This window comes from Bacillus sp. JNUCC-21 (assembly GCF_041222765.1).
Taxonomy (GTDB): Bacteria; Bacillota; Bacilli; order Bacillales; family Bacillaceae; genus Bacillus; species Bacillus velezensis.
On record NZ_CP166019.1, the window covers coordinates 172,501 to 287,843 of the forward strand.

The 115,343-nt window shown below is 46.5% G+C and carries 108 protein-coding genes, 5 tRNA genes, 3 pseudogenes and 1 other annotated feature (2 of these 117 only partly in view); of the genes and pseudogenes, 79 read left to right on the forward strand and 37 right to left on the reverse strand.

Annotated elements, in window-relative coordinates; genetic code table 11:
• Window positions 1-1,103: the 5' portion of an MFS transporter gene (locus JNUCC21_RS01005; RefSeq protein ID WP_181005566.1), read on the reverse strand. The gene continues 109 nt to the left of window position 1, outside the view; 1,103 of the gene's 1,212 nt are visible here — the first part of the coding sequence; the start codon lies at window positions 1,101-1,103; its stop codon lies off the left edge, out of view.
• A 228-nt stretch (window positions 1,104-1,331) separates the two neighbouring features.
• Here JNUCC21_RS01005 and JNUCC21_RS01010 point away from each other — a divergent pair, with 228 nt between their 5' ends.
• From JNUCC21_RS01010 to JNUCC21_RS01030, 5 genes are all read left to right on the forward strand, one after another.
• Window positions 1,332-2,600 (forward strand): aspartate aminotransferase family protein, encoded by a 1,269-nt coding sequence (locus tag JNUCC21_RS01010; protein ID WP_369878492.1) that lies wholly within the window; start codon window positions 1,332-1,334, stop codon window positions 2,598-2,600.
• Entirely contained in the window at window positions 2,597-3,547 is a 951-nt protein-coding gene (locus tag JNUCC21_RS01015) for an inositol monophosphatase family protein (RefSeq protein WP_160222803.1), read from the forward strand. The genes JNUCC21_RS01010 and JNUCC21_RS01015 overlap by 4 nt, the downstream gene beginning before the upstream one ends.
• Entirely contained in the window at window positions 3,522-4,568 is a 1,047-nt protein-coding gene (locus tag JNUCC21_RS01020) for a zinc-binding dehydrogenase (protein WP_032870171.1), read from the forward strand. Before JNUCC21_RS01015 ends, JNUCC21_RS01020 begins: the two co-directional genes overlap by 26 nt.
• Window positions 4,569-4,799: 231 nt before the next feature.
• A complete protein-coding gene (locus JNUCC21_RS01025) occupies window positions 4,800-6,233 on the forward strand; it encodes a SulP family inorganic anion transporter (protein ID WP_043021532.1) in 1,434 nt (477 codons plus the stop codon).
• 150 nt (window positions 6,234-6,383) lie between these two features.
• Window positions 6,384-7,325, forward strand: coding sequence for a bile acid:sodium symporter family protein (locus tag JNUCC21_RS01030; RefSeq protein ID WP_369878804.1), 942 nt, complete (start codon window positions 6,384-6,386; stop codon window positions 7,323-7,325).
• On the opposite strand, the pseudogene JNUCC21_RS01035 reads toward JNUCC21_RS01030, so the two are convergent.
• The 13 genes and pseudogenes from JNUCC21_RS01035 to JNUCC21_RS01095 form a co-directional block, all read right to left on the reverse strand.
• Window positions 7,314-7,772 (reverse strand): annotated as a pseudogene (locus JNUCC21_RS01035) (alpha/beta hydrolase); the annotation flags it as partial. The gene JNUCC21_RS01030 and the pseudogene JNUCC21_RS01035 sit on opposite strands and share 12 nt — an antisense overlap.
• Window positions 7,771-8,499 (reverse strand): alpha/beta hydrolase, encoded by a 729-nt coding sequence (locus tag JNUCC21_RS01040; protein ID WP_369878493.1) that lies wholly within the window; start codon window positions 8,497-8,499, stop codon window positions 7,771-7,773. The pseudogene JNUCC21_RS01035 and the gene JNUCC21_RS01040, both read right to left, overlap by 2 nt.
• Window positions 8,496-9,506 (reverse strand): iron ABC transporter permease FeuC, encoded by a 1,011-nt coding sequence (gene feuC, locus JNUCC21_RS01045; protein ID WP_032872817.1) that lies wholly within the window; start codon window positions 9,504-9,506, stop codon window positions 8,496-8,498. The genes JNUCC21_RS01040 and feuC overlap by 4 nt, the downstream gene beginning before the upstream one ends.
• A gap of 1 nt (window position 9,507) precedes the next feature.
• Window positions 9,508-10,515: an iron ABC transporter permease gene (locus JNUCC21_RS01050; RefSeq protein ID WP_007408022.1), complete on the reverse strand. Its 1,008-nt coding sequence runs from the start codon at window positions 10,513-10,515 to the stop codon at window positions 9,508-9,510.
• 19 nt (window positions 10,516-10,534) lie between these two features.
• Window positions 10,535-11,491 (reverse strand): ABC transporter substrate-binding protein, encoded by a 957-nt coding sequence (locus tag JNUCC21_RS01055; RefSeq protein ID WP_003156778.1) that lies wholly within the window; start codon window positions 11,489-11,491, stop codon window positions 10,535-10,537.
• A gap of 87 nt (window positions 11,492-11,578) precedes the next feature.
• The gene (locus tag JNUCC21_RS01060) at window positions 11,579-13,174 is read right to left on the reverse strand and encodes a helix-turn-helix domain-containing protein (protein ID WP_060562972.1); all 1,596 of its coding nucleotides are present in this window, start codon (window positions 13,172-13,174) and stop codon (window positions 11,579-11,581) included.
• 137 nt (window positions 13,175-13,311) lie between these two features.
• Entirely contained in the window at window positions 13,312-14,556 is a 1,245-nt protein-coding gene (locus tag JNUCC21_RS01065; protein ID WP_369878494.1) for an exo-beta-N-acetylmuramidase NamZ domain-containing protein, read from the reverse strand.
• A 15-nt stretch (window positions 14,557-14,571) separates the two neighbouring features.
• A complete protein-coding gene (locus JNUCC21_RS01070; RefSeq protein WP_369878495.1) occupies window positions 14,572-16,485 on the reverse strand; it encodes a glycoside hydrolase family 3 N-terminal domain-containing protein in 1,914 nt (637 codons plus the stop codon).
• Between the two features lie 46 nt (window positions 16,486-16,531).
• Entirely contained in the window at window positions 16,532-17,815 is a 1,284-nt protein-coding gene (gene pbp4b / locus JNUCC21_RS01075; protein WP_025284143.1) for a penicillin binding protein PBP4B, read from the reverse strand.
• Between the two features lie 18 nt (window positions 17,816-17,833).
• Window positions 17,834-19,201 carry a PTS transporter subunit EIIC gene (locus JNUCC21_RS01080; RefSeq protein WP_369878496.1) on the reverse strand — a complete coding sequence of 456 codons (1,368 nt, stop codon included), beginning with the start codon at window positions 19,199-19,201 and terminating at the stop codon, window positions 17,834-17,836.
• A gap of 128 nt (window positions 19,202-19,329) precedes the next feature.
• Window positions 19,330-20,259, reverse strand: a complete 930-nt coding sequence (gene murQ, locus JNUCC21_RS01085; protein ID WP_369878497.1) for an N-acetylmuramic acid 6-phosphate etherase — start codon at window positions 20,257-20,259, stop codon at window positions 19,330-19,332.
• Between the two features lie 99 nt (window positions 20,260-20,358).
• Window positions 20,359-20,835: a GNAT family N-acetyltransferase gene (locus JNUCC21_RS01090; protein WP_015239057.1), complete on the reverse strand. Its 477-nt coding sequence runs from the start codon at window positions 20,833-20,835 to the stop codon at window positions 20,359-20,361.
• Between the two features lie 18 nt (window positions 20,836-20,853).
• Entirely contained in the window at window positions 20,854-21,306 is a 453-nt protein-coding gene (locus JNUCC21_RS01095; protein WP_072588738.1) for a DUF523 domain-containing protein, read from the reverse strand.
• 180 nt (window positions 21,307-21,486) lie between these two features.
• On the opposite strand from JNUCC21_RS01095, the gene JNUCC21_RS01100 reads away from it, so the two are divergent.
• The 13 genes from JNUCC21_RS01100 (at window position 21,487) to JNUCC21_RS01160 (ending at window position 32,469) form a co-directional block, all read left to right on the forward strand.
• Window positions 21,487-21,558 (forward strand) — tRNA-Glu (locus JNUCC21_RS01100).
• A gap of 3 nt (window positions 21,559-21,561) precedes the next feature.
• Window positions 21,562-21,637: transfer RNA gene (locus JNUCC21_RS01105), tRNA-Val, on the forward strand.
• A gap of 5 nt (window positions 21,638-21,642) precedes the next feature.
• Window positions 21,643-21,715, forward strand: a tRNA-Thr gene (locus JNUCC21_RS01110).
• Between the two features lie 19 nt (window positions 21,716-21,734).
• A tRNA-Tyr gene (locus tag JNUCC21_RS01115) sits at window positions 21,735-21,819 on the forward strand.
• A 4-nt stretch (window positions 21,820-21,823) separates the two neighbouring features.
• Window positions 21,824-21,895: transfer RNA gene (locus JNUCC21_RS01120), tRNA-Gln, on the forward strand.
• 231 nt (window positions 21,896-22,126) lie between these two features.
• Window positions 22,127-22,690 carry an RNA polymerase sigma factor SigW gene (gene sigW / locus JNUCC21_RS01125; RefSeq protein WP_003156766.1) on the forward strand — a complete coding sequence of 188 codons (564 nt, stop codon included), beginning with the start codon at window positions 22,127-22,129 and terminating at the stop codon, window positions 22,688-22,690.
• Between the two features lie 13 nt (window positions 22,691-22,703).
• Entirely contained in the window at window positions 22,704-23,330 is a 627-nt protein-coding gene (rsiW, locus tag JNUCC21_RS01130) for an anti-sigma-W factor RsiW (RefSeq protein ID WP_011996220.1), read from the forward strand.
• A gap of 165 nt (window positions 23,331-23,495) precedes the next feature.
• Complete coding sequence (gene cdaA / locus JNUCC21_RS01135; RefSeq protein ID WP_003156763.1) at window positions 23,496-24,317, forward strand: diadenylate cyclase CdaA; 822 nt, start codon at window positions 23,496-23,498, stop codon at window positions 24,315-24,317.
• A complete protein-coding gene (locus tag JNUCC21_RS01140) occupies window positions 24,310-25,749 on the forward strand; it encodes a YbbR-like domain-containing protein (RefSeq protein ID WP_072588739.1) in 1,440 nt (479 codons plus the stop codon). Before cdaA ends, JNUCC21_RS01140 begins: the two co-directional genes overlap by 8 nt.
• Before the next feature lie 17 nt (window positions 25,750-25,766).
• Window positions 25,767-27,113 (forward strand): phosphoglucosamine mutase, encoded by a 1,347-nt coding sequence (gene glmM, locus JNUCC21_RS01145; protein WP_007408011.1) that lies wholly within the window; start codon window positions 25,767-25,769, stop codon window positions 27,111-27,113.
• 431 nt (window positions 27,114-27,544) lie between these two features.
• Complete coding sequence (glmS, locus tag JNUCC21_RS01150) at window positions 27,545-29,347, forward strand: glutamine--fructose-6-phosphate transaminase (isomerizing) (protein WP_003156758.1); 1,803 nt, start codon at window positions 27,545-27,547, stop codon at window positions 29,345-29,347.
• A gap of 857 nt (window positions 29,348-30,204) precedes the next feature.
• Entirely contained in the window at window positions 30,205-31,542 is a 1,338-nt protein-coding gene (locus JNUCC21_RS01155; RefSeq protein WP_025284148.1) for an AAA family ATPase, read from the forward strand.
• A complete protein-coding gene (locus JNUCC21_RS01160; protein WP_025284149.1) occupies window positions 31,543-32,469 on the forward strand; it encodes a DUF4435 domain-containing protein in 927 nt (308 codons plus the stop codon).
• 406 nt (window positions 32,470-32,875) lie between these two features.
• Here JNUCC21_RS01160 and JNUCC21_RS01165 read toward each other — a convergent pair whose 3' ends face one another.
• Entirely contained in the window at window positions 32,876-33,757 is an 882-nt protein-coding gene (locus JNUCC21_RS01165) for a hypothetical protein (protein WP_072588740.1), read from the reverse strand.
• Between the two features lie 134 nt (window positions 33,758-33,891).
• Between JNUCC21_RS01165 and JNUCC21_RS01170 the strand changes: the two genes are divergently transcribed.
• Window positions 33,892-35,058, forward strand: coding sequence for a DUF4885 family protein (locus tag JNUCC21_RS01170; RefSeq protein WP_072588741.1), 1,167 nt, complete (start codon window positions 33,892-33,894; stop codon window positions 35,056-35,058).
• A gap of 52 nt (window positions 35,059-35,110) precedes the next feature.
• Here JNUCC21_RS01170 and JNUCC21_RS01175 read toward each other — a convergent pair whose 3' ends face one another.
• The 3 genes from JNUCC21_RS01175 to JNUCC21_RS01185 form a co-directional block, all read right to left on the reverse strand.
• The gene (locus JNUCC21_RS01175) at window positions 35,111-35,956 is read right to left on the reverse strand and encodes an aldo/keto reductase (protein ID WP_011996234.1); all 846 of its coding nucleotides are present in this window, start codon (window positions 35,954-35,956) and stop codon (window positions 35,111-35,113) included.
• A 110-nt stretch (window positions 35,957-36,066) separates the two neighbouring features.
• Window positions 36,067-36,759 carry an LrgB family protein gene (locus tag JNUCC21_RS01180; RefSeq protein WP_007408978.1) on the reverse strand — a complete coding sequence of 231 codons (693 nt, stop codon included), beginning with the start codon at window positions 36,757-36,759 and terminating at the stop codon, window positions 36,067-36,069.
• A complete protein-coding gene (locus tag JNUCC21_RS01185; protein WP_003156751.1) occupies window positions 36,729-37,133 on the reverse strand; it encodes a CidA/LrgA family holin-like protein in 405 nt (134 codons plus the stop codon). The genes JNUCC21_RS01180 and JNUCC21_RS01185 overlap by 31 nt, the downstream gene beginning before the upstream one ends.
• A gap of 196 nt (window positions 37,134-37,329) precedes the next feature.
• On the opposite strand from JNUCC21_RS01185, the gene JNUCC21_RS01190 reads away from it, so the two are divergent.
• The 12 genes from JNUCC21_RS01190 to JNUCC21_RS01245 all read left to right on the forward strand — a co-directional run bounded on the left by JNUCC21_RS01190 (window position 37,330) and on the right by JNUCC21_RS01245 (window position 47,489).
• Window positions 37,330-37,761, forward strand: a complete 432-nt coding sequence (locus JNUCC21_RS01190) for a MarR family winged helix-turn-helix transcriptional regulator (RefSeq protein WP_014416787.1) — start codon at window positions 37,330-37,332, stop codon at window positions 37,759-37,761.
• A 424-nt stretch (window positions 37,762-38,185) separates the two neighbouring features.
• Complete coding sequence (locus JNUCC21_RS01195) at window positions 38,186-39,571, forward strand: amino acid permease (RefSeq protein WP_015416703.1); 1,386 nt, start codon at window positions 38,186-38,188, stop codon at window positions 39,569-39,571.
• 92 nt (window positions 39,572-39,663) lie between these two features.
• Entirely contained in the window at window positions 39,664-40,377 is a 714-nt protein-coding gene (locus JNUCC21_RS01200) for a YjjG family noncanonical pyrimidine nucleotidase (protein ID WP_257726572.1), read from the forward strand.
• A gap of 10 nt (window positions 40,378-40,387) precedes the next feature.
• Window positions 40,388-41,518: a sensor histidine kinase gene (locus tag JNUCC21_RS01205; protein ID WP_039062508.1), complete on the forward strand. Its 1,131-nt coding sequence runs from the start codon at window positions 40,388-40,390 to the stop codon at window positions 41,516-41,518.
• 4 nt (window positions 41,519-41,522) lie between these two features.
• Window positions 41,523-42,167 (forward strand): response regulator transcription factor, encoded by a 645-nt coding sequence (locus tag JNUCC21_RS01210; RefSeq protein ID WP_025284154.1) that lies wholly within the window; start codon window positions 41,523-41,525, stop codon window positions 42,165-42,167.
• A gap of 141 nt (window positions 42,168-42,308) precedes the next feature.
• Window positions 42,309-43,244 carry an ABC transporter ATP-binding protein gene (locus JNUCC21_RS01215; protein ID WP_369878498.1) on the forward strand — a complete coding sequence of 312 codons (936 nt, stop codon included), beginning with the start codon at window positions 42,309-42,311 and terminating at the stop codon, window positions 43,242-43,244.
• Window positions 43,245-43,252: 8 nt separating this feature from the next.
• Window positions 43,253-44,440, forward strand: a complete 1,188-nt coding sequence (locus JNUCC21_RS01220; RefSeq protein WP_136396060.1) for an ABC transporter permease — start codon at window positions 43,253-43,255, stop codon at window positions 44,438-44,440.
• Window positions 44,437-45,579 (forward strand): ABC transporter permease, encoded by a 1,143-nt coding sequence (locus JNUCC21_RS01225; RefSeq protein ID WP_132106674.1) that lies wholly within the window; start codon window positions 44,437-44,439, stop codon window positions 45,577-45,579. The genes JNUCC21_RS01220 and JNUCC21_RS01225 overlap by 4 nt, the downstream gene beginning before the upstream one ends.
• A 13-nt stretch (window positions 45,580-45,592) precedes the next feature.
• Entirely contained in the window at window positions 45,593-45,772 is a 180-nt protein-coding gene (locus JNUCC21_RS01230; RefSeq protein ID WP_011996242.1) for a hypothetical protein, read from the forward strand.
• Window positions 45,773-45,875: 103 nt separating this feature from the next.
• The gene (locus JNUCC21_RS01235; RefSeq protein ID WP_007408988.1) at window positions 45,876-46,352 is read left to right on the forward strand and encodes a DUF4879 domain-containing protein; all 477 of its coding nucleotides are present in this window, start codon (window positions 45,876-45,878) and stop codon (window positions 46,350-46,352) included.
• Window positions 46,353-46,432: 80 nt separating this feature from the next.
• Window positions 46,433-46,681, forward strand: a complete 249-nt coding sequence (locus JNUCC21_RS01240; protein ID WP_007408989.1) for a sigma-G-dependent sporulation-specific acid-soluble spore protein CsgA — start codon at window positions 46,433-46,435, stop codon at window positions 46,679-46,681.
• Between the two features lie 109 nt (window positions 46,682-46,790).
• Window positions 46,791-47,489, forward strand: coding sequence for a hypothetical protein (locus JNUCC21_RS01245; protein WP_151280949.1), 699 nt, complete (start codon window positions 46,791-46,793; stop codon window positions 47,487-47,489).
• Between the two features lie 45 nt (window positions 47,490-47,534).
• On the opposite strand, the gene JNUCC21_RS01250 is transcribed toward JNUCC21_RS01245, so the two are convergent.
• Window positions 47,535-47,795: a hypothetical protein gene (locus JNUCC21_RS01250; protein ID WP_003156732.1), complete on the reverse strand. Its 261-nt coding sequence runs from the start codon at window positions 47,793-47,795 to the stop codon at window positions 47,535-47,537.
• Window positions 47,796-47,980: 185 nt separating this feature from the next.
• Between JNUCC21_RS01250 and JNUCC21_RS01255 the strand changes: the two genes are divergently transcribed.
• From JNUCC21_RS01255 to JNUCC21_RS01265, 3 genes are all read left to right on the forward strand, one after another.
• Window positions 47,981-49,600, forward strand: a complete 1,620-nt coding sequence (locus tag JNUCC21_RS01255) for an APC family permease (protein WP_007408992.1) — start codon at window positions 47,981-47,983, stop codon at window positions 49,598-49,600.
• Window positions 49,601-50,131: 531 nt separating this feature from the next.
• Complete coding sequence (locus JNUCC21_RS01260) at window positions 50,132-51,334, forward strand: hypothetical protein (protein ID WP_369878499.1); 1,203 nt, start codon at window positions 50,132-50,134, stop codon at window positions 51,332-51,334.
• Window positions 51,335-51,410: 76 nt separating this feature from the next.
• On the forward strand, window positions 51,411-51,659 hold the full coding sequence (locus JNUCC21_RS01265) for a DUF2651 family protein (RefSeq protein WP_369878500.1): 249 nt from the start codon (window positions 51,411-51,413) through the stop codon (window positions 51,657-51,659).
• A 180-nt stretch (window positions 51,660-51,839) separates the two neighbouring features.
• Here the strand turns inward: JNUCC21_RS01265 and JNUCC21_RS01270 are convergent, their stop codons facing one another.
• Together JNUCC21_RS01270 and glpT are read right to left on the reverse strand one after the other, a co-directional pair.
• On the reverse strand, window positions 51,840-52,727 hold the full coding sequence (locus tag JNUCC21_RS01270) for a glycerophosphodiester phosphodiesterase (protein ID WP_007408993.1): 888 nt from the start codon (window positions 52,725-52,727) through the stop codon (window positions 51,840-51,842).
• A gap of 95 nt (window positions 52,728-52,822) precedes the next feature.
• Complete coding sequence (gene glpT, locus JNUCC21_RS01275; protein WP_003156725.1) at window positions 52,823-54,157, reverse strand: glycerol-3-phosphate transporter; 1,335 nt, start codon at window positions 54,155-54,157, stop codon at window positions 52,823-52,825.
• Between the two features lie 334 nt (window positions 54,158-54,491).
• On the opposite strand from glpT, the gene JNUCC21_RS01280 reads away from it, so the two are divergent.
• Window positions 54,492-54,734 (forward strand): DUF2651 family protein, encoded by a 243-nt coding sequence (locus JNUCC21_RS01280; RefSeq protein ID WP_007408994.1) that lies wholly within the window; start codon window positions 54,492-54,494, stop codon window positions 54,732-54,734.
• 55 nt (window positions 54,735-54,789) lie between these two features.
• Here the strand turns inward: JNUCC21_RS01280 and hpaB are convergent, their stop codons facing one another.
• From hpaB to JNUCC21_RS01295, 3 genes are all read right to left on the reverse strand, one after another.
• Window positions 54,790-56,235, reverse strand: a complete 1,446-nt coding sequence (hpaB, locus tag JNUCC21_RS01285; RefSeq protein ID WP_369878501.1) for a 4-hydroxyphenylacetate 3-monooxygenase, oxygenase component — start codon at window positions 56,233-56,235, stop codon at window positions 54,790-54,792.
• 149 nt (window positions 56,236-56,384) lie between these two features.
• Window positions 56,385-56,810 carry a hypothetical protein gene (locus JNUCC21_RS01290; protein WP_023356680.1) on the reverse strand — a complete coding sequence of 142 codons (426 nt, stop codon included), beginning with the start codon at window positions 56,808-56,810 and terminating at the stop codon, window positions 56,385-56,387.
• Window positions 56,811-56,882: 72 nt separating this feature from the next.
• The gene (locus JNUCC21_RS01295) at window positions 56,883-59,057 is read right to left on the reverse strand and encodes a glycoside hydrolase domain-containing protein (RefSeq protein ID WP_369878502.1); all 2,175 of its coding nucleotides are present in this window, start codon (window positions 59,055-59,057) and stop codon (window positions 56,883-56,885) included.
• 373 nt (window positions 59,058-59,430) lie between these two features.
• On the opposite strand from JNUCC21_RS01295, the gene JNUCC21_RS01300 reads away from it, so the two are divergent.
• The 9 genes from JNUCC21_RS01300 to JNUCC21_RS01340 all read left to right on the forward strand — a co-directional run bounded on the left by JNUCC21_RS01300 (window position 59,431) and on the right by JNUCC21_RS01340 (window position 66,675).
• Window positions 59,431-59,874 carry a Ser-Thr-rich GPI-anchored membrane family protein gene (locus JNUCC21_RS01300; protein ID WP_007408999.1) on the forward strand — a complete coding sequence of 148 codons (444 nt, stop codon included), beginning with the start codon at window positions 59,431-59,433 and terminating at the stop codon, window positions 59,872-59,874.
• A gap of 262 nt (window positions 59,875-60,136) precedes the next feature.
• Window positions 60,137-60,607: a helix-turn-helix transcriptional regulator gene (locus JNUCC21_RS01305; RefSeq protein ID WP_003156718.1), complete on the forward strand. Its 471-nt coding sequence runs from the start codon at window positions 60,137-60,139 to the stop codon at window positions 60,605-60,607.
• Between the two features lie 72 nt (window positions 60,608-60,679).
• Complete coding sequence (locus JNUCC21_RS01310; RefSeq protein WP_031378714.1) at window positions 60,680-61,750, forward strand: iron-containing alcohol dehydrogenase family protein; 1,071 nt, start codon at window positions 60,680-60,682, stop codon at window positions 61,748-61,750.
• Between the two features lie 81 nt (window positions 61,751-61,831).
• Entirely contained in the window at window positions 61,832-62,986 is a 1,155-nt protein-coding gene (gene purT, locus JNUCC21_RS01315) for a phosphoribosylglycinamide formyltransferase 2 (protein ID WP_032870218.1), read from the forward strand.
• A 477-nt stretch (window positions 62,987-63,463) separates the two neighbouring features.
• A complete protein-coding gene (gene pssA, locus JNUCC21_RS01320; protein ID WP_007409002.1) occupies window positions 63,464-63,997 on the forward strand; it encodes a CDP-diacylglycerol--serine O-phosphatidyltransferase in 534 nt (177 codons plus the stop codon).
• Window positions 63,988-64,476: a DedA family protein gene (locus tag JNUCC21_RS01325; protein ID WP_003156711.1), complete on the forward strand. Its 489-nt coding sequence runs from the start codon at window positions 63,988-63,990 to the stop codon at window positions 64,474-64,476. Before pssA ends, JNUCC21_RS01325 begins: the two co-directional genes overlap by 10 nt.
• Window positions 64,469-65,284 carry a phosphatidylserine decarboxylase gene (locus JNUCC21_RS01330; RefSeq protein ID WP_015239079.1) on the forward strand — a complete coding sequence of 272 codons (816 nt, stop codon included), beginning with the start codon at window positions 64,469-64,471 and terminating at the stop codon, window positions 65,282-65,284. Before JNUCC21_RS01325 ends, JNUCC21_RS01330 begins: the two co-directional genes overlap by 8 nt.
• Window positions 65,285-65,326: 42 nt before the next feature.
• Entirely contained in the window at window positions 65,327-65,602 is a 276-nt protein-coding gene (locus tag JNUCC21_RS01335) for a hypothetical protein (protein ID WP_023356685.1), read from the forward strand.
• Window positions 65,603-65,706: 104 nt separating this feature from the next.
• A complete protein-coding gene (locus JNUCC21_RS01340) occupies window positions 65,707-66,675 on the forward strand; it encodes a rhodanese-related sulfurtransferase (protein ID WP_052827005.1) in 969 nt (322 codons plus the stop codon).
• 36 nt (window positions 66,676-66,711) lie between these two features.
• Here the strand turns inward: JNUCC21_RS01340 and gltP are convergent, their stop codons facing one another.
• The gene (gene gltP, locus JNUCC21_RS01345; protein ID WP_007409006.1) at window positions 66,712-67,962 is read right to left on the reverse strand and encodes a glutamate-aspartate/proton symporter GltP; all 1,251 of its coding nucleotides are present in this window, start codon (window positions 67,960-67,962) and stop codon (window positions 66,712-66,714) included.
• Window positions 67,963-68,331: 369 nt separating this feature from the next.
• Between gltP and JNUCC21_RS01350 the strand changes: the two genes are divergently transcribed.
• Window positions 68,332-69,399, forward strand: a complete 1,068-nt coding sequence (locus JNUCC21_RS01350; RefSeq protein ID WP_369878503.1) for a branched-chain amino acid aminotransferase — start codon at window positions 68,332-68,334, stop codon at window positions 69,397-69,399.
• A 40-nt stretch (window positions 69,400-69,439) separates the two neighbouring features.
• Here JNUCC21_RS01350 and JNUCC21_RS01355 read toward each other — a convergent pair whose 3' ends face one another.
• The 4 genes from JNUCC21_RS01355 to JNUCC21_RS01370 all read right to left on the reverse strand — a co-directional run bounded on the left by JNUCC21_RS01355 (window position 69,440) and on the right by JNUCC21_RS01370 (window position 74,464).
• Entirely contained in the window at window positions 69,440-70,843 is a 1,404-nt protein-coding gene (locus tag JNUCC21_RS01355; RefSeq protein ID WP_161620106.1) for an amino acid permease, read from the reverse strand.
• Between the two features lie 113 nt (window positions 70,844-70,956).
• Window positions 70,957-71,904 carry a homocysteine S-methyltransferase gene (gene mmuM, locus JNUCC21_RS01360; protein ID WP_094031462.1) on the reverse strand — a complete coding sequence of 316 codons (948 nt, stop codon included), beginning with the start codon at window positions 71,902-71,904 and terminating at the stop codon, window positions 70,957-70,959.
• 115 nt (window positions 71,905-72,019) lie between these two features.
• Complete coding sequence (locus tag JNUCC21_RS01365; protein ID WP_025284172.1) at window positions 72,020-73,456, reverse strand: sodium:alanine symporter family protein; 1,437 nt, start codon at window positions 73,454-73,456, stop codon at window positions 72,020-72,022.
• Between the two features lie 24 nt (window positions 73,457-73,480).
• The gene (locus JNUCC21_RS01370) at window positions 73,481-74,464 is read right to left on the reverse strand and encodes a glutaminase (RefSeq protein ID WP_007409011.1); all 984 of its coding nucleotides are present in this window, start codon (window positions 74,462-74,464) and stop codon (window positions 73,481-73,483) included.
• Between the two features lie 243 nt (window positions 74,465-74,707).
• On the opposite strand from JNUCC21_RS01370, the gene JNUCC21_RS01375 reads away from it, so the two are divergent.
• From JNUCC21_RS01375 to JNUCC21_RS01395, 5 genes and pseudogenes are all read left to right on the forward strand, one after another.
• Entirely contained in the window at window positions 74,708-76,000 is a 1,293-nt protein-coding gene (locus JNUCC21_RS01375) for a sensor histidine kinase (RefSeq protein ID WP_023356687.1), read from the forward strand.
• Between the two features lies 1 nt (window position 76,001).
• Complete coding sequence (locus JNUCC21_RS01380; protein ID WP_150940972.1) at window positions 76,002-76,949, forward strand: DNA-binding domain-containing protein; 948 nt, start codon at window positions 76,002-76,004, stop codon at window positions 76,947-76,949.
• An 8-nt stretch (window positions 76,950-76,957) separates the two neighbouring features.
• A pseudogene (locus JNUCC21_RS01385) lies at window positions 76,958-77,189 on the forward strand (hypothetical protein); the annotation flags it as partial.
• A gap of 48 nt (window positions 77,190-77,237) precedes the next feature.
• Window positions 77,238-77,488 (forward strand) — a binding site (T-box leader).
• A gap of 88 nt (window positions 77,489-77,576) precedes the next feature.
• Window positions 77,577-77,741: a tryptophan RNA-binding attenuator protein inhibitory protein gene (locus JNUCC21_RS01390; protein ID WP_007409016.1), complete on the forward strand. Its 165-nt coding sequence runs from the start codon at window positions 77,577-77,579 to the stop codon at window positions 77,739-77,741.
• A 115-nt stretch (window positions 77,742-77,856) separates the two neighbouring features.
• Window positions 77,857-78,038 (forward strand): annotated as a pseudogene (locus JNUCC21_RS01395) (IS5/IS1182 family transposase); the annotation flags it as partial.
• A 141-nt stretch (window positions 78,039-78,179) separates the two neighbouring features.
• Here JNUCC21_RS01395 and JNUCC21_RS01400 read toward each other — a convergent pair.
• A complete protein-coding gene (locus tag JNUCC21_RS01400) occupies window positions 78,180-79,073 on the reverse strand; it encodes a cation diffusion facilitator family transporter (protein WP_011996263.1) in 894 nt (297 codons plus the stop codon).
• A gap of 428 nt (window positions 79,074-79,501) precedes the next feature.
• Here JNUCC21_RS01400 and JNUCC21_RS01405 point away from each other — a divergent pair, with 428 nt between their 5' ends.
• From JNUCC21_RS01405 to JNUCC21_RS01420, 4 genes are all read left to right on the forward strand, one after another.
• Window positions 79,502-80,122, forward strand: coding sequence for a nitroreductase family protein (locus JNUCC21_RS01405; RefSeq protein WP_011996264.1), 621 nt, complete (start codon window positions 79,502-79,504; stop codon window positions 80,120-80,122).
• A 24-nt stretch (window positions 80,123-80,146) separates the two neighbouring features.
• Window positions 80,147-81,085: a ring-cleaving dioxygenase gene (locus JNUCC21_RS01410; RefSeq protein ID WP_076425773.1), complete on the forward strand. Its 939-nt coding sequence runs from the start codon at window positions 80,147-80,149 to the stop codon at window positions 81,083-81,085.
• A 130-nt stretch (window positions 81,086-81,215) separates the two neighbouring features.
• Window positions 81,216-81,605 carry a DoxX family protein gene (locus JNUCC21_RS01415; protein ID WP_007609195.1) on the forward strand — a complete coding sequence of 130 codons (390 nt, stop codon included), beginning with the start codon at window positions 81,216-81,218 and terminating at the stop codon, window positions 81,603-81,605.
• 179 nt (window positions 81,606-81,784) lie between these two features.
• On the forward strand, window positions 81,785-82,123 hold the full coding sequence (locus JNUCC21_RS01420; RefSeq protein WP_007409022.1) for a thioredoxin family protein: 339 nt from the start codon (window positions 81,785-81,787) through the stop codon (window positions 82,121-82,123).
• A gap of 63 nt (window positions 82,124-82,186) precedes the next feature.
• Here the strand turns inward: JNUCC21_RS01420 and JNUCC21_RS01425 are convergent, their stop codons facing one another.
• Window positions 82,187-82,570, reverse strand: a complete 384-nt coding sequence (locus JNUCC21_RS01425; protein ID WP_003156684.1) for a DUF2512 family protein — start codon at window positions 82,568-82,570, stop codon at window positions 82,187-82,189.
• Between the two features lie 153 nt (window positions 82,571-82,723).
• Between JNUCC21_RS01425 and JNUCC21_RS01430 the strand changes: the two genes are divergently transcribed.
• The 4 genes from JNUCC21_RS01430 (at window position 82,724) to tatC (ending at window position 86,164) form a co-directional block, all read left to right on the forward strand.
• Window positions 82,724-83,152, forward strand: a complete 429-nt coding sequence (locus JNUCC21_RS01430; RefSeq protein WP_003156683.1) for a cell wall hydrolase — start codon at window positions 82,724-82,726, stop codon at window positions 83,150-83,152.
• A gap of 263 nt (window positions 83,153-83,415) precedes the next feature.
• Window positions 83,416-85,167, forward strand: a complete 1,752-nt coding sequence (locus JNUCC21_RS01435; RefSeq protein WP_169510045.1) for an alkaline phosphatase — start codon at window positions 83,416-83,418, stop codon at window positions 85,165-85,167.
• 12 nt (window positions 85,168-85,179) lie between these two features.
• A complete protein-coding gene (locus tag JNUCC21_RS01440; RefSeq protein ID WP_003156681.1) occupies window positions 85,180-85,377 on the forward strand; it encodes a twin-arginine translocase TatA/TatE family subunit in 198 nt (65 codons plus the stop codon).
• A gap of 61 nt (window positions 85,378-85,438) precedes the next feature.
• Window positions 85,439-86,164 carry a twin-arginine translocase subunit TatC gene (gene tatC, locus JNUCC21_RS01445; protein ID WP_033575134.1) on the forward strand — a complete coding sequence of 242 codons (726 nt, stop codon included), beginning with the start codon at window positions 85,439-85,441 and terminating at the stop codon, window positions 86,162-86,164.
• Here the strand turns inward: tatC and pcp are convergent.
• Window positions 86,161-86,808, reverse strand: a complete 648-nt coding sequence (gene pcp / locus JNUCC21_RS01450; RefSeq protein ID WP_007409027.1) for a pyroglutamyl-peptidase I — start codon at window positions 86,806-86,808, stop codon at window positions 86,161-86,163. The genes tatC and pcp overlap by 4 nt on opposite strands.
• Window positions 86,809-86,879: 71 nt before the next feature.
• Between pcp and JNUCC21_RS01455 the strand changes: the two genes are divergently transcribed.
• A complete protein-coding gene (locus tag JNUCC21_RS01455; RefSeq protein ID WP_369878504.1) occupies window positions 86,880-88,007 on the forward strand; it encodes an aminotransferase class V-fold PLP-dependent enzyme in 1,128 nt (375 codons plus the stop codon).
• A gap of 35 nt (window positions 88,008-88,042) precedes the next feature.
• Here JNUCC21_RS01455 and lmr(B) read toward each other — a convergent pair whose 3' ends face one another.
• Window positions 88,043-89,482 carry a lincomycin efflux MFS transporter Lmr(B) gene (gene lmr(B), locus JNUCC21_RS01460; protein ID WP_032865253.1) on the reverse strand — a complete coding sequence of 480 codons (1,440 nt, stop codon included), beginning with the start codon at window positions 89,480-89,482 and terminating at the stop codon, window positions 88,043-88,045.
• Between the two features lie 36 nt (window positions 89,483-89,518).
• On the reverse strand, window positions 89,519-90,085 hold the full coding sequence (locus JNUCC21_RS01465) for a TetR/AcrR family transcriptional regulator (RefSeq protein WP_007409030.1): 567 nt from the start codon (window positions 90,083-90,085) through the stop codon (window positions 89,519-89,521).
• A gap of 177 nt (window positions 90,086-90,262) precedes the next feature.
• On the opposite strand from JNUCC21_RS01465, the gene JNUCC21_RS01470 reads away from it, so the two are divergent.
• From JNUCC21_RS01470 to JNUCC21_RS01485, 4 genes are all read left to right on the forward strand, one after another.
• On the forward strand, window positions 90,263-91,378 hold the full coding sequence (locus tag JNUCC21_RS01470) for a type II asparaginase (RefSeq protein WP_052827012.1): 1,116 nt from the start codon (window positions 90,263-90,265) through the stop codon (window positions 91,376-91,378).
• Window positions 91,379-91,574: 196 nt separating this feature from the next.
• On the forward strand, window positions 91,575-92,219 hold the full coding sequence (locus JNUCC21_RS01475; protein ID WP_025284183.1) for a triacylglycerol lipase: 645 nt from the start codon (window positions 91,575-91,577) through the stop codon (window positions 92,217-92,219).
• Window positions 92,220-92,355: 136 nt separating this feature from the next.
• Window positions 92,356-93,426, forward strand: a complete 1,071-nt coding sequence (locus JNUCC21_RS01480) for a helix-turn-helix domain-containing protein (RefSeq protein WP_369878505.1) — start codon at window positions 92,356-92,358, stop codon at window positions 93,424-93,426.
• A 130-nt stretch (window positions 93,427-93,556) separates the two neighbouring features.
• Window positions 93,557-94,489 carry an aldo/keto reductase gene (locus JNUCC21_RS01485; RefSeq protein ID WP_025284185.1) on the forward strand — a complete coding sequence of 311 codons (933 nt, stop codon included), beginning with the start codon at window positions 93,557-93,559 and terminating at the stop codon, window positions 94,487-94,489.
• Window positions 94,490-94,532: 43 nt separating this feature from the next.
• On the opposite strand, the gene JNUCC21_RS01490 is transcribed toward JNUCC21_RS01485, so the two are convergent.
• Window positions 94,533-95,528, reverse strand: coding sequence for a DUF5105 domain-containing protein (locus tag JNUCC21_RS01490; RefSeq protein ID WP_015416740.1), 996 nt, complete (start codon window positions 95,526-95,528; stop codon window positions 94,533-94,535).
• A 126-nt stretch (window positions 95,529-95,654) separates the two neighbouring features.
• Here JNUCC21_RS01490 and JNUCC21_RS01495 point away from each other — a divergent pair, with 126 nt between their 5' ends.
• Both JNUCC21_RS01495 and JNUCC21_RS01500 read left to right on the forward strand, forming a co-directional pair.
• Window positions 95,655-97,055 carry a YcdB/YcdC domain-containing protein gene (locus JNUCC21_RS01495; RefSeq protein ID WP_342794095.1) on the forward strand — a complete coding sequence of 467 codons (1,401 nt, stop codon included), beginning with the start codon at window positions 95,655-95,657 and terminating at the stop codon, window positions 97,053-97,055.
• Between the two features lie 200 nt (window positions 97,056-97,255).
• Window positions 97,256-98,614 carry a YcdB/YcdC domain-containing protein gene (locus tag JNUCC21_RS01500; protein ID WP_369878506.1) on the forward strand — a complete coding sequence of 453 codons (1,359 nt, stop codon included), beginning with the start codon at window positions 97,256-97,258 and terminating at the stop codon, window positions 98,612-98,614.
• Here JNUCC21_RS01500 and JNUCC21_RS01505 read toward each other — a convergent pair.
• Entirely contained in the window at window positions 98,611-99,114 is a 504-nt protein-coding gene (locus JNUCC21_RS01505) for a M15 family metallopeptidase (RefSeq protein ID WP_011996280.1), read from the reverse strand. The genes JNUCC21_RS01500 and JNUCC21_RS01505 overlap by 4 nt on opposite strands.
• A gap of 109 nt (window positions 99,115-99,223) precedes the next feature.
• Between JNUCC21_RS01505 and JNUCC21_RS01510 the strand changes: the two genes are divergently transcribed.
• The 6 genes from JNUCC21_RS01510 (at window position 99,224) to JNUCC21_RS01535 (ending at window position 105,695) form a co-directional block, all read left to right on the forward strand.
• Entirely contained in the window at window positions 99,224-100,345 is a 1,122-nt protein-coding gene (locus tag JNUCC21_RS01510) for a tetratricopeptide repeat protein (protein ID WP_007409040.1), read from the forward strand.
• Between the two features lie 115 nt (window positions 100,346-100,460).
• Complete coding sequence (locus tag JNUCC21_RS01515; RefSeq protein WP_169510051.1) at window positions 100,461-101,240, forward strand: glucose 1-dehydrogenase; 780 nt, start codon at window positions 100,461-100,463, stop codon at window positions 101,238-101,240.
• 83 nt (window positions 101,241-101,323) lie between these two features.
• Window positions 101,324-103,003 carry an alpha-glucosidase gene (locus JNUCC21_RS01520; protein ID WP_169510052.1) on the forward strand — a complete coding sequence of 560 codons (1,680 nt, stop codon included), beginning with the start codon at window positions 101,324-101,326 and terminating at the stop codon, window positions 103,001-103,003.
• A 185-nt stretch (window positions 103,004-103,188) separates the two neighbouring features.
• Window positions 103,189-104,148 carry a metal ABC transporter substrate-binding protein gene (locus JNUCC21_RS01525; RefSeq protein ID WP_105938261.1) on the forward strand — a complete coding sequence of 320 codons (960 nt, stop codon included), beginning with the start codon at window positions 103,189-103,191 and terminating at the stop codon, window positions 104,146-104,148.
• Between the two features lie 54 nt (window positions 104,149-104,202).
• Window positions 104,203-104,898, forward strand: a complete 696-nt coding sequence (locus JNUCC21_RS01530) for a metal ABC transporter ATP-binding protein (RefSeq protein WP_021495283.1) — start codon at window positions 104,203-104,205, stop codon at window positions 104,896-104,898.
• Window positions 104,856-105,695, forward strand: a complete 840-nt coding sequence (locus tag JNUCC21_RS01535) for a metal ABC transporter permease (protein ID WP_007409044.1) — start codon at window positions 104,856-104,858, stop codon at window positions 105,693-105,695. The genes JNUCC21_RS01530 and JNUCC21_RS01535 overlap by 43 nt, the downstream gene beginning before the upstream one ends.
• Before the next feature lie 44 nt (window positions 105,696-105,739).
• Here the strand turns inward: JNUCC21_RS01535 and JNUCC21_RS01540 are convergent, their stop codons facing one another.
• Window positions 105,740-106,735, reverse strand: coding sequence for an LLM class flavin-dependent oxidoreductase (locus JNUCC21_RS01540; RefSeq protein ID WP_007409045.1), 996 nt, complete (start codon window positions 106,733-106,735; stop codon window positions 105,740-105,742).
• Between the two features lie 275 nt (window positions 106,736-107,010).
• Between JNUCC21_RS01540 and JNUCC21_RS01545 the strand changes: the two genes are divergently transcribed.
• The 8 genes from JNUCC21_RS01545 to opuAA form a co-directional block, all read left to right on the forward strand.
• Entirely contained in the window at window positions 107,011-107,607 is a 597-nt protein-coding gene (locus JNUCC21_RS01545) for a TerD family protein (protein WP_043021499.1), read from the forward strand.
• Window positions 107,608-107,630: 23 nt separating this feature from the next.
• The gene (locus JNUCC21_RS01550) at window positions 107,631-108,212 is read left to right on the forward strand and encodes a TerD family protein (RefSeq protein ID WP_007409047.1); all 582 of its coding nucleotides are present in this window, start codon (window positions 107,631-107,633) and stop codon (window positions 108,210-108,212) included.
• Between the two features lie 32 nt (window positions 108,213-108,244).
• Window positions 108,245-108,823 carry a TerD family protein gene (locus tag JNUCC21_RS01555; protein WP_003156645.1) on the forward strand — a complete coding sequence of 193 codons (579 nt, stop codon included), beginning with the start codon at window positions 108,245-108,247 and terminating at the stop codon, window positions 108,821-108,823.
• A gap of 38 nt (window positions 108,824-108,861) precedes the next feature.
• A complete protein-coding gene (locus JNUCC21_RS01560; RefSeq protein ID WP_003156644.1) occupies window positions 108,862-109,635 on the forward strand; it encodes a TerC family protein in 774 nt (257 codons plus the stop codon).
• Between the two features lie 69 nt (window positions 109,636-109,704).
• Window positions 109,705-111,327, forward strand: a complete 1,623-nt coding sequence (locus JNUCC21_RS01565; protein WP_025284191.1) for a YceG family protein — start codon at window positions 109,705-109,707, stop codon at window positions 111,325-111,327.
• Between the two features lie 7 nt (window positions 111,328-111,334).
• Window positions 111,335-112,423 (forward strand): toxic anion resistance protein, encoded by a 1,089-nt coding sequence (locus JNUCC21_RS01570; protein ID WP_007609246.1) that lies wholly within the window; start codon window positions 111,335-111,337, stop codon window positions 112,421-112,423.
• A 115-nt stretch (window positions 112,424-112,538) separates the two neighbouring features.
• Complete coding sequence (locus JNUCC21_RS01575) at window positions 112,539-113,741, forward strand: MFS transporter (protein WP_039062546.1); 1,203 nt, start codon at window positions 112,539-112,541, stop codon at window positions 113,739-113,741.
• A 381-nt stretch (window positions 113,742-114,122) separates the two neighbouring features.
• On the forward strand, window positions 114,123-115,343 hold the 5' portion of the coding sequence (gene opuAA, locus JNUCC21_RS01580; RefSeq protein WP_003156640.1) for a glycine/proline betaine ABC transporter ATP-binding protein OpuAA. Its footprint extends 36 nt past the window's final position; 1,221 of the gene's 1,257 nt are visible here — the first part of the coding sequence; the start codon lies at window positions 114,123-114,125; the stop codon falls past the right edge of the window.

Below are 115,343 nucleotides of genomic sequence, written 5' to 3' on the forward strand. Positions count from 1 at the left end.
AACAGCCAGAACGCAGTTTGTGCGGGATATTCATCTAAGCTCCAGCCGACGGCGATCGGAAGGAGTGAACCTCCTAATCCGTTTGAAGCGAGCAGAATACTGGTAGTTGTTTCTGTCTTTCCGGGATAAAAATGATTCGTGATGATTAGGGCTATTGCAAACATGCCTGCCATGAACAGCCCTAAAAAGAAGCAAAGGGCAAAACCGAACCATACGTTTTTGCTTAATGCTAATACGGTAAGTGCAGCCAGACCGCCAATGCTTATGAGACGGAGATAACGGTGATATGTCAGCTTTTCTGATACCGGGCCTGTTAATAACCTACCGATGATCATCCCCGTCCAATACACTGTAACTGTTATCGTTGCCAAAGAGTTGGGGATATCCCATTTCTCAGCGAAGATGGAGGGGATAAAATGTACAATGGAAACTTCACTGCCGCCGTAAAAGAAGAAATAAGCACCCGCCAAGGCAATAAACAGCAATCCGTGTGACCGATAACCGGTGCTTTGTTTTTTAGTGTCATCGGAAGAGACCTCTTTGCGGATGAGAAGCTGATCAATACTGCCGAAACTCATCTGCTTCCATGCGATTAAGAGTGCAAAACTGGATAACCCTAATACTAAAAAAGCAATTGTCCACATGTGGTTGTTGATAAGAAAGCCTGAGAGCAGAGGCATGAACAGCGCACCTAATCCGTAGGCCACTTCCATCTTGCTCATGGCCACAGCCTGTCTTTCTTTAATAGCGGTGAGGATGATCGTGCCTACACAGGATTCCACCAATCCGGCGCCAAGCCCTGCGATGCTGACGAGAAGAAAGAGCAGCGGCCAGGGCGGCAGGAAGGTGATGAACATTTCACAGCTGATGAGTGCCAGGCCAAAGATAACGACGTTTTTGCGCCCAAGCTTTTTCACCATGTATGGCATGCCAATAACTCCGATGAGAAAGCCCATGAACTGAGAGAATACTAATACACCGCCATTACTGTAGCTTTGTGAATAATGTGTGAGTAACTCAGGCAGTACGGCTCCCAGAATAACAAGTGTAAAAGCAATCGATCCATAAGAAAAACAGCTTATCCACAGCAGACGAGTTTTCATCATTTTATCTCCTTATTGGTAAAATCATATTTCTCTCTACTCGTATGACATAATGTTTTTACAAAAAATCCAAGTATTGTTACTATATCACATAACTTTTTCTCGTACATCCATTATGGTAACGTTAACAAATTGTTAACATTTTTTGCAAGAAAGATCGTTGACATTATTTTCAATAATTTATACGATAAAAAGCGAAATTCTAATAATTTCATAGGGGTGGTATTTGTGGGAACGAAGGAAATCACGAATCCAGACAGCTTGTATTACAGTGTTGACGATGTAGTAATGGAGCGCGGAGAAGGGATTTACCTGTACGATCAAGAGGGAAATGAGTACATTGATTGCGCCTCTGCCACGTTTAACTTGAATTTAGGATACGGTAACAAAGAGGTCATTGATACGGTTAAAGAACAAGCCGATAAGCTCATCCATGTAACATCATCTTTTCAAACAGACGCCGTAAATAAACTGGCAGAAAAACTAGTAGAAATCGCCCCCGATAATCTCACAAAAGTACACCCTAAAGTCAGCAGCGGTTCCGGTGCAAATGAAGGAGCTATTAAAATGGCTCAGTATTACTCCGGAAAAACCGATGTCATCTCCTTATTTCGAAGCCACCTCGGACAAACGTATATGACTTCCGCTTTGTCCGGCAACTCATTCAGAAAAGAACCTTTCCCGCCGCAAATTTCTTTTGGCCTGCAAGTCCCCGATCCCTATTGCAGCCGCTGTTTTTATAATCAGAAACCTGATTCATGCGGTATGCTGTGCGTAGAAAGAATTAATGATTTTATTGAGTATGCGAGCAATGGGAAAATTGCCGCCATGATTATTGAACCGATATCCGGAAACGGTGGAAATGTCGTTCCGCCTAAAGAGTATTTTAAACAGCTGAGAAAGCTTTGTGATGAACATGATATCGCTCTGATTTTTGATGAAATTCAGACCGGGTTCGGACGGACGGGTAAAATGTTTGCCGCGGACCACTTCGATGTGAAACCTAATTTGATGACGGTAGCAAAAGGGCTCGGGGGCACAGGCTTTCAAGTCGCCGCCACTCTGACGGAGGACAAGTATACCGGGCTTCCGGGGTATACGCACTCCTTCACATACGGCTCAAATGTGATGGCCGCCGCTGCCGCTTGTAAAACCATAGATATCATGCAGCGACCGGGATTTTTGGAAAATGTAACGACGGTCGGTCATTATATTATGGATCGCTTAGAAACGATGAAAGAGGATTTCGCTTTTATTTCTGAGGTAAGAGGCGTCGGTCTTATGATCGGTGTGGAGATTGTTAAAGAGAACAATGAACCGGATGTGGAGCTGACCAATTATATTGCTAAACGGGCAATGGATTACGGACTGATTCTCCGGACATCCCGTTACGGATTCGGAAATGTATTTAAAATCCGTCCGCCTTTAACCATAACACTTAGTGAAGCCGAAGTGCTCTGCTACAGACTTCGCAAGCTATTGGAGGAAATCAAGTGAGAGACTATATCATTGAGCTTGGACAATTTGTTTATCAAAAGGTGAAAAATCAAAAAGGCACGCTGAAAAACCGGCTCGTAAACGGCTATTCTCCGGGAGGCGACGCCCAATTTAACATAGACGCCGCTGCTGAGGAGGCGGTGCTGGATTATATTCAAGAAAAGGGCCATCCGGTTGCTTTTTACACGGAGGATGGCGGCCTGAAGCTGATTGGAGAAGATCCGCAATATATTTTAATTGTAGATCCGATAGACGGAACGCGCCCGGCCGCCGCAGGACTTGAAATGTCGTGTATTTCGATTGCGCTTGCTTCGTATAAGCCAAACGCAAAGATTAAGGATATCGAGTTTGCTTTTTTACTTGAATTGAAATCAGGCGCTTATATGTACGGTGATGTATACAGCGATGCCATTCATTTTGAAGGGTATCATGGAGAATTGCCGAATTTGAGCGAAGTGCGGGATATTAAAAATATGTTTTGGAGCCTTGAATTTAACGGGCATCCGGCGCAGCTGATGACGGACGCATACGGCCATCTGATTGACCAGTCGGCCAATAATGGCGGGGTTTTTGTTTTCAACAGCGCTTCTTATTCGATTTCACGAATTATCACGGGGCAGATGGATGCTTATGTGGATATCGGCAATCGTCTGCTGAAAGATGATCCGAAGCTGCTTTCAGATTTTAAGCAGGTCGGGAACGGACAGGTGCTGCATTTGTTTCCTTATGATATTGCCGCAAGCGTCTTTTTGGCGAAGAAGGCGGGAGTGGTCATTACGGATGCGTACGGCCGGTCTTTGGACGAAACGCTTCTGACAGATTTAAGTTATCAGAATCAGCAATCATGTATTGCGGCATCAACGAAGGAGCTTCATCAAACATTGTTAGACCAAATCCGCTGGGGCAGAAAGGAAGAGAAATATGAAGGCGTTGGTCTGGACTCCTAATGATAAGCTTGAATATCAAGAGGTGGACGAGCCTCAAATTCGGAAATCCAATGATGTGAAAGTGAAAATTTTCGGCACCGGTATCTGCGGAACGGACTTAAATGTGCTGAAAGGAAAAATGAATGCAACCCATCATATGATTATGGGGCATGAATCGGTGGGAGCGGTCGTGGAAATCGGACCGGACGTGACAAATGTAAAAGTCGGAGACCGCGTCGTGATAGATCCTACGCAGTTTTGCGGGAAATGTCATTATTGCCGGAGAGGGCTGACGTGTTATTGCGAAACCTTCGAGGATTGGCAGCTCGGAATCGGGGCGCACGGAACGTTTGCGGAATATTACGTGGGGGAAGACAGGTTCATGTACAGAATTCCGGATTCAATGGAATGGGAGCGGGCCACATTGGTTGAGCCTCTCTCCTGTGTGCTGAATGTTGTGGACAAGGCTTCGATTCAGCCGGAGGACTCGGTCTTGGTTTTGGGGTCGGGACCGATCGGACTGCTTGTGCAAATGATGGTGAAAAAACTGGCGCGATTGACGGTTGCGACTGAAATAGGCAGTTTCCGAAGCGAGGCGGCAAGCCGGATATCGGATTATGTCTACCACCCTGAAGCATTAACCGCGGATGAAGTGAAACGGATTAATCAAGGAAGAAAATTTGATGTGATTTTTGACGCGATCGGCAACCAGCTTGATTGGGCTTATCCTTTTATTGAAAAGGGAGGCAGAATCGTGCCGATGGGCTTTGATGATACGTATGAGATGACGGTCAGGCCGTACCAGCTGCTGTCAAACGGCGTAACGATTGTGGGCACAGGTGAAGCCCGCCAGATCATGGAAGCCGCGTTAGCATGCGCGTCCGACCTTCCGCAGCTCTATGATTTTATTACGGAAAAGACGGAACTGAAGAATTATGAAGAAGCCATTGATCATCTCATGGGCATCGACCCGGTGACAAAAGAAAGAAAGGATATCAGCGCAATAAAAACGATTCTTGTGTCTGATCCGGAACTTTTATAAAAGCGGAAACGGCTCCAGTGAGAGCCGTTTTCTTTTCTTATTTATACGGTCTTGCACATTTCTTTAAAGTTTAATATGATACTCTTTGTTAACAATTCCTTTCCTCAACGGCATTATACTCTGAGCGTGTCCTCTTTTTCCCCGTAAGCTTGCCTCATATTCCCCAGATGAAAATCAATGTTTCCAACTGATAGGGTGCGGATTTTTATAGTGAAAAGGAGTCGTTATCATTTGAAAGATTATACGTTACAGCAGCAATGGTTCGGGAATGTCCGTAAAGACATTCTGGCCGGTATTCTGGTTGCTCTCGCTCTGATCCCTGAGGCGATCGGATTTTCAATTATTGCAGGTGTCGATCCGATGGTCGGCCTTTATGCATCATTTTGTATTGCGATTATTATTTCTATCTTCGGCGGCAGACCGGGAATGATTTCAGCCGCTACGGGTTCAATGGCGGTTGTCATGGTGACATTGGTGGCTGATTACGGGCTGCAGTATTTGTTTGCGGCAACCATTTTGACAGGTATTATTCAATTTATTCTTGGTGTCAGTAAGATAGCGAAATTGATGAAATTTATTCCGCGTTCGGTCATGATCGGATTTGTGAATGCTTTGGCGATCTTGATTTTTTCTGCGCAGCTGCCCCAGTTCAAAGGAGCTTCATGGGTCATGTACGCCATGCTTGCCGGATCACTGGCTATCATATATCTATTGCCGAAGGTTACGACGGCTGTGCCGTCTCCGCTGGTGGCGATTTTTGTCATGACGATCATTGCGGTGGTCTTCCATGCGGATGTCCGCACGGTCGGTGATATGGGCGGGATCACAAGTTCACTTCCGCATTTCTTGATACCGGATGTTCCGTGGACGTTTGAGACATTGCGGATTATTTTCCCGTATTCTCTGGCGCTTGCTTTCGTCGGATTGCTTGAGTCATTGCTGACAGCCCAGATCATTGATGAAATGACGGATACGGATAGTGATAAGAACAAAGAAAGCCGCGGACAAGGCATCGCCAATATTGTGAACGGATTTTTCGGAGGCATGGCCGGATGCGCCATGATCGGCCAGTCTGTCATTAATACGAAAGCCGGCGGACGCGGCCGGTTATCGGCTTTTACCGCCGGCGCGTTTTTAATGTTTTTAATTGCCGTATTAAGCGGTATCGTCGTGAAAATTCCGATGGCTGCGCTGGTGGCCGTGATGGTTATGGTGTCTATCGGCACGTTCGACTGGTCATCGATTAAAGGTTTGCGGAAAGCGCCCCTTACTGATTCGATCGTTATGGTTATTACCGTCGTGACGGTCGTCCTGACAAATGATTTATCAAAGGGTGTCTTCGCGGGTGTGCTATTAAGCGCGATCTTCTTTACGGCTAAAATTTCTAAGCTGAAGATTGTGTCACATTCCGAACAGAAAGATGTCAGAACTTATAAGGTAACGGGACAGATCTTTTTTGCTTCCGTGTCTGAACTGATGAATGCCATCGTTTATGATGAAGACGTGAAACGGATTGTCATTGATTTGACCGACGCCCACGTGTGGGATGATTCGGGAGCGGCGGCTCTTGAGAAAATTGTCGCCAAATGTAAAGAATACGGAATTGAGGCTGAATTAAAGGGATTAAATCAGAAAAGCCGAGATTTAATGAAACAAATGGCATAGAATTTGTGAAGTCCGGATGAATATATCCGGGCTTTTTTTCGGTTAAATTTGCCGGGGTGCATTGTTATAATGAATGAGACTTGAAAACCGTATATAGGAGACTTGCATATGATGTGGCTTCAGAAGTTGAACCAAGTGTTGGGGAGAATCATGCCGCTTTTGACTCCGTCAAGTGTGGCGGCGGGTGTGCTGTTATCTCAGCATATCAGCTGGATGGCCGGCGCTGTGCCGTGGATATTTGCATTTATTACATTTACGGGCAGTCTGAGTGCCAATTTTCATTCGCTGAAGCGCAGTATCGAGAAGCCGCTACCGATGATCATGGCATTGTTTGTTCTGCATATTTTCATGCCTGTTTTTGCATGGGGAAGCGGCCATCTGATTTTCAGCGGTGACCCTTTAACTGTGACGGGGCTGATTATGGGTGTGGTGATTCCGACCGGAATTACGAGTTTGATTTGGGCTGCGATGTATAAGGGGAATGTTGGATTGACGCTGTCTATTATCCTGGTTGATACCGTGCTTTCTCCTTTTATCGTACCGTTAAGCCTGTCTGTCCTGGCCGGGGCGAATGTTCAGATGGATGTGTGGGGAATGATGAAAGGGCTGGCGGAGATGGTGGTGATTCCATCCATCGCAGGGATGATGGTCAACCAGTTTTCCCCGCCGGTAAGGACTCAGGCAATAAGCCGGTCGCTGTCTTCTTTTTCAAAAATCTGTCTGATGATTGTCATTGCCATTAACAGTTCGGAAATCGCGCCGTATGTCACGCACGTGGATATCAAATTTGCGGGCATCGCAGGCATGGTATTTTTTATTGCCATGACGGGTTATGCCGTGGCTTGGCTGATCGGAAGACTGATGAAGCGGAGCCAGGATGAAATCGTGTCTCTGATTTATACGGGGGGCATGCGCAATATCAGCGCCGGAGCCGTTCTCGCCGTTTCTTTTTTTCCGTCTCAAGTGGCGGTCCCGGTCGTCATCGGGATGCTTTTTCAGCAAATCCTTGCAGCTTTGTTCGGCTATTTGTTGAGACGCTTTGAACTTAAGCCGGTCGTGATGAAGTATGAAAAAAACCGCTCAGCTACGTGAGCGGTTTTTTCCGTACAGCCAGCTTAGTGCTGCATTGAATTGTCGTTTGAATGCTTCTTGATGGTGCACGGCGTCCTCTTCAACAGTGAAAGAGAGCTGAGATTGAGAAAAGCCTTTTTCCCTCAGGCTTTCATGCACGTCTTTATTTTGTCGGATCATGTTGTTTTGGATGTTGTTTTTATGCTCAGCTTCGCGGCTGCCGACAGACATATAGATACGCCGCCGTGCCGGACGCAAAGATGCGGAGCGGACATAATCTGCTGATTTTTCATACCAGAAGGAACCGGAAATACAACCGATTCTGCCGAATATTTCAGGCTTTTGGAGCATCGCATATATCGAAAACAGTCCGCCTAATGACGCGCCGATCAGTCCTCTCGTTTCCGGATGTGCAGAAATGTGATGCATATCTTCTACAGTTGGAATGATGACATTTGTCAGCTCCTCACAGCCAGCTTAGTGCTGCATTGAATTGTCGTTTGAATGCTTCTTGATGGTGCACGGCGTCCTCTTCAACAGTGAAAGAGAGCTGAGATTGAGAAAAGCCTTTTTCCCTCAGGCTTTCATGCACGTCTTTATTTTGTCGGATCATGTTGTTTTGGATGTTGTTTTTATGCTCAGCTTCGCGGCTGCCGACAGACATATAGATACGCCGCCGTGCCGGACGCAAAGATGCGGAGCGGACATAATCTGCTGATTTTTCATACCAGAAGGAACCGGAAATACAACCGATTCTGCCGAATATTTCAGGCTTTTGGAGCATCGCATATATCGAAAACAGTCCGCCTAATGACGCGCCGATCAGTCCTCTCGTTTCCGGATGTGCAGAAATGTGATGCATATCTTCTACAGTTGGAATGATGACATTTGTCAGCTCCTCGAGAAAGAGCCTCCCTTTGCCGCCGAAATCATGAAACGCAGGGCTCAGGGAAGGCGCGGGCCACGGCGTGTACTCATCGAGCCTGTCAGCCGGTTTGATGCCGATGAAAATCAATTCGGGAAGTGTTCCGTTCGCAAATTGGGATTCAAGCTTATCCATCTGTTCTAAAAACAAAGAACCCCCGTCCAGTACGTACACACAGGGTAAAGCCCCTGTTTGAACCGAATAGGAGGGAGGAAGATACACAGTGCATTCCTTTCCGTTTATCCGGTGTTCTGTAAGGGTGCCTCTCATGCATCCAGCCCCTTCTTTTGCTTAAACAGAAGAAAAAAGAAATAAGGAACGCCGAGAATCGCAAGAATAATTCCCGCCGGCACTTCTGAAGGCTGAAAGAACAATTTGCCCGCAAAGTCGGCGGATATGACGAGGAGCATACCGACCAATCCGCTGACCGGTAATGAGTATCTGTGCTCAATCCCGGCGAGCCTGCGGGAAATATGGGGCGCGATCAGTCCGACAAATGCCATGCTGCCCGCTGCTGTTACACATGCGCTGATCAAAGCGATGCAGGCAATGAGTAAAATCGTTTTTTCTTTATTGGTTGAAACACCGAGGCTTTTCACCGTGTCCTCATCGAAACGAATGGTATCCAGCAATGACGTTTTCGCCATAAGCAGAGGAATGAACAAGATCAGCCACGGAAGGATCGCCGTAATGGTCATCCAGTTTGCCGACCAGATGCTGCCGTTTTTCCAAACCATCGCCATCTCATAATCCTGCGGGTCCATTTTTAATGAAAGAAATAAAGACAGCGCGCTGAATCCGGAATTCATGGCGATCCCGACGAGAATAATTCTGCCCGATTCCAGATGCCCCCGGTGCCAGGCGAAAATATAGATCAGCACGGCCGCCATCAATCCTCCGATGAGGCCGAAGACAGGCATACCCATCGCAGAGGCAAGTGCCGTCGCTTCAGATTGTCCCTGAAACAGAAGCATAAACGTGACGATTCCGGCTCCGGCTCCTGCATTAATGCCCAAAATACCGGGATCGGCAAGACCGTTTTTGGTAATGGCCTGAATAACGGCTCCGGCTATCCCCAATCCGAGCCCGATGGCAGCAGCCATGACAATGCGCGGCAGCCTCAGCTGAAACAGCAAAATGTCATATTGCGGATTCGGATGGATGCGGAAAAGGGTACTGAGCAGTTCACCCGGCTTTGCGGAAAAAGAACCGCTTGTCATGCTGAAATAGCTTACGAGCAATATGAGAGCAATCAGAATGATATAAATTCCGGCCATTTTACGCACCACGCTGATCCCCTCCTTTTCTTTTAATCAAATAAAGAAAGAAAGGAACACCGATGATAGAAGTGACAACTTCAATAGGCGTCTCAAACGGATAATTGATGAATCGGCTGGCAAGATCGCAAAGGGTCAGGAAGACGCCGCCGATGATGCACGCGCATGGGATCAGCCTGCTGTAGTCCGATCCGACGAGAAAACGTGTGATGTGCGGAACGACCAAACCGACAAATGCAATTTTTCCGGCGAGTGCCACCGAGCTTCCGGTCAATATGACAACGGCCGCCATCGCCATGAGTTTGATGGTTCTTTTCTGCTGTCCCAGACTTTTTGAAATGTCGTCTCCTAATGATACGGCAGTGACCTTTTTGCTGAGAATCATGGCCGTGATGATTCCGATCGCAAAAAACGGGACGGCCAGTTTCAAAAAATCAGGGTTCATTTGATGCAGTCTCGCACTGTACCAAAAACTGAGATCCTGCGAAATTTGAAAATAAATCGAAAGCGCAGCCGACAGACTGCTGAGAAGCATACTGGTCACCGTTCCGATGATGGCAAGCTGCACCGGGGTAAAACCGCCGGGAAGAATGGAGGCCAGCCCGAAAACAAGAGCGGCGCCGAATGCGGAACCGATAAACGAGTATATGATCATTTCAATGGATGTCGATTGAGGGAGCAATACCATGCAAAGGGTGATGATAAAAGCGGAGCCGTCCGACACACCCATGATCGAAGGCGAGGCCAGATAGTTCCGTGTGATTCCCTGCATGAGCGCTCCGGAAACAGCAAGGGCTGCGCCGATAAACATAGCGCCGGCAGCCCTCGGGATTCTTGAATGCCATATGATCTGATGGTCGGTATTCTCCGGATTAAAGTGCAGCAATGCGGAGAACACGGTATGGATGTCAAGCTGCTTTGCGCCGTATAAAACGGAAAGCAGCAGTGACAGAACAATGGCAATCGGTGAAGCAATGATAATCATGTGTGTCCGCCGTTTTGCATACATGTGAAAAACCTACTCTTTATTAGTCTTGAGTCAATTTGTCAGCCGCAACCTGTAAGAAGCTGATTTTACTCCACGCGGTTCCGCCTTGGGCTAATGGATCAATCGTATTGACGTATACATGGTCTTTTTTGACTGCCTTCAGGCTCTTCCAGATCGGATTTTTCTCTAAGTCTTTCAAAGCGTCCGGCTTATCTGCGTTTTCGTCATCAGAGAATTGTACGAAGATATGGTCAGGGTTCATTTCGCTTAATTTTTCAAGAGAAATCAGTTCCTGCGCTTTCGCCGCTTTGACTTCGTCCGGCGCCTTCAGGCCTAAATCACCGTAAAGCGTGGAGTTGAAATATACTTGTTCAGGATAAATATAAATATTGCCTTGTCTGATTCTGATGACCAGCGCGTTTGACTGTTTCGCTTTGCTGTTGATCTTTGTTTTTGTCTTTTTCAGGTCCTGTTCGTAATCTGCGATGATTTTTTTCGCTTTTTTCTCTTTATCTGTAAGCTGGGCGAGCAGCATCATGTTTTCTTTCCAGTTTGATGAGATATGAGAGACAGGGATCGTTTCAGCGGTGCCGCTCAATTTTTTCAACGTTTTTTCCGGGAATTTGGTTGATGCCAGAATGACGTCCGGCTGCAGCTCAAGAATTTTTTCCATATTCGGCTGCATTTTTTCTCCCGTAGATACGGATTTATCTGTAATATCTTTAAACAGTTCCGGGAATTTGCCGGAGAAAGAAATTGCTCCTGCCGGATGAACGTCAAGCAATTTGGCGTCTTCCATTGATTCTACGCTGCCTGTAATGGCGATTTTGTCAGTCGGCGCTTTGACTTCATATGTTTTTCCGAGATATTCAATTTTCTTTTTATCTGAAGAAGCGTCCTTTCCTTTACTTGCTGTATCAGATGTTTCTGAGCTTCCGCAAGCCGCGGCCGTGAAAGCCAAAAGCAAAATCATGAAAGCGAATGCCAATTTCTTCATCTATTGTTCCTCCTGTTCAATTGATAACTATTATCAATTGGAATTATAGAGAATGAACAGGGATAAGACCATGGATAATTTCCGGCATTACCATGGACGATCTTCGGATAAAATGGAAATGCTTTGCTCGATCATCCGCTGATGTCCGCTTGGAGAATATTCAATCCACGGGTCAGATGATATGGGAAACACGCGTTTATCGCTGACGGCTCTAAGGTTCTGCCATATCCCGGTCTGCTGAATCCGCTGAAAATAACGAAGCGTTTCCGGTTCTTTACAAGTGAAAAGCATGATGCAGTCAGCCTGGCAATCCGCCAGCATGTCCAAGGAAATCTTTTCGTCAGGAGCAAAAGATTCCGGTTTTGCGGAGGCAAAGCCTAAATCACCGAAGAAGACATCCTCAATACTGTTGTTATGGGCGATGTACATATTTTCTTTATATACACGGACAAATAAGAACCGCTGATGCCGCACGTGTTTCAGAGCATCTTTCGCTGAATGGGCGAGACTTTGATAAGCTTTAAGCCAGTGCCGCGCTTCCTGCTCTTCATTCAAATATGCGGCTGTGCGAAGAAACTGGTCTCTCCAATTCTCTTGAGCCGGAAGGTAAAAAACTTCAGTGATGTCATTCAGGCGCTGTTTTTCTTCTTCACTGACAGAATCAAGACTGAAAATGATGTCCGGGGCAGCTTGGGAAAGCGTGTGCAGGTTCTCTTCCCAATTTGCATTATAGCGGTAAGCACTCAGGTGAACCGGAATATCGGAAGAGAATTGTTTGTAATAATAGGCCGTCCATTTCGGGTGCAGCGCCGCAGCATAAGGCACGTGATGCAGAGGAATCAGATGCCCCATCGTTTCTTTTCCGTACGCGGCCATTTTTGTGCGCCTTTTTTTCATATAGCTTGTAGGTGAGCTGCCGGTATGTTTTTTAAAGATGCGGCTGAAATAAAATTCGTCTTGGTAGCCGATTTGATGAGCGATTTCCCGCAGTTTGCAGTTTGCCTTGGCCATCAGTTTTTTCGCATTGGTTATGCGGATGTCTGTGATATATTCAGTTACGCTCTGCCCGTATAGTTTTTTAAAGGTTTCACTGTAATGCTTGGGACTGATTCCCGCCATATGAGCGAGCTGGGTGAGCGTGATTTTTGTGTCGGACTGAGCATGTATGAATTGTTTTGTCTGTTCGATCGCCGCTTTCGTATTATTTTGATGGCATACTTTTGCAGCATAAAGGTCATACATCAGCTGCTGAAAGTCGGCTGTATATTTCATTTTCTGCAATGCATCCGCCGATCGCACGTTTTCAGAAAGTGACTGAAGCCGGCTTGTCAAATGATCAACCGTTTGTAAATTCATTTGCTGAAGTCCGTGGAAGATGTCTTCCCCGTTATCCGGAAGCATCGCTTCATCATCTGATGAATAGGAGAAAACACGGAGTCTGACGATATACAAATGGATGCCGCCTGACGGTATAGGGGCAATATTGAATGTCTCATCACAAGGACAGATGTAGAGCGTTTCCTTCTGCAGCGGAAAGCTGTCTGTTCCGATATCAATTTGTCCCTCGCCTTTCACATGAAAGATCAATACGGGGGAATCAGTGAGCTGATGCTCTGACAGAAGGTCGGCTGTTTTTTTTACGGAGATGATATCAATGGGCTGAAAGAATAATATGTTTTTCATGAGAAACCACCTTTTAGGAAACATTCATTTAAATGATAACTGTTATCATTTAAATTGTACCAAATAAATGAATGTTTTCCTATAAAAAGCGGAAATGTGAAATGCGTCAAAATGTTACACGTGTAACACGAATGTTGTCAGTATATGAGGTATTGTTTTATTATAGTTTTGAATTGGTCCAGCCGGCGTTGATATGTGCCGGTGATGTCTTCAATGGAAGTGCCTTTTTCTATTTTTTTGCGTACCCAGCCGTTACCGATCAGCTTGTCAAAAGAGCCTGTCGGCAAGAATGAAAAGTCATTCGGATATAAGTCATGCATGGTTTTCAGAATGGAAAGCCCTGTTTTTGCCGCTTCAAATGTGTTTCTGTTTGTTACGTAGACTTGTACGCCGTGGCACAGTTTGCCCTGGTGCTTGGAGAAGCTGGGGATAAATGATGCGGCTCTGAAGGTGACGCCCGGAAGCTTGAGACTGTTCAGGCGTTCTTCGAGCTCGGTGCTTTTCATATAAGGCGCGCCGATCAGTTCAAACGGCTTTGTCGTGCCCCTTCCTTCGGATACGTTTGTGCCTTCGATTAGTCCTGTCGCCGAATATGCGAATATGCTGTCCGGGGTCGGGATATTAGGCGAAGGGAGGACGAACGGCAGACCGGTATCTTCAATTGTCATCGTCCGCTTCCAGCGCTTCATTTTTACGACGGTTAGGTCGGCGCCGATATGAAACTCTTTATTGAATAAAAGAGCAAGTTCACCGATCGTCATGCCGTGCTTCAGCGGGATCGGATACAGTCCGACAAATGAAGCGTAATCCGGTTCAAGAACCGGGCCGTCCGGATTTCGTCCGCCTTGCGGATTCGGCCGGTCCAAGACATAAAAAGGAATGCCTTTTTCTTTTGCCGCTTCCATGGCATAGGCCATTGTATAAATGTAGGTGTAGTATCGCGTTCCGACATCCTGAATATCGAAAATCAGCACATCTGTATCTTTCAGCATGTCAGGCGTCGGTTTCCTCGTTTCCCCGTACAGGCTGTAGACGGGAAGCCCTGTTTTTTCGTCTATATAGGATGTGACTTTGTCTCCGGCCTGAGCATCGCCGCGGACACCGTGCTCCGGTCCGAATAATGCCGTCAAGTGGATGTCTGGTGCCTCATACAGCACGTCAACGCTGCTTTTCAATGAATTGTTCACACCGGTCGGGTTGGTGATCAGCCCGACCCTTTTTCCCTTCAGTTCCTGTTTATAATCTTTCAGCAGGCGGTCGATGCCTGTTTGGATGCTTGGTTTCTTGGCGGTATGAAGGTTTCTGTCAGAAGCCGCCGAGACTGCCGTCATAGCACTGATGACGACTAATCCGGCAAGAAGCGCAGCCGTTTGTGTTTTCATGATCAGTCCTCCTGTTTAAAGCGGTTTTCCGGTCTTCAGATTGATACCGAAACCATAAGGATACAGTGTCGTTCCCGGATGCGTGACGGAAGGAATGTCAGCGGGCAGTCTGCCTTGCGGTGTTGTCTGTCCGAATATCGCTTCAACGCCTGCCGGAATGTTTGGCTGGAGAAATTGTCCGTCTGTATATCCTTTAAAGCCGTAGACTGCGATAAGGGCTTCAGCTTCTTCAAAGTTCGCAGCGTCATATGGATTACGCAGGCTCATCAGCACAAAGGGTTTTTGGTTCGATTGTGCGGCTTTCATGACGGCCCGCGGAAATGCAGTCGTCCACTTGCCGGGATCTGTGACGGAATCGTCAATCACGCCGTCGTTTACGACAGGATCATTTTTCACAACATATGAGCCTGTAATCACGTAATCAGCGTCAGATATCTGCTTTTTGTGTTCATCATGAAATGTACGCTCGGCGAAGTTCATTTTACTGATGGTTACCGGCCGGATTTTTTTCTTTTTGATGAGCTGCCGAATGGTTTGTTCCATTGACGCTGTTTGATCTTCATATGGAGCGGCAATGAGAACGCGGCTGTTCTTTTTCGGTTTGAATGGGAGCGTGCGGTTTTTGTTTTGTAAGACGGTGACGGACCTTTCCGCGATTTGTTTTTCAGCTTTCAGATGATTTTTGCTGCCGACGGTTTTCTTTGCTTTTGCAATCTTCTTTTTCAGATTTGTCTCTTTCGGTGCGGGATATATCCCTCGTTTTATTTTCAGGGAAATGATGCGTTCCGCTGATTTGTTAATTTGCTGCAGCGGAATTTCCCCTTTTTGTACCGCCTTTTTTAATGCGGAATGAACCCGGGCAAAGCGGTTTTCCGTTTGCAGCGATGTCACTTGGGCCGGCATCAGGGCAATATCGACTCCTGCTTTTACGGCCATGACGACCGCCTCTTCCTGGCCGAAATGATCGGCAATGGCTTTCATATTTAATGCATCCGTAACGATGACGCCGTTAAATCCCATTTCTCCACGGAGAAGATGAGTCATCACTTTTTTCGAGAGTGTGGCGGGTACGAGGATGTCTGAACCGTCCAGCTTGCTTTTATAGGTTGTATCGTCAAACGCGGGAAATTGCACATGGGCTGTCATGATCATATCAGCTCCGGCCTGAATGGCCTTCCGGAACGGATAAAGTTCAATCTGACGCAGCCTTTCTTGATTGTGGGTGACAAGCGGAAGGCCGTAGTGGCTGTCGACATCCGTGTCGCCGTGTCCCGGGAAATGTTTGACGGCGGCAGCGACATCCTGCTTTTGCTGAGCCTTCATTGAGGCAAGGCCGAGTGAAGCTGTCAGATCTCGGTCTGAACTGAACGACCTGACGCCGATGACAGGGTTTCCGGGATTATTATTGATATCGAGAACGGGTGCGAAATTCGTATTAATGCCCAGTGCTTTCAGTTCTTTCCCGATAATGGCGCCGGTCTGGGACGCGTAGGCTGTTTTTCTAGCGGCTCCGAGCGCCATATTGCCTGGGAAATGAGTGCCCTCACCAAGTCTAGTTACGATGCCGCCCTCCTGATCAATGCTTAATAATAGCGGAATGGCAGGGCTCGCCTTTTGAAAGGCATCTGTCAGGCGTACCGTTTGCTCAGTGTTTTTTACATTTTCTGCAAATAAGATAACGCCGCCGAACCGGTACTTTTGAATAAGCCCTGCGACTTCGTCATTTATTTTGGTAAGAGCCTCAGGTGATGACTGCCCCTTTTTTTGCCAATTGCGAAAATCAGGCATGAGCATCTGCCCTAATTTTTCATCTAATGTCATACGGGATACCGCTTGTTCCGCCTGTGACGGAATGTCCGGTTTTGTCGATACATGATGCGTGCCGAAAACAATGAACAACAGTAATACAGCTGAGATGACAAGTTTCATGATGGTGCCCTCCTGCCTTCATAGTTTGGACAAAAGACATGGGTTGTCATTCAATGGCTTCATAAATCGTTTTTATGACGCTGCCGTAGCTTCCGGTCGGAAAAAGATCCCCTTCAAAAACATTCGGGTTTTCACCGGGACTGACGACGGGGGAATGCTTTTTATTGGTTAAAAGTGCGATCCCCAGCTTATAAGCGGGATCAATAATCGTGACGGTGCCGGTCCATCCCGTATGGCCATATGCCTGCCTGCTTGCATAAGGGCCGAACATCCACTCCATATCCGGGCTGCCGTTTTTCCGCCAGCCGAGAGCGAAAGTCGGATCAGAGGATGCCGCCGTGGTGAACAAATCGGCCGTTCTTTTATTGAAGAGAGAAACGTGTTTATAACTGCCTCCGTTCAGCATGACTTGAAGAAGGACGGCCATATCATCAGCTCTGGAAAACAGCCCGGCGTGACCGGACACCCCACCCATTGAGTAAAATGCTTTTTCATCGTGAACTTCCCCCTGCAGCGTATACGCCCTGATGTGAGGGAAATGGATGACTCCGTCACGTGTGTTGCCTAAACGTTCAGTAGCTGCGAATGCTTTTTCTTTAAAGCCTTTTTGCAGCGGGTTGAACAGTGTGTGCGTCAGTTTCAGCGGTTTGTACAGTTCTTGTTCCGCATAGGCATCAAGGGTTTTTCCGGTTATGTTTTCAATGATGCAGCCGAGAAGCATGTAACCGATATCGCTGTATACGTGTTTTGTTCCCGGTTTGTATGCAAGCGGGATTTGAGTGAGAAAACGGATCGTTTTATCCCGTTCTTGTGAATACAAAGGGCCTGCGGTGTCCGGCTGATAGAAATAAAAGCTTGCCGGCAGACCGGATTGATGCTGGAGCACATCGATGACGCGAATGCGGTCTTTTTCTTGAATCGGATCGCTTTTTCTGTCTTTGAAATCAGGAAGGTAAGCCGAGACTTTTTGATACACATCAAGCTTTCCCTGGCTGACGAGTCGCTGTAATGCAAAATTCGCCGCGTACATTTTTGTATTGGAAGCTAGATCAAACATGGTTGATGTTTTCATTTTTTTCGGACGGGATAAAAGGGTGTTCCCGTCATATTTTTTGCTGTAGCCGTATGCTTTCTTTTTGATCACCCGTCCGTCCTTTACGACGACGAGGACGGCTCCGGGGAATCCTGCTGCGATGTCTTTTTCAATCATTTGATCAACCTTTCTGAGCTTTGCTGCGTCGTATAATTTGGATTGGGCTTCGGCTTTGTGCTGCGGCAGAAAAGAGAGGCTGATGACCATTGTGAGTATGGCGGCTGTCAGTGTTTTCATATTCTGATCCCTCCCGGTTTATTCAAATTCAGCAGCCATGTCATCCTTAAATCCGAACGCATAAGTGAAGAAAAAGCCCGCCGCGTAAGAGATGAAGAGACCGATGATATACAAAACGATTTGAGCCGGCTGTACGAGAAACGAGAGCGGAAGGCCGGAGACACCGATTGAAAAAGTAGCCACCTGAAAATGGGCTTGAAAGGCGCCGCCGATTCCCGCCCCTAAACACGCCGTCAAAAACGGCCGGCCGAGCGGGAGCGTGACGCCGAAGATGAGCGGCTCTCCGATTCCGAGCAGACCGGATGGAAGTCCTCCGCCGATCGCTCTTTTCAATGAGGCTTTTTTTGTTTTCATAAAGATGGCGAAGGCCGCCCCTACCTGACCCGCGCCTCCCATCGCGAGAATCGGAAGAAGCGGGTCATCTCCGATTGATCGGATTAATTCCAAATGTACGGGAGTCAAGCCCTGATGCAGGCCGGTGACGACAAGCGGCAGGAAGGCGGCTCCCAGTACAAACCCTGAGAGCACTCCCCCGACATTCAGCAGCGACAATAAACCTGATGTAATGAGATCAGAAATAAAACCGCCTGCAGGGATAAAAACGACATATGTCACCAGCCCGGTGATAAGTAAAGACAATGTAGGCGTGACGATAATGTCGATGGATTGATGGACGTACTTTCTGATAAACCGTTCGGTATAAGCGATAAAAACCGCAGCGAAAAGAACGCCGATTAATCCTCCCCTGCCAGGGAGCAGATTCTCTCCGAACAAACTGATATTGGCGATCTCAGGGTTAAGGATCAATATACCCGCAAGGCCGCCCATCGCGGGAGTCCCGCCGAATTCCTTCGCCGCATTGATGCCGACAAGGACGCCGAGGTATGCGAATAAGCCTGAACCGATAACCGTTAAAATAAGTGCGATTTGGGATTCTTTCGGGAGCCAGCCGGCCTGAATGACGGCTTTCGTAATACCGGTGATTAAACCTGATGCAATGAGTGCGGGAATAAGGGGAATGAAGATGCTTGATATTTTTCTCAGAAACAGTCTGATGGGTGTGGTGTTTTTTCTGTTGAGATCGGCTTTTTTCCGTGAGGCGGCTTCTTTTAAATCAATGTTTTTTCCGGATGACATAAGTTTTGCGAAAGCGTCGGCGACATGATTGACGACACCCGTGCCGAGAATGATCTGCAGTGTTTCGGCTTCGACGACGCCTATTACCCCGTCAAGCCGTTTCAGCGCTTCAATATCCGTTTTGTCCTGATCTAAAGGTGTAATCCTCAGGCGTGTCATACAGTGGGTAAAGCCTGAAATATTCGATGAACCGCCGCAATTGTCCAGGATATCTTTGGCCAGTGACTGATAAAATGCCTCTTTGCTCATGGAGATCCTCCTTTGTCCGTACGATTTTTCCCGGGGAGCTGTGCCTGAAACGCGTCCTAAAAGCGCCTGCGCCGATCATGAAAACGGCGCGGGCTCGTAAAAACAAATTATTTTCCACAAAAGAATGATCAGCGTTCTTTTTCTTTTGAAACGTGCTGTTCAATGGCTTTGTCAATGAAGTTGTCTGATTCTTTGAGCAGTGCCTTCGCGTGTGCTTCGTCCGAATTCGTCTTCAGCATGACGATTGCGGTTTTGACATGGCTGCCTGAGGCCTCAAGCGTTTCTTTTGCCTTGTCGTACGGAACGCCCGTGATGCTTTGGATAATGCCGATTGCGCGTTCTTTCAATTTTTCGTTGCTGATATGAACGTCCACCATTAAATTTTCGTACACTTTGCCGCTTTTGATCATCACGGCCGTGGAAATCATGTTCAGAATCATTTTATGTGCCGTCGCCGCTTTCATTCGTGTTGACCCTGTAATCACTTCGGGGCCGACGACGACTTCAATGCTGTGATCGGCATAAGTGCTGATCAATGAGTGTTTATTGCATGTGAGCGCGACAGTTTTGGCGCCGATTGTTTTTGCGTATTTCAGCGCACCGGCCGCATACGGCGTGCGCCCGCTTGCCGCGATGGCGATCACGGTGTCTTCTGCGGTAAGCCCGATCGTTTTGAGATCGAGAGCGCCGGTTTCCTCGCTGTCTTCTATACCTTCAGCCGCTTGCAAAAAGGCGTCTGCTCCTCCGGCCATCAGACCGATGACGGTGTCAGGACTTACGCTGTATGTAGGCGGGCATTCAACCGCATCCAGTACACCGAGTCTGCCGCTTGTGCCCGCTCCCGCATAAATCAGCCTGCCGTTTCGCCGTAATGATTGATGGGCGAATTGAACGGCAATCTGAATATCGGGCAGCACCTGCTGAACGGCTTCAGCCACTTTGAAATCCTCTTCGTTAATGATGCGGAGAATTTCCATCGTGTCTGCTTGATGGATTGAAGCGGTCTGCGGATTTCTGGTTTCTGTGGTCAATCTGTGAATGTTAAGCCGGTCTGTCATGATTGTACCCTCCCAAGTCGTTAATACTTGAAGTATATGGGCTTCTGAATAGATGTTTCAAGAAAAATCGGCAGGGATGAGATGAATAATCAAGCGCTTTCACAAAAAATGATGCAGAATGTGCTGTTCACCGATGGGGCCGATCCTGCGACGACCTTTATCAATAAAACCGGAAGACCGGTACAGGTTCTTTGCACGATGATTGCGATGGTTTACAGCAAGCACGATTTCATCACACCAAGGAAAGTAATTTGCGACAAAAGCGGGGAGCTGCAGCATCGCTTGTTTGGCATAACCTTTTCCCTGATGCGGCGCATGTAAGGACAGCGCACTCAGCAAAATGGCAGACACATTATTCGAATACGGGGCAATGGTTTCTTTTGAGGTATGTAAAATAAAAAAACCGACGGGGCGGTCTTCTTTTAAAATGACTGTCGGGTAGCGATCCCGGATGACAAGAGCCTGCGGCAGGACATCCTTCGGGAGAGCTGTGAACTTTTTATCTTCTTCACTCAGCACAAACCCGTTCAGTCCGTCTGCATGCTCCGGTTTATAAAAGGACAGGGCTACATCCATGATATCTACTCTCCTTTTTTATAATTGATCCAATTCATCTTCTGATAGAACACGGCAGCCTGCCCGTTTTAAAAGAGCGGAAGTGATGCCGTCTCCGATTATTTTTTTTCCTGAGAAAGTGCCGTCATAGATAAAGCTGCTGCCGCAGGACGGACTGTTTTCTTTAAGGATGACCGTGGCGGCGCCTATTTCTTTTGCGTATGCTAATGTTTTTTCCGCGCCGTCCATATATAAAGCCGTAACGTCTTCGCCTGATGCCGTTACGATTCTTGCTGTTCCGTTCAGCACGTCTTCGCCCGTGCCGCCGATGATTTCCGCCGGTTCGCGGGGAGTGGTGAAGCCGCCCAAAAGTTCGGGGCAGACCATAACAGCTTTCTTTTCTTCTACGAGTCTGCGGATTTTTTTCGAAGCGGCGTGAGAGCCGTTATACCTGCATTCGATACCGCCGAGACAAGAGCTGACTAAGATCATCTGTGTCCATTCCCTTCAATATTTTGATACTTTCATCATAAATGAAATAAGAGAGGAGGGATGAGTTTTTCAGTTAAAAAACGGGTAAAAAAGTTTGAAAATAAAAAAAATAATTTTTCTCTTTACAAATGGGGTACAACCTGTATATAATAACTTTTGTCAGCTCGACGCGGACACAAAGGCCCGTTGGTCAAGCGGTTAAGACACCGCCCTTTCACGGCGGTAACACGGGTTCGAATCCCGTACGGGTCATATGGAGGATTAGCTCAGCTGGGAGAGCATCTGCCTTACAAGCAGAGGGTCGGCGGTTCGAGCCCGTCATCCTCCACCATATTTGCCGGCCTAGCTCAATTGGTAGAGCAACTGACTTGTAATCAGTAGGTTGGGGGTTCAAGTCCTCTGGCCGGCACTGTTTTTCAAAAAAATACGGAGGGGTAGCGAAGTGGCTAAACGCGGCGGACTGTAAATCCGCTCCCTCAGGGTTCGGCAGTTCGAATCTGCCCCCCTCCACCATTTTTGGGCTATAGCCAAGCGGTAAGGCAACGGACTTTGACTCCGTCATGCGTTGGTTCGAATCCAGCTAGCCCAGTCTCAGACACCTTTTGCATAAAGGTGTCTTTTTTTTATCAGCATTTTGTTTCGATTTCTGATTGTTCATCAGATATACTATTTTTAAGCTGCTGTTAAGGCAGTATATTCTGTATTTTCCATCTACACCCTGCCTGAAATTTGGTAAAATAAATGTAATAAAAAAAATGAAACCTTTTAAAACAATCAACGTATAGATACAGACCGGTGAAGGGCAGAGGTAAGATAAAACATGGAAAACCTGATTAAAAAAAGAATCAAGCAAGTCAAAAAAGGCGATCAAAATGCGTTTGCAGAAATCGTTGACCTTTATAAAGATAAGATTTACCAGCTTTGCTACCGCATGCTCGGCAATGTTCACGAAGCGGAAGATATTGCGCAGGAAGCTTTTATCAGAGCGTATGTCAATATCGACAGTTTCGATATCAACAGAAAGTTTTCAACGTGGCTTTACAGAATTGCGACCAACCTGACCATTGACCGCATCCGCAAGAAAAAGCCTGATTACTATCTGGACGCAGAAGTAGCGGGAGCAGAAGGGCTGACGATGTATTCGCAGATCGCCGCGGACGGGGTTCTCCCTGAAGACGCCGTATTGTCATTGGAGCTGTCGGACACAATTCAGAAAAAGATTTTAAAGCTGCCTGACAAGTACAGAACGGTTATTGTATTAAAGTATATTGACGAACTCTCTTTAATTGAAATCGGGGAGATTCTGAATATCCCTGTCGGCACCGTCAAGACAAGGATACACAGAGGCAGAGAGGCTCTTAGAAAACAATTGAGGGATCTTTAAGTGGGGTGATGAAATGAGCTGTCCTGAACAGATCGTGCAGCTTATGCATAAGCATCTTGATGGAGATATCCTTCCTGAAGATGAAAACGTATTAAAACAACATTTGCAGTCATGCGGGAATTGCAAACGGCATTTTCATGAAATGGAGAAATCCGTAGCACTCGTCCGAAGCACATCGCATGTCACGGCCCCTGCTGATTTTACTGCCAAAGTTATGGCGAATCTTCCAAAAGAGAAAAAACGCGCTTCTGTAAAACGATGGATCAAAACTCATCCGATGATTGCAGCCGCAGCGGTTTTTGTGATTTTAATGGGCGGCGGTTTTTTCAACAGCTGGCATAATGACCACAATTTCAGTGTGTCCAAACAGCCGAACCTTGTCGTGCAGAATCACACGGTCACCGTCCCTGAAGGCGAGACCGTAAAGGGCGATGTCACAGTAAAAAACGGCAAGCTGTTCATTGAAGGAAAAGTCGACGGCAATGTGACCGTCGTCAACGGAGAAAAATACATGGCCTCAGCCGGACAAGTCACCGGGCAGATTGAAGAGATTAACCAATTGTTTGACTGGGTCTGGTACGAACTGAAATCGGCGGGCCAGGGCGTCGTGAGCGCTTTGGACCCGAGTGAAGATGAGTAAAGCGTATAATCGCTTTACTCTTTTTTTGTGCATCGCCGCTCTGGCTCATTTCACTTGAGAAATCAAAATGTGGTATAATGAGCACGCTATATGATGTACATATTGCTCATGCAGCACAATTCATAACAGAAAAACGAAATGACTGAATTCTTGGAGGACGAGGAAATGGCTTTTGAGGACATCCCATTTTTGCAATACCTCGGCAATGCCGTTGATATTCTCCTTGTTTGGTATGTGATATATAAATTAATCATGGTCATACGCGGGACGAAGGCGGTTCAGCTTTTAAAAGGAATCGTCGTCATCGTATTGGTCCGGATGGCCAGTTCATATTTGGGACTCAGCACGCTTCAGTGGCTGATGGACCAAGCGATAACATGGGGATTTTTAGCGATCATCATTATATTCCAGCCTGAGCTGAGACGGGCGCTTGAACAGCTCGGACGGGGCCGGTTCTTTTCCAGGAGCGGAACCCCCGTGGAGGAAGCGCAGCATAAGACAATTGAAGCGATTACAAAATCGATCAGCTACATGGCGAAACGCCGCATCGGCGCACTCATCGCGATTGAGCGCGATACGGGAATGGGCGATTATATTGAGACGGGCATCCCGCTTAATGCGCAGGTCAGCTCGGAGCTTTTGATTAATATCTTCATCCCAAATACACCGCTGCATGATGGAGCGGTCATTATGAAAAATAACGAGATTGCGGCGGCTGCCTGTTATCTGCCGCTTTCTGAAAGCCCGTTTATTTCAAAGGAGCTGGGGACGCGTCACAGAGCGGCTGTCGGCATCAGTGAAGTGACGGACAGCTTAACCATTATTGTATCTGAAGAGACGGGCGCCATCAGTGTGGCCAAAAACGGAGACCTTCATAGAGAATTGACGGAAGAAGCACTGAAAGAAATGCTTGAAGCCGAGTTTAAGAAAAACGCCAGAGATACTTCTTCTAACCGCTGGTACTGGAGGGGCAAGAAAAATGGATAAATTCTTAAACAACCGCTGGGCTGTAAAGATCATTGCATTGCTCTTTGCGCTGCTGCTTTACGTTGCGGTTAACAACAACCAGGCGCCGACTCCGAAAAAGCCGGGGGAATCCTTTTTTCCGACATCAACGACTGACGAGGCTACGCTTACTGATATTCCTGTAAAAGCATACTATGATGAAGCGAACTATGTCGTCACCGGCGTGCCCCAGACCGTAAATGTCACGATTAAAGGCTCGACAAGCGCGGTGAAAAAGGCGAGACAGACGAAGAATTTTGAGATATACGCCGATATGAATAAGCTGAAGACCGGGACTCATAAGGTCGAATTGAAGGCGAAAAACGTATCGGACGGACTGACAATCTCCATTAACCCGTCAGTCACGACGGTTACGATTCAGGAAAAAACGGCTGAGAGTTTTCCTGTGGAAGTTGAATACTACAATAAAAGCAAAATGAAAAAGGGATACACCCCTCAGCAGCCGATTATCAGCCCGAAAAACGTGCAGATTACAGGTTCGAAAAATGTGATTGATAACATTTCACTTGTCAAAGCATCCGTGAACCTTGAAAATGCAAATGAGACCATTGAAAAGGAAGTGAAGGTGACCGTCTATGACAAAGACGGCAACGCACTTCCTGTTGATGTTGAACCGTCAGTCATTAAAGTGACGGTTCCCGTAGCAAGTCCGAGCAAAAAGCTTCCTTTCAAAATCGAAAGAAAGGGAAGTCTTCCGGACGGGGTGAGCGTTGCGAGCATTGACTCGAATCCGAGTGAGGTGACGGTTTACGGCCCGCAGTATGTGCTGGATTCACTTGAATTTATTGACGGCGTATCTCTTGATTTAGGCAAAATTGATAAAGATACCGATATCAATGCCGATATCCCGCTTCCTAAGGGTGTCACCAAGGTATCACCGGAAAAAATCACGCTTCATGTTAAAGTGGACAGTGAAGACAAAAAGGATTTTGACAATGTCGGAATCAAGACGGTCGGACTGGGAGGCTCACAGCAGATTGAGTTTCTCGATCCTGAATCGCAGGCGATAAATATTACGGCCAAAGGCTCTCCCGCCAACATTAAGGCGCTGAAAAAGTCGGACATTGAACTGTATGCCAATGTCTCGGACTTGGATGACGGAGAGCACTCTGTAAAGCTTGAAGTAAACGGCCCGCAAAACGTCACATGGTCCCTGTCAAAAGACACGGTTAAGATCAAGCTGACTTCTAAGAAAAACACAAGTTCAAATAAAAATGACGGCGGCTCCGCTGATTCCGGCAATAAGAACGGCACAAGCGGAGACGCAGACAAAGACAAGAACAAGAACCGGGAAGACGACACTGACAGCGATCAGAATAAAAGTCAAAACCAGGATCAAAATCAAGACCAGGATGAAGACGGATCAAGCGCTGATTCTTCTTCAACAGAATGAAAAAGGAGCGATACAAAATGGGCAAGTATTTTGGAACAGATGGTGTAAGAGGTGTTGCCAACAGCGAGCTTACGCCAGAGCTGGCCTTTAAAGTTGGGCGTTTTGGCGGTTATGTCCTGACCAAAGATAAGCAGCGCCCGAAAGTGCTGATCGGCCGTGATACACGTATCTCCGGACATATGCTGGAGGGAGCCCTTGTCGCCGGACTTTTATCGATCGGAGCTGAAGTGATGCGCCTCGGCGTTATTTCTACGCCGGGGGTATCCTATTTAACGAAAGCCATGGATGCTGAGGCGGGCGTCATGATCTCCGCTTCTCACAACCCCGTACAGGATAACGGAATTAAATTTTTCGGAGGGGACGGCTTTAAGCTTTCTGATGAGCAGGAGGCCGAGATTGAACGTCTCATGGATGAACCGGAAGATAAGCTGCCGAGACCGACAGGCGCGGACCTCGGGCTTGTAAACGATTATTTTGAAGGCGTTCAAAAGTATCTGCAATTTTTAAAGCAGACGGCGGACGAAGATTTCACAGGCATTCATGTAGCGCTTGACTGCGCCCATGGTGCGACATCATCCATTGCGACGCACCTTTTTGCCGATCTCGATGCTGACGTATCTACAATGGGGACGTCTCCGAACGGATTAAACATTAATGATGGCGTCGGGTCTACACACCCGGAAGCGCTGAGTGCTTTCGTCAAAGAAAAAAACGCCGATATCGGCCTTGCGTTTGACGGAGACGGCGACCGCCTCATTGCTGTTGATGAAAAAGGAAACATCGTCGACGGTGATCAGATTATGTACATATGCGCGAAGTATTTGAAATCAGAGGGCCGTCTGAAGGATGATACCGTCGTATCGACTGTGATGAGCAACCTCGGTTTTTACAAAGCGCTTGAAAAAGAAGAAATCAAAAGCGTTCAAACGGCAGTCGGCGACCGCTATGTCGTAGAAGCGATGAAAAAAGACGGCTATAATGTCGGCGGCGAGCAGTCAGGGCACCTTATTTTCCTTGATTACAACACTACCGGCGACGGTCTTTTGTCCGCGATCATGCTTGTGAATACGCTGAAGGCGTCCGGCAAAACTCTTTCAGAACTTGCGGATGAAATGAAAAAATTCCCGCAGCTCTTAGTGAACGTGAAAGTGACGGATAAATATAAGGTAGAAGAAAACGCTAAGGTGAAGGCCGTTATTTCTGAAGTGGAAAAAGAAATGAACGGAGACGGCCGGATTTTAGTGCGCCCGTCAGGCACCGAACCGCTCGTCCGCGTGATGGCCGAAGCGAGAACAAAAGAGCTTTGTGACGAATATGTCACAAAAATCGTGGATGTCGTGCGGACAGAAATGGGAGCGGAGTAGCGAAGTTTATAAGCAGAGAGCGAACAAGACAAGTGCGATCAGCATAATATGATAGTAAACATGATGCCGGGGCGGCAAAAAATAATTGACCGTCCTTGGCACATGCTGTAAAATCAAGCTTGTTCAGCCTTTGTTTTTCACTTGCAGGAAAGGCGGGATTGTTTGCATCTTTTATAATTACAGCGCCCGAACTAAGCGCCCGAAAAACGGCTTAGTTGACGAGGATGGAGGTTATCGAATTTTCGGCGGATGCCTCCCGGCTGATTCATTTAGATCACAGCCGTAAGGATTTCTTCAAACCGGAGGGGCGACTCTCCGAACAAAGAGAAATCACATGATCTTCCAAAAAAACATGTGGGAGGGGACGATTGAAAGTCCCCTTGTAATTTGACTTTCTTCGTCTCCTTTTGCACCTTTAGGAGGAAGAAAAAATGTGTGGAATTGTAGGTTATATCGGTCAGCTTGATGCGAAAGAGATTTTGTTAAAAGGATTAGAGAAGCTTGAGTACCGCGGTTATGACTCTGCCGGTATCGCTGTGGCGAATGAGCAGGGCGTGCATGTGTACAAAGAAAAAGGCCGCATCGCCGACCTTCGTGAAGTGGTGGATCACACGGTTGAATCTCAAGCGGGAATCGGCCATACACGCTGGGCGACTCACGGCGAACCAAGCTTCCTGAACGCTCACCCGCATCAAAGCGCACTCGGCCGCTTTACACTTGTTCACAACGGTGTGATCGAGAACTATGTTCAGCTGAAGCGCGAATATCTTGAAAACGTTGAACTGAAAAGCGACACGGACACTGAAGTAGTCGTTCAAATGATCGAGCAATTTGTGGCGGGAGGACTTAGCACAGAAGAAGCGTTCCGCAAAACACTGACTCTGTTAAAAGGCTCTTACGCAATTGCATTATTTGACGGTGAAAACACAGACACCATTTACGTTGCAAAAAACAAAAGCCCTCTGTTAATCGGCCTTGGAGATACGTTTAACGTCGTGGCATCTGACGCGATGGCTATGCTTCAAGTAACGAATGAATACGTTGAGCTTTTGGACAAAGAAATGGTGATCGTGACAAAAGACGAAGCCGTGATTAAAAACCTTGACGGTGAAGTCATGACACGTGCGTCTTATATCGCTGAGCTTGACGCCAGTGATATCGAAAAAGGCACATACCCTCACTACATGTTAAAAGAAACGGATGAGCAGCCGCTTGTTATGCGCAAAATCATCCAAACGTATCAAGACGAAAACGGCAGACTGGCTGTGGCCGGCGATGTCGCTGACGCCGTGGCGGAAGCGGACCGCATTTATATCGTGGCTTGCGGAACGAGCTACCATGCCGGTCTTGTCGGGAAACAATATATTGAAATGTGGGCAAACGTCCCGGTTGAAGTGCATGTAGCGAGTGAATTCTCCTACAACATGCCGCTTCTGTCTAAGAAGCCGCTCTTTATCTTCCTTTCTCAAAGCGGAGAAACAGCGGACAGCCGCGCCGTGCTTGTTCAAGTCAAAGCGCTGGGTCACAAAGCGCTGACGATCACAAACGTTCCGGGATCAACGCTTTCCCGTGAAGCGGATTACACATTGCTTCTGCACGCAGGCCCTGAGATCGCGGTTGCATCAACAAAAGCGTATACGGCTCAGATTGCCGTGCTTGCGATCCTTGCGTCCGTTGCAGCAGAACGCAACGGTGTTGATATCGGTTTTGATTTAGTCAAAGAATTAGGTATCGCGGCAAACGCCATGGAAGCCCTCTGCGACCAGAAGGACGAAATGGAAATGATCGCGCGTGAGTACCTGACTGTTTCAAGAAACGCTTTCTTCATCGGCCGCGGCCTCGACTACTTCGTATGTGTCGAAGGCGCCCTGAAGCTGAAAGAGATTTCTTACATCCAGGCGGAAGGCTTCGCCGGCGGCGAGCTGAAGCACGGAACAATCGCTCTGATTGAAGAAGGAACACCGGTCTTTGCGCTTGCGACACAAGAACACGTCAACCTGAGCATCCGCGGAAACGTGAAGGAAGTCGCAGCCCGCGGCGCCAACACGTGCATCATCTCGCTGAAAGGCTTAGAAGACGCAGACGACAGATTCATCCTGCCGGAAGTCAACCCTGCGCTTGCTCCGCTGGTATCTGTTGTGCCATTGCAGCTGATCGCTTACTACGCTGCACTGCACCGCGGCTGTGACGTTGATAAACCGCGCAACCTTGCGAAGAGTGTGACTGTGGAATAGGATCTGATTTAGTGAAAAACAGTATGTAAGATAGAAATAAAGTCGTATCGTTTGCGAAAATATGTAATGTTTGTAAAAAAGTTGCATGTCTTACCCCTTTAGATTACTATAAGTCTAAAGGGGTATTTTTATGTTTGAAAGAGCAAGAACATCACAAGTAGTGGAAAAGATTATAGAAGGACGTGGCACGGGGTAACTACTGATTTCAAATATTGGCTAAAGATACAAGATGTTTCTTGCTAAGCAGAACAACATGTTCAAAAGATAAAGTTTAAATAAATTGCCAAAATACCAATAGTTTCTCAAAAGAAATTATAGAAACTATATTCGACTTAGCATGGTATAAAATAACTAACGAAGTATGAAAAATGATGAGTTGTATTAATTTCAATTTTGACAATGATTCCTGATTTATGTACAGAAAACAATTGAAAATTTGTATTTTAATTTCCTATTAGAGTGGAACAATAAATATCCAGTTATAACTTCGATGCCTGAGGGAGTATCATTTGTGTAAGAAACAAATAAATCAGCGTAGATATTAAGTAAAGAAATATATCTTGAAGACTGAACGCTATTCCAAAGATACTTTAAACTGATTGTTGAAAAAATAGATATAAAATATATATTTACTTATTTACAAATAAATTCATGACTATCATACTAGTGATAAAATATAATTTCACGATACGGCTCTGATCGACCTGATGATACAGGAAGAAATAAATTCTTCGAAGGATCTAAAAACTATTAATTAAAGAAGTACAAGTACATGTAAATTCAAAGAATTTGTTGTGTAATTAACTTGCTTGAAGAAAATTTAGAAAAAAAAGAAAATTAAAGCGAGGTAAAGTATTATGAAACTAAAAGAAATATCCATCAAAAAATTATTTGGTTTTTTTGACCATGATGTCAAATTAAATGTTGACAGAGGGATAACGATTATAATTGGTGAGAATGGGTTAGGGAAAACCAAAATATTAGAAATGATAGAGGCGTTTTTTAAAGGTGAGTTTTATAAGCTTACAAATGTTGAATATGAAAGCATTATTTTTAAATTTGAAGATGATGTTTCTTGGGAAGTTTTTAAAAATGAGTCTCAGGAAAAAGGAGTTTCACTTTCTGTTATTCAAAATAGGAAAGGAAAAAAAGAAGAAGAAGTTTTCTTACTAGAACTAGACGTATATAACCCGGAAGCTATTAGAAGGGAAGCAATGCATATAGGAAGGGTGAGTAATACTTTAAGGAGGGTTTCACCTAATACGTGGGAACACAGATATACTGGGGAACTCTATAATCCATTAGAAGTTGTTGAAAAGTTTAGTCCCAATCATCCAAGAAGATTTGATAATGAATTTATAAGAAATTTAGACTTAGATCAGTGGTTTGTTGATAGATTTGAGAAAGTACAAGTTTCTTTAATTGAAACACAACGAGTTTACAACTTTGAAAATCCAGATAGAGCGCCTATTGAAACTGTAAAAAAGTATTCTAAAGAGTTAACAGAATTGATAAAACAAAAATTAACAGTGTCAACAGAGTTATCTTCTAAATTAGATAGAACATATCCCAATAGATTAGTTAATGAATTAAAAAAAGGAAATCGTAATGTATCAGAGGATGATTTGATTCGTGAACTTAAGGCCTTAGAAGATAAGCGTAGTTTACTTGATGAAGTTGGTTTAGTAGAAACTGATAAAAATTCAGATCTTCTTTTTATAGATAGCCCTGAAGATACTGTGAAAAATGTTCTTATGCTATATGTTAAAGATAGCTTTGAAAAGTTAAGTATATTTGATGAAATAGCCGAAAAGATTAGGTTACTATTAAAGATTATTAATGAAAGATTTAAGCATAAAAAGTTATATGTAAATAAAGAAGATGGATTTGCGTTTAAATCCACAGTACTTAAAGATGAGGATATATATAGACAAATTCCTTTAGAACAGCTTTCTTCTGGAGAAAAGAATGAATTGATATTGTTCTATCACCTGATATTCAATACAAGTCCCAATTCTTTAATCTTGATAGATGAACCTGAAATTTCTTTACATATTTCATGGCAAAATAAATTTATTTCAGATTTGAAAGAAATCCATAATTTAAATAAACTAGACATCCTGATAGCTACTCATTCCCCAGATATTATATCAAATAATTGGGATTTAAAAGTTGAATTACAAGGGGTGGAATAAGTGTTTGAGCACATGACACCTGAGAGAACTGCAAATGCAATTATGCAAGATACCACATTTAATGGAACATATTTAATTGTAGAAGGGACAAAAGATTTTAATCTTTATGGTAAATTTTTTGATATTGGTGATACTGTAGAAATCAAACAAGTGGGGGGTAAAGAAAAAGTTATAGAAGTTATAAAAATTTTAGAGGAACGCAAGTTTAAAGAGAAGATAGGAATAGTAGATGCTGATTTTTCTAAAATCTTGGGGGAGGAACAGTTAGTAAAAGATATATATTCTACAGATTATCACGATAGTGAAGTTATGATGTTCAAATCTCAAGCATTAGAGACAGTATTATATATCTATGTTACAAAGAAAAAATTAGATGAGTTTTTGAGTGGTAGAGAAATAAAGGATAGTTTATTAAATATCGCTAAAGAAATAGGATTATTAAAACTGGCAAATCATTTACATAGTTTAGGATTGGCATTTAAGCCTAAAAAAGCAGATGGGAAACCTTTGAAATACAAAGATTTTATAGATGAGAAGGCATTACAGTTTAAAGGTAAAGAACAATTAATAAATACTGTTTTTAATTATTCAATTAATAGATCTAGTCAAATGGCGGATAAGGAATTCGTGAAACAAAAGATTGACGAGCTATCAAAAAATGAATACGATTTACTGCAAATAGTAAATGGGCATGATTTATCAAATATTATATATTTATTACTGAAAAAAACTCTCAGAAGTTCTAAAAAATCGTTGCTTGATTATAATGCTATTGAAGATTCATTTATTATGTCATACGAGGCAAGATATTTTATAGAGACAAAATTATTCCGGGATCTTTATAAATGGTCAAGTTCAAATGATGTAAAACTTTTTAAGGAAGATGTTAAAGAACTTTATCAAAAAATGAATATTGTAAGGGTATAGGCGTTTTCTATATAAATAATTAGGCCCTAAATTAAAAGTCACCCAATTTGATCAATCTTATTTCAAAATAGATTCTAATTATTTGCTTAGAAATACAAGCTCATGAGCTCTTTCTTATCAAAATTTATTCAAACCAAACAGTTGATCAATGGTCTAGGCACTTTATTGATTTTAGCGGTTTTACTGCTTTGACATATCAGTTCTGCATTAAATGTTAAAAAGGCGCTATATCATTCATTTTTCAAAAACGTCCCTTTTTCACCAAATAGAACTTGTCAATCGATATACCCTATCTTCCATGTTTCTCTCTATATATACAAAAGTTCATCACTTTACAAGGACTCATAAATTCATTTTTTTATGTTAAGCAGAAAGCCGCCCGCATAATAGGCGGCTGTTCTTCTCATTAATACTGTGATGTCACATCGTACTCATAATCAATCTTCAATTTTACATTTTTCATAGTCGATTTAGCTGTTGCAAGTGTGTTGTATTTAAAATTCCAGATGCTTGCCGCTGAGAGGTTATCATCCAGTGTAATACCGTAATTCCCTTGTGTGGAGCTGTTTGCAAGTGCACGGTGCCACACTTTATTTTCTTCCGACATGATGTAGTGGCTTGTATTTCCTTGGCTTGGTGTTTGGGTTGCGGTGGTGTTGATTCTTTTCACTGTGGCGTCTCTTGGAATGCTTGTCTGTTTGGTTAAGTCGAGTCTAAGAACAGTTGAATCTGATCCATTCGGACTGAGGCTTGTGTTCCCTTTATTTTCAGCTGTACCGCTGAATGAGAAGGTCTCACTGCCGGATTTGATTCGGTCGTAAATAGAGAGTGTAAAGTACATATCGTCAGTGTAGGAGCCGCGGGACACTTTCACGTAGAACGTCTCGTTATTTTCTTTCGCATCTGTATTCGCATAGATAAAAGGTAGCGCCGTATCAGGATTTATCACTTCTGTGCCTTTACTGATCAGTACTTTATTTTTATTATAAATTTCAATGTCCATTCCCTTGTATTCACTTCTTGTTGAACTCCTGACATAAAGTCTTTCTCCCTTATTTGCCGTGAAAGTGAAATACGAATCTTTTTCCCCTTTTGGCAATATGGCAGTATCAATATTTTTATATTTCCAGTAGCCTACTGGATTGGCAGTTTCAAATGAATGATTTCCTGTAATGGCGCTTATTTGTGATGAGTTCTTTTGAGACGCAGAGGCTGAGGCTGAAGGTGCAAACAATACGCCTGATAATAAGATTGCACTGACAAATAGTATAGATATATACTTTTTCATGGAAAATTCCTCCTTTTTGACTACATCATACATAAAAACCCTCATGATGTAAACATTTGTTATTTTAGGTTAAAATCAACTGGGAAACAGCCGATACAAACACTAGAACATCATCTCAAGCGGAGGTTAAAAACATGCGCCTAAACGCTCGTTATATAAAAAATCAAGTAATGGCTCAGCAAGTGCTTCAGCGGTATTCTTCCAAAACAAATGTGAAAGATGCGGCAAAAGGGCCGGACAGCTTATTGATTCAGGCAGGCGGGACCCGCGATCTGAGCCAGGTGAATTATTCAAGGAGCGGTGTCACTGAGAAAGGGAGCAGCCTGTCCCGTTTATATCAATCTGCAAATCAGAAAACGATTACGGATAATGGGAAAGAGACGGTAATAGACGCTAATAATCCGTATGAGTCTGAGAGTGATATTGCGAGCAAGATTCTTGATGAGAAATACAGCCGTATCAATGAAATCAATAAACGAAAACCAGATCCTTTGCATTATATTAAGGATAAATACCAGCGTGCCGATTCACCTTATTTCAGAAGTGATTTATCAGAATCGGAGCGTCAGGCCGCTTATCATAATGAAACGGAATGGCTGTTTAAGGGGAAAGCCCAAAGCTATGATTTCCGTGATGCGGCGTTTCGGGGTGAAACGCTCAGCGGAGAGATTGAGGGAGAAAATGAAAAGGTGTTTCAGCGCGGGCAGGTCAATCAGCAGATTGAGATGCTTTTCCATCGGAATCATATTCAGATTCCGGAGGGTGCGAACCTTACATTTACGATATCACCGATTGATTATCTGTTAAAAGTGAGCGGGACGGACGATGAAGAGCTCACTCAGCAGATTGAAGCCGTCTTAAACTCCGGGGAAAACAGCAAAGAGCTGTTTGCGCACATCATTCGCAGCCGGAGTGATGATTCCTCGCAATTTACGGCGGAAGCGTATGAGAAATATCAAGTCGTTCGGGAAATGTATGAGGTGACCGGCTATCATCTGAAAGACTTGCAGATCGTGGACGGAAAGTACGTCACAGAAGACGGCCGCGACCTTTTAGACGTCTATAAGGAAGCGCTGCAGCACGATCCTTTGCTGAAACATACGGCGGCAGAAGCGGCCGCCCATTACGGACAGGGGCTCACGAAGCTTGCGAGAACGGGTTATGACGCCATTCCTGATTTGGTGCTGTCCATTGAGTATAAAAACGGATCTCTGCGTGATGTCGGCCAAAGCAGGCAATACGGATCTGGGGATACAGATTGGCTTTCTGAATGGAAACGGGAGCTGGGTGTGCGTATATAAATTGAGAAAAAAGCTGACGAATGATGCCGTCAGCTTTTCTTTATGCGTTTACTTAAAACTCCTCATACTCCGCCGGGTCTTGGCCGTTTATGCGTCCGTCGGGGCGGGTAAGCGAGTCGATAATGCTCATGTCGTTTTCATCAAGGGAGAAATCAAAAACGGAGATGTTTTCAAGCTGGCGCTCGGGCGATGCTGATTTTGGAATCGGGATGGCGCCCAGCTGGATATGCCAGCGTAAAATGACTTGAGAAATGGTTTTGCCGTATTTGTCCGCAATCCGTCCGAGTTTTTGATCGTTCAATACTTCGCCGGCGCGGGATAACGGACTCCATGATTCTGTCACGATGCCCTGTTCTTCGTGCCATTGGCGCTGCTGCTGCTGATTAAAAGCGGGATGCAGTTCTATTTGGTTGATGCCTGGCTTTACGCCGGTTTCACGTTCGAGCCGTTCGATATGCTCAGGCAGGAAATTGCAGACGCCGATGGATCGGATCAGACCCCATTTTTTCGCATCAATCAGTGCCTGCCATGCTTCCGTGTAGCGGTCTTGTTTCGGGTTCGGCCAATGGACGAGATACAGGTCATAGTAGTCCAGACCGGCGCGGTATAAAGATTCTTGGATGGTTTGTACAGCTTTGTCATAGTCATGGTAGCGTCCGGGCAGCTTGGACGTCACGTATAGCTGTTCTCTCGGAACAGAGCTTCTCTTGATGGCTTCTCCGACCGTCCCTTCATTTTCATAGTTATAAGCGGTGTCAATCAGACGGTAGCCGATATCAATGGCGCTGGTAATGGCATGAACGCCGTTGTTTCCATTAAGAGCGTATGTACCGAAGCCGATCGCAGGAATGCTTGTCCCATCCAGCAGTTTCTTTTGCGGAATTGCTCCAGTCATCATTAAATCCCTCCTTGTTTTCTACTTTACCATTATTTTTACAAATGAAACATAATAATGGAAGGAAATGAGATGAGCCGCACATGAAAAAAGCTGACGGAGAACCGTCAGCTTTAAATTTGAAACATCCATGCTACGACGGGGCCGAAGACCGACCCTAACACGGCGCAGAGCGTCATGGAAACAGAGCTCATGGAGACCGTTAATTCTCCGTACTCCATTGCTTTTGAGGTGCCGAGCGCATGGGAAGCGCTCCCGAATGCAATTCCTTTCCCGAGTGAGCTGCGAATGCGGATCCACTTGAGAAGCAGCGGTCCTAAGATAACGCCGGAAAACCCTGCGATCATGACGAACACGACTGTCATGGAAGGGACACCGCCGATACCGGACGCAATCTGTATCGCGACAGGCGTCGTAATTGATTTTGGGATAATTGACAAAATCAAACTCCGGCTGATGCCGAACAGCTCTGCAAATAGCAGGCCGCTGACCATTCCGGAGAATAAACCGGCCAACACGCCGCCGATGATCGGAAACATATACTTGATTAACACCCGGCGCTGCTTATAAAGCGGGTATGCCAAAGCCACCACGGCGGGTCCGAGCAGTGAATTGATCCATTGGCCGCCGATCATATAGTCTTTATACGAAATATGAAAAACAAGCAGCACGGCGATAATGAAAATCGTAGTCGTCAAAACCGGTATGAGAAAGGGATATGGAAAGCGCACATATAATTTCACCATAGCCAGATAGGCGGCGGCCGTGAACAAAATTATAAGGATTGCGATACATGCTTGCTGCACTTCTTTTTCTCCTTTCTCTGATTGGCTTTGTGCTCTAACAGCTGGCTGGCGTACCCTGCGGCGATCATTGTGACGATGGTGCTCAGCACGATGATCAGAAACAGAGCAGCCCCGCTGGCGGAAAACAGTGACGGGTAATTGATGACGCCCGTCATGGCCGGAATGAATAACAGCGGAAGAAAAGACAGCAAAAATCCGGCTCCGTCTTCAATCATTTTGACGGGAATGATCTTAACCGATAAACATATGATCAGCAGGATCAAACCGATGATACTTCCGGGAATGGGCAGGTGAAAGAACTGCTGAACGGCTCCCCCGATAAAGGAAAATGCGAATAAAATAATGATTTGCAAGATGATGCGTATGACTTTCACGACAATGCTGTTCTTTGGAGAAGAGCAGCTTCCCCCTTTCTTGATGCTTCGATATGTTTCTTTACTTTTTGCGCATATATTTGTACTATACAAATATATGTATGCAAAATCTTTCTATATGTTTTCTTAGTAAATGTGCATATGTTTGTATTATACAACTAATATTGCTGTTGTCAATTGTAAGGAGTGAGGCTGTTTGTCAAAACAAGATCCGATTGAATTAATTGAATATGAGCTCACCACTTTTATCAGGAGAGCTGTTTATCTTGATAACTCCGACCGTAAAATCGGACATCTGGAAAGGGCTGCGTATTTGTTATTACGGCAGCTGGATGAATTCGGACCGGCGCGTGTAAAGGAATTAGCCGAATCTTTTAAGCTGGATATTTCCACATTGTCACGCCAGGCCGCGGCCTTGGAGTCGAAAGAGCTGATCCAGCGTTTTTCCGATCCTTCTGACGGGCGGGTCAGTCTGTTTGCGATTACGAAGCTTGGCAAACAGAGGTTAAAAGCTGATAAAAAGATGCGTCTTGATCGATACCGACATATGCTTGACGATTGGTCAGGCGATGAAAAAGAAATGTTCGGCCGGCTTTTGCTGCGGCTGAATGAGGCATTTATCGATTAATGCATGATTTTTGCCGGTTAAGCAGGATTATGGCGTATACAAGGGAGAATGGAAGAGAGTAAGACTTTACGCCATTCTGCTTAGCAAAAATAATATTGAATAGGGGGCGGAACATGTTTCTCCAGGGACATCCTGTTTCTCGGAGGCTGCGGCATTTATTATCTCAATATTCATAATTCATTAAAAATGAAAGCGTTTTATTTTTAGTCTATTGGTTTAGGGTGTAAGGTGTTTACCTGAAAAAAACAATTGTATTTTCCACGAAAATTTATTATGATGGAATAAGGAAATTGGAGATTATATAACAATAGAAAGATAGAATATTTCTAATATTGCGGGAAATGAAGAGTGAGTTAGGTTCAACAGGTGCACCTTCTGCTTCATTATTTCACATATATCAGAGCTGTTAAGAGGAGGAAGCGAAGTGGCAAACAAAGAATTAAAGAGAGGCTTAGGCGCGCGTCATATACAGATGATTGCGCTGGGCGGCACGATCGGTGTCGGTTTATTCATGGGGTCATCCAGCACGATCGGATGGACCGGGCCGTCTGTCCTGCTGGCTTATGCGATCTCGGGTATCTTTATCTTTTTTATCATGCGTGCGATGGGCGAAATGCTCTATGTAGAGCCGAGTACAGGGTCGTTTGCGACATTCGGCCATAAGTATATACATCCGTTAGCCGGCTATATGACGGCGTGGAGCAACTGGTTTCAATGGGTGATCGTCGGGATGTCTGAAATTATCGCCGTCGGTTCGTATATGAAATATTGGTTTCCTGATCTGCCGGCATGGATTCCCGGCATTATCGCCATGGCCATTCTCGGTGCGGCGAATTTAATTTCGGTAAAATCTTTCGGTGAGTTTGAATTTTGGTTTGCCATGATCAAAATCGTCACCATTATTCTGATGATTGTGGCCGGAATCGGAATTATTTTCTTCGGTTTCGGTAACGGAGGGCATGCGATCGGATTATCTAATTTATGGTCGCACGGCGGTTTCTTTACGAATGGTTTTTCAGGATTTTTCTTTGCCTTGTCTTTGGTCGTTGCGGCCTATCAAGGGGTCGAACTGATCGGGATTACGGCAGGGGAAGCGAAGGACCCGCAAAAAACGCTGCGAAGCGCGATTCAGAGTATTATTTGGCGGATTTTAATTTTCTACATCGGTGCGATTTTCGTAATCGTTACCGTATATCCGTGGAATGAGCTTCACTCACTCGGCAGTCCGTTTGTTTCGACATTTGCGAAAGTCGGGATTACGGCGGCGGCCGGTTTGATTAACTTTGTTGTGATTACCGCTGCGATGTCCGGATGCAACAGCGGGATATTCAGTGCGGGACGCATGCTTTATACATTGGGCGTGAACGGACAGGCCCCGAAATTCTTTAAGAAAGTTTCTTCGAGCGGTGTGCCGATATTCGGTACGTTTGCCGTATTAATCGGACTTGTGATCGGTGTCGTGCTGAACTACATCGCGCCTCCGAAAATTTTTGTCTATGTGTACAGCGCGAGTGTGCTGCCGGGAATGATTCCGTGGTTCGTCATTTTAATCAGCCATCTCGGTTTCAGAAGAGCGAAGGGCGCTGAGCTTGATAAGCATCCGTTTAAAATGCCTTTTGCGCCGTTTACAAACTATTTGACGATCGCTTTCTTACTCATGGTATTGATCGGCATGTGGTTTAACAAAGATACGCGGATTTCTTTGGTTGTCGGGGTGATTTTCCTGGCGATTGTGACGGTCAGCTATTATGCGTTCGGTATCGGCAAGCGCATGCCTGGTGAAAAATCGAAAATAGAAGACGCTGTATAATTCAAAAAGACACCTCTCTTACAGGGGTGTCTTTTTCGGCTTGTCCGCGAGTGGTATACTGATTAAAAAAAGCAGAACCGGGGGAAACATCGATGAGTCATTACCGTACGTTATTATTTGATATAGACAATACGCTGCTGGATTTTACCGCTTCAGAAACCGATGCTCTTCAAAAATTGTTTCAAGGTTCAAAGCTGGAGCTGACGGCAGAGGTGGAAGCCCGTTATAAAGCGTTAAATCATGGGCTGTGGAAGGCGTTTGAAGAGGGGGAAATGACCCGCGATGAAGTGGTGAATACACGGTTTGCCCTTTTGTTTAAAGAATACGGCCTCGAAGCCGACGGCGTGCTGATGAATCAGGCGTACCGCCAATACTTAGAAGAAGGGCACCAGATGATAGACGGGGCTTATGAGCTGATTGAACGGCTGAGTCCTTTATTTGATTTATACATCGTGACGAACGGCGTCTCAAGATCACAATATAAGCGGCTGGGCGACTCCGGTCTGTATCCGTTCTTTAAAGATGTGTTTGTATCTGAGGACACGGGTTTTCAAAAGCCGATGAAGGAATACTTTGATTACGTGTGTGCGAGAATTCCCGGTTTTTCTGCCGAGGGCGGACTTATTATCGGCGATTCACTGAGCGCGGACATAAAAGGCGGTCAGATGGCGGGAATTGATACGTGCTGGTTTAATCCCGGAAAGAAAGCAAATGAGTCCGGAATCATCCCGACGTATGAAATTCATTCGCTTGATGAGCTGTATGATGTGCTGAACGTGGAGCGGAAAGCCGCCGCTCATTTGTAAGGAGAATACGATGAAGATTGCACATACGAAGTTACTGATCAGGGGTTTTGCATTACTATCAATCTTTCATGCGATTCTTCAGCTTCCTCCCGGCCGGGGGGAGCTGAAGGTTTTTTTGTCTGTGCTCGTGATTATGCTGACGGCTAATGACTGCCTGCGGCCGCTATATATGAAGAGAAGGCCGGCTGTATATCAAGGCTCTTTTCTCCTGAGCAACGTTATCGCGGGAGTTCTTTTGTACAATGTCTATAGTGTGGGGACACAGGCCGTAATGGTGCTTTTATTGGCGGAGGTGCTTATTACTGATAAGCAGATTTCGGCTGTTTTGTTAACGATGAATGCCGCCGCATTTGCCGCAGCTTTATACGCCGGCGGAGCGGGTGTCAGTGATATCGTGCCGCCATACTTCATCATGTTTGCGGTGATTTATTTATATCGGAAAAACCTGCAGGAGAAGTCGAAGGTTGAATTGCTGAACCGAGAGCTGAAGATCGCTAATGACACACTGAAGGAATATTCAGACCGGATTGAGGAACTGGCCGTTACGAAAGAAAGAACTAGAATTGCGCAGGAGCTGCATGATTCTCTCGGTCATTATCTGGCTGCTCTGAAAATGAATTTAGAATTTGCCGGGAAGACAGCCGGGCATCAGCCGGACAAAGTGAAGCAGATCATTCATAAGGCGCATGATCTTACGAAAGAATCCATTTTAAAGCTTCGCCAGGCCGTTATGCTGCTGCAGGGCTCTTTGCCGGGGCGGGGATTTGAGCAAGAGCTCCGTGACATTTTCAGCCATTTTCAAGAGGCGGGAGGCATACGCTTCGAGCTGGAGACGGACGCGGCCATAGAAGCGGAACAGCCGGATGTGAAGCATTGTCTTTATCAATCCGTTCAGGAAACGATTACGAATGCGATAAAGCATGGACATGCTTCATATGTTTCTGTCCGGATTCAAAAAAACCGAAACATGATATTGGCGCATATTCATAATAACGGCTCAGCCTGCGGAACGATCATAAAATCAAATGGTCTGAAAGGAATTGAGAAAAGAGCAGCCGCACTTGGCGGAGAGGCTGTTTTCTCGTCTGGGAAGGAAACGGGTTTTGACGTGAAAATAAGGATTCCATGCAAGGAGGAATAATCAAGTGAATGTCATGATTGCAGACGACCAGTCCATTGTGAGAGAGGGGCTGAAAATGATTCTGAGTCTTCATGAAGGAATTCAAATATCGGGAGAGGCTTCTTGCGGCGAAGAGGTTCTCCGGCTGCTTTCTCAAACCGAAACCGATGTGATTTTGATGGATATCAGAATGCCCGGTATGGACGGAATCGAAACGACAAAAGCGGTAAAAGCGCGATATCCGTCCGTAAAAGTCATCATTCTGACAACGTTTGAAGATGATCACTATATTTTTGCCGGGCTGAAAAGCGGAGCCGACGGCTATCTCTTGAAGGATGCTGATTCGGATGAAATGATCGACTCCCTTCAAGCCGTTTATGAAGGGAAGATGATGCTGAATCCCAAAATCACGGTTTCCGTCGTAAAAGCGCTGAACAATATGGAGATCCCTGCGGTGCAGAAAGAGCCGCGGACAAAGCTGAAGGAGATTCTCACGCCGAGAGAGCTTGATGTGGCGAAACACATTATGGAAGGCAAAAGCAATAAACGCATTGCCGCAGACTTATTTCTGACTGAAGGCACTGTGAAAAACTATGTATCCAGAATCCTCGATAAACTTGAAGTGTCAAACAGAACCGAGCTTACCTTATATTTGCAAAAATTGCTATAACCCCGCTTCACCCTCCTCTCTCCCTTTTTATCACTAAACATATGACGAAAGTAATACCCATATCGAGTACGAAAGTGAATAGAAAACAAGGATTGCCAAGAGTAGAATAAGTGCAGACATGACACAAGGAGTGCTGCACGAATGCTCGAATTAACGGATTTGACAAAGAAGTACGGCGATTTTACCGCTGTCAATCATATATCACTGCGCGTCGAAAAAGGCGAGATATTCGGTCTGCTGGGACCAAACGGCGCCGGTAAATCAACAACGGTGTCGATGATCAGCACCGTGCTCCCGCCAACGGGCGGAACAATCTGCATTGACGGAACCTCATTACAGGAGCAGCCTGCGGCCATAAAAAAAGTGATGGGAGTCGTCCCGCAGGAAATCGCTTTATATCAAGCGTTAAGCGCAAAGGATAATTTGGCTTTTTTCGGGAGTCTGTACGGACTTTCCGGTAAGGAACTTTGTAAACGGGTTGATGAAGTGCTGGACATCATCGAATTAAAGGAACAGCGACATCAAAGGATATCTGAATTTTCAGGCGGAATGAAAAGACGGGTGAATATCGGGGCCGCGCTAATGAATGAACCGAAACTATTCATTTTAGATGAACCGACCGTCGGAATTGATCCGCAATCCAGACACCATATTCTTGAAACCGTGAAGACGTTAAATCAAGAAAAAGGGATGACCGTCATCTACACGAGTCATTACATGGAAGAGGTTGAATACCTCTGTGAAAAAGCGGCGATCATGGATCACGGCTCAATCATTGCCTGCGGGACGAAAGACGACTTGAAGAAGTCAGCCAAAGCCTCTGATACCCTGATCGTGAATGCAGAGGGGCTGAATGATGACGCCGTTAAAAAAATCCGCCGCATTCCCGGTGTTGCCGAGGCTGCTGTCAGCCAGCAGACCATTACGATGCTCGTCTCTGCGGCAGATCGCAATCTCCTTGATATTGCGGATGATATCAGGAAAACCGGTATCACCATTAAAGGCATTCATTTTGAGGAAGCCAATCTGGAAAGCATTTTCCTCCGGCTCACCGGCAAAACGCTGCGGGATTCATAGGGGGCGTCATGAAAATATTATTCAGGCTGATCTTATTAGATTTTCGGTTATTGGCCGGAGCAAAGTCTTTCTATATAAAACTGATTCTGTTTCCGGCACTGATGATTTTTATTTTAGGAACGGTTTTTCACGGCGATTCGAAAGTGAAGCCATTTCAGACCGCGTTTTATAATGCGGATCACGCGGAGAGTTCTTTGGGCGACGTATTAAAGAATGACGTGCTGAAACAAACTGATCTCATCCGTGTTAAAGACATAGGCAGTTACCAAGAAGGGAAACAGCTTGTCGAAAGCGGCAAAGTCTCCGTTTTTGTATACGTGCCGAAAGGCTTTGCAAAAGCGGCAGAACACAATGAAAAAACAAGTATCAAAGTCATCTCGGACCAACAAGGCTCTGTAAACGGAGACATTGTGGAAATGATGGCCGATTCGTTTGTCACCAGAGTAAAAGCGGAGATCAGTGAAGAGAAAGCGGTGCTGAAGCAGTCGGGACATCTGTCAAAGGGAGATGCCAGCAAAATCATCAGCGGCCTTTCGGGTGAACGTGAACAGGCTGTCACCATTCCGAAACAGTCGGCCGGCAATCACGCGGCCCCGATTGATGCGATGCAGTATTATTCAATCGCAATGGTCGTCATGTTCTCCATTATGACCGCGTTTGCGCTCATTCACGGGATAGTGGAAGAGAGACAGCAGCACACGTTATTCAGAATCAAATCAATGCCTGTTTTACGTATCCAGTACGTGGCGGGTAAGCTTTTGGGAATCATGCTTGCCATCCTTATGCAAATGGCTGCCGTCATCATCGCAAGCGGCATCTTGTATCAGGTAAAATGGGGCAATTTGTTTGAAATATTACTGGTTACGATCGTTTATTCATTTGCGATCGGCAGTATCGTGCTTCTTTGGGGGTTTACTGCAAAAAACCACGAGACCGTCTCAAGCATGGCGGCTCCCATTTTATACGGATTCAGTTTTTTAGGCGGAAGCTTTATCGCAAAAGACGGCTTGCCTGACAGTTTGAAAATCGTGCAGGAGCTGATACCGAACGGCAAAGCGATCAACAGCTATGTCAGTGTCACGCAGCATGCCGGTCTGAGCGGTATTTCGACGGATTTGGCAGAGCTTGCCGCCATTGGCGCCGTGTTTTTATGTTTGACCATCTGGGTGTTTAAACGGAAGGAGGCTGTTTCATGACGCAGCTGTTATTCATGATCAGACATCAGCTGAAACTGATGCTGCAAAATCGGGCTGCCATCTTTGCGACGATTTCCGCCCCGCTCCTTCTCACATATTTCTTTTCCTTTTCTGCGGATGGCAGTCAGCAGAAGGAAGTATATGTAGCTGATGAGGATCAGAGCGCCTATTCAGCGCAATTTATGAAAATGATTCAGAAAGCCGGCCATATAAAAGTCACGAAGGTCACGGAGGACGTATTAAAAACAAAGGTTCATCATCAGGATATATCCTTTGGATTGCTGATCGGCTCTCATTTTGAAGAGACATTATTTTCCGGAGATGAATTGAACGTTTCATTTATTCAGAATGAAGAAAAGGGTGATGCTGTTTTGACAGAGCAGCTGATTGCGCAGCAGGCGGGCGCGCTGAAAAAAATAGTCCGCGATGCAAAAGTGATATCCCGCACGCTGCACACCGACGGGAAGCAGGCGGCAGCTGATCTCTTGAAGGATATTCAGGGTCATTCCGCCGTCAATGTTGACCGCCATCACGTTTATGAAGGCGGACAGGCAGCCGACAGACTTATCGGGTTTTTAGTGATGTTTATCTGGTTCGTTGCAGTCCAAAGCCTGCGATCATTTATAGATGAACAAGAAAATCATACATATGACAGATTGCTGAGCACGCCCGTTTCCTATACGGCATATGCAATCTCTAAGTTTGCGGCGGCGTATCTTTTCGGTCTTCTCCATATTATCGTGATCCTCGCTGCCGGAACATTCATGCTGCATATCCGTTTTGCTGATCATGTTTTTGCTGCGGGAGCGGTGCTTGCGGCCTGCTCGTTTGCGCTGACTGCTGTAACGATGGCCGTGATACCGTTCATGAAGAGCCAAAAGCAATTCACGTCGCTTGCTTCGGTTTTTATAGCTGTCACGGGTTTATTGGGAGGGGCTTTCTTCACATTAGACGCGGCTCCAGAGTACATGCAGATGCTGTCGTTGTTTACTCCTGAAATATGGGCGATCGGCGCGTTTCAAAACAATGGCGGAGGCAGCATGCAGATAGTGCCGCTGAGCCTGTTTCTTGCCGCCGGTGCAGCGTCATTGGTCTTATCACTTTATATGATAAATCGTCATATGAAAAAAAACGGTTAGAAGGGTGGCTGCTTTGTATATGGCAGAAATGATCGGAATCATAGAATTGCTCGCGGGAGCCGCAATGAACGTATGGATCGGGAGGCTCGGAAAAACCTTTTTCGGTAAAGATGACAGAAGTTCGAGAGTCGTGTTAAGAATCTGCGGCATCTTTCTCATGATCAACGGTGTTTCAAGAGCGTTTCATATCTAGTTCACAAAGTGTTCCGGACTCTTTTATAAAATGTAATCTTTTTCCTTGTAAATCGTGTAAAATAGTATAGGATTCTACGAAAAGAATAAGAGGGGGAAGAAACATGAAAAAGAGACTCGTTATGCTATTCGCGGCGGCCGCCGCTGTTTTGTTGCTTGTGAGCGGGTTGTGGGCTCCATCAGCGTCTGCGGCGCCGGCTCCTGCTTTAACACAAATCCGTATTATCGGTGTGACGTCTGACGGTCAGAGTTACCAATGGGAAAATATCGGGCCGAACCAAATCAGCGCATCAAAACCGATGAAGGGTACAACGGGTTATTTAGCCGTATATTTCCAAGGGTATCCGAACAATAACACGATCCAGGCGTTTAACAACGGAACGAATATTACAAATCTTACGTCAAAAGCGCTGGAAGATGAATATACGAAAAACGGCAATATCGTTACAGGCTACATTAAATATTACAGTGTTCCTCTTTCTTATGTCAGTTCAGGAACGTTCTCTTTCTCCGCAACGGGGCTGAACGGGCCGTACACGCCGTTAAGCAGCGGATTTTTCTCCATTCAGGTACAGAGTTAAAACAGCCGCCCGGTGCTTTCATGTATAGTTTTTCTCTCTTTCCGGGAAGCTATTCCTAAAGAAAAGGGAGGGCTTACATGATGGACAGGACACTCGGATATTTGCGCGAGTCGCTTTCGAACCACTTGGAGCATGATGTGTGCCGAGGGATTTATAAAAAGCTTCAGGTGAAGCATTATGCAAATGAGGGCGAGTTTGTGAAAGATCTAAATGATTTGGAAATGGATGCGCTGAATCAGGTGCTTGAAAAGGAAATCAAATATGCTGAGAACGAGCAGGATGAGAAGCGCACGATGGAATTGAATGAAGTATATGAGCTCCTGTTTTAAAAAGCCTCCCGGCGGTCGGGAGGCTTTTTATTGTTTCGGAAACAGTTTACAGAATCATCCAACCCTTTGTATAATGGATAGTTGTGAAAAACACAGACGGAGGAGAAACATGAACGACGAAAAAAAACAGACGGTTCTTGAGTTGTCATCGGTTGAAAAAACTTTGGTTTTTCTGGTGCCGCCATTATTGGGGCTGGTCATCGGATGGTTTCTGCCGGTCATTGCGAAGTGGGCCGTAACATTGGATTGGCTGCCTTTTCACGGGCCGCTGGACATTATCGCTTCTTTTCACGGATGGAAGGCTGCGGCTGCAACCGCCGTTATCGGCTTAATCGGGGGAGTGTGGCTGACGCGGGCAGCTTTTAAAGAAACTCTTGTGGCAGTCGTGACGGACAGCGAGGTGTCCTTAACCATATATAATGAAGAAAGCGTGTTTTCGAAAGACAGCATTTCCGGTGTGTTTACGGATGAAAAGCATCTTGTCTTATTGGGGACTGAAGGGCAGGAGCTTTTTCGGGAGAAGCTTGAGCCCGCGGTTGAAAAAGCGGCTGATGCGTTTCGCGCGCATGGGTATGTCTGGCTGGGGACGGAAGATCCTTTTAAAGAAGAATACAAACGGTGGGTGCCGGATACGCCGGATTTGGAGCCAGGGGCAAATGCTCTTTTAAAAGCGAGAGAAAAGGCGCTGAAAGAGGAGGAAAAGGCTGATGCGAAAGAGCTGAAAGCGGAAATATCCAAACTGGGCATTACCGTGCGGGAGAAAGGATCGCGACAATATTGGCGGATCTATCAAACGCCGTCTGCATAAAAAAAGCTGCCGCCGTTTGATACGGCCGGGCAGCCCGGGAACAGATTATTTCTTCTTGTCATCATAATATTGAACCGGGTACATGGAGCCTTCGGATACCATTTTGTTATCTTCAATATCTTCGGGATGCGGGTTGCCTGCTTTGTTGACGGGGAATGATTCAATATCCTGCTTCCCGGAGAGCGATGTTTTCATATTGCGGATAAAGTTCATCACCTTTTGGCGGTTTGATTTATCTTTGAGCAGGTAGGAAGTCACTCCGACAGTCGACACGGCAAGTCCTGAAATGAGCAGTTTTTGTTTCACGATAAAAACTCCTTTCTATTTCTGGCTTGCAGTAGTTATTCCCGCTTAACGGCTGTTTAAACATCGGAAGGGTAATTTTGGCTTTCTGCTTTAATGCGATAAAGATTGACAAAACTATTTTCAGAATAATATTATAAATATATGATAGCGCTGGAGTCATATTTTAATTGAAAGGTGTTAACTTTATGAATCAATTACATCGCAGAATGGGAACGTTTGCACTCATGATGGTCGGACTTGGGTCGATGATTGGCTCCGGTTGGTTATTCGGGGCGTGGCGGGCGGCTCAGATTGCGGGACCTGCCGCAATTATTTCCTGGATTATCGGTATGATCGTTATTTTGTTTATCGCACTTTCTTACAGTGAATTGGGTTCAATGTTCCCGGAAGCCGGGGGAATGGTAAAATATACTCAATATTCTCATGGATCATTTATTGGATTTATCGCAGGATGGGCAAACTGGATTGCGATTGTTTCCGTTATTCCGGTGGAAGCGGTTGCGTCTGTTCAATACATGAGCTCATGGCCGTGGGAATGGGCAAAATGGACAAGCAATCTCGTTCACAACGGCACTCTTACGGGAGAGGGGCTCGGCTTCGCATCCGTATTACTGATTATTTACTTTTTACTGAATTATTGGACAGTTAACTTATTTTCAAAAGCGAATTCATTGATTACCATCTTTAAAATCATTATTCCGGGGCTGACAATCGGAGCGCTGCTGTTTACCGGTTTTCACGGCGGAAACTTCACATCCGGTTCAAGCATTGCGCCGAACGGCTGGGCAAGCGTGCTGACGGCGGTGGCCACATCAGGTATCGTATTTGCGTTTAATGGGTTTCAAAGCCCGATTAACATGGCCGGAGAAGCAAAAAATCCCGGCAAATCGATTCCGATTGCGGTTGTCGGTTCGCTGCTGGTCGCAACCGTCATTTACGTCCTATTGCAAATCGCATTTATCGGTGCGGTTGAACCTTCCATGATCGTTCACGGCTGGAGTCACCTGAACTTCAACTCTCCATTTGCCGATTTGGCGATCGCATTGAATATCAACTGGCTTGTCATTATTCTTTATGCGGATGCGTTCGTATCTCCGTCAGGAACGGGTATTACTTATACCGCTACGACGTCCCGCATGATTTACGGCATGGAAAAAAATAAATATATGCCGAGCATTTTCGGAAAGCTTCATCCGCTGTACGGCGTGCCGCGCCAAGCGATGATTTTCAACCTGGTCGTATCGTTTATCTTTCTGTTTTTATTCAGAGGATGGGGCGTGCTTGCTGAAATCATTTCCGTTGCGACGCTGATTTCTTATATCACGGGTCCCGTGACGGTGATGACGCTGCGGCGGACGGCGGCGGATTTGTACCGGCCTCTCCGTCTGAAAGGCCTCAGCGTGGTTGCACCGCTCGGCTTCGTGTTCGCGTCTCTCGTGCTGTATTGGGCGCGCTGGCCGTTAACAGGGCAGGTGCTGTTTATCATTTTGATCGGCCTTCCGATTTATTTCTACTACCAAGCGAAAGCGAAGTGGAAAGGATTCCGCAGAAACTTTAAAGGCGGCGTCTGGATGGTTGTCTATCTGCTCAGCATGATGGTCATTTCATGGCTCGGAAGTGAAAAATTCGGCGGTCTGAACATCATTCCGTACGGCTGGGATATGGGGCTGATCGCAATCGTTGCCCTTGCCTTCTATGCGTGGGCGCTGAAGAGCGGATTCAAGACTGAGTATTTGAAAGACGCCAAAGCAATCAATGATCAATTAAAAGGCGGACAGGCCGAAGCCGCTGCCGGAAAAGAGTAATGATTAATAAAAACCTTGCGGGAACGTTCCCGCAAGGTTTTTTGATCGGGCAAAAAAACATGGGTTCGATACAGACGTGACGATGAATGAGAAAGCCTAACGACAGGCAACCAGGGACAGTATTCTTTTTTTCTCATGATTTCTCCGCCTTATCAATAACTGTCTTCCATACTAAAGAATGAATCTAAAAGATATGTTGGGCAACTATTAATCTTTTATGTTTCTTCTTCTCCATGCTTCATCTTTTTCCTGTACTCCAAAGTCAAAGTTTTAGAGACAAAACAAATAATTAACCATAGAATAAATACAGTACGTAAGTTGAGATTACAATAATTGTATAATAAATTAAAATATAGGAAAGTAAATAGTTAGGGATAATAAGTATGAAAACGCGAAAATTAGGACTGGGCGTCTACCCAAGAGACATCAGAGATTCCGATTATACAAAAACTATCAAAACATTTAGATGAATTATTTTCACTCCCTAAGTTTATTTAGGGAGTCATATTATTTTAAGGAGAGAGATTATATTTGAACAAGATTAAGTGGCTTATTATAATTGCGGTCATAGTATTAATAGGTATATTTATATGTATTGGAACTTTTAAATATACTAATTCAGTTTCTAATGTTAAACAAACTGAAAAAGAAAAGGAAAAGTATTTCTTGAATGATAAAATTGCAGCTATATATTATTCAGCTACAATAGATTATCCTAAAGATGGGAGTTATACTGCATACATTGATGAAAAAGGAGCAGCAACAGCTGTAAAAGGAGATGCTATTGAGGTTGGAACCATTGCACAAGATGAAAAAAACATAGTTAGACAGGACAAAAAAGAAGTTTATATGATAGGCGATAACTTTAAAAAATTCCCGATGCAACATCAAGTACATACAAGTTATGGGCAGTCATCAGGCCATTTAAGAAAAGAAAATATCTTTTATTTTTTGAATAATCAAGGAGTCGGTGAAAACCATTATAATAGTTTAATCAGATGGGGTAACCGCAGTGGATTTCATGAAAAGATTATTCCGGGTTTCTATACAAGTACTGGTAATGACGGTGAATATATTTACGTGATAAATGAAGATTCTTCAATTAAAACACCGAATTTTCAGGGTATTAAAATAGATAAAGATAAAGTTACAGTAGGGAAAGGAACAACAATTCCTATATTAAATGAAGAAAATTGGAGTGTTTATTCACAAATAATAGTTAAAAAAAGCTCAGCCTTTTTTATACTATATAACCAAACGGATAAATCAAACAAAGTACAATTCAAAGTAGCAGAAATTGATTTAGAGCATAAAAAGTTTAAAGGGGCATATCCTTTAGGCAGTTATAATATCCCTGATGAAATTTCTCAACTGGCAATTCCTCTTTCCACTAATAACTTTTTTGTGAAAAATGACACTTTATATCATTTGGCAGCTAATTCAATACTTTATACTTTCGATTTGAAAAGTATGAAGCCGGGAAAAAAAATTCCGTTAAATAGGTCGACAAAATTTGAAAACCAAGCAAAATTCACTTATTTTGACGAATCTAAAATTTTCTTGTTAGAAATAAGAAAAGGTGGGAAATATGTGATTAATTCTTACTCTTATAAAAACGGAAAAAAATTAAAATCTACTCCTATCAGAGGACTTGAAAAAATTATTAACAATACCCATGTTTCTGAATATGACTTTTTTATGATTAAGAAAAACAAAGAAGTATGGAGTGGATAGATACATTTTTTAAATCGCTAGACAGCTGAGTGAGTATATTTAAAGGGAAAAATTAAATTCACAAAGGAGAATAATAATGGATGAGCTAGATCTTGCTTTTGGTATTTTACCACTTTCTATTATCGTCTTATCGATTATATTCACTTATATTTTCAAAAAAGTGTATATAATGCCGCTTGTCAGTATAGTTGTTTCAGTCATATTAATGTTCACTGTTTTTAATCTATCCTTCTGGGGATGGGTGGTTGTCTATGGTTTAGTATCACTTGTATTATCGTCTATTACAAATAGTGTAAGAACGAAAATAGATAATAGAAATAAATAATTATATCCTTTTGTTTGTAAGGTATCATAGGTAATTCACAATTACAGTGATACCTTTAATTAATATAAAGGTGAATGTAAGCTTTAATAATATGCTCCGCCCGCTACATAACCCATGACGGCGTTTGCATGATCGGGCAAAAAAAATGGGTTCGGCATCATCTCCGAACCCATGCTGGCTTTATGATTTGTATTCTTTTTTAACCTTTTGGAATATATCCGCATAGTTGGTAAACACACCGGTTACGCCCCAATTCAGCAGACGGCGCATGTCCGCCTCGCTGTTCACGGTATAAGGGTGAAGCAGAAGGCCGTGGCTGCGAATGTTTCGGACATTTTGAGCGTTCAGCGCTTTGTAATCCGGTCCGATTCCGACGGCATATGTTTTTATGTCCGTTAAATCTGCGTCAGTCATTGACGTCATCTGTTCCGCTTCAAGCAATTGGACGGCGGGAAGTTTCGGATCGAGCTGTTTGATTTTCAGAAGGCTGTCCCTGCTGAAAGACTGAATGATAACTTGTCCAAGTTTCGCATGCTTACCTGCCAATTTGTATTTTTTCAGTGAAGCGATCAGTTTTTCTTCCATACCCGGATATGTTTCGGGCGCCTTTGTTTCAATATAATAGTTTGCATGTCTGCCGAACCGTTTTAACACGTCATCAAGTGTGGGAACGCGAAGTCCGGCGTATTGCGGTTTTGCTTTTTCCGGATAGGCCTTATTGAACCAAGAGCCAGCATCGAGCTTTTGAATCTCGGCTAATGTATGATCCTTCACCCAGCCTTGTCCGTTTGTGGTGCGGTCCAGTTTTTCATCATGCATGACGATCAGCTTGCCGTCTTTTGTCATTTGTAAATCCAGCTCAATATAGTCAGCCTTCATTTTTTGCGCAGTTTCATAAGAAAGGATCGTGTGCTCCGGGACATACCCCGAAGCACCGCGATGGGCAATGGTCAAAATTCTGTCAGGAGACAAGAGGTTTCCTTTTCCCGCTGCCGATACAGGCGTGACGATGAATGACAATAAACCGAATGAAAGCAATACCAAAGCAAACAATTTATGTTTCCGCATGTTTTCTTCCCCCTTAAAAATCAATATCTGTCTCTAGTGTAGAAAATCGTTGTAAATGCTGTACTGCAAAAATATTAATCTTTTATGTTGTTTTCTTACACATGCTCCGCCCGCTTGCCCGTATTCCACGTCATAGCCAAGAAGACGATGGACAGCACGCATGAGGAGATAAGCATGATAAAGCCGCCGTTCCAGTCAAAGCGGTCTACGACATAACCCATGATGGCGTTGGCGAAAGCAGAGCCTCCGATGTAGCCGAAAAACCCGGTTAAGCCGGCTGCCGTTCCCGCCGCTTTTTTAGGCGCAAGGTCAATGGCCTGAAGCCCGATCAGCATGACAGGTCCATAGATTAAGAAGCCGATGCTGATCAGCGCGATATTATCGATGAGCGGATGACCGGCAGGGTTAAGCCAGTAGACCAATACAGCGATAAATACGCCGGCCATGAACAGTACGCCTGCCGGCGCGCGGCGGCTTTTGAAAAACCGGTCGCTGATCCAGCCGCACAAAATCGTTCCCGGAATTCCCGCATATTCATAAAGGAAATAAGACCATCTGGAATCTTCAGGAGAGAACCCTTTCGCTTCCGTCAAATAAGTCGGCGCCCAGTCAACGACACCGTACCGTACGAAGTAAACAAAGACATTGGCAAATGCGATATACCACAGAAATTTATTATTCAGCACGTATTTAAAAAGAATTTCTTTGGTCGTCATCTCTTTTTCCTGGTCTTTGAACGCATGCTTCGGATAGTCATTCCGGTATTCTTCAATCGGCGGAAGCCCGCAGGATTGCGGCGTGTCCCGAACGAGAAGAACAATCACAAATGAAATGACGATGGCGATAATCGCCGGAAAGAAAAACACGCTTTTCCAAGTAACAAACATGGCGATGCCGAGAGTCACGAGCGGGGCGAGAATACCTCCGCCTATGTTATGGGCGACATTCCATATCGACATTTTCGTGCCGCGTTCACTGATGGAAAACCAATGAGCCATCGTCCGTCCGCAAGGCGGCCAGCCCATTCCTTGAAACCATCCGTTAATAAACATAAAAATAAACATAATCGTCACGCTTGACGTGACCCACGGCATGGAAACAAATAAAATGTTTACCACACCTGACAAAAACAGACCCGTCGCAAGGAAATACCTCGGGTTGCAGCGGTCAGACACCATCCCCATAATAAATTTACTGAAGCCGTAAGCGATTGATACGGCCGCAAGCACCAAGCCAAGTTCCCCTTTTGAAAACCCTTGTTCCTGAAAATAAGGAATAGCGAAGGCAAAGTTTTTGCGAAGCAAATAATACCCGGCATACCCGATGAAAATCCCCAAAAATACTTGCAGCCTGAGCCGTTTATAGGCCGCATCCGTCTTTGAATCATCCAATCTCTCAATATGCGGAGCCGGCTTAAACAATTGAAACATCATATCCTCCCCTTTGCTGAACGTCTATCATGATGTATGTATGACTCCTTTCCTTGAAAATGACAAAAAGAACCAGAAATCACCCTTGTGAAAGGGCGGGGTTTCCTGGTTCTCCTCATCTCCATCCAAAAATCATTAACTTGTGTATGATAGCGCTTTCTTAAATTATCACAGTCTGACGTGAATGTAAACGCTTTAAGGAAAGTTTTCATTTTTTTGAATAAATAACCGGAGGGAAAATCAGCCGGAGCGCGAAAGATTTGAAGTACTCGATTTTGTACTCAGGCATAAGATGTGTTAGGCCGGACTAAGAAAAGCGAAGGGAGTGCATCTGTTGATTGATGAATTGGATTTTGCGTTCGGTGTTCTGCCGCTTTGTATCATCATCTTGTCAGTCGCCGGAACGTACCTGTTTAAAAACGCGTTCATTATGCCGGCTGCCGCTTTGGCCGTTTGCCTTATATGCACCTTTACCGTATTGAATTTCTCGTTTATCGGGTGGGCCGTCGTGTATACGCTTGTCTCTTTCGCGTTATCGCATATTACGATGGTGGTGATCAGCCAAAATAAAAAATAGGATCGGCGGCAGCCGATCCAGCTATCATAAGCAGAGATGCGCTCTCTGCTTTGTTTTATTTATGAATGTGCAGGAATTCCTTGATGACCGCGGTCTGTTCTTCTTTCGGATAGCTTCTGTACAGATGGCTGGTTAAGCGGACGGGGTCACCGAAGAAGTACCGCTCATATTGTGTCTGTCTTGTTCCGAAGGGGCTCATGGTCAAATCCCATGCGAGGCGGAACACTTTTACCCGGTCCTCAGCGTTCAATCCGGCCGCCTGCAAATATTGGTCAAGGTCTCCTCTGATGTCAGAACGGAACGCTTTTTCAGTCGGCAAAGTCACCATTCCGCTTGCCCCGATCAGCTGAATGATTTCCGTGAAGCGCGGGTAGATGTCGGGAAAAATCGCGCTGACCACACGAAGCGGAGTGACACTCGGACGCATATAACCCCATTCATCTGTTTCCGCATCATTCTCCGACTTTTCCAAAAGGGCTTTCATCGTTTCCAGACCGGTGATGATTTCAGCCATCTTAGCCTGAATATGCTGATATTCGCCCACATCTATCGCTTCGACAAGCGTTTGGGCGAGGCCCAGGAGAAACTCCGTCTTTACAATTTGTCTCGTGATGACTTGATGAAATGCGAAGGCGTTAAAAGAGCTTTTCATATTAAAATCAAAAGCCGCCTCGTAATTATTATAAAAAAATACGCGTTCCCAAGGGACCAAAACGTGATCAAATACAACGATAGAATCCATTTCTTCATATCTTGAGCTGAGCGGATAATCAAACGATGATTTTCCGAGTACGAAAGATTCCCTGCAGATGAATTTTACTCCCTTTGTATTGGAAGGGATTGAAAAAGCGAACGCTTCATCCGATTCAAAATACATTTTAGGCAGAGAAACCACGAGCACTTCATCCGTCAGGCCGCCTTGTGTGGCTAAAATCCGGGCGCCGTGTATGATGAGGCCTTTTTCATTTTTATCGACGACTTTTGCCGAGATAGGTGTCGGCGATACGTTTACACCCATTTGTGAACGATTCACCTGAGGGGTGATAAACGTGTGCGTAAAAGAAAGATCCTGTGCAGCAGCGCGTTCGTACAGCGCTTGAACATGTTCCGGAAAACAATGATCGCGGTCTTTCAAAAGCGCGGCGGAGGAGGCGAAGCTCATCAGCACGGTATTCATATAATCCGGGCTTCGTCCCATCATTCCGTGCGTGTGTCTGGCCCAATGTTCGAACATGTTTCTTCTTCTTTTTACGTCTTCTTTCGTTTTCGGCTGCAGGTATGAAAGCCCGGCCCGTTCTTTTTTACCGGGAAGACTGTAAGTCATTTGATCTTTCATGTCCGGTTTCGTTTGCAAATCATAAAGAGAGCGCTTCGTTTCCAGAAGGCCCTTAAATGCGGGATGTTCAGAAATCTGTCCCTCGATCTTTTCACCATCAAGCCAAATCTCATTTCCAAGCTGATTTAATCGGTCAATGAACATTTTGCCATTAATGATACCCATCATGTCGCCCTTCTTTCTTTGCAGATCCACTACCTCATTATATTGAAAACGAAATTGGGTGTTCCGGTTTTTTCCAAAGGGGAAGAGCCTTTTTGATAAGGGGGGTGAAGGGATTGCATAATAAAAAAACCCCTTAAGCAGAGGGGTTTTTAACTGATCATGTCTTTGTATCGTTGTTCGAGGACAAAGTCTATCATTCCGGTGATACGGGTGTTTTCAGATTTTTGTCTGAAACGGTCAGACACTTGGATTTTTCTTGAAAACGGAAATACAGCAATAATCCAAACAAGGCCGGCCAGGCCGAAAACCATCTGCAGAGCCATTTCAATCAAATCATTAAAATGAGTGCTGAAAAAAAAGATATATAACGTGATGAATGTAACTGTACATACGATTTTGACAGTATGTTGGAAGGTGAGGGGCGGTTCAGTGAAACACATTTTCATTTGATTCAGTGTGAGCGAATCTTGTTTCATTAAGTATGTAAGCAGTTCTTTGTCATTTTGACTTCGCGGAATCAAATCGGTTTCTATTTTTTGAACGGTTTCCTTGTATGTCTGCATATCAATCTTCATGCGAATCCTCCTTTAGAAATAACTCCAAGAATACTCATTGAGCATTCCTGGAGCAAGGAGCTGCCTGTTCAATTATAGAAATAGTGATAAAACCGTGCTGAACAAGGCTGCAGCTCCTCCTAATTCAGGTGCTAAAACGACTAAAGCACCGATCCCTACAATAACAATAATTCCTGCGCCTGCAATAGCCATGGTATTCACGACAGAATCCCAATCCGGAGAGTACACTTCTTCGGAATCCGGCAACCTGAAGCTCTTTTGTTTTATTTTAAATGTAATGGTAGTTGTTAGTCCAGTTGTAGCACTGTCACCGACCGGAATATCAGGTGTATAAATTTTAAATTGAATATTCAGCGATCCCGCAGCCGGATTGACATACACTTCTAAATAACCGTTGCGGACTGACAAGCTCAGACTGTTAAGCAGGTTTTGATAGGAATCAATTTGTGATGCTGTAAAAGAGACTTGTGAATCCCCCATCAGACCGGTAATATAAGCTCCCGGTTTGCCATTTGTAATGGTAACTGTGTTGGGAGAACCTTCGCTTGGCACTGTTGCCAAAAGTGAAGTAGATAAAAGAATATCCATTTCAGGTGATGCATAAATGGTTTCTGTCTTGTCGAATTCAAACATGGCATTCGCAAGATTCGATATATTTTCTAAAGCAGGAATGGTTGTTAAAATATCCGTCAGTGTGCGCAGTCTTGCATCATACACAGGATCAGAAGGCGGATGGACGCTGCTTACACCCGAGTCTTTTCCGGAGTATCCGTCTTTGTCAATGGCGACTTTTCCCGCTCCGCTTCCGATTGATCCTTCATAAAATTGATCAAAAGCCCAGTTTTTCGGCATCGGGTATCCGAGGTTGCCGCTGAATCCGGTCGACATGTTAGCCGTAAAGCTATATTTGGTCAGACCTGCTTCTGACGTCCGGATACAAATGTTTCTCGGTCCGTATACCCCGATTTCATATTTCGGCGCAGTTGAGAACGCCTGCATTTTCATAAAAGCTGACTTGATTTCTTGAAAGTAAGGGATGATTTTATCTGTGACTTCATAATCATACGCATCGAAATCGACCGCAAAGTAAATGGTCGTTCCTGACGGAAAACCTAATCTTCGGGCGGCTGATGCAGCGCTGTACGCATCTCTCGTTCCTTGGTCTTTTACAAAATAAGAAGATTCATAGCCGCCGTCCTGATAAATCGGAAACACGCTTAAGCCGGCATTGAAAATCGTGGAAAGTTCTTTTGACGTTAACGCTTTCGATGTCAGTCCGCTGCTTGTCCGCACATTCCCGGTCAGATATCTTCCCACGATCTTATAGCCATTCTCACGCAAAGTTTTAGCCGTATCTGCCGTCAAAATGGCAGCGGTGTCACAAGCTGAAGCAGCCCGCGTTGTGTCGCCTGAGCTTGATAATAAAGCTTTAATCGTCGGCATGTCCGCATAACCGGTCTGCGGCAGGCACATAAACTTTTGGAAAGCTTTCACTGCCGATACAACTCCGACGCCGTATTTTCCGTCGAATTCACCGGGATCAAACGCTTCCCCATTACAGTAAAGCGCGTATTGGACAATCAAGACAAAGCCTGTCCGTGAATCGCCGGGAGTCAAGGTAGGGCATAAGTCGGTCGTGCCGTTTCCGAAAAATCCATTGGCGACGCTTGTGCTCATGCCTTCTTCTTTTTGCAGAGCATAAATGAGAGCCTTGTTTGTATCGCGGGCATATAAGCCGTCACAAGGCATCAAGCCGATGTAGTCATTGTAATCCCGGTTCAGGTTCTGCTGGATTTGGCGGATTCTTTTGTCGCCTCCCGCTACTAATCGAAAAGCGCTCATATCCAGCAAGGCTTTCATAATGAGTGCCGTGACGATGCCGTCTTGCTTAGTGAGCCCGGCCGCTTTTTGAAACTCTTTTACAGCCCTTTCGGTATTTTCATAGAAAACGCCTGAAAATCCGCCGGGGTTAAAACCTTTACACCACAGCGCCCCCTGCAGAATGTAATTCATGTTTGTCGGCTTAGAATCGGGAGCCTGCTTTTTCAACGGCTTAAACAATCTTTGTGTCGTCGGTCCGAAGTTATCGGCAGGTTCTGAAATACCAAGCTCAATTTGAAGCGCCCGTGTCAGACCGTAAATGGTATCCCAGCCCGTTTTTCCGTTTTCCGGCACTTTGTTGTACCCGTGTCTGCCTTTGTACGTCTCATTCAGCCATTGTTGTGTTTCCAGGACCATTTCGTCCATTGCAATCCCTCCATTATGTGTATTGTGCGTTCATTCATAGGTGGCAAACGTATGACAGTTTGTCATGGGTGCAGGGGTTTATCCAAGGAGAGCCCCATCACAGCAGCAGAACAAACGCCGAAAGAGAGGCATTGATAGGAAAAGACCTCGCTGTGACAATTGATACAAAAACAACAAAATGAATAGCGGTTTAAAGTAACTTTATCACTTAATCAAAAATGACAAGAATCATAAGTAGTAGTCGTATAGTCATTTTAAGGGCTGTTCACATCTCCTCCTGCGGTCAAAATGGTTAGTTGGACGGATTTATGATTGGCTATATTGTCATTAACATAAATAGGGTAAATAGTTACAGGAAGGAAGGATTTTCTCGATGAAAAGCAAAAAGATTTTTAAGTCGCTCATCATTATTTTTACTCTTTTAATCAGCGGAATTGGTTTTATGGGTTTTTCTTCTCCGCAAAAAGCAGAGGCAAAAGACTGGCTTCATACTTATAAAAGCGGGTATTTCACTAACTATGTGATCAATACATATCACCCTAAATTCACTAAAACGACAAAAAAGTACACCTTGAGAGCCGTGACTTTTAAATCCAACAGTAAAGGGAAGGGCACGTATAAAATATACGTCCAAAAGCAAGTCAACGGCAAAGGTGCCTGGAAAACAATCAAAACCGCCAATGCAAAGAAAAATGGAACGACTTATTTTGAAACACCTTCGTTAAAAAAAGGAGATTCATACAGATTTAAAATGGTCAATCAGGGTTCGAAAAAACGTGTCAATTATAGTGCAAGATGGATTGTGTTCGCTTCATAATGCTGATTTTCCGATCTATAAAGTTTTAGCTGCTGCAACTGCGGCAGCTTTTTATTTTGTCCGAGCTCAACCGCCAGGGAGCCTGCACCTGTCTATTCGGGCGTACGTTTGTATTCACCGCATCATTCAGGATTATGCGGAAAGGTACATCGCTTCAATGATAAGCCAATTCCGGGTTCTATTGATTCGTTTGAAAATGTTCTGATATAAAAAAGGCGTGCCGCGGTGTAAAATGGCTATATTGATAAATATGGAGGTTGAGATGGATCAAGATTATATGACTGAGCTTGTCTCAGTCCAGCTGAAGAAAATCCGGTCGGAGAGAGGCTACACACAGGAGAAAATGGCGGATGTAATCGGCCTTTCTAAAAAGTCGCTGGTGCAGATTGAGAAAGGGCGGGCGCTTGCGGAATGGCCGCACGTTGTGGCGGTTTGCGCGCTTTTCAGGTCAAGTGAAACACTGCAATCCGTATTAGGAGATGATCCGCTGGAAGTCATTGAAACGGTTGCTCACCGCACAATTGACAGGCCGAAGGGGAAGACGATGGGCGGCAAGGTGTGGTGGAAAGCCATCGAGAAAAAAGGCGAGTTCCGCTTGCAGCAGCATTTGATTTCCCACCATTACCGCATCCTTGATTCCTATGATGATCTGTGGTTCAGCAGTTTTGAAAAGGCAGAGGCTTTGGAGCGGCTTGATGAGCTGTTTTTGGAGGCGGAAGAAGCGAAGCGCTGACGCACCTTCGGTTGATGTATTTTCTGATAAGTGGGAAAATATATATAAATTCCAGCCAAAGGAGAGATTCGAATGAAGCCTGAAGATATCGTCCGAAGCGGCCCAAATCAGTACATATGCAAGGAAGGAATCGCAAAAGAACTTCCGGGGCTGCTGGAGACATTCAGAAAACCCGTTATTGTGACCGGAATCAAATCCTATCAGGCGTTCTCCGATTACAGCGGCGGTTCTTCCTGGGATGTGATTCAGCATAAAGGATACTGTTCACCTGAGGCGGTGCGTAAGGTCTGTGAGCAGGCGGAAGACGCGGATGTGATCATCGGTATCGGAGGCGGCACGATTTTGGATTTGGCAAAAGCGGCGGCAGACCGGCTTGATATTGAAGCTGTGATGGTTCCTTCCATTGCGGGGACGTGTGCGGCAAGTACGCCGTTGAGTGTCATATATGATGAGAGCGGCAATTTTATCAGAGTTGATTATCATAAGCGTTCAAGCTATTTGACGCTTGTTGATCCGCTGTTTTTGCTTTCCTCTCCCATTGAATATATGAAAAGCGGGATCGGTGATACGCTGGCGAAATGGTATGAGGCTGAGGCGGTCATCAGAAATACGGAGGAGGCGGCGCCGCTGATGGCGCAGGCGGGGCTGAGACAGGCGGAATATATCCGTAATCTGTTATTGCGTTACAGTGAAGCGGCCGTCGGAAGCATGGAGAAAGGCGAGCTGTCCGTGCCGTTCATCCATACGGCGGAAACGATCATTATGCTTGCGGGAACGGTCGGCGGGTATGGCGGCCGTTTGTGCAGGATGGCAGGGGCGCATGCGGTCCACAACGGACTCAGTTTTCTTCAGGAGACACATCAGGTGCTGCATGGCCAGAAGGTTGCTTACGGCATATTGGTGCAGCTCGCGCTTGAGAATCGGAGACCTGAGATTGAAGAGCTGCTTCCGTTTTACCTCCGGCTCGGTTTCCCCGTCAGCCTCTGTGATCTCGGCATCCTTGACAACCATGAGGAAGCCAAGCGCCGCATTGCTTCTCACGCCTGCCGGGCGGAAGAATCGTTATGTTTAATGGGGCAATATTGCGAGAAGGACGTGTCAGCGGCGATTGAATCGCTCGAATCAGCGCAAAAGACAGGATAGAGCTTGTCATCTATCTTGTCTTTATTTTTTGAATATTTCCGTTATAATGAGTGGGGTATAGAAAGGGAGGGGCCAAAGGACATGTATCAGGCGAAGAAGATGTTGTTATTAGGATCAGGCGAGCTGGGGAAAGAAGTCGTCATTGAAGCGCAGCGGCTCGGGGTTGTCACTGTAGCCGTTGACAGCTATGAGCATGCTCCCGCCATGCAGGCCGCACACAAAAGCTATGTGATTGATATGCTTGATAAAGCGCAGGTCAGAGAAGTCATTGAGAAAGAAAAACCGGACTTGATCGTGCCGGAAGTGGAAGCCATTGCGACGGATGAGCTGCTGAAGCTTGAGGAAGAAGGGTTTCACGTCATTCCGAATGCGCGTGCGGCAAAGCTGACGATGGACCGTGAAGGCATCAGACGGCTTGCGGCAGAGACGCTTCATCTTCCGACTGCCGGCTATGAATTCGCGAATACATATGAAGAATTTAAAGAAGCGGCGGAAACAATCGGCTTTCCGTGCGTGGTAAAACCGCTGATGAGCTCTTCCGGAAAAGGGCAAAGCGTGTGCCGCTCGGCTTCCGGGCTGAAAAGCTGCTGGGACATGGCGATGGAAGGCGGCCGGGTGAAAAACGGCCGGGTCATCGTTGAGGAATTCATTCCGTTTGAATCAGAAATCACTCTTCTGACAGTGCGCGCGGCGAACGGTACGTCCTTTTGCGCGCCGATCGGACATGAACAAAAAGACGGTGACTATATTGAATCATGGCAGCCTCATCATATGACGGAACAGCAGATCAAAGAGGCGAAACACATTGCGAAAAGCATAACGGACGAGCTCGGCGGATACGGTTTGTTCGGGGTGGAGCTTTTCCTTACTGAAGATAAAGTATATTTCAGCGAGGTGTCTCCCCGTCCGCATGATACGGGGCTCGTTACGCTTGTAACGCAAAATTTGTCAGAGTTTGCGCTGCATGTCCGCGCGGTATTGGGATTCCCGATTCCGGAAATCACTCAGCTGTCGCCGGGGGCAAGCCGTCCGCTGAAGGCGCCAAAAGAGCTTGCTGATTATGCGGTTGAAGGTTTGGAAAAGGCTTTGGGGGTAAAAAGCACTCAGGTCCGCGTATTCGGTAAACCCGTCACGAAAGTAGGACGCCGTATGGCGGTTGCGCTTTCTGCAGCTGAGACCGTTGAAGAAGCCAGAGAAAGAGCGGCCGAAGCACTCAGTCATTTATCAATTACATAAAATGATCTTAAAAGGCGTTTTTACCGTAATGGTAAGGCGCCTTTTTTGTTTGGACAGACTATATACTGGAAAACGGGGTTGTGAGATAATGTATGAGGCCGTTTTGTGCCGGCTTTTTAATTCATGAAACTTTTTATGTCCGCAATCGTTATATGTAATGTTCTCATTTCACGGAGAAGGAAATAACAATACATCATACGGCTTTTCATTCATCAAGAACGGACAATCCGGATCGCAGCATGGAATATTTAAGCAGGGTAATCCGGAATAGAGGAAACCATGATTGCTTACCTTAATATGAACGGCGAAAAAACAAAAATCACCAGATTAGATTGTTCAAATAACACCAAATGCTGTATAATAAAAGAATTTGAATGATAGCATTGAAAGAATTTCATTTTATGTTTCCGTAAAATGGAGCCTTTATGCATACGCAGTCCGATTTGATATGGTTTTAATTGGAGGTTTGTGTAAACTGTGAATTATATACCTAGTATGATTACAATTGGAAATTTTATTTGCGGGCTCTTATCGATTCATTCCCTTTTGTATCATAATATACACTCTGCGGTGATTTTTATTTTCACCGGGATGTTTCTTGATTTCTTTGATGGTTTGGCCGCCCGTAAGCTGAACGCGGTATCGGAGATGGGAAGGGAGCTTGACTCTTTTGCTGATCTCGTGACGTTCGGCGTTGCGCCGTCCATGCTCGCTTACAGTGTTTCACTATATACGATTCCGTTCATCGGAATTTTAATCGCGCTTTCCTACAGTATCTGCGGGATGATCCGTCTTTCCAGATTTAATATTGAACAAAGCAAGCTGCCGACGTTTATCGGGATGCCGATTCCGTTTGCGGGTATGTGTCTTGTCATTTTGAGCTTTATCAATAACGCTTTTCTTCTGGGGGCGGGAACGATCGCGCTCGGTTATTTAATGGTCAGCAACATTAAATTTCCGCACTTTAAAAAACAGGCGCCTGAAAACCTGGAGAGCAGAAGATGGAATTAGTTCAGCAATTAATATCCGATTACGGATATATCGCGATTTTTCTTATGCTGACACTCGGTATTATCGGATTGCCTATTCCGGATGAAGTCATGATGACGCTTGTAGGCTACTTCGCTCATTTAAACGTGCTGAATTACGGGCTCTCCATTCTGATCAGCTTTATCGGAGCGCTCCTGGGGATGATTATCAGCTACTTCATCGGCAGAAAAGCCGGCCGGCCGTTTATTAATAAGTTCGGGAAATGGGTCGGCCTGAAAGAAAAGAGGATGGAGAAAGTAGACAGGTGGATGAAGAAGTACGGGCCGTACACCATTATTTTAGGTTATTTCATCCCCGGCATCAGACACGTGACCTGCTACTTTTCCGGAATCGGCAGAATGGAATTCAAAACCTACTTATGCTTCGCCGCCATCGGAGCGTTTTTATGGTGTTTTATTTTTATTACTATAGGAAAATTCATAGGAGTAATCAATGTTTAATACTGCCGCTAAAGTTCTCTACCGTTCATTGATTGAACTGACTAATAATCGATTGACGTCTTATCTCATTAAAAACTTCTGTGAATCGAAACTGAGCAAGCCGATGATTCCGCTGTTTTCCAAACACTATCGCATCAACTGGAATGAAACGGAACGTACGGCTTCTGACTTTGATTCACTGGCGTCATTTTTCATTCGTGATATTAATTTGAATCTCCGCCCCGTGGCAAAAGAGAAGAACGCCATCGTCAGCCCGGTGGACGGCGTCGTTCAGACGGTGGGCATGATTAATCCTAATCAAACTTTCATGGTAAAAGGGAAGGATTATTCGTTCGCCGAACTGACGGGGTTTAAAAGCGCCGATCACAAGTATAACGGCGGGTGTTTTGCCGTGCTTTATCTGAGCCCGAGACATTACCACCGCTTCCATTCTCCCGTCAGCTGCACGTATCAGAAGCTGGCCGAGCTGGGGAAACGCTCCTATCCCGTTAATACGATGGGGTTAAAGTACGGGAAAGATGTGCTCTCAAAAAATTACCGTTATGTGTACGAGCTGACCCGTGCTGACCAGCAGATGCTCATGATTCCGGTAGGTGCGATGAATATTAACTCGATCGTTCAGACAAACACCGGAAACAGGCTTGAGACGGGAGAAGAGCTGGGCTATTTTTCATTTGGATCGACCGTTATTTTAGTATTCGAGAAAGATATGTTTACCCCTTCGGATAACCTGACTGAAGGCCGTGAATTACAGGTCGGCCAGATCATCGGTTATGCGGAGTCACAGGAGGAGGCGTCCGCTTTATAAAAGCTGCTCCTCTTTTTTATATGGTGTAAGGAAGTGAATATTATGGAAGAAAAGGATTTGGCAAAGCTGATAGAGCAGTACCAGCATACAGGGGATCAGCAAATTCTTGAAGCCGTGCGGGACGCATGCCGGCCTGTCGTTGAGGCGCTCATCTCAGAACTGGCTGAAGACAGCGCCTATCTTTTGCGGGCAAAAGGCCGTGACCGTTTTCCGTTTATTATCGGCAAGTATCAGACCGCGGCCGGCCTTTCGCTTGAGACCTTTTTGCGCAACACGTATCGGTTTTATTTTCAGCAGGTTTTAAAAGGCGAAGCGTGACTGGAAGAAAGAGTACGGACGGAAATGTTCATCTTTCGCCCGTTTTCCTGTATGATATAGTAGAGTGTGCAATCATTAATATAATTGAACAGGGTGTATAAATCATGGAAAAACAATATAGAGTTTTACTTTATTATAAATATGTAAAGATTGATGAGCCTGAGGAGTTCACGGCTGAGCATTTGAAGTTTTGTAAGGAGCTCGGTCTGTTAGGCCGTATTTTGATTTCTGAGGAAGGCATTAACGGTACGGTGTCCGGAACGGTTGAACAGACGGAACAATACATGAATGCGCTGAAAGCTGATCCGCGCTTTGCCGACATGCCGATCAAAATTGACGAGGCTGACGGACATGCATTCCGCAAAATGTTTGTGCGCCATAAAAAAGAATTGGTGACGCTTCGTCTCGAAGATGATGTTGATCCGAATGTCACGACGGGCAAGCATTTGAAACCGAAAGATTTTTATGAGCAAATGCAGGATCCTGACACGATCGTGATCGACGCCAGAAACGACTATGAGTATGACCTCGGTCATTTCCGCGGAGCGGTCAGACCTGATATTGAGGCGTTCCGTGAGCTGCCGGACTGGATTGAAGAGCACAAAGACATGCTTGAAGGCAAAAAAATCCTCACGTACTGCACAGGCGGCGTACGCTGTGAAAAATTTTCCGGCTGGCTGCTGAAGAAGGGCTTTGAAGACGTGTCCCAGCTTGACGGCGGTATTGTCACTTACGGTAAAGATCCTGAAGTGAAAGGGCAGCTGTGGGACGGACAGTGCTACGTGTTTGACGAAAGAATCAGCGTACCGGTCAACCGTGTAGAGCACGTTATCATCGGAAAAGACTATTTCACGGGCGAGCCGTGCGAGCGTTATGTGAACTGCGCAAATCCGGCATGTAATAAAAAAATGATCTGCACACCTGAGAATGAATACAAATACATGCGCAGCTGCAGTCACGAATGCCGTACGAACGAACGCAACATGTATGTGAAAGAGCACGAAATGACTCAGGAAGAAATCAATGAACGCCTTGCTTTGATTGAAAAAGAGGATCATGCGGCGATTGATTAATAGAAAAGACCACCAATAAGGTGGTCTTTTTTGTGTTTACATACTTTCTGTCCGGGCGGTCTGGTCTGCCGTGACGGGTCCTTTATATTTGAATGCTTTTTCCCACTTGGACACGACGATGCAGGCGACCGCATGGCCGGGCACGTTGACGCCAGTTCTCGCCATGTCCATGACGCGGTCGACACCGGCAATGATGGCGACGCCTTCCGCGGGGAGACCGACGGCATTCGCTGTCGCCAGAAGCACGACGAGTGAGCCTGACGGGACGGCGGCAATGCCTTTGCTTGTCATGACGAGCACAAGCATCATCAGAAGCTGCTGAGAAAGCGGCATCTCCACATGAAACGCCTGCGCCAGAAAAATACAGGACACCGATAAATAGAGGCTTGAGCCGTCACAGTTCAGCGATAAACCTGACGGAACCACAAAGGAGACGACCCGCTTCGGACAGCCGTATTTCTCCATCCGATCCATCAGCTGAGGCAGAATGGTTTCTGTGCTTGTCGTGGAGAAAGCGATCAAAAACAGATCCCAAATCATTTTCAGCACTTCAAAGTATTTGATTTTAAAGATAAGCCCCACGATCGGAAACAGAACGAAGAGTATCAGGAACAGCCCGAGGAACACAGTGCCGATCAGCTTCAGCATCGGAAGCAAAAGCGCGATTCCGAATTGCCCGACAGAGGCGGCCATCAGGGCGAGAACGCCGATCGGAGCGGTGACCATTACCATTTGCGTCAGCTTGAACATAATATTTGCCGTGGATTCGAAGAAACTCATGACAGGTGCGGAGGCTTTGCCGATGCCGGCTGCGGCAACACCGAATAAAATCGCGAAAAAAATGACGGCGAGAAGATCGTTTTTCGCCATGACGTCAATGATGTTAACGGGGATAATATCAAGAAGCATTTGTTTCAGGTCGACTACTTTTTCCGTATAACCGGAAAGCTCGTGAATATCTTTTTTAGCAAGATGAGAGAGGTTAAGGCCGACTCCCGGCTTCAGCACGTTCGCCAATAACAGACCGAGCGCCAGAACAAGCGTCGTAATCACTTCGAACCAAATAATCGTTTTGATGCCGAGACTGCCCATCTTTTTCATACTGCCGCTGCCGGCGGCTCCGATAACAATGGTCGAAAACACGATCGGCACGACAATCATTTTAATCAGGCGGATAAATCCGTCCCCGACGGGCCGCAGCGCCATCCCGAAATCCGGGAAGAAGTGGCCGATCAATGCTCCGATGGCTAAAGCGATCAAAATCTGGAATGCGATAAATTTTTTCAAGCGAATCCCCCTTTTACTTGCGCATTTCATACGTAATTCGTGAAGCAGGCGGCAACCACCTTCCTATTCGCCATAAATTTGTCACATGATTGACTGTGCGAAAGAAAGGATTGCTTTACATTATGTAAGCGCAATCATTTAATATGACAGAAAGTCCTCATTGAAAAAAATCAAGCAGAATAAAATAAAGTTAGATTTTCGCTTGAAAATATCAAAAATTTTGATAATTATCCTCTTATAAGTGGTATATTTGATATGATACGGTCAACTGCATCCTCATATATCTGTGCATACACGATTCAGGCAGAGAAAACAGGCAGCTTACAAAAGACTGAAAATTTGAACAATTACAAGAAAGGTGTGCTTTTGTTGAATCAACTGATTGAAAGACGTAAGGTCACAGCAAGAAAAGAAAAACCGGACTCCGCTTCATTGGGGTTTGGCAAGTACTTCACAGATTACATGTTTGTCATGGATTACGAAGAGGAGAGAGGGTGGCATGATCCGAGAATCACCCCTTATGAACCGGTCCATCTGGATCCTTCCGCATCGGTTTTCCATTACGGGCAGGCCGTATTTGAAGGGCTGAAGGCTTACAGGTCAGAAGACGGCCGGGTATTGATGTTCCGTCCTGACCAAAATATAAAACGGCTGAATAAATCGTTACGGCGGATGAGCATGCCGCCTCTTGACGAGAAGCTGGCGCTGGAGGCATTGATACAATTGGTGGAGCTGGAGCAGGAATGGATACCGATAGAAAAAGGAACCTCTTTATATATCCGTCCGTTTGTAATTGCGACTGAGCCTTCTTTAGGCGTCCGGCCGTCAAAGCGTTACAAGTTCATGGTAGTTCTGACGCCTGTCGGTTCGTACTACGGCGATCAGCTGAAACCGATCCGTATTTATGTGGAGGATGAGTATGTGCGTGCCGTCACCGGCGGAGTGGGCGACGTCAAAACGTCCGGAAATTATGCGGCCAGCTTACAGGCTCAGCGGAAAGCCGAAGAACTGGGGTATGATCAGGTGCTTTGGCTCGATGGGGTGGAAAAGAAATATGCCGAAGAGGTAGGGAGTATGAATATCTTTTTCATTATAAACGGAGAGGCCGTAACGCCGGCGTTAAACGGAAGCATTCTCGGGGGCATCACACGCGCATCTGTGATAGAGCTGTTAAAAAGCTGGGGCATCCGCGTCAGGGAAGAACAGGTCGCCATTGATGACATCTATGAGGCTGCGATGAGAGGCAAGGTGTCAGAGGTATTCGGTACGGGAACCGCGGCCGTCATCTCGCCGGTCGGCGCGCTGCACATTCATGGAGAAACGATTGAACTGAATAACGGTTTGATCGGTGAAGTGTCAGAAAGGCTCTATGAAACGATTGCCGGCATCCAAGTCGGGAAGGTGCGGGATTCGTTCAGATGGGTGGTTGAAGTATAAATGAAAAAAGAACCCTTGCGCTGCAGGGTTCTTTTTTTGGTTATTGGGATTTTACGGCTTGCACGCGGGCTCTGCTTTTCCGGTTTTTCAAGTAATAAGCGGTGTAGCAAACGGCCATAAATGCAATTCCGCAATAAAGGGCGATGGCCTGGTTCGGATCAAAAGCGATGCCGATACAGGAGGCGAGGCACAGGAGAAAGGCCGCTATCGGTACGGCCGGATATCCCGGCGTCCTGTATTTCAAGTCTGAAAGCTGGTGCCCTTCTGTAAGAAACCGTCTTCGGAACAAAAATTGCGATGCGGCGATGCTCATCCACACAGCCACTACCGCAAATCCTGAGACGGAGACGAGAACAAGATAGACTGTATCCGCTGCAAATACGCTTGACAACAACGACAGAATGCCGCCGATCATACTGAAGATCAGAGCGTTAAAAGGAATGCCTTTAGAGGTCAGCCTGGCAAAGGCGGGATGAAGCTCCCCTTCTTTAGACAGGGACCACAGCATACGTGATGACGCGTACAGCCCTGAATTGGCCGCAGACAGAAGCGCCGTTAAAATGACGAAATTCATCAGATCGGCCGCATAAGGCACGCCGACTCTGTCAAATACCGTGACGAACGGGCTTTCAATCACACCGGCTTCCTTGATGGAGATCATCCCTGACAGCACAAAAATCGTTCCGATAAAGAAAAGCGCCAGCCGCCAGACTGTAGTCTTAATGGCGCGCGGAACGGTTTTTTCCGGATCGGCGCTTTCCCCTGCGGCGATTCCGATCAATTCCGTCCCTGAAAAAGCGAAGTTTACTGAAAGCATCGTCATCAGTATCGGGAAAAAGCCATTTGGAAAAAGGCTGCCGCCATCCGTAAAGTTCGACAGCATAGGTGCGGCCTCACCGCTTTTCATCGGGACGATGCCGAACATCGCCGCTCCGCCCAATAAAATAAACAGTAAGATGGCTAAGACTTTAATGCTTGAGAACCAAAACTCCGATTCAGCAAAAAATTTCACGGAGAAGGCGTTTAATAAAAAGATGAAAAGAGCGAATACCGCACTCCACATCCAAACTGAAGTATGCGGGAACCAACGCTGCATGAAAAGCCCGGCCGCCGTGAATTCAGAGCCCAGCGCCACCGCCCACGTCAGCCAGTACAGCCATGCGACCGTAAAGCCCGTCGCCGGCCCGATATAGGTTTTCGCATAGGTGTGGAATGCGCCCGTCACCGGCATGGCCACTGACAGTTCACCAAGGCAAAGCATGACAAGATAGACGATGCCCGCGCCCAAAAGGTAAGCGAAAATGGTGCCCGCCGGACCCGCCTGATGAATGGTATACCCAGAGCTTAAAAACAGCCCCGTTCCGATCACACCTCCAAGTGATAGCATAAAGAGGTGTCTGCTTTTCATACTTCTCTGAAAATTCGTCTCGTTCTTGTTGTTCATTGTTTTCCAACTTTCTGCGAGGGCCGTCCTAATAAAAAATCTCATGCCGGCGAACGGCACGAGATTCCGGCGAACCGGCTTTTTGAATAGAATATACAAACTATTCCGATTAGTCAAGTTGTTTTTAAGGTCTTGGCCCAATCGGCAATGGCCTGAATGTCCGCGGGTTTCGTCCGGCAGCAGCCGCCGATCAGGCTCACGCCGTTTTCGTACCAGCTTTGCGCGCTTTTTCCGAAATGGTTTTCGCACGCTGCGCCTTTCCAGGTTTTTGTCACTGGGTCATATTGTTCGCCGGAGTTCGGATAGGCGATAATCGGTTTGGACGTTGCCCGTTTGATTTCTTCTATCAGCGGCGGAATATGTTCAATCGGTGTGCAGTTGATGCCGATCGCTGCGATTTGGCTGCAGGAGTCAAGCAGGGCCGCACATTCGGAAATAGGCGTGCCTTCGCTGATATGCCGTCCGTCTTTGGCGCTGAAGCTCATCCATGCATAAGTGCCGGGGAATTCCTCCAGCAGCCTTGTGATCGCTTTTGCTTCTGACAGACACGGAATGGTCTCACAGGCCAAAAGATCGGCGCCGGATTCTATAAGGGCTTTCATCCGGGGGCGGTGAAAGCTGATCAGCTCATCCTCCGTCAGTCCGTAATGCCCGCGATATTCTGAGCCGTCAGCGAGGCTCGCGCCGTAAGGTCCGATAGAAGCGGCGACCAAAGGTTTGGGCCGGTGTAAACGGTTTTCTTCATGCGCCCAAAATTCATCGCGTGCTTGTGCGGCAAGTTCAACAGATGTCTGAATGAGACGTATCGCATCGGTTTCCGGGATGCCGCGCGCTGCAAATCCTTCAATTGTCGATTGATAACTGGCGGTGATCGCGCAATCAGCGCCGGCGGCAAAATATTCTGCATGCACCTGTTTGATCAGTTCTGGCCTCTCCAAAAGAATTTTGGCCGACCACAGATCGTCATGTAAATCACAGCCCATCCGCTCAAGCTCGGTTGCCATCGCGCCGTCTATGATCATAACCGGGTATTCATTTAATATTTGTGTAATGGGATTCATAGGCCCTCCTTTCTGACTTTACTGAAAATATATAAAAAGGGTAATGGATGCTATTCTCTTTGTCAATGAACCGGCAGAAAAAAGGTGTTCAGGACGCTGCCCGAACACCTTTTGTTTAGGAAATGTGTTTGCCTTTCGCACTTTTCGCGATGTCTGAATACTCCCAGCAGTCGATCCCGTCATCATCAGGGAGCACATCTCTGTAAAAGACGGGGTCCTTTCCGGCTTTCTTTTGCCGGGCATAATCGCTCAAAGCGGCAAACGCTTTTTTCGACAGAAGGAAAATCGCGATTAAGTTCACGACCACCATTAAGCCCATGAATAAGTCAGCCATATCCCACACAAGCTGGACTTTGGAAATACAGCCGAACAGTACCATCCCGAGCACGCAGATGCGGTAAATGAACAGCCATTTTTTGTTCTGGCTTAAAAATCCGATATTGGTTTCTCCGTAATAATAGTTGCCCATCAGAGCGCTGAAGCCGAACAAAAGCATTAAGACGGCAAGGAAACCTGACGCCCATGCGCCGACATGATCGCTCAAGGCGGCCTGAGAAAGCGCGATGCCGCTCAGTCCCGGCTGGTGATACGCGTCTGAAAATAAAATGATAAGCGCCGTGCTTGTACAAATGACGAGCGTATCCGTCAGGACGCCGAATGCCTGAATGAGCCCCTGTTTCACCGGGTGGCTCGTTGTAGCTGTCGCCGCCGCGTTCGGAGCGCTTCCCATACCCGCTTCATTTGAGAAAATCCCGCGTCTTACACCTTGCATCAAGGCCGCACCTAAAGCGCCGCCCGCTGCCTGATCAATGCCGAACGCATTTTTTACGATTAGCGACAGAACGCCGGGCAATTGGGTGATGTTCGTCAGAATGACAAAGAAAGCGACACCGATATATAAAACGGCCAAGACGACTACGATGTATTCCGCCATTTTCGCAATTCGTTTGACGCCGCCGAAAATCACGCCGCCGAAAACCACGATTAAAATAATGCCCAATGTAAGCCGGCTGGTGCCGAATGCGTTTTGAAAGGCGACGCTGATCGTATTGGATTGAACGGAATTAAAAACAACCCCGAATGACAGTGTGATTAATACGGCGAACAGCGCGCCCATCCAGCGTTTCTTCAGGCCCTTTTCCATGTAATAGGCCGGGCCCCCGCGGAATCCGTTTTGATCTTTTACTTTATAAATTTGGGCCAGCGTGCTTTCAACAAAGCTTGAAGCCGAACCGATGACTGCGATAATCCACATCCAGAAAATAGCGCCCGGACCGCCGAGTGAGATCGCAATGGCGATTCCGGTAATATTCCCGGTTCCGACACGCGCCGCCATACTGATGCAAAATGCCTGAAACGGGGAAATGCTGTTTTTTGTCCGGGCGGCCGCGCCTTCCTTCAAAACCCGGATCATTTCCTTCAGCATGCGGACTTGCAGACCCTTTGATCTGAACGTAAAAAACAGTCCCAGAGAAAGAAGCAGTACGATTAACAGTTTTGACCATAAAAAATCATTTGCCGAGCCGATTACATTTTCAAGGAATTCCTGCATCCAATCACCTCTTGGTTCGTTTGATTAAAAAATACTGAGCTCCCACTCCTGTGCGATATGTTTCAGCAGCATGCCGCCGGTCAGGCTGTTGCCGTATTCATCAATGGCCGGACCGTAAATGCCGATGCCGCAGCCGTTATGAAAAGGCTGTTCTCTTCTGGCGCTTGGGGGAACCAATGCCATAATGCCGCCGGATACCCCGCTTTTGGCCGGGACGCCGACGAAAGCCGCATATTTGCCTGACGCATTGTACATTCCGCACGTCAGCATCAGGGCTTTGGCGAGTTTCGCGACATCTTTCGGAATGACCTGTTCCCGTCGGATCGGATGGTATCCGTCATGCGCAAGTATCAATCCGATTAAAGCGATGTCCTCGGTTGTACCCTCCATGGCGCACTGCTTTAAATACACTTCAAGCGTTTCTTCCACATCCGCCTCGAGAAAGTTCGTTTCTTTTAAATAGTAGGCGAGCGCTCGGTTCCGATGCGCGGTCTGCCATTCAGAACGGAAGACCTCCTCGTGAATGTGTGGGCGTTTTCCTATTAATTTTTCAAAAACGGAAAAGAGATATTCTAATTTATCATGCGCCGTTTCACCCGGAAGCAGCGAGGCGACGGTAATGGCGCCGGCATTGATCATCGGGTTGAAGGGCTTCCCGGGTTTATGGATTTCAAGCCGGATGATAGAATTAAACGCATCACCCGTCGGTTCCACGTCCACACGATCCAGCACGTAAGAAATGCCTCTGTTCATGCAGGCGGCAATAAAGCTGATGACTTTTGAGATGCTCTGCAATGTGAACGGGACATTCCATTCACCGGCATGAATCATTGAGCCATCCGGCTCTAATATGCAAATGCCCAGCTGAGAGTCGTTGATTTCTCCGAGGGCGGGTATATAATTTGCGCTTTTTCCATTGACGGAAAACGGTCGGTAATGCTCGACCCAATCTTGTAAAAGTGAAGCCAGTTCCTCTTTTTCAAGGCGCTCTCTGACCATATCTTTCATAACATTCCTCCTCTATTGCAAGCCTGTCCGAAGCGGAAACCGGTCTTGGAAAACGTTTTCAAAAATAGCGTGTTCCATGTTAATGTATAATGACATCTACAGAATCATACAAAATACGACAAAATCATTCTTAAAATAAGCCGATAGATTTATAAATCAGCCGGAGCGTCCCGTCATTCGGGTCTAAAGAAATTTGCGGACTGTATCGGTCTTGTTCAAAATAGACAGAAGAAGGAAGTGATTATGATCAGGCTCGACTATTTACTGAAAAAAGACGGCTATCTTTTCGCCCTTATGCTGATCACCGTGCCGCTGGCGGGGGAACTGAAATTTTACCCCCTGAATGAGGTATATCGGATCAGCTTCGGCGCCCCGGCTTTTTTCTTTTTTCTGCTGCTGCTTCGGCATGTGCCGGCAGTATTGTCAGGGCTGTTGACAGGTGCAGCCGTTGTGGCATTCCGGATCGGCCTGGAGTGCTGGGGAGGAGAGCATGCCGGCTTTACGGAGGCTTTTTTCAGCCAATATCCCAGTTTCTTTTTTTACTTTACATATGCCTGCTTGTTTTATGTGCTGAAGGTCAGGCTTTTTTGGGATCGGCCGCTGATGATCGGGTTTCTCGGTTTTCTCATTGAAATTGCGTCCGATGCCGTTGAAATGACGGTTCAGTTTTCCGGCGGCCGGCAGATTATGATGCCGGACAAGCTGGCGGATATTGCGGTTATCGCTGTTTCTCACACATTTATTGTGCTGAGTTTTTTCAACGTGATGAAGCTGCACGAATCTCAGGTCAGGGAAAAACAAACGAGAAAGCAGCATGAGCACATGCTGATGATTGTGTCCAACTTATATGAAGAAACGATTCATTTGAAAAAAACGCTGAAAACGACGGAGCATGTGACGAAAGAATCCTATCAGCTATATCGGGAAATGAGCGGGAACGACCGGGAGCTCGGTAGCCGAATGCTGCGCCTTGCGGGAGAAATTCATGAAGTGAAAAAAGACAATCAGCGAATATTCGCCGGTTTGTCGAAGCTGATTTCCAATGAGAGATTCCGGGATTACATGAATGCCGCCGCTCTGGTCGGCATCGTCATCCGAATCAATGAAAAATACGCCGAATCTTTAGGCAAGGACATTCAATTCCGGAGCGTGATTGAAGGAGAACATCCCGATTATCACGTCTTTACCGTCCTGTCGATCTTAAATAACCTGACCGCCAATGCCGTCGAAGCCATGGGAGACAGGGGTGAGATCCGCCTCGCGCTGCGCAGGGCGGAAGGAGAAAAGGCTGAATTCCAGGCGGAAGATGACGGTCCCGGCATTCCGGAAAAAATCGGAGAGGTCGTTTATGATCCCGGGTTTACGTCCAAATACGATGAATTCGGCACACCTTCAACGGGCATCGGGCTTACTTACGTGAAGGAAATCGTAACTGAACTTGACGGAGACATTTCCTTTCATAACAAGCCAAAAGGCGTCATATTTACGATTAAACTGCCGGTGAAGCATTTGATTGCAGAAAGGATGAACTCATAATATGCGTTTTTTTATAGCTGATGATGACCGGGCGATCCGTTCCATTTTAAAACAGATGATCGAGGACGAGGACTTAGGAGAAGTCGTCGGTGAGGCAGAGGACGGAAGCCAGATTGAAGGGCATTATCTCCATTTTAAACAAGTCGATATTTTATTAATTGATCTGCTGATGCCGGGTCGGGACGGGATTGAGACGATCCGGCATCTTCAGGGATCGTACAACGGAAAAGCGGTGATGATATCGCAGGTGGAGGCAAAGGAAATGGTGGGAGAAGCTTATTCTCTCGGCATCGAATATTTCATTCACAAACCGATCAACAAAATCGAGATCGTCACCGTTTTGCGAAAAGTAAAAGAGCGGATTGAACTGGAAACCTCGATCGGCGACATCCAACACTCGTTAAGCCGTCTTATTCAGCGGAATGAGCCGAAAAAAAGCGGGCCGGGGGGGATGCGCGAGAAATCAATCAAAGAAACAGGAAAATTTCTTTTATCGGAATTAGGCATCGTGGGAGAAAGCGGGGCGCATGACCTCATGGCCGTCCTTCACTATTTATTTGAGGATGAACAGGCGGAAAGAAACATCCCGTCTTTAAAGCAGATGTTTACAAACGTCGCCATCCGGAAGCTGGGGCCTGCGGCGGCACAAGCCGAGGTTAACAGGGAAATCAAAGCCTCGGAACAGCGGATCAGAAGGGCCGTCATTCATTCGTTAAACCATTTCGCTTCATTGGGCACAACTGATTTTTCAAACCCCAAATTTGAATATTACGCCTCGAAATTCTTTGATTTCCCCGCTGTCAGCAAGAGAATGAAAGAAATGCAGGCTAAGGAAACCGTGCCGCTTTCTCGGGTTAAAGTGAATATGAAAAAATTCATTCACGTCTTCTTTTTGGAGGCGAAAGATTTACGCGAAGGATCAAAATTTGTCAGCGGAGGCAGCCGGTAAGCTGGCATTGGAAAAGATGGCAAACGTGGATAAATGACAGCTCGTACTGGCTTGATTTTTTCCGCGCTGATCCATGGCTTGCACCCTCCGCATATTTTTGTAAACGAAAATCAGCATGTGACAGAATGGCAGGCCGCTTACCCTGTGGAAACGGCGAAGTTTGCGCTTCAGACGGGGCAAGAGGAGCATATGCAAATGGCGCGGGACATGCTCGGCCTGACCGATCCGAAAGGTTATTGACTTCCGCCGGATGACAGCGTATGATACATTTTAAAATAAAAGAACGGATGAACAATGCTGAGGAAGAGTAAGTACGCATCAGCGCGCGGGGTTCAGAGAGTCGGTGGCCGCTGTGAACCGATCCCCGTCCGGTGCCGAATGGGCTTCTGAATTGCTGCGCTGAAATGACAGTAGGCGGTGCCGGGATTTTTTCCCCGTTATCAAGAAAGGAGTATTGAAACCGTGTGTTTCTGTACTTTTTGAGAGAATGGCTTATCAGCCGTTAATAAAGGTGGCACCGCGAAAACCTCGTCCTTTGATGGACGGGGTTTTTTTGTATTGTTAAGGAGGTGATGGCCATGGAAAGTGACTGGAGACGGACAGACAATCAAAAAAGGAGGGATATACATGGTGATCGCAACCGACGATCTTGAGCTCACGTGTCCGCATTGTGAAGGAACCGGCGAGGAGAAGGAAGGGACGCCCTGTCCGAAGTGCGGCGCGAAGGGCGTCATATTGACCGCTCAAGGAAACACGCTGCTGCATTTTATCAGAAAGCATATTGATCAGTGAAATCAAACGAAAAAGGCCGTTATCCGGCCTTCAGGCTGTCGAGAAAACCTCGACAGCCTTTATGTTTCCCCTGTCATAAAATAAAAGAAAGACTGAAAAAAATGGTGTCTTCCTCATGTTCCACACAAGAAATTTTTCTCGAAACACAGCCGAATTCGTTCTGTTTGACCAACTCGTCGAAGAGGATCACCTTCTTCGAAAAATTGATAAATACATAGACTTCTCTTTCATCGTTGAAAAGGTCACACCTTACTGCAGCGCTCACTTGATCCGCTGATCTTATTCAAAATGATGTGGAAGATTGCCACATACCCAGCCAAGCAAGGCTAGGCATGTGGGAATGCTTTTTCTGCACCTGAAATCAAATGAATATGTAAAGAAACAGCACAAAACAAAAAAGCTTGTAGAAAAACATCATTTTCTCTACAAGCTGCTTTTTCATTCTTCAAAATAAGGATTCACGTGGATGAGCACTTCTTCAACATCTGAAAAGTGTCTTTGGATTTCATTTCGGATTTCGCGGGCAATATCGTGTCCCTGCTTAATCGTCAAATCATGATCCAAAGATAACCGGACATCAAGCAATTTATAGTGGCCGTGTTCTCTTGCTCGGATTTTATCGAGCCGTTTGACTTGAGGGCAATGCAAAATAACGGCTTTATATTCCTCTATCAGTTCGGGATCAACACTTTTTTCCATGAGAACGTCAACAGACGGCTTGATTAATTCCATTGAAATCTTAAAAATAAGGTACGCCACGATGACACTGGCAATTGCATCGGCGTACAACAGATAGGACCATCCGCGTGTGTTCCCGATAATCGCCAATAGGACGCCGATAAAAGCGGCAAGAGAGGCAACGATATCGCCTTTATGATCGTATGCAATCGCTATAATCGCTTTACTGTTCCATTTTTCCCCTTGTTTGATCGAATAACGATATAAGATCTGCTTAGCCGCGTAGGATATCAGAGCCGCAAACAATGCGCTGTATTGCGGGATGCTTGGACCTTCAACAAAGGACGAAATCGCTTCTATCAGAATATACACGGAAACGAGCACTAATATGATTCCTACAATCGCTTCGCTGATGACCTCAGCTTTGCCATGCCCGAAAGGATGGTCTTGATCGGGCGGCTTATTAGAAATGCCGATGACGGCCAGGACAGCAATTGAAGCCACGACATCCGCTGCAGAATGTATACCGTCGGCAAAAACTGCTTCACTATCGCCTATCAGTCCAAAAAAGATCTTTCCTGCCATTAAGATCAGATTGGCTATCAATGCAATCAAAGCAACTTTTTTGCTTATTTGTTCTCTTTCACTTGTCATTTTTTCCTCCTATAAAACTGCACAAAAAAATAGAGGCGCTTTTGATTCGCTCTCCGTATCCTTTCTTGTGTAATCACTTTGCTTATCGTACCAATTCAGTTTCGAGTGGGTCTATAGCAAGGTTTTTTCCTGTTTACTAATAAATAAGGTGACAGAAAAAAAGTTGGAGCAGGGCTAAACAGTACACAGACAAAATGGGGCTGAATTAAAAAAAGAACTGTTGACATTTGAGTATTTATCTTTTATTATTATCTCGAATTCAAGATTTTTTAATTCAAGATAATTTAATTAGAGTGCAGGATAAGAACCTTCTGATCGTTTGAATCACGAAAAGATCAGTGAAGAGAACGTTTCGTTTTTTGATCATATGTTATTTGGTTTTTTATACTATAATATCTCGAATTCGAGATAAAGGGGGTACGAGGGAAATGGCTGAATTTGTACAGCTAGTGAATGAAAGAAGATCTGCAAGCAACTTTCTTCCAGAACATCCAATCACAAGAGATGAACTCAACGAAATGTTTGAATTAGTTGCGTTGGCTCCATCAGCTTTTAATTTGCAGCACACAAAATATGTGACGGTTCTTGACCCGGATGTAAAAGAAAAGCTGAAGCAGGCCGCAAACGGACAATATAAAGTGTTTAGCTCATCAGCTGTTCTTTTGGTTTTAGGGGATAAGCAGGCATATCAGCAAGCGGCTGACATCTATGAAGGATTGAAGATGCTGGGGGTATTAAATAAACAAGAGTATGATCACATGGTTCAAGACACCGTTTCGTTTTATGAAAACAGGGGAGAACCATTTAAGAGAGATGAGGCGATAAGAAATGCTTCACTTTCTGCGATGATGTTTATGCTGAGTGCTAAGGAAAAAGGCTGGGACACCTGTCCGATGATAGGGTTTGATGCTGAAGCCGTGAAACAGATTTTGAATATAGATGATCAATTTGAGGTCGTCATGATGATTACAATCGGGAAAGAAAAAATAGAAAGCAGAAGGCCGCGCGGCTACCGAAAGCCTGTGAATGAGTTTGTGGAGTATATTTAACTATTTGTAAAGGAGCGAATAAAAATGGCGAAAAAAACGATGGGCATCCATCATATTACGGCGATTGTCGGTCACCCTCAAGAGAATGCTGATTTCTACGCTGGAGTGCTGGGGCTGCGATTGGTCAAGCAAACGGTCAATTTTGATGATCCGGGTACGTATCACCTTTATTTTGGGGATGAAGGCGGGAAGCCGGGAACAATCATCACATTCTTTCCATGGGCGGGCGCCCGCCAAGGCATCATTGGAGACGGACAGGTTGGCGTGACATCTTACGCCGTGCCGAAGGGTGCCATGGCGTTTTGGGAAAAGAGACTTGAAAAGTTCAACATTCCATACACAAAAATCGAGCGTTTTGGAGAACAATATATAGAATTTGATGACCCGCACGGTCTGCACTTAGAAATCGTGGAAAGAGAAGAAGGAGAAGCCAATACGTGGACGTTCGGAGACGTAACCCCGGATGTTGCCATTAAAGGCTTTGGCGGTGCGACCCTGTTATCAGCACAGCCTGAAAAAACAGGGAAACTGCTGGAAAACATCATGGGACTTGAGCGAGTCGGTAAAGAAGGCGACTTCGTTCGTTATCGTTCTGCCGGTGATATAGGAAATGTGATTGATCTTAAATTAACGCCTATCGGCCGCGGGCAAATGGGTGTCGGCACGGTCCATCACATCGCTTGGCGGGCTCAGGATGACGAAGATCAATTAGATTGGCAAAGGTTCATTGCTGCGCACGGATATGGTGTGACTCCTGTTCAGGATAGAAACTATTTTAATGCGGTTTACTTCAGAGAACATGGGGAAATCTTATTTGAGATCGCAACTGATCCGCCTGGCTTTGCCCATGATGAGTCACAAGAAACAATGGGCGGAAAACTGATGCTCCCTGAGCAGTATGAACCGCACCGGGCACAAATTGAACAAGGGCTGCTGCCGTTTGAAGTGAGAGAATTAGATTGATTGATAGATGAACGTGAAGCATGAAGAAAAATAACAAGACATACATTTAACAGATGTTTGCTGGAAGCGACTGTTGGTAAACAGCTGCCTTGCAGACATCATATAATATGAAAAATAAGGAGAGATAAAAATGGAAGATGCAGGACTATTACTTATTCGAATCATGATTGGTGTGGTGTTTCTGTTTTATGGATCACAAAAATTATTCGGCTGGTTTGGCGGATATGGAATTAAAGGAACCGGACAATGGTTCGAGTCAATTGGAGTTAAACCAGGCAATGCCGCGGCCGCTTTATCAGGTCTCGGGGAACTCGCAAGCGGAATTCTATTTATTTTAGGTGTTTTCCTCCCGCTCGGAGCTGCTATTATAACGATTATTATGTTAGGTGCGATCGTAAAAGTCCATGGAGCGAAAGGATTTGCCAACGGTGCCGGCGGTTTTGAATATAACTTGGTGCTGATTGCAGTCTCCATCGGAGTTGCACTCATCGGTTCAGGGGCGTACGCTTTGCATTTTTAATATAAGTATCTAAGAACAGTTACTGAAAAGCGGTAACTGTTCTTTTATTTTTCAAGCACAACGTTCAGGTGCTCTGAATAGCAAAAAAGCGGATATGTTCAATATAAATGTGTATAGTGAATGTACGAGTATTGATGAGCTTGGTCATGAAAGACGAGCCGATTTGGAGGAGGGTTTTGATGAAAGAGATGGCAGAATTACATTCATTAGATTCTATCGAGAATTTTATTAAACAGCATCAATTCAGTTTTATCTACATTTCAAGACCCGCCTGTACAGTATGTCACGCTGTTCTGCCGCAGCTCAGAAAAGTATTGGATCAGTTTCCGAATATCAAATTGGGGCATATCAATGCTGACGAGGTAGAAGAGGTGGCCGGCAGATTTTCAGTCTTCACTGTTCCCGTGCTTCTTTTGTTCATTGATGGGACTGAGTTTCTGAGAGAAGCCCGCTTTGTTCATTTTGAACAGCTCGAAGAAAGGCTGAAAAGGGTTTATCAGTTATATCAAGATGTATAAAGCGTTTATACTTTACAAATAAAAAGCCCCCTTTAAAGGGGCTTTTATCCGGCCTTTTTTACGTTATTCGGACCGGGGTTCTAAAAAACGGGACCCGCCCAAGTCTTTTCTCATCAGATAGATATGGAAAAAATATTCTCCGACGGCGATGATGACGGCGGAAATAAGAGCGGCAAACGCCAGTCTTCCTCCGGAAATGCCCATGGACAGCGGCATTCCCATCAGCCAGACAACAAGAAACGCGATTCCGAAATCAGCGGACGCCGCCGTGATATTATTCCATCTCGGAAGCACGTACAGGTCGCCCGTAAAGTAGGAAACGGCTCCCAGCACAATGGTCATCAGCAGCACGTCGCCGAATGTAAAGCGAAAACCTAAGCCGAGTATCAGATACAGAATAATGATGGTCATAATGCCTTTAATGGCAAGCGCTTTAATGTGTTCCATGCGAATTCCTCCTTATGGAAATCATGTTAGTATGTTTCCTCATCCCGTGAAATATAAACCCTTTTTTCGTGAACATTTGTTTTCTGGCTTTTGGCTGTCATCACTGGGCCGCTGCTGAATATGATGAAAGGAGAAAATACGGGAGGTGTCATGATGGCAGTCGTAAAAGCGTCGAGCGCCGATGTCGATCTAATGGCAAGGCTGCTCAGGGCGGAAGCGGAAGGCGAAGGGAAGCAGGGAATGCTTTTGGTCGGCAATGTGGGAATCAATCGGGTGCGGGCGAATTGTTCTGATTTTAAAGGCCTGCGCACCATCAGGCAGATGGTGTTTCAGCCGCACGCGTTTGAAGCGGTGACTCACGGATACTTTTACCAGAGACCGCGTGAATCCGAGCGGAGGCTTGCCCGCAGGAACATTAACGGAGAACGGTTTTGGCCGGCTAAATTCAGCCTGTGGTATTTTAAGCCTCCGGGCAACTGCCCGCAGACTTGGTATGGCCAGCCGTTTGTCGCCAGATTCAGATCCCACTGCTTCTATCAGCCGACAGGTGAGACGTGCGAAAACGTGTACAATACATTTTAATCCCGGGCGCACCGTTCTGAGAATGAACGGTGTTTTTTTAATTTTTTGTGAAGAAAAATAGGAAAAAAGTGCGCTTGACGGATGACAAGCCAAAAACAAACAGAGGGGGTTTTCTCCCGGCGGGGCAAGGTTTGTCGAAACAATGTGAAAAATGTCTCCCGCCGTCCATTTTTCAGCCTTACAAACCCTTCACACTTCTTCATAGCGGTTTAACATTTCTTTTTTATAATAAGGGCGATCAATGAGACGAAAGGGGAACTGACATGACACATGACGGCCGTTTAGATGAATGGATCAAGGAATTGGAGAACAAAAGCTTTCAGAATAATACGTTTGACCGACGCGCATTTATACAGGGCGCCGGGAAAATCGCCGGTCTTTCCCTCGGGTTAGCGATCGCGCAATCCATCGGCGCGTTTGAAGTGAATGCCGCTCCGAAATTTTCAAACTATCCGTTCACCCTCGGCGTAGCTTCCGGCGACCCGCTGTCTGACAGCGTCATTCTCTGGACGCGTCTTGCCCCTGACCCGCTGAATGGGGGCGGCATGCCGAAGCAGGCCGTGCCGGTAAAATGGGAAATCGCCGCTGATGAACATTTTCGTCACATCGTCAAACGCGGAACGGAAATGGCCAAGCCGAATCTCGGACACTCCGTCCATGTCGAGGCGGACGGGCTCAAGCCCAATAAAGTGTACTATTACCGGTTTAAAAGCGGGCATGAGCTCAGTCCCGTCGGCCGGACGAAAACGCTGCCCGCTCCCGGCGCTGACGTATCCGCCATGACGTTTGCATTTGCCTCATGCCAGCAGTATGAACACGGCTATTATACGGCGTATAAACATATGGCGAAGGAAAAGCTTGATCTCGTGTTCCATCTCGGAGATTACATTTATGAATACGGACCGAACGAATATGTGTCAAAAACGGGAAATGTCAGGACGCACAGTAGCGCTGAAGTGTATACACTTACAGATTACCGCAACCGTCATGCCCAATACCGCTCTGATGCCAATCTGAAAGCCGCCCACGCCGCATTTCCGTGGGTCGTGACGTGGGACGATCATGAGGTGGAAAACAATTATGCCAATGTTATCCCTGAAAAAGGCCAATCCGTTGAAGCGTTTGTGCTCAGGAGGGCCGCAGCTTACCAGGCTTATTATGAACACATGCCGCTCAGGCGAATGTCATTGCCGAACGGTCCTGATATGCGGCTGTACAGGCAATTTTCTTATGGCAATTTAGCCTCGTTCAATGTGCTTGATACAAGACAGTACAGAGATGATCAGGCCAACGGCGACGGGAATAAGCCGCCTTCTGATGAGTGGAGAGATCCGAAGCGTACATTGATGGGGACAGAACAGGAGCAATGGCTCTTCGGAAATTTAGCCGCCTCAAAAGCGAAGTGGAATGTGCTGGCGCAGCAAATCTTTTTCGCGCAATGGAATTTCGGAACAACCGCCAATCCGATATACAGCATGGATTCATGGGACGGCTACCCGGCTCAGCGGGAGCGGGTCATCAATTTTATAAAAAGCAAAAACCTGAACAATGTCATCGTGCTGACGGGTGATGTTCACGCAAGCTGGGCGTCAAACCTTCATACCGATTTTAATCAAACGAATTCAAAGATTTTCGGAGCCGAATTCGTCGGGACTTCCATTACATCTGGAGGAAACGGAGCGGATAAACGGGCCGATACGGATCAGATCTTAAAACAAAACCCGCATATTAAGTTTTTCAACGATTACCGCGGCTATGTCCGCTGTACGGTGACCCCTGCCCAATGGAGAGCGGATTACAGAGTGGTGCCGTACGTGACGGAGCCGGGGGCTGAGGTATCCACGCGGGCTTCATTCATTTATCAGAAAGACCAGACGGGGATTCGGAAGGTCTCTCAAGCTGCGGTTGCAGGCGGTGTAAAGCAGTCAAATGAGGTGGAAGAGGATCGTTTCTTCGCCCATAACAATGCGCATGAAAAGCAAATGAGAAAGAAACGGGCCAAAATCTCACAATAAGGAGGCACACTCATGTTTTCTAATATCGGCATTCCCGGGTTGATCCTGATCTTCGTCATCGCTCTCATCATTTTCGGGCCTTCAAAGCTTCCGGAAATCGGCCGTGCCGCCGGCCGCACGCTGCTTGAATTTAAAAGCGCCGCAAAAACACTGGTCTCAAATGAAGAGCCGGACAAGCAGACGGCTGAGAAAGACAAAACGGCAGGCTGAATCCTGACATGGGGGCAGACGAATCCGCTTCTGCCTCTTTCTTTATAAGGAGGATGTACGATTGGATAAAAAAGAAACCCACTTGATCGGGCATTTAGAGGAAGTCCGGCAGCGTCTCATTAAAACCGTTATCGCCTTTCTCGTGTTTTTTATCGGCGCCTGCTGGTTTGTGCAGGATATTTATGACTGGCTGATCAAGGATTTGGATGGCAGGCTGGCCGTTTTAGGGCCGAGCGAGATTTTATGGGTGTATATGATGATTGCGGGAATATGCGCCCTTACGGCAACGATTCCGGTTGCCGCTTTTCAGCTCTGGCGTTTTACGGCGCCGGCTTTGACCCCGTTTGAACGCCGCGCCGCTTTGCTTTACATTCCGGGGCTTTCGGTTTTGTTTATTATCGGAATTTCCTTCGGGTATTTTGTGCTGTTTCCGATTGTGCTCGGATTTTTAACACAATTATCCGCCGGCCATTTTGACATGGTATTTACGGCGGACAAGTATTTTACCTTTATGCTGAATCTTACATTGCCGTTCGGATTTTTGTTTGAAATGCCTCTGGCCGTCATGTTTCTGACACGGCTCGGAATCGTGAATCCAACCCGGCTGGCAAAGGCGCGGAAGCTTTCGTATTTTGTGCTGATCGTCGTCTCGGTGCTGATTACGCCTCCGGATTTTATGTCTGACTTTCTCGTCATGATTCCGCTGCTCGTCCTCTATGAAATCAGTGTGACGCTGTCCCGCATCGTTTACCGGAAGAAATGGGCCGAGGCGGCGTCTGCAGCTTAGTGAAGTTCGCCTCCGCCGGTCTCAATATCGTCCTCATGCGCCGCGGCGGTCACCGCGGCGATTTTGAGCGCTTTTGTCACGAGATCCAGGCTGAGGCTCGGCGCAGACTTTTGCAAGGTTTGCTCCGGAATGTACGGGATGTGTATAAACCCGCCGCGGATGTGCGGATGATGGCGGCTGATTTCATCCATCAGCCCGTAAAAGAGGTGATTGCATACAAATGTCCCCGCCGTGTAGGATACAGCCGCGGGAATGCCTTCCTTTTTGATTTCCTCAACGATCCGTTTGATCGGAAGGCCGGTCCAATAGGCCGCGGGACCGTCTTGAGAAATGTTTTCCCCGACAGGCTGGTTTCCTTCGTTATCCGGTATGCGCGCCTCATTGAGATTGATCGCGACCCGTTCCGGCGTGATCTGCATTCTGCCGCCTGCCTGTCCGACACAGATGATAATGTCAGGCTGATGCTTTTTGATCGCCTCGCGCAGCACGGCAAGAGACTTATAAAAAACGGTCGGCACTTGTTCAGATACGATAGAGGCGGGGCCCTCAGCGGCACCATTCAGCCGTTTGACCGCTTCCCATGAAGGATTGACCGTTTCCCCGCCGAAGGGGTCAAAGCCTGTCAGCAATACTTTTTTCTCCATATAAAACCCTCCTTTTCTTTTTACCATACTCTATAATGGACATATATTCCTGCCGAAGGGGGAAACACGTCTTGAATTCGCCTCTGGTGCAATACCGATCTTTATTTCCGGCGCTCCGCACACATACGATGCTCGCCAGCTGCTCTCAAAGCGCTCTTGCCCTGCCGGTTTCAAAAGCGGTCAATGACTATCAGGAAAGCCTGCTTCAGCATGGCGGAAACTGGGAAGAAGCCATTGGACGAACGGAGCAGGCAAGGTGTGAATTTGCGAAATTGATCGGCGCCCATCCTGAAGAAATCGCCGTTTTACCTTCAGTAACGGCTGCTGTCTCTGCCGTCGTTTCCGCTTTGCCGGATTGCCGAAAGAAACAGGCGGTGTATACGGAATTGGATTTTCCGGCGATCGCCCACATTTTGAAGGCACAGACTGAGATGGAGCTTTCAGTCGTGCCGTCTGAAGACGGAATGATCCCGTTAGAGCGGTATGAGACGTACATATCGGAACAGACGCTTTTCACCTGTGTGCCCCATGTGTCATATACGTCCGGTTTTGTCCAGGATATGAAGCGCATTGCCGAGATATCCGCAAAGAAGGGATCGCTTCTTTTTGTCGATGCTTATCAATCGGCGGGGCACATCCCGATTGATGTAAAAGAATGGGGAGTTGATATGCTGGCCGCGGGTGCGAGAAAGTATATGCTCGGCATACCGGGAACGGCGTTTCTTTATGTCAGAAAGGAACTTGCCGAACGGCTGAAGCCGAAAGTCACCGGGTGGTTCGGGCAGCAGCGGGCGTCGATGCTGGATTTAACCCGTTTTTCTTATGCGGACGGAGCCAAACGCTTTGAGACCGGAACCCCGGCATTTATCAGCATATATGCGGCACAGGCGGCTTTATCTCTAGTAAACGATGCCGGCACAGACCGCATTCACCGGGAAGTAAAAAAACTCAGCACATTTGCGTATGAATACGCTTCTGAAAAAGGGTTGCACCTCACAGGGCCTCCGTCTGCCGACGACAGACCCGGCATGATTTCCATACGGGATGAAAAAGCGGCGGAAACGGCTGCGCTGTTGAGGCGGAAAAACATCGTATGCGCACCCAGCGGACATATCCTCCGGCTGGCGCCTCATTTCTATAACACGGCCGATGATCTGATGTATGCGATTGATGAACTGGCTAAAGCGCGCGGTATATAAAAAAACAGCAGACTCACGGGGAGTCTGCTGTTTTCTTATGAGTGATTCACTTTGACCCGTTTCATAAAGAAGGCGCTGATCAAGCCGATAACTGCGACAATCATCGCGAAGATAAAGGCGTGCTGGACGCCCGCAATCAGCGCGTGAGAGTATGCGGAAGGATCATTCGGGTTTTTCACGGTGCTCATATAATTCTTCTGCCCGGCTGCCATGATGCTGACCGCCACCGCAGTGCCGATTGCGCCGGCCATCTGCTGGAGCGTATTCATAATGGCCGTTCCGTCAGGATAAAATTCCGGCGGCAGCTGGTTTAAGCCATTCGTTTGCGCCGGCATCATGATCATGGAAATGCCGATCATCAGGCATGTGTGGAGCACGACGATGAGAATGGCCGTAGAAGTGCCGGTAATGTTTGAGAAAAACCAAAGTACGGCTGCCGTGATGACAAACCCGGGAATGACAAGCCACTTCGGTCCGTATTTATCAAACAGGCGCCCCGTCACCGGAGACATAAAGCCGTTTAAAATACCGCCCGGCAGCAGGATGAGCCCGGACGTAAACGCCGTCAGCATCAGTCCGCTTTGTAAATACATAGGCAATAGGAGCATTGTTGATAAGATAACCATCATACAGATAAATACAATCACGACACCTAGAACAAACATCGGATAGCGGAAAGCGCGCAGATTCATCATCGGCTGCTTCATTGTCAGCTGCCTGATGGAAAATAAGATGAGCGCGATCGCACCGACAGTGAGCGAACCGATAACCGTCGGGCTTGACCAGCCGTCTGATCCTTCGCCCGCATTGCTGAATCCGAATACGATGCCGCCGAACCCGATCGTAGACAGAATAATGGAAAGCACGTCAATTTTCGGTTTTGTAATGTCGGACACGTTCTGCATGTAGGCGATGCCGAATAAAAGAGCCAACACAAGAAACGGCAGGGAAATCCAGAAAATCCAATGCCAGTTCAAATGCTCTAACACGAGCCCTGAAAATGTCGGACCGATCGCAGGAGCGAACATGATGACAAGCCCGATCGTCCCCATCGCCGCTCCGCGCTTATGCGGCGGAAAGATGACGAGGATTGTATTAAACATCAGCGGCAGCAGCAGCCCGGTTCCTAAAGCCTGCACGATTCTTGCCGCCAAAAGAAACGGAAAGCTCGGCGCAAGCGCTGCAATCAGCGTGCCGATAATGGAAAAAGCAAGTGAAACGATAAACAGCTGTCTCGTCGTAAACCATTGCAAAAGCAGACCCGATACCGGGACAAGAATACCGAGAACGAGCAGATAGCCCGTCGTCAGCCACTGGACGGTCGCAGGAGTGATATGTAACTCCTTCATCAGGTCAGTCAGGGCGATATTCAGCGCCGTTTCACTGAACATGCCGATAAACCCTGCCGTCAGTAAAGAAATCATGATCGGCATGACTTTATATTGTTTGGAAGGCTGAGCGTTTTCCAAAATCATTCTCCTCTCTTTCTATACGTACATGTCTCTCGTATTTTATGTCTTCAGCAGGTTCGGGATTTGTTTAGAAATATGGAGGATCGGCATTTTGTCTTTTTTGGCTAAGGACACAATGATGCCGCCTTCTATCATGGCATTTAAAACAGTGCTGATTTCCGCCGCTTTCTCATCAGAAAAACCGGCTGATCTCAATTTGCCCGCGAACAGATTCTCCCATTCCTGATAAGCGCTTTGACAGGCCTGCTGGAGCTTTTCGCTCTTTAAAGCAGTCTCGGCAGCCAGTAAACCGACAGGAAACCCTTCAAAGTTCTCCGGACATGTGAATTGGCTTGATAAGTCCTGTAAAAACGCTTGAATGCTTTCCGCAGGATCAGGATGGGCATCAAGGCTTTCTTTTATTTTCATACGGATATAATGGCTCATTTCATTGACAGCCTCAATGGCGAGCTGCTCTTTGCCGTCCGGAAAATGATAGTAAAGAGAACCTTTCGGCGCACCGCTTTCTTTAATAATCTGATTCAGCCCCGTGCCGTAATACCCCTGAAGCTGAAACAGCCTGGTTGCCGCGGCGAGGATTTTTTCACGAGAATCTCCATAGCTCATAATGTTCCCACCTTACTGATTTTTGACAAATTTAAAATATAGTGACTGGTCTATTATCTTGATTTCACATGATGGTGTCAAGGTTTTTTAACGGTTATTTTCTTCGGGAGGTTGCCTGACAAGCGCGTTGACCGGTGCGAGGAAAATCTTCATAAATAAAGAAAAGGAGAGAAAAGAATGAAAAAACAATTTATGCCCTTCATTACATTTATCACGGCTCTGCTCTTCATCGCGGCCGGCTGCTCCCAATCTCCTCAAGCGAAAGAAACACCGCCCCGGATGGCAGCCGCAGCCCCAGCGAAAAAAGACGGACTTCCGAATGTTAAAATTCTTGCCACCGGCGGCACAATTGCAGGCGCTGCTCCTTCAAAGACGTCCGCTACGGAGTACACGGCGGGGGCAATCGGAGTTGATGCCCTGATTCAGGCCGTTCCGGAGATAAAAGAGGTCGCGCATGTGAGCGGAGAACAGGTTGTGAATATCGGCAGCCAGAATATGAATAACGAGACACTGCTGAAACTTGCAAAACGGGTAAACAAGCTGCTCAAGTCTGATGATACAGACGGCATTGTCATTACACATGGAACAGACACACTTGAGGAAACCGCCTACTTTCTCAATCTGACGGTCAAAAGTGACAAGCCCGTTGTTGTCGCCGGGTCAATGAGGCCGTCCACGGCGATCGGAGCAGACGGGCCGTCCAACTTATATAACGCTGTAAAAACAGCGGCTGCGCCTGATGCGAAAGGCAAGGGGACGCTTGTCGTATTAAATGACAGAATCGCTTCGGCGCGCTATGTGACAAAAACCAATACAACCGCGGCCGACACATTCAAATCGGAAGAAATGGGTTATATCGGAACAATTGCTGATGACATCTATTTTAATAACATCATGACCCGAAAGCATACGAAGGATACAGATTTCAAGATAGATAAACTTGATAAACTGCCGCAGGTCGATATTATATACGGCTATCAAAATGACGGAAGCTATCTCTTTGAAGCTGCCGTAAAATCAGGGGCGCAAGGCATTATTTTTGCAGGCCCGGGAAACGGCTCAATGTCTGATGCGGCGCAAAAAGGCGCCGTAAAGTCGGTCAAAAGCGGGCTGGCGGTCGTCCGCTCCACAAGGACGGGAAACGGGGCGGTAACACCTAATCGAGAGTATGAAAAAGACCATTTGACAGCTTCAAACTCTCTCAACCCTCAAAAAGCGCGGATTCTTCTGATGCTTGCGCTGACAAAAACGCATGACCCTAAGCGGATTCAAACCTATTTCAATGAGTACTAGGAGAAGAGAACCGGGTGTTCTCTCCTTTTTTGGTATGCCGTATTAAAGCATAAGAGTGCTTTCGGGAAAGGGGCGTCTTTCTCATTTTTCCGCTCTTTTTTTAATTGTTGAAAACAGTAAAAAATACACTATTTTTTCCTTTTCTTCTCTAATAGAATGAAAACTGCAAAAATATTACATAGCAGGAGGAAAGTTCATGAAACATATAAAAAGCAAAATTCTAGTTGTCCTTACAGTTTGTATGCTGTCCGTCATTTCCGTATTTGCCTTCCAGCCGACCGTATCGAAAGCCTCCTCAGGGCATAACCCTGTTGTCATGGTCCACGGAATCGGCGGGGCGTCCTTTAACTTCGCGGGAATCAAAACATACTTGGCATCCCAAGGCTGGTCAAGAAAAGAGATGTACGCCATCGATTTCTTAGACAAAACCGGAAACAACAGACACAATGCGCCGAGACTGTCCAATTACGTGAAAAAAGTGCTCAGCGAAACAGGTGCGAAAAAAGTCGATATCGTCGCGCACAGCATGGGCGGAGCCAACACGCTCTATTACATTAAAAATCTTGACGGCGGAGACAAAATCGCAAACGTCGTCACACTCGGCGGAGCGAACGGCCTTGTGACCAACCGGGCGCTTCCGGGGACTGATCCGAACCAAAAGATTTTATATACATCGATTTACAGCTCAGCGGACTTAATCGTCCTGAACCCGCTGTCACGGCTGATCGGCGGGAAAAACGTGCAGATTCACGGTGTCGGACACATCGGACTTTTGATGAACAGCCAAGTAAACGGGCTGATTAAAGAAGGTCTGAACGGCGGCGGACAAAATACAAATTAACAGTTTCAAAGCCCCGGAGAATGAGAATATCCCGGGGTCTTTTTTTCTTCCATATTCTTTTTTCGCCGTAAACCAAGCCCTCTGAAGTTATTTTTGTTAAAATAATAAAGTTATATCAGAATTCGGAGGGTTTATTGTGGGAAAAGTGAAAAGAAATGCCCCTTGCCCATGCGGCAGCGGGAAGAAATATAAAAAATGCTGCGGAAGCAAAGAAGCTGCCATTCCGGCAGACATCGCGGCAAAAGAAGCGAAACAGATTCAGGAAAGCCTAATGGAGTACGCCTTTACAGCACATAGAGACGGCATATCATCATTTATTAACCAGTACGGGTTCATTACGGAGCTGGACAGACAGACAAAAGACATCGGAGTCTTCAACCTCGGCATCTGGGGAATTTTCTTCCGTCCGCTGGCAGGCGGCAAGACGATTTTTGAAGAATATCTTCAGAAAAAAGCCGGCGGCATCAACCGCCCGAAAACACGGGAAATCGTTGAATCATGGAAAAGCATGACACCTGCCGTTATGGTGCTTGAAGATGTGAAAGAAGGAATGATTCACTTTGAAGATGTGATGACGAAAAAACAATTCAAAGTGGAAATGGACGTCAGCCAGCAGGATCTTCCGCCGGCGGGAAGCCTGATTCTCGGCTATCCGATCCACGAAGCGGAAAAAGCGGAGTTCTTCATGCAATTTACGATCTTCCCTGTGAAGCGGACCGAAGCTCTAATCAGCAAAGTGAAAAAGGCGGCGGCCCCGGCTCTTGCGGAAGGAAAATCGCCTGAGCGCTTTATGCAGGAAAACTTCGACATTGTGCTGGCCGCTCTTTTAGGAACGGCGGAAGAGCCTGAGCAGGCAGCTGAAGAAAAACAGACAGAATGGGCCAACGACATGGAGAAGGAAACGGCAGACGCCATTGAAAAAGGCCTGAGCGGGGATGAATACCCGGCTGAGCTGGTTCCGGCCGTAATTGATCTGTGGAAAACGTTCTGTATCAAAAAAACACCGACGATCAGAAAGCCTGAAGCTTTCGCGGCGGCGGTCGAATATTACGTAAACAGCATTTCTCTGAACGGCGCGTCCGTTTCTCAAGCCAAGCTGGCGAAGAAGTACGGCGTCAGCGCCTCAACGATTTCCAGCCGCTATAAGGAAATCGAGGGTGCTCTCACGGATGAAGCCGAACGCTTCGCCGCAGCTCTGACATCTTAATACACAGCCAAAAAAACCTTGAAGGGCAAACGCTTTTCAAGGTTTTTTCTGTAGAGAGGCTCTCAGGCAGGATAATTCTTACCGTCTATCTAATACTAAACAGAGCGATAAAAGGAAGGGAGCCTGAGCCATGGATGAGACACGTACGCTGGGCAGGACGGATTTACGGGTAAAGCGTATCGGTTTTGGCGCAAATGCGGTCGGAGGACATAATCTGTTTCCGAATCTTAATGATGAAACGGGAAAAGAACTCATCCGCACAGCATTGGACGGCGGCGTCAATTTTATTGATACGGCGTTTATATACGGTTTGGGGCGTTCCGAAGAGTTAATCGGTGAAGTTGTCGCAGAGCGCGGCGTGCGGGACAGCCTCGTGATTGCGTCAAAAGGCGCGCATAAAGAAGTCAACGGACAAATCGAGCTGGACAACAGCCGTGAATTCCTCCGGAGTGAGGCGGAAAACAGCCTGAAGCGGCTGAAAACAGACGTGATTGATTTGTATTACGTCCACTTCCCTGACGGCAAAACACCGCTCTCCGAAGTGGCGGGCACGCTAAAAGAACTGAAGGACGAAGGGAAAATCAGAGCAATCGGCGCGTCCAATCTCAGCTTCCGGCAATTGCAGGAGTTTAACGCCGACGGCTATTTAGAGGTTTTTCAATCGGAATATTCACTGATTCAGCGTGAGGCGGAGCATGATCTGCTGCCTTATTGTGAAAAGAACGGCATTTCCTTTATTCCTTATTTCCCGCTTGCTTCCGGCTTGCTGACGGGAAAGTTTACAAAAGACACAGTCTTTGAGGACAGCCGAAAGAACAGGCCGCCGTTTCAGGGAGAAGCTTTTCACCAAAATCTGGAGCGAGTGGATAAGCTTCGGGCCGTTGCGGAGGAAAAAGGGGCGCAGACAGCGCATATCGCACTCGCATGGCTTCTGTCGCAGCCGGCGGTGGATGCGATCATTCCCGGAGCCAAACGCCCCGACCAGCTGAAACACAATCTGGACGCGCTTAATGTGCAGTTAACCGAGGATGAGGTTCAATATATCAGTGACATCTTTAAGTGAAAATAAAAAAAGGAAATAGCCTGCGCTATTTCCTTTCTTGTTGTCAGGACGTTTTCAAAAACGCTTCTGTCAATCCTTCCAGATCGGCGTCTGTATCCAGATACCACTGGCCGCGGGCGTTTTTCTTCATCTCGATTTCTCTTGTAACAGAAGAAGAAGCCGGTTTCAGGCGCATAAACTCTTCTGGATAGACAGAAAGCAGGTGGCTGACAATTTCGTTTTCATCAGCATCAGGGTGCTTTCCGGCATAGTCTTGCACGCGGTCTTGCAGCTGGCCCGCAAGCGGAGACATATCAAGCGGCGTCACTTTTGCTTCAAGGACGGCTTTTTTGCCTGACATGGATTTGGTATGCACCTTGAGCTCTGTGTTATCCCGAAGCGCTGATGACATGGCGTCAATAATAGCGGAAATGGCTTTTGAATCCGCCTGTTCTTGTGAAATGCCTGCAGAAGCGATAAAGCTGGCTTTCGCCGATTCCTGATATGCGGCGGCCGTCATTTTTTCATTTACACCGGTCAGGCGGGTGAAATCTTTATTGTGCTTGCCGTACAGCATCACATCAATGTATGCGGATAATGCGTCCGCTGGGTCAGGTTTTGCGTTGGAGGCTGTGCCTTTGACTTTCAGTTTATAAGATAAAGGCTTCGCGTCTTTTGCCTGCGGCTGATATACCAATTCATAGGATTTGCCTTCGTCAGCCGTGAAGTACAGATTGCCCGTCACTGTCTTACCCGCATGAAGCGTGCCGCTCTGCATCAAGTCTTCCTTATCGGCCTTGGCTGTTTTCGCGTCATCCTGATAAAGCGAGAAGTCGCTGCTTTTGACGGTAAGCGGGTCTTTGCCCGTATTTTTGACGGTGACCGTTACTTTCAGCGCGGCCGGATGTTCAGTATCGTCTGAAGCGGCCCATGCTGTCTCTTTTATTTTCACTTTCGCCGTGCTGCTTTCCTGGCCGCCGCTCGTTTCGCTGCTGCACGCGGCGGTAAATGCCGTGAGAAGCAGAATGAAAAACACGGCGCTCATTTTTTTGATGGACATCTGGTTTACCCCCTGTTGTTAATGATTAATTCGATAGTCATGATGATGGACAGGTTAATTATACTAGTTTTGTATAAAAGAGTCTTGGTAATCATCAATCTTTTTGGAAGAAAAGGAAGTGTTATGATGAATAAAGAAGAATTGAAACAGCTGGCTCTCCGAATCGGAAACGTACCTGCCCGCTACGAGAGTAATGTGGAAGAATACCGGGAAGATGAGGTTCTGTTTTGGTGGGAAGATAAGAATGATCCGGAAGCCGGCATCATGGTCGAATTAGACCGGGACGGAAAACTGAAATACTTATCCCGTCCGGCTTTCCAGACTGATCTGCCGGCTCTTTCGGAATCGGACATAAAAAAACGGATGCGGGCGTTTTTAGAAACCCATCGTCCTGGGGCATTGGCTGAGTTCGAATTGGAAAACAGCGGCTCCGCCAATGATGGCGATGTGAGATATTCCTATGTTCAGATGGCTGACGGTCTGCCGCTTCCGCTGACCGGGTTTTACATCGACCTGGCTGTGACAGGGGAAGTAACCGGCTTTTCTTACCATGGGAAGGCCGATGATCTGTTAAGACCGGAGACAATTGCGGACAAGCGGGAAGCGTTGGCTCACTTTGTCAAACATATTGAAGCAGAGCTGTTGTTCACCGTCCTGCATCAGTCCGTCTATGTGCAGGGGGATGACAAGCCCCATCTCGTCTATCAAATCGTGTCTCCGACGCGGCCGATATCGGCCGACCTGAAGGAAGAGAATGCAGAATTAGACGAATATGAAGAGCTGGAAGACGACACGCGGCCGTATGTCCCGATTTCACGCCCTGCACCTGAAGCGGAAAAGATGAGCATCAATGACATGATCGGGCTGCACGACGGTTTTTATAAAGAGAGGGAAAGCGACCTTGGAGAGGGCCGTATCGGCATTGCCTGGCGTCCTGAAAAAACAAAATCCGTACGGGAAGATAAAAGCTTTGAAAGTCTGTTTAAAGAACGGAATGAACACGTATTGAAAACAATGCATGATAAAGAATCGGGCCGGCTCACCGGGGTGATGTCATTTATAAAAGTTGAAGGCGAACCGGTGTTTTCCGAGGAAGAATGCCATCACATGGCCATCCGCTTTTTATTCGCCATGTTTCCGGAAGCGGATCAGTATTTCCGGGTTCAATATGATGAACCGGATGATGAAGGAGAAAACGCAGGGCTTACATATAAGGCTTGTTCGGGCGGCGTTGATTTGCGATTCGGAGAGGGGAGAATCTGTGTCAGCAAAAAGACGGGTCTTGTCACTTTTTATATGCCGCCGGAAATTGATCCGAAAGAGCTCCAGGAAATCGATCCCGTTCCTTCATTGACAATGGAAGAGGCGAAAGACGCGATCCGCCGGGCCATCAAAGCCGAGCTCGCTTGGGATCGTTGTTACGATGACGACAGCTGCGGAAAAGTGTACAGGCTCGTATACAAGCCGGTTTTCCCGCTGTTTATTGAGGCTCATACAGGGGAAGCGATCACGAGTTTAATAGGTTGAAGGTCATGGGCGTTCGTCCCGGGGCTTTCGCGGGGAATGTGACATTTGTATGAAAAAGAGCCGCTCTGAATACGGCTCTTTTCCCTCTTTGCTAAAAATAGACACATAAAAGGCACTTTCTTCCCTTTAAAAGGATAAGGACGTTTTTATATAATAAAAAACAGTTCTTTTTTATACACTCTTCTGAAAGGATGACCCCATTGCTGAAAGAACATCTGAGAAAAAAAGCGCTGGAAATCGGGAACATACCGCCGGAATATGAGCTTGAAATAGAAGATTATGATGAAAAACAAAAAACGAAAGCCTATTATATATGGAAAGATCGTAACCAGCCGGATAAAACGGTCACGATTGAGCTGGGCGACGACGGATCTTTGCTTACCTATTCACGCAACGACTGTCCGAGTTCAGACATGCAGCTGTCAGACGCCGAATTAAAGCTGACGGCTCTTCGGTTTGCGGCGAGACACCGCCCGCTTACTTTTATGAATTTCATCTTTCAGGCGAGGGAAGAACGCAATGGGTGCATCCGATTTATCTATACAAAAAAAGTGCTCGGCCGGCCGCTTCCCGATTCAGGTTTTTTCGTTGATGTAAGCAGGAGCGGCTTCGTCGTGCAGTTTATCTATTACGGGGATAAGGGTGAAGCGCCCGTTCCGGAAACATTCGTCGATCGGGAAAAAGTCGTCTCGCATTATATGAGTGTGCTGACATTCAGTCTCGTCTATGATGTGGTCAATTTTGAGAAAATACCGCGTCTCGTCTATGAACCGATTCTGCCGGCTTACAGCTATCCGGCTGGTGAAGATGATATCGTGCCGGATCAGCAGCTTTGCGAAGACAGGAATGAGCCTGCAAAACCGCTTCCCGCGTTTGAACATAAACGGGAAATCAGCCTGGATGAATTAATGGGGTTTACCTCGGATATGGTTCAGACGCGCCGGCGCGATCTCGGGGATGAGATCGGAACGACATGGCGGAAAGGATCGGTTCCGGAACGGAAAGATTTGAGTATCGAAAGCTATTTTGAAAGCAGCAACAAAAATACAATGAAGATGAAAACGGACAAAAAGACAGGGAAAATGACAGCCTTTAAATCCTTTATTGAGCATCAGGGCCCGGCCTTTTATTCTGCGGAAGAGTGTGAGGCCGTCGCGCTTCAATTTTTATACAAGCTTTATCCGAGAGCGGACGAGTTTTTTAAAATGAACCCGTTGAAAACGGACGGAAGGGGCAGGTTCCGCTTCCATTTTTCCATATGGCATCAGGATATTCCGCTGCGGTTCGGCGCTGCGAGAATACTTGTCAGTCCCGTAACGGGGCTTGTGGAAGCTTACATGGCGCCTGACATTGACCCGGAGCAGCTGGAGAAGATCAATCCGGTGCCGGCCGTTACTCCCGAAGAAGCAAAGGCCGCTTTTTTATCCGATTTCCATCTGCGGCTGGAGTGGCAGCGCGATTTTACGCCGTCCGGCAATGAAGGATATAAGCTTGTGTACAGGCCTGTCTATCCTCCGTACATTGATGCGCAAAAGCGAAAAAAGAAAAGGTTTTATTAGCCAGGGATCATTTGTAAATGAGGATAATCTTTAAAGCCTCTCCAATCGCCTCCCCAATCAAAACCGAGCGTTTTGGCAATCGATACGACCTCAAGCCAATCGGGCGTGCCGTTTCGGTTTCCGTCGTACGTCATATCCCAAATCAGGCTTCCATCCTTTTTTTGCAGGGCGAAGTCGATCGCAAGGCCGTAATTGTGGTAAGATTCCCCGCCTTTTGCGTAGGTGACGATATTTCCTTTTTTTGAACGTCCTTGACGGTACAATTCGTTTTGTTCCTCAATTGATCTGAAACCCTCTGTGATAACGACGGTGATGCCTTTTTTCAGAGCGGCCGTCTGCAATAGCTCCGCATTCTGTTTCACGAGTGGATGAAGAGCACTTGGAATGGCTCTGTCTTGTAATGCCGTCTGCGGCCTCAATTCTTTCTGCACATAGGAAAAACATAGGTCTGCGGAAAAGAAGAGGATCAAAAGCAGCGCAATTCTGACTGGTCGTTTCATGGTGAATTCTCTCTTTCTTTAATTGATTAAAATCTTTGTTTGCTCACTGCCATAAATTTGCTATGATAAAATATAACATAATTAGTAGCCGGAGGAAGGAGGCAAATCTATGAAATCCAAGATTCCATCTGAAGAAGTGGCCGTAAAGATGAATGAATGGTATAAGCTGATCCGCGCGTTTGAAGCCGATCAAGCTGAAGCGCTGAAGCGGGAGATTCAATATGAACTCGAAGATATGGAAGAGAACCAGGATTTATTGTTGTATTTTTCATTGATGGAATTTCGGCACCGCATCATGCTGGATAAATTAAAACCCATGAAAGACGGCGACTGCCAGCCTCCGTTCTCTGAAATGCTCACTGAGATTGAGATGAACCAGCAAAAGCTGACCGGCTTACTGGAATATTATTTTTACTATTTCAGGGGAATGTATGAATTTAAGCAGAAAAACTTCATCTCAGCGATTTCTCATTATAAGCGGGCTGAGGAAAAGCTTGAATATGTGGAAGATGACATAGAGAAAGCCGAGTTTCTGTATAAAATTTCTGAGGTGTACTATCATATCAAGCAGACTTTCTTTTCGATGAATTACGCGGGACAGGCGCTTGATATTTACAAGAAATATGAATTATACGGAATGAGAAGGGTGCAGTGCAAATTTATCATTGCCGGAAATCTGATGGACGCCCAGCAGCATAAAAAAGCGCTGGAATACCTCGAATGCGCCTTGGAACACGCGGAGCGGCTTGATGATCAATATATGATTGCTGCGGCCTATTATAATATCGGGCACTGTATGTACAGTCTGGGTGACTTTTGCAAGGCGGCGGAGGATTTTGAACGGGCGGCTGCCGGATTTGAAGCACACAGCTTCCGGCAGGTCATCCAGGCTGTTTTTTCACTCACGCATATCTACTTTAAAACGGAAAAATACAGTGAAGCTGCCGCCAGCTGCGCGCGGGGCATGAGAAGCGCGGCGGAGTGGGAAGATGAGATCTATATGACGAAATTCCGTCTGATTAAAGAGCTTTATCAGGGGGAAGGCGGACAGGATTCGCTCAAAGAGTATTTTGACATTCTGGAATCAAAAGAGCTGTTGGCTGACACAGAGGAGCTGCTTCAGGACGCGGCTCATTTCTTTCATAAACGGGAGAACTACAAAGCGGCATCTTATTTTTTCAGCAGGCTTGTCGGCGTGCAAAAAAGGCTGCAAATGAACAACTACGCATAATGAAAAAAAGAACGAGGGAGCTTCGGCTTCATCGTTCTTTTTATGATCTCTTTTGTTTTCAGCCGATTAAAACCGGGTACATGCTCTGTATTAACATCAGGGAGGAAATGAGACAATGTATCAGGATTTACAGGGAAAAACAGCGATCGTAACAGGTTCTTCGAAAGGAATCGGAAAAGCCATTGCCGAACGCTTCGGCAAGGAGCGGATGAATGTGGTTGTGAACTACCTCGGTGATTCCGCCGGAGCGGAAGAAGCGGCGGACATCATTGAGAAAGCGGGAGGCCGAGCCGTCACCGTAAAAGCCGATGTATCCTCAGAAGAAGGGATTCAGGCGCTGTTTGATGCCGCCCAGGAGCATTTCGGGGGTGTGGACGTGATGGTCAACAATTCCGGCTTTAACGGGGCCGAAGCGATGCCCCATGAAATGAGCCTGGAGGATTGGCAAAGGGTCATCGACGTCAACGTGACCGGCACCTTTTTGGGGGCGAAAGCGGCACTGAAACTTATGCTCGAGCGCGGCAAAAAAGGAACGGTCTTAAACATATCGAGCGTTCATCAGCAAATACCGCGTCCTGAAAACGTGCAGTACTCGGCATCCAAAGGCGGGATCAAAATGATGACGGAAACGATGGCGCTCAATTACGCAGACAAAGGCATCCGGGTGAATGCCATCGCTCCCGGCACGATCGCCACGGAGTCCAATAAGGATCTGGAAGATGAAACACATAAACAGGCCCAGCTGAAAAAAATTCCGATGAACGCCTTCGGAAAACCGGAAGAAGTCGCCGCGGCCGCCGCATGGATGGTGTCGGAAGAAGCGAGTTACGTGACCGGAACAACACTTTTCGTCGACGGAGGCATGACGCTTTATCCGTCTCAGCTGGAAAGTTAAAAGAGGAGGGGAAACCTTCACTTTTTTGTTTAGGGAAGGATTATAAAGGAAATGGTTCTCTAAAAAACAGGAGGGGCCGCAAGATGGCGAATGACTGGTGGAAAGACGCCGTTGTCTATCAAATCTATCCGCGAAGCTTTCAAGATACGAACGGCGACGGTATAGGCGACCTGCGGGGGATTATCGCGCGTCTCGATTATATAAAAGAACTTGGCGCTGATGTGATATGGATCTGCCCGATTTACCCGTCGCCAAACGTCGATAACGGCTACGATGTGACGGATCATCAAGCGATTATGGAATCTTACGGAACGATGGAGGACTTTCACGATCTGCTTACAGAATGCCGCAGCCGCGGATTAAAGCTTGTGATGGATTTCGTCTTAAATCATACCTCCACGGAGCATCCTTGGTTCAAAGAGGCGGAAATGAATCCGGACAGCAAATACCGCGATTATTATATTTGGCGGCCGGGCACCGCGGACGGCCCGCCGACCGATTGGGTGTCGGATTACGGACAATCCGTCTGGCAGTACGAAGAACATACGGGCGAATATTACCTGCATATGAACGCCGTCAAACAAGCCGATCTGAATTGGGAAAATCCCGAGGTTCGGCAATCAGTATACGAGATGATGAGATTTTGGCTCGATAAAGGCGTGGACGGATTGCGTATAGACCAGCTCCATCTTCTGTCAAAAAAAGAATACTTGCCGCCATATGAAGATTATATCGCCCGCCGGGCCGATCCGAAGCCTTTTCGGCCAAACGGGGCACGGATACATGATTACTTAAAAGAAATGACGAAAGAGGTATTTTCCAAATATAACGTGATGTCGGTCGGCGAGGCCGGATCAGTGACGCCTGAAGAAGGGCTGGTCTACACGGGAACCGATGAGCATGAGCTGAATATGATTTTTCATTTTCAGCATATGGAGCTTGATCAAAAGCCGGGCCAAGAGCATTGGGATGTAAAACCGCTTGAGCTGTCCGATTTGAAAAAAGTGCTCACAGACTGGCAGGAAAAACTGGAACATCGAGGCTGGAATACGCTGTATTGGTGCAATCATGACCAGCCCCGGATCGTATCCCGTTTCGGAGACGAAGGCACATACCGCAAAGCATCCGCCAAAATGCTTGCCGCCCTGCTTTATTTCATGAAAGGCACGCCGTACATTTACCAGGGGGAAGAAATCGGCATGACAAACGCTCCGTTTGACAGAATAGAGGATTATCAAGATATTCAGACCGTCAATATGTATCATAAAAGGGTATTTGAAATGGGCCGCAACAGGGAAGAAGTCATGGCGTCCATTATGGCGAAAAGCCGGGACCATGCCCGTACACCGATGCAGTGGGACGGCAGCAAGAATGCCGGATTTACGGAGGGCGAACCGTGGCTCACGGTCAATCCCAATTACAAAACCGTCAATGCGGCCGAGGCTCAGGATGATCCCGATTCTATATTGAACTTTTACAAAAAACTGATCCGCCTGCGAAAACAGTATGCTGATATCATAAAAGGCAGCTACACGCTGCTGCTTCCTGATGACCCGCAGCTGTTCGTGTATGAAAGACAGGCAAACGGACAAAAACTCATGTCCATCAGCAACGTATCGAAAGAAGAAGCCGCTTTTTATTGGCCGGACGGTTCCGAACCTGAAAGGGCCGAGCTTCTTCTCAGCAACTATGATAATGACGGCGGCACGGAATCCCGCATCACATTCCATCCTTATGAAACAAGAGTTTATCTGCTTGTCTGATATGTGATAGGACGCCCCCGTCCATACATGGCGGGGGCTTTTTAGGTAAATTGGATATCAATTTAGAAAAAAATATCTTGCAAAACGTAATTACTTCGTTTTATTATGGTATAGGTAACAAATGAACGAGAAAGTACGCTTTGGAAATCGTCATCATTCTGATTTACAGAACAGGGGGAAACGGCTTGTTTAAAAAATGGAGCGGAATCATTGTCATTGCGGCATGCTTTTTAATTGCGGCGGGCTGTGGCAATTCATCTTCAAAAGGTTCGTCAGGTTCTTCAAAAAGCGGCAAACTGCACGTCGTGACGACCTTTTATCCTATGTACGAATTCACGAAACAAATTGTCAAAGACAAAGGCGATGTAGACATTCTCATCCCGTCTTCGGTCGAACCCCATGATTGGGAGCCGACGCCGAAGGATATCGCCGGCATTCAAAACGCCGATCTTTTCGTATACAACAGCGAATATATGGAGACATGGGTTCCTTCAGCGGAAAAAAGCATGGGCTCTGATCATGCGAAGTTTGTAAAGGCGTCAAAAGGAATTGACTTACTCGAAGGTTCGGATGAAGAGGAAGAGGAACATGGACACGGCGGTCATGACCACAGCCGCAGCATGGACCCTCACGTGTGGCTCAGCCCGGTTCTTGCGCAAAAAGAGGTCAAAACCATTACGGCACAGATCGTAAAACAGGACCCGAAGAATAAAGCATACTATGAGAAAAATAGTAAAGAATATATTGCAAAACTGCAGGATCTTGATAAACTATACCGTACAACATTAAATAAAGCGGCGAAAAAAGAACTGATCACACAGCATGCGGCATTCAGCTATCTCGCTAAAGAATACGGCTTAAAACAAGTCGCGATTGCAGGCCTTTCTCCTGAAGAAGAGCCGAGTGCGGCCAAACTGGCGGATCTCAAAACGTTTGCCAAAAAGCATGATGTGAAGATCATCTACTTTGAAGAAGTTGCATCGCCTAAAGTTGCAGATACACTTGCCGGTGAAATCGGCGCGAAAACGGAAGTGCTCAATACACTGGAAGGTTTAAGCCAAAAAGAACGGGATAAAGGCATCGGTTATATCGACATTATGGAGAAAAACCTTGATGCACTGAAAGATTCGCTATTGGTTAAATAACATAGTGTGCGCCGCGGGGTGCACACTATTTCTATGCGGGAAAGGAAGGTCAGCATGAATCTCGTTACATTAAAAGATATCGTTTTTGGTTATTCGCATACACCGGTGCTTGACGGCGTGTCGCTGGAAATCAAAAGCGGCGAATTCGTCGGCATTACAGGACCGAACGGCGCGTCAAAATCGACGCTGATGAAAGTCATGCTCGGCATGCTCAGACCTTGGGAAGGAACGGCCGAGATCAGTAAAAAAAACGCAGCCGGAAAACGCCTGACAATCGGCTATGTTCCCCAGCAGATTTCTTCATTTAACGCAGGATTCCCAAGCACGGTTCTGGAGCTTGTGCAATCAGGCCGTTATACGAAAGGAAAATGGTTTAAACGATTGAACGAAACGGATCACCACGAGGTGGAAAACGCGCTGAAGATGGTGGAAATGTGGGATTTCCGCCACCGGAAAATCGGCGATTTATCCGGCGGACAGAAGCAGAAAATCTGCATTGCGAGAATGCTTGCGAGCAATCCGGATCTGCTGATGCTTGATGAGCCGACAACCGCGGTTGATTATGAAAGCAGACAGGGTTTCTACGAATTTATGCACCATCAGGTGAAAAATCACAACCGCACCGTCGTCATGGTGACACACGAACAAAACGAAGTACAGCAGTATCTGGATAAAGTCATACGGCTTGAGAGGGGGGAAAAAGGCGGATGGAAATGTTTGACTTGGAATTCATGCGACGAGCTTTTCTAGCGGGAAGCATGATCGGAATTATGGCGCCGATATTAGGCGTATATCTCGTGCTGAGAAGGCAGGCGCTGATGGCGGATACGCTGTCTCATATTTCATTGTCGGGCGTGGCCATCGGTTTTTTTCTCAGTACCAATATTACGGCGGCGAGCATCGTTGTCGTCACGATCGGAGCGATCGGCATTGAATACATGCGGCGGGCATACCGTACATATTCAGAGGTATCTATCGCAATCTTAATGGCGGCCGGGCTGTCGTTTGCGATGTTTCTGATCAGCCTGTCAAAAGGCGGCGCGTCGATGAGCATCGATCAATATTTATTTGGATCGCTTGTCACGGTCAGCCAGCAGCAGGTCTATATTATCGGCGGAATTACCCTGCTGATCCTGCTTTATTTCATTATATTAAACAGACCGCTCTATCTGCTTACCTTTGACGAGGCGACGGCAAAGACATCAGGCATTAACACAAACCTGCTGTCAATGTCATTCAGCATCGTGACGGGGCTGGCGATTTCGGTCATTATTCCGATTATCGGCGTGCTGCTCGTTTCCGCGCTCCTCGTACTGCCCGCGGCTTTTGCAATCCGTATCGCCAAAGGGTTTAAATGGGTGTTTGCGGCAGCCATTATTATTTCTCTTTTCAGTGTGTTCATGGGGCTGACGTCTTCGTACCAGCTCGGAACGCCTCCGGGGCCGTCAATCACTTTACTGTTAATCATTCTGCTTCTGCTCGGGTTTACGCTGCAGGGGATTTGGAATGCGTTTAAAAAAGGAAAAGAACGAAAAAACCGCCGTTAAGCGGTGCAGCAGTCTCATCTGCTGCTCCGTTTGACGGCTTTTTTTTACAGAAATATATCAGCAAGACGCTCATATGACTCTTTTTTTGCTTCGAAATCAAAGACGTTGCACAGCACCATCATCTCTTTTGTCTGATACCGCTCGGAAAGTTCAAGCAGACGGCGTTTCACTGCGGCAGGAGAGCCGATCACCATCCGCTTCCTGTTTTCTTCTATCTGTTTACGGTCCTCCGGCGAATACGGATAAGCCTTCGCTTCCTCCACACTCGGCACGCGGCTGTCGGCGCCTTTTCCGACACGAAGAAGCCATAAATCCTGGCTTAAGGCGAGTTCTTCCGCTTTCTCATCCGTAGCCGCGCATATGACGAAAATGGCACAGAGCGAGGCGGGAGCGGAAAAATGGGCGGAGGCCCGGAAATGGTCCCGATAGATCTGAAAAGCTTTTTCCCCGCGTTCCGGATTAATGAAATGGCCGAAGACATAGCCCGCACCTTGAAGAGCGGCGCGTCTGGCGCTGTTTTCCCCGAGGCCGAGCACCCAAAGCTGCGGGGCTGTTTCAATCAAAGGCGCTGTTTTTATTCCTGCATAAGCATGGTCCGAGGGAACCGAATCTGTCAGAAAGGATGATAAATCCTGAAGCTGCCTGTTGAACTCGGTCATGCTTTTCTTTACCCCGTCTGTGAGGGCGAGCCGGATTTTCGTCGTGCCGCCCGGCGAGCGTCCGACCCCAAGGTCAATCCGGTTCGGGTGCAGCGCCTCAAGCTGACGGAAAGTTTCCGCGACTTTATAGGGGCTGTACTGCGGCAGCAGCACGCCGCCTGATCCGACACGGATGGACGTTGTGGCTGCGGCGGTATGAGCGATCATAATTTCCGGCGAAACGCTTGCGAGCCCTCTTGTGCCGTGATGCTCGGCAAACCAGTACCGCTTATAGCCCCATCCTTCACTGAGGCGGGCGAGCTCCGCTGAACGGCGGAGCGTCTCGTGCGGCCCGTTTCCTTTGGATACGGGCGCCTGATCAAGTATGCTTAAATCAATCACTCGTCTGCCCCTTTCCTGACATGTATTGATACAAGGATAGGAAAAATGTTCAGTCTTCGTCAATTTCTTTGTTTTCTCTATTCTCTCCGGAAAGAAGGAGAATATAGGAAGTAATTTTTCGCCGTTTTTCGCCAAAAATTCTTATGTTTTATGAAACTTTGATATAATAAAAGACGTATATCTTAATAAACACCGGGATTCTTGTCCCGGAATTTAGTAAAAATGCGCACTTGCGGCGTGCTTAGCGGCACCCTTACAGAATAGGAGTGAATCATATGGCGATCTCTTTACAAAAAGGACAGCGGATTGATTTAACAAAAGGAAAAGCCGGTCTGTCAAAACTGCTGGTCGGACTCGGCTGGGACCCTGTATCATCCGGGGGCTTTTTCGGAAAGCTGTTCGGCGGAGGCGGTGCCAATATCGACTGTGACGCTTCCGTACTGATGCTTGAAAATGATAAAATGACAGACAGTAAAAACGTCATCTATTTCGGCAATCTGAAAAGCCGATGCGGCGGTGTCGTACACACGGGTGACAACCTGACGGGAGAAGGCGACGGCGATGATGAACAAATTCTCGTCGATTTGGCGAAAGTCCCCGCTCAGATTAATAAACTTGTGTTTGTCGTCAATATTTACGACTGCGTCAGACGAAAACAGGACTTCGGCATGATTCAAAACGCGTTTATCCGCGTCGTTGATCAGGCTAACCGCGAAGAACTGGTGACTTACAATTTAAGAGATAACTATTCAGGCAGAACGAGCCTGATCGCGGCTGAAATCTACCGCGAGGACGGCGAGTGGAAATTCGCTGCGATAGGTGAAGGCACAAACGATACGAAAATCGGCGATATCGTTAACCGATACGCCTAAACGAAAAAAAGGAGAGTGCACACATGGCAATTTCATTGGCAAAAGGACAAAAAGTAGATTTGACTAAAACAAATCCGGGTCTTTCTAAAGTCGTTGTCGGCCTTGGCTGGGATACAAACAAATACGACGGCGGACATGATTTTGATTTAGATTCCAGCGTCTTTCTATTAAATGAAGCAGGAAAATGCGCGTCGCCTGATGATTTCATTTTCTATAATCAGCTTGAAGGCGGAAACGGCTCTGTCGCACATTCAGGCGACAACCTGACAGGCCAGGGCGAAGGCGATGACGAAAGCGTAAGAGTCAACCTGAGCGCGGTGCCCGCGGCTATTGACAAAATTTCATTCGTCATCACGATTCATGAAGCGGAAGCGCGCGGCCAAAACTTCGGACAAGTTTCCAACGCGTTCGTGCGCATTGTCAATGAAGAAACAAATGAAGAGCTGATCCGCTACGATCTGGCTGAAGATTTCTCAATTGAAACAGCCATTATCGCAGGGGAGCTTTACAGACATAACGGCGAATGGAAATTTTCCGCGATCGGCTCAGGCTACCAAGGCGGACTGGCCCGTATTGCGACAGATTACGGCCTGCAAATCGGCTGAACCATATCAAACACAGAAGGGAGAGACGGCACATGGCTATTCAATTGGCGAAAGGACAGCGTGTTGATCTGACAAAAACGAACCCCGGCCTTACAAAAGCGGTGATCGGTTTAGGCTGGGATACGAACAAGTACTCCGGAGGGCATGACTTTGACCTTGACGCGTCGGCTTTTCTTGTCGATGCCCATGACAACTGTGTAAATGATCTTGATTTTGTTTTCTACAATAACCTGGAACACCCAAGCGGGGGCGTCATCCATACGGGAGACAACCGGACGGGCGAGGGCGAGGGAGACGATGAACAAATTATCGTCGACTTCTCAAAAATACCCGCAAATATTGAAAAGATCGGCATCACCGTCACGATTCATGATGCGGAAGCGCGCGGCCAAAATTTCGGACAAGTTTCGAACGCGTTCGTGCGCGTCGTCGATGAAAACAGCCAGAATGAACTGCTTCGTTTCGATTTAGGAGAAGACTTCTCGATTGAAACGGCGGTTGTCGTTTGTGAGCTTTACCGACATGGGGCTGAGTGGAAGTTTAACGCCATCGGCAGCGGGTTTTCCGGCGGTCTGGCATCACTTTGCCGGAATTACGGCTTGCAGGTGTAAGCAGGAAATTACCGTTTTACTAAATAGGAGGAAAAAACTTGGATTTTCTACATCATATTATGTCGACCTACGCTTCCTTTTTTGATTGGAAAATGTGGGGTGAGGTGCTGACTGACCCTGTATCATGGGGGCTGATCGGTTCCTTGGTTCTGCTGGAAGGGCTGCTGTCGGCCGACAATGCGTTAGTGCTTGCGGTGATGGTAAGGCATCTGCCTGAAAAACAGCGGAAGAAAGCATTAACATACGGATTGTTCGGGGCATATATTTTCCGTTTTATCTTTATCGGGATCGGAATGCTGCTCATTAAGTTCTGGTGGATTAAAGTGCTTGGCGCGCTGTACCTGGCTTGGCTCGTCATTAAGCATTTCTGGATCGGAGAAGGTGATGACGATACGGAAGGCATGAAGAAAAATTCATGGATGGTCCGTACGTTCGGAATTTTCTGGGCCACTGTCGTTTCAGTTGAGTTAATGGATTTGGCCTTCTCTGTTGACAGCATTCTGGCCGCGTTTGCGGTATCGGAAAAAGTGTGGGTGCTCTTGATCGGCGGTATGCTTGGCATTCTCATGATGCGTACAGTCGCAAAAGTATTCCTTGTTTTAATTGATAAAATCCCTGAGCTTGAAAATACGGCTTTTGTGCTGATCGGGATTATCGCCGTGAAAATGGCGGCGAGCGCCTTTGATTATGAAATGCCGCACGTGGTGTTCTTCGGAATCATCATCGCTGCGTTTGTGGTAACGTTTATTATCCACTATTTCAACAAACAAAAGCAGGTTCAGGAGCAAACGGCTGCATCTAAAGAAGAATAAAACAAAAAAGGAGGGAGAGTTCATTTCCTTCCTTTTTTGTACCGATCATGAAGAGAAAGGAGGAAAATGATGAGGCAGGAAGAATTGGTGATCCGAAAGGCAGAGCCGGAAAACGATGACTGGGAAACGTTTCTGCTGCGGCCGCTGCCGGAACGTCCCGGTTACGAGCGGGAAAACGGGCTGGCGTTTACCCGGCTTGCCGTCCGGATTTTGGGCACTCCTTATGATGAGACGGAGTATTACAATAAGCTTTTCGAGCTGTCTTCTCATGAAAACATCCATGTGTTAAGCGAGACGCTGGATAAGACCATCGCGCCTGAAACGTTTCAGGCGCTCCAGCACATCCATTCGGTCAATCAAAAAGAGAAAGGGCTTTCGGTTTCCAGATTTGTCGCGTTTCTCGATGGGGGCAGGCTGCTTGCCAAACACGCTGATCCGCTTATGCACCGCCGGCTGAGAACCGCGTTTATGACGCTTTTGGAAACCTTTGCGGACCGGCATGAAAATGGGCTGAATCATCCCGATTTCCGGCGTGTGCTCTTGGATGTGTCAAAGTTTTCGCTGAACCACCTGAATCCATGGCTCGAACAAGCCGATATAGAGCGTGAGATGCCGAAGGTGGTGTGGTATGGAGACGCTACCAAAAGCCAGCTCTATTTTCTCTATTATCTCATGCTGATCGGCTGTGATGTCCTATTGTTTCATCCGGCTGCGGAAGACCCGTTCAGCTTGATTGATCCGGATGAGGAACTCAGCTTTGTGATAAAGCTCCCCGCAACAGGCGGCCTTGAGCCATTCCCGAAAGAAAAGCCGGACAGAACGTCCACGACGGCCTACCGGTCAACGAAAGAAATTGAGCATGTGCTGAACCATGAGGAATCTATGATGTATAAGCCTTGGCAGTTCAGGGATCATACCCCGCAGTCCGTGACATTAAAAACGACGTATGATGAGTTATTTCTCATTGCGAAGGAGCGGGCGTTTATCCGGCCGCAATTTAAAGCGGACAGGGAGCGGGTGGCCGTTCCGAACCTTTTTGCGAAAGTGATGGGGGTTTCCAAAGATACGAAAGAATATTGGAACAGACTCCATACCGCCGCAGACTATCAGGAGACACACATGATCCGCAGTTTTCCGTTTACGGAAGAGCTGAAAGCCAACTACCAGTATCACTACAGTCAGGTTTTGAACGAAGAAGGAGCGATTGACGCGGACAGGCTGAAAAGAAGCAACATCTGGCAGTACAAGCATCTCCCGTCAGGCGTGCAGAACGCCATCGCCAATGTGATTTCTGACATGTGCAGAAACCCAGGGCTGAAGGCTTTGCCCGGGGAGCAGGCAAGGGATGCCGCAATCTATTTGTTCCGCCAGGCGACGAACCTGCCCGCTTCGCTGCTGCAATTGATTCAGACGTTTGATTACGCCCAAACCGTTCCGAAACTCGTTTTATATCATACGGAACAAAATGGCGAACTTACACGTTCTGACGCCGCCGCTCTATTGTTTTTAAATAAATTCGGCGTCGATATCATCTTGTATAATCCGCCGGGCCATCAGGACATTGAGCATTATATTGAAGAAAGCCAATTTGATGTCCATTGGCTGGAGGACATGGTATTTCGGCAGGAATATAAGGAGCCGTCACTCGTAAGAAAGCTGTTTAGAACCATTACGCAAAAGCAGGGAGAGTAAATAAAACATGACAGAAAATCAAAATCCGCTTGTTCTTGATAAAAATGAAGAGATTTCTGAACAAAAAGCAGATGACATCAGGGTGCAGCTGCGCCAAGATCCTGAGGTGCAGCGCATTTCACAGCAGATTGACGTGAAAAACCAAATGGAGCTGCTTGAGTACGGAAAAGAACCGGCAGTTGAAATCTCGAAGTTCTCCGACCGCATCTTAAATATGATGAAAACAACAAGTGTCACGGATTCAGGCACAATGCTGACGCAGCTCGGAAAAATCATGGACCGTTTTGACAAAAATGATTTCGATGAACCAAAAGGATTTCTCGCTAAAATGTTCAAACGCGGCAACAGCATGATTGAAAAGATTTTTCAAAAGTACCGCACCCTGGGCGGAGAAATTGAAAAAATCCACGTCGAAATTTCAAAATACAAAGATGAAATGGCAAAGACGAACCATACGCTTGAAGAGATGTATGAAAACAACATTAACTACTACATGGAGCTTGAAAAGTATGTCGTTGCCGGGCAGATGAAGCTTGAGGAAATGCAGGCGCTCATTCCTTCTTATGAAGAAAAAGCGGCCGGCGGAAACCAGCTTGCGCAAATGCAGCTTGATACGCTGCGTGACGGGCTTCAGGCGCTTGAGGAACGTGTCTATGATTTAGATATGGCGCGGATGGTGGCGCTGCAAACGGCGCCGCAGATCCGCCTCCTTCAGCGCGGAAATACGAAGCTCATCGGGAAAATCAATTCCGCTTTCGTCATTACGATTCCGATTTTCAAAAACGGCATCATTCAGGCTGTCACAGTCAAACGGCAAAAGCTTGTGGCTGATTCAATGAGCGAGCTGGACCGCCGCACGAATGAAATGCTGAAGCGAAACGCTGAAAATATCTCAAACCAAAGCGTGGAGATTGCCCGTATGGCAGGCCGTCCGAGCATTGACATTGAGACGATTGAAACGTCTTGGAATACGATTGTCAGCGGTATGCAGGAAACGAAACAGATCGAAGAAGAGAACAGACGTATCAGAGAAGACGGCGCGAAACGGATTCAACAGCTTCAGGATAATATTAAAAACGCAGTCTTAAAGAATTAACACACACCCCGCTTGCTTACGGCAAGCGGGATTTTTTTGCGAAAAAAGATAATGACAATGTGTAAAGACAGGTGTAAACTTATACGGTAATCATTTTCGATTTGAGGTGCTGCTTATGAACAAACAACCTGCCGTCACTCCGCGAAAACTTCTGGCGATTGCCGGAATGGGCTGGCTGTTTGATGCGATGGATGTCGGAATTTTATCGTTTATTATCGCCGCGCTTCACACTGATTGGAATTTAACACCCGATCAAATGAAATGGATCGGAAGCGTCAATTCCATCGGTATGGCAGCGGGCGCCTTTGTATTCGGAATGCTGGCCGACAGGATCGGCCGGAAAAAAGTGTTTATGATCACGCTGTTATTCTTTTCTGTCGGAAGCGGCATATCCGCTTTCGCAACGGGATTGACGGTTTTTCTCATATTGCGTTTTCTGATCGGAATGGGGCTTGGCGGGGAACTGCCTGTCGCCTCAACGCTCGTGTCAGAAGCGTCCGCTCCCGAAAAGCGGGGACGGATCATCGTGCTGCTTGAGAGCTTTTGGGCCGCGGGCTGGCTTCTTGCGGCGGTGATTTCCTACTTTGTCATACCGTCATTCGGCTGGCAGGCCGCGCTGCTCTTAACGGCGCTGGCCGCATTTTATGCGCTGTACTTGCGGAAAAGCCTTCCGGAATCACCGGCGCATCAGGCATTGCCGCAGAAAAAAAGCATACGCGGGCAGGCGGGAAGTGTCTGGACGAAACCGTATATCCGGTCGACGGTGCTGCTGTCTGTCGTTTGGTTCTGCGTCGTCTTTTCTTATTACGGCATGTTTTTATGGCTGCCGAGCGTGATGCTGATGAAAGGCTACAGCATGATTGAGAGCTTCGAATACGTCCTTCTGATGACACTTGCCCAGCTTCCCGGATATTTCTCTGCGGCGTGGCTGATCGAAAAAGCGGGGCGGAAGACCATCTTAGTCATCTATTTGCTCGGAACGGCGGGCAGCGCTTATTTCTTCGGTGCCGCGGATTCATTGGGCATGCTGCTCACAGCCGGCATGCTGCTGTCCTTCTTCAATCTCGGCGCATGGGGCGTGCTTTACGCCTATACACCGGAGCAGTATCCTGCGGCGATTCGTGCGACCGGTTCCGGCACAACGGCGGCCGTCGGCAGAATCGGCGGCATTTTCGGTCCGCTTCTCGTCGGATCGCTTGCAGCCCGGAACGTTTCGTTTACAGTGATTTTCGCCGTCTTTTGTGCGGCCATCCTGATTGCCGTCATCACCATTATTATTCTCGGAAAAGAAACGAAACAGACAGAGCTTGCGCAATGAGCACCCTTTTGGGGTGCTTTTTTTAGTGAGCTGTCTGTTGACAGACCTATATTTTTCCTTAATATTCCTTATTTTTAGGAGGGGAAAACTTCTTTTTTCAGGACAATGTCGCGAAAAAATTCTTGTTTTTGTAAAAAAAGGATAGGAAATCAGTTTGCAGCACATTCGATGGAAACGTTCTCAAGCCTGATAAAATCCCGATTTACTTTATAATTTATCCTCAATAAGGAGGATTAGAGAGTATTTAGAAGCATACCAGAGGAAAATAAGACACAGGGATGTTTTTAAAGTAATGATACAAAATAAACGGGATTATGATGTTTGTTTGACTTATTACAAACGTGTTACGGTATTAAAGATTGCTTATTATGGAGGGAAAATATGAATTTGGATGAGAAACCAATTAAGATAAAAGTCGAAAATGTATCTAAGGTTTTCGGAAAACAGACAAAAAAAGCCATTCAGATGCTGTCCAGCGGAAAAAACAAAAAAGAGATCCTGAAAGCGACCGGATCAACCGTTGGTGTCAATCAAGCAAACTTTGATGTATATGATGGGGAGATATTTGTCATCATGGGTCTATCGGGGAGCGGTAAATCAACTTTAGTTCGGCTGTTAAACCGGCTTATTGAACCGACTGCCGGGAATATTTATATTGATGGTGACATGATAACAAATATGTCAAAAGACCAGCTCCGGGAAGTGCGCCGGAAAAAAATCAGCATGGTCTTTCAAAAATTTGCACTGTTTCCGCACAGAACGATTCTTGAAAATACGGAATACGGCCTGGAGCTTCAAGGCGTCGACAAAAAAGAGCGTGAGCAAAAAGCGCTTGATTCGCTTAAACTTGTCGGTCTTGAAGGCTTTGAACACCAATTCCCAGATCAGCTCAGCGGAGGAATGCAGCAGCGTGTCGGACTTGCCCGCGCATTGACGAATGATCCTGACATTCTTCTGATGGATGAAGCTTTCAGTGCGCTTGATCCGCTGATCCGCAAAGACATGCAGGATGAGCTTTTAGACCTTCATGACTCTGTCGGCAAGACGATCATCTTTATCACGCATGATCTTGATGAAGCATTGCGCATCGGCGACAGAATCGTGCTGATGAAAGACGGTAACATCGTTCAGATCGGGACGCCTGAAGAAATTCTGATGAGCCCGTCCAATGAATACGTTGAGAAATTCGTTGAGGACGTTGATTTATCCAAAGTTCTGACAGCGGGCCACATCATGAAGCGCGCTGAAACCGTGCGGATTGACAAAGGGCCTCGTGTAGCGCTGCAGCTCATGAAGAATCTCGGTATTTCTTCTATTTACGCCGTTGATAAACAGAAACAGCTTCTCGGCGTCATTCACGCGGCGGATGCGAAAAAAGCGGTGGAATCCGACTTATCGCTTCAGGATATTTTAAATACTGAATTTACGACTGTGCACGAAAGCACATACTTGACGGAAATTTTCGATGTCGTGTCTGATGCGAATATTCCGATCGCCGTCACGGACGATAAGGACCGCATGAAAGGCATTGTCGTAAAAGGCGCATTAATCGGCGCGCTTTCAGGAAATAACGATTATATAAATGTTGAAGATTCTGCTGAA

What these genes read in the sequence shown, in the direction of transcription:
- JNUCC21_RS01020 (WP_032870171.1), top strand. Translation starts at nt 3,522, where the DNA reads ATGAAGGCGTTGGTCTGGACTCCTAATGATAAGCTTGAATATCAAGAG.
- JNUCC21_RS01030 (WP_369878804.1), top strand. Translation starts at nt 6,384, where the DNA reads ATGCCGCTTTTGACTCCGTCAAGTGTGGCGGCGGGTGTGCTGTTATCT.
- JNUCC21_RS01040 (WP_369878493.1), bottom strand. Translation starts at nt 8,499, where the DNA reads ATGAGAGGCACCCTTACAGAACACCGGATAAACGGAAAGGAATGCACT.
- feuC (WP_032872817.1), bottom strand. Translation starts at nt 9,506, where the DNA reads ATGGCCGGAATTTATATCATTCTGATTGCTCTCATATTGCTCGTAAGC.
- JNUCC21_RS01050 (WP_007408022.1), bottom strand. Translation starts at nt 10,515, where the DNA reads ATGTATGCAAAACGGCGGACACACATGATTATCATTGCTTCACCGATT.
- JNUCC21_RS01055 (WP_003156778.1), bottom strand. Translation starts at nt 11,491, where the DNA reads ATGAAGAAATTGGCATTCGCTTTCATGATTTTGCTTTTGGCTTTCACG.
- JNUCC21_RS01060 (WP_060562972.1), bottom strand. Translation starts at nt 13,174, where the DNA reads ATGAAAAACATATTATTCTTTCAGCCCATTGATATCATCTCCGTAAAA.
- JNUCC21_RS01065 (WP_369878494.1), bottom strand. Translation starts at nt 14,556, where the DNA reads ATGAAAACACAAACGGCTGCGCTTCTTGCCGGATTAGTCGTCATCAGT.
- JNUCC21_RS01070 (WP_369878495.1), bottom strand. Translation starts at nt 16,485, where the DNA reads ATGAAACTTGTCATCTCAGCTGTATTACTGTTGTTCATTGTTTTCGGC.
- pbp4b (WP_025284143.1), bottom strand. Translation starts at nt 17,815, where the DNA reads ATGAAAACACTGACAGCCGCCATACTCACAATGGTCATCAGCCTCTCT.
- JNUCC21_RS01080 (WP_369878496.1), bottom strand. Translation starts at nt 19,201, where the DNA reads ATGAGCAAAGAGGCATTTTATCAGTCACTGGCCAAAGATATCCTGGAC.
- murQ (WP_369878497.1), bottom strand. Translation starts at nt 20,259, where the DNA reads ATGACAGACCGGCTTAACATTCACAGATTGACCACAGAAACCAGAAAT.
- JNUCC21_RS01090 (WP_015239057.1), bottom strand. Translation starts at nt 20,835, where the DNA reads ATGGATGTAGCCCTGTCCTTTTATAAACCGGAGCATGCAGACGGACTG.
- JNUCC21_RS01095 (WP_072588738.1), bottom strand. Translation starts at nt 21,306, where the DNA reads ATGATCTTAGTCAGCTCTTGTCTCGGCGGTATCGAATGCAGGTATAAC.
- sigW (WP_003156766.1), top strand. Translation starts at nt 22,127, where the DNA reads ATGGAAAACCTGATTAAAAAAAGAATCAAGCAAGTCAAAAAAGGCGAT.
- rsiW (WP_011996220.1), top strand. Translation starts at nt 22,704, where the DNA reads ATGAGCTGTCCTGAACAGATCGTGCAGCTTATGCATAAGCATCTTGAT.
- cdaA (WP_003156763.1), top strand. Translation starts at nt 23,496, where the DNA reads ATGGCTTTTGAGGACATCCCATTTTTGCAATACCTCGGCAATGCCGTT.
- JNUCC21_RS01140 (WP_072588739.1), top strand. Translation starts at nt 24,310, where the DNA reads ATGGATAAATTCTTAAACAACCGCTGGGCTGTAAAGATCATTGCATTG.
- glmM (WP_007408011.1), top strand. Translation starts at nt 25,767, where the DNA reads ATGGGCAAGTATTTTGGAACAGATGGTGTAAGAGGTGTTGCCAACAGC.
- glmS (WP_003156758.1), top strand. Translation starts at nt 27,545, where the DNA reads ATGTGTGGAATTGTAGGTTATATCGGTCAGCTTGATGCGAAAGAGATT.
- JNUCC21_RS01155 (WP_025284148.1), top strand. Translation starts at nt 30,205, where the DNA reads ATGAAACTAAAAGAAATATCCATCAAAAAATTATTTGGTTTTTTTGAC.
- JNUCC21_RS01165 (WP_072588740.1), bottom strand. Translation starts at nt 33,757, where the DNA reads ATGAAAAAGTATATATCTATACTATTTGTCAGTGCAATCTTATTATCA.
- JNUCC21_RS01170 (WP_072588741.1), top strand. Translation starts at nt 33,892, where the DNA reads ATGCGCCTAAACGCTCGTTATATAAAAAATCAAGTAATGGCTCAGCAA.
- JNUCC21_RS01175 (WP_011996234.1), bottom strand. Translation starts at nt 35,956, where the DNA reads ATGATGACTGGAGCAATTCCGCAAAAGAAACTGCTGGATGGGACAAGC.
- JNUCC21_RS01200 (WP_257726572.1), top strand. Translation starts at nt 39,664, where the DNA reads ATGAGTCATTACCGTACGTTATTATTTGATATAGACAATACGCTGCTG.
- JNUCC21_RS01205 (WP_039062508.1), top strand. Translation starts at nt 40,388, where the DNA reads ATGAAGATTGCACATACGAAGTTACTGATCAGGGGTTTTGCATTACTA.
- JNUCC21_RS01215 (WP_369878498.1), top strand. Translation starts at nt 42,309, where the DNA reads ATGCTCGAATTAACGGATTTGACAAAGAAGTACGGCGATTTTACCGCT.
- JNUCC21_RS01220 (WP_136396060.1), top strand. Translation starts at nt 43,253, where the DNA reads ATGAAAATATTATTCAGGCTGATCTTATTAGATTTTCGGTTATTGGCC.
- JNUCC21_RS01225 (WP_132106674.1), top strand. Translation starts at nt 44,437, where the DNA reads ATGACGCAGCTGTTATTCATGATCAGACATCAGCTGAAACTGATGCTG.
- JNUCC21_RS01235 (WP_007408988.1), top strand. Translation starts at nt 45,876, where the DNA reads ATGAAAAAGAGACTCGTTATGCTATTCGCGGCGGCCGCCGCTGTTTTG.
- JNUCC21_RS01240 (WP_007408989.1), top strand. Translation starts at nt 46,433, where the DNA reads ATGGACAGGACACTCGGATATTTGCGCGAGTCGCTTTCGAACCACTTG.
- JNUCC21_RS01245 (WP_151280949.1), top strand. Translation starts at nt 46,791, where the DNA reads ATGAACGACGAAAAAAAACAGACGGTTCTTGAGTTGTCATCGGTTGAA.
- JNUCC21_RS01255 (WP_007408992.1), top strand. Translation starts at nt 47,981, where the DNA reads ATGAATCAATTACATCGCAGAATGGGAACGTTTGCACTCATGATGGTC.
- JNUCC21_RS01265 (WP_369878500.1), top strand. Translation starts at nt 51,411, where the DNA reads ATGGATGAGCTAGATCTTGCTTTTGGTATTTTACCACTTTCTATTATC.
- JNUCC21_RS01270 (WP_007408993.1), bottom strand. Translation starts at nt 52,727, where the DNA reads ATGCGGAAACATAAATTGTTTGCTTTGGTATTGCTTTCATTCGGTTTA.
- glpT (WP_003156725.1), bottom strand. Translation starts at nt 54,157, where the DNA reads ATGTTTCAATTGTTTAAGCCGGCTCCGCATATTGAGAGATTGGATGAT.
- hpaB (WP_369878501.1), bottom strand. Translation starts at nt 56,235, where the DNA reads ATGGGTATCATTAATGGCAAAATGTTCATTGACCGATTAAATCAGCTT.
- JNUCC21_RS01290 (WP_023356680.1), bottom strand. Translation starts at nt 56,810, where the DNA reads ATGAAGATTGATATGCAGACATACAAGGAAACCGTTCAAAAAATAGAA.
- JNUCC21_RS01295 (WP_369878502.1), bottom strand. Translation starts at nt 59,057, where the DNA reads ATGGACGAAATGGTCCTGGAAACACAACAATGGCTGAATGAGACGTAC.
- JNUCC21_RS01300 (WP_007408999.1), top strand. Translation starts at nt 59,431, where the DNA reads ATGAAAAGCAAAAAGATTTTTAAGTCGCTCATCATTATTTTTACTCTT.
- JNUCC21_RS01305 (WP_003156718.1), top strand. Translation starts at nt 60,137, where the DNA reads ATGGATCAAGATTATATGACTGAGCTTGTCTCAGTCCAGCTGAAGAAA.
- JNUCC21_RS01310 (WP_031378714.1), top strand. Translation starts at nt 60,680, where the DNA reads ATGAAGCCTGAAGATATCGTCCGAAGCGGCCCAAATCAGTACATATGC.
- purT (WP_032870218.1), top strand. Translation starts at nt 61,832, where the DNA reads ATGTATCAGGCGAAGAAGATGTTGTTATTAGGATCAGGCGAGCTGGGG.
- JNUCC21_RS01325 (WP_003156711.1), top strand. Translation starts at nt 63,988, where the DNA reads ATGGAATTAGTTCAGCAATTAATATCCGATTACGGATATATCGCGATT.
- JNUCC21_RS01330 (WP_015239079.1), top strand. Translation starts at nt 64,469, where the DNA reads ATGTTTAATACTGCCGCTAAAGTTCTCTACCGTTCATTGATTGAACTG.
- JNUCC21_RS01335 (WP_023356685.1), top strand. Translation starts at nt 65,327, where the DNA reads ATGGAAGAAAAGGATTTGGCAAAGCTGATAGAGCAGTACCAGCATACA.
- JNUCC21_RS01340 (WP_052827005.1), top strand. Translation starts at nt 65,707, where the DNA reads ATGGAAAAACAATATAGAGTTTTACTTTATTATAAATATGTAAAGATT.
- JNUCC21_RS01355 (WP_161620106.1), bottom strand. Translation starts at nt 70,843, where the DNA reads ATGAACAACAAGAACGAGACGAATTTTCAGAGAAGTATGAAAAGCAGA.
- mmuM (WP_094031462.1), bottom strand. Translation starts at nt 71,904, where the DNA reads ATGAATCCCATTACACAAATATTAAATGAATACCCGGTTATGATCATA.
- JNUCC21_RS01365 (WP_025284172.1), bottom strand. Translation starts at nt 73,456, where the DNA reads ATGCAGGAATTCCTTGAAAATGTAATCGGCTCGGCAAATGATTTTTTA.
- JNUCC21_RS01370 (WP_007409011.1), bottom strand. Translation starts at nt 74,464, where the DNA reads ATGAAAGATATGGTCAGAGAGCGCCTTGAAAAAGAGGAACTGGCTTCA.
- JNUCC21_RS01375 (WP_023356687.1), top strand. Translation starts at nt 74,708, where the DNA reads ATGATCAGGCTCGACTATTTACTGAAAAAAGACGGCTATCTTTTCGCC.
- JNUCC21_RS01380 (WP_150940972.1), top strand. Translation starts at nt 76,002, where the DNA reads ATGCGTTTTTTTATAGCTGATGATGACCGGGCGATCCGTTCCATTTTA.
- JNUCC21_RS01390 (WP_007409016.1), top strand. Translation starts at nt 77,577, where the DNA reads ATGGTGATCGCAACCGACGATCTTGAGCTCACGTGTCCGCATTGTGAA.
- JNUCC21_RS01400 (WP_011996263.1), bottom strand. Translation starts at nt 79,073, where the DNA reads ATGACAAGTGAAAGAGAACAAATAAGCAAAAAAGTTGCTTTGATTGCA.
- JNUCC21_RS01405 (WP_011996264.1), top strand. Translation starts at nt 79,502, where the DNA reads ATGGCTGAATTTGTACAGCTAGTGAATGAAAGAAGATCTGCAAGCAAC.
- JNUCC21_RS01410 (WP_076425773.1), top strand. Translation starts at nt 80,147, where the DNA reads ATGGCGAAAAAAACGATGGGCATCCATCATATTACGGCGATTGTCGGT.
- JNUCC21_RS01415 (WP_007609195.1), top strand. Translation starts at nt 81,216, where the DNA reads ATGGAAGATGCAGGACTATTACTTATTCGAATCATGATTGGTGTGGTG.
- JNUCC21_RS01420 (WP_007409022.1), top strand. Translation starts at nt 81,785, where the DNA reads ATGAAAGAGATGGCAGAATTACATTCATTAGATTCTATCGAGAATTTT.
- JNUCC21_RS01425 (WP_003156684.1), bottom strand. Translation starts at nt 82,570, where the DNA reads ATGGAACACATTAAAGCGCTTGCCATTAAAGGCATTATGACCATCATT.
- JNUCC21_RS01430 (WP_003156683.1), top strand. Translation starts at nt 82,724, where the DNA reads ATGGCAGTCGTAAAAGCGTCGAGCGCCGATGTCGATCTAATGGCAAGG.
- JNUCC21_RS01435 (WP_169510045.1), top strand. Translation starts at nt 83,416, where the DNA reads ATGACACATGACGGCCGTTTAGATGAATGGATCAAGGAATTGGAGAAC.
- JNUCC21_RS01440 (WP_003156681.1), top strand. Translation starts at nt 85,180, where the DNA reads ATGTTTTCTAATATCGGCATTCCCGGGTTGATCCTGATCTTCGTCATC.
- pcp (WP_007409027.1), bottom strand. Translation starts at nt 86,808, where the DNA reads ATGGAGAAAAAAGTATTGCTGACAGGCTTTGACCCCTTCGGCGGGGAA.
- JNUCC21_RS01465 (WP_007409030.1), bottom strand. Translation starts at nt 90,085, where the DNA reads ATGAGCTATGGAGATTCTCGTGAAAAAATCCTCGCCGCGGCAACCAGG.
- JNUCC21_RS01470 (WP_052827012.1), top strand. Translation starts at nt 90,263, where the DNA reads ATGAAAAAACAATTTATGCCCTTCATTACATTTATCACGGCTCTGCTC.
- JNUCC21_RS01475 (WP_025284183.1), top strand. Translation starts at nt 91,575, where the DNA reads ATGAAACATATAAAAAGCAAAATTCTAGTTGTCCTTACAGTTTGTATG.
- JNUCC21_RS01485 (WP_025284185.1), top strand. Translation starts at nt 93,557, where the DNA reads ATGGATGAGACACGTACGCTGGGCAGGACGGATTTACGGGTAAAGCGT.
- JNUCC21_RS01490 (WP_015416740.1), bottom strand. Translation starts at nt 95,528, where the DNA reads ATGTCCATCAAAAAAATGAGCGCCGTGTTTTTCATTCTGCTTCTCACG.
- JNUCC21_RS01495 (WP_342794095.1), top strand. Translation starts at nt 95,655, where the DNA reads ATGAATAAAGAAGAATTGAAACAGCTGGCTCTCCGAATCGGAAACGTA.
- JNUCC21_RS01505 (WP_011996280.1), bottom strand. Translation starts at nt 99,114, where the DNA reads ATGAAACGACCAGTCAGAATTGCGCTGCTTTTGATCCTCTTCTTTTCC.
- JNUCC21_RS01510 (WP_007409040.1), top strand. Translation starts at nt 99,224, where the DNA reads ATGAAATCCAAGATTCCATCTGAAGAAGTGGCCGTAAAGATGAATGAA.
- JNUCC21_RS01515 (WP_169510051.1), top strand. Translation starts at nt 100,461, where the DNA reads ATGTATCAGGATTTACAGGGAAAAACAGCGATCGTAACAGGTTCTTCG.
- JNUCC21_RS01520 (WP_169510052.1), top strand. Translation starts at nt 101,324, where the DNA reads ATGGCGAATGACTGGTGGAAAGACGCCGTTGTCTATCAAATCTATCCG.
- JNUCC21_RS01530 (WP_021495283.1), top strand. Translation starts at nt 104,203, where the DNA reads ATGAATCTCGTTACATTAAAAGATATCGTTTTTGGTTATTCGCATACA.
- JNUCC21_RS01535 (WP_007409044.1), top strand. Translation starts at nt 104,856, where the DNA reads ATGGAAATGTTTGACTTGGAATTCATGCGACGAGCTTTTCTAGCGGGA.
- JNUCC21_RS01545 (WP_043021499.1), top strand. Translation starts at nt 107,011, where the DNA reads ATGGCGATCTCTTTACAAAAAGGACAGCGGATTGATTTAACAAAAGGA.
- JNUCC21_RS01550 (WP_007409047.1), top strand. Translation starts at nt 107,631, where the DNA reads ATGGCAATTTCATTGGCAAAAGGACAAAAAGTAGATTTGACTAAAACA.
- JNUCC21_RS01555 (WP_003156645.1), top strand. Translation starts at nt 108,245, where the DNA reads ATGGCTATTCAATTGGCGAAAGGACAGCGTGTTGATCTGACAAAAACG.
- JNUCC21_RS01565 (WP_025284191.1), top strand. Translation starts at nt 109,705, where the DNA reads ATGAGGCAGGAAGAATTGGTGATCCGAAAGGCAGAGCCGGAAAACGAT.
- JNUCC21_RS01570 (WP_007609246.1), top strand. Translation starts at nt 111,335, where the DNA reads ATGACAGAAAATCAAAATCCGCTTGTTCTTGATAAAAATGAAGAGATT.
- JNUCC21_RS01575 (WP_039062546.1), top strand. Translation starts at nt 112,539, where the DNA reads ATGAACAAACAACCTGCCGTCACTCCGCGAAAACTTCTGGCGATTGCC.